Origin of the sequence: Siphonobacter sp. SORGH_AS_0500, assembly GCF_031453245.1 — a bacterium.
In the GTDB taxonomy this organism is placed as follows: domain Bacteria; phylum Bacteroidota; class Bacteroidia; order Cytophagales; family Spirosomataceae; genus Siphonobacter.
Genome location: NZ_JAVIYT010000001.1, coordinates 262,843 through 378,185, shown reverse-complemented (window position 1 = coordinate 378,185; position 115,343 = coordinate 262,843). Strand labels below are relative to the sequence as shown.

Below are 115,343 nucleotides of genomic sequence, written 5' to 3'. Positions count from 1 at the left end.
CACTGGATGCCTATATTAATCTCAAGCAGCGCGTAGAGAATAAAATGGCCATCAGTAACCTAGCAAGCACAGGCGATGACAATATACTTAATGCCGATGAGAAAGATCTGGAATATAGAAAAATCCAACTGAAAAGGCTGCAAGAAGAAGTTGTTGACCTGGAAGATCTCCGTGAAGGAGTCAGTATAACTGATCTTGGATTGAATGATTTTAGGGTGGATCTGGCTAATTTCGTTAAAATATATCCAAATCCGGATTCTATTCCCTTGGGATTGCATGCCGTTACGCGAGCAAGTGATGCTGATCAACGCGGGGTGATTTTTGTTTTAAAGAACATAAGTGATTCTGTAGACAAGGATAAACTGAACCGGTTAGCCCCGTATTACGTGGTGTACATTCAGGAAAATGAGAATGTATTACATGGCTATTTAGAAGCGAAGAAATCATTGGATATGCTACGGCTACTTTGCAAGGGCAAAACTGAACCGTTGAAGGAACTTTGCCAGCAGCTTAATCTTGAAACACGGGATTTCCGTGATATGCACGATTATTCCCAGTTATTGCAAAAAAGTATCCGTTCCATTCTAAAAACCGGAGATGAGAAAGAAGTACTCAGCCTATTTAAAGCAGGTGGAACCGCAACAATAGGAATGCCCAAGGGAATTGAAGACTTCACCCTTGTAAGTTTTATTGTCGTAAAATGATGGATGTATTTAACCTTCCTTCAAGAACTATGATCGGCAGGAGCATTCCCAAAAATGCTTTTGATACCCAAGCTACGTCGCAACAAAAAAAGTTATTTGTTGATGTGATTGAGCGAATGCGGTGGATAAACAAGCTCAGCTTCGATACCATTAATTTAACAGGAGATGAAATTCAGGAAATACAGATTTTCAGCCTCGAACTGAGAAAGAAAGAAGGGATTGAAGCTGTCCTTGAAGTCATTAATAAAGCAATTCCTTATCACTTGATTTGCTGTGCCACCTATGGACATGAATTATTGATATCCGCCTGCCAGAAGCATACTAATCCTCTGAATGCAGATAGTGCTGTGATTGACTGGATGTTTAACAGTGCCTGGATAAGTATTGATAGTCATCCATTTTCCCTGAATTTACGAACAAACTTAGATCTGGTTTATTTGGATATTTGCCAGCAAATAAGTGGATCAACAGAACCCACTTTGAAAGATTTGGTAACAATTGAGCGAAACAGGAAAGAAGTACAAAGCACTATCACGAAGTTAGAGTCTCAGATAGCAAAATGTAAGCAGTTCAATAGAAAAGTAGAGCTAAATATTGAATTACAGAAGCAGAAAGATAGGCTCAACACTATTTCGAGGTAGTCAGGACTATCCTATTTTTACATTTGCCTTTGTACTTTAGACATTTGAGTTTACCCTAAAATTTTTTCATTGTAGTCATCCAGGACATTGATAGGCAGCCCCTTCAAATAAATCTCTGTGGTCTTCAAACTAGAATGCCCAAGCATCGTACTAATGGCAGCCAGTGGGATTTCATGCAGCATTGCCTGGGTTGCGAATGAGTGACGACTAACGTAGCTGGTCAAATTTGAATCAATTCCGCAGAGAGTGGCGAGCGTTTTGAGTTTCTTATTATATCTTTTTCGGGCCCATTGAATATCCTTATCACGCAGTACCGGATCTTCCCGCTTTAAAATCGGAAACACAAATTTCGAGACAGGATTTTGTTCCAGATAATGCCCCAGTATCTTTTCAAGCGAAGGAGTAATTTTGATATCGTAAAGCTTCCCTGTTTTTCTTCGGCGATACCTAATTCGCCCGTTGACTAAACTACTTTTTTCGAGATAGGCCATATCAGCGAAGTTCATGCCGTACATCATGTAGCTGGCCAGAAAGTAATTGCGAGTGTTGAAGCAGATATGATTCACGGGAATCTCTAACTCGATAATCTTTTTGAGAAACTCGCTGTCCAGTGCCCGTTTGTCCGTGGGAGACGTTTTGATCTTATAATCATCGAACGGATATAACTCTTTATCGACTAATCCAGACTTGATCGCTTTGTTGTAAATAGCACGGATCGTTCGCATGTAAACAGCCAGGCCATTAACTCCATTTCCCTTACTCTTGTGATGCGTGTCAAACTTTGCCAGGAAATCGTAGGTAATTTCTTTGAAGAGTAAATCTTTGCCCTTCCCGGTAATCCTTTAACACACTGATTAATCCCTTGTAGGATTTGGCTGTACCTACCCGGTGTGCTTCGATCAACTCATCGACACACTGACTGGCAAATTGAAAGAAAGAATCTCGCACATCTTTTTGAGTAATGCGATCTCTCAACGATGTAATGGATAATGTTTGAAGAATATCTGCTTCATGGAGCTTAAGAATGATATCCATCGCATCCGATTTGATCTTCTGAATCTGGTTGTTCAGTCGAGAGACTGAGCTAACGCCGATATAGCTTTTCTTGACAGTGCGTTTCTTTTCATCCCAGTCTTTTTCATTTAGACTTATTCCAATAGGAATGGAAGTCGTTTTACCATGATGCCCGAGCCGCATAATCAGCGGGCATGTACCATCCTTTTTCGGACGGCGTGTATCCAGCGAAATGACAACGTTCGTATTCATGTATGGAAGGTACAGAAAAATTTGCACAAGATTTGCACAAGAAATCCGTATTCATACGAATCATCTTGATTTTATAAAATTCGTAATAATCTAATAATCAGAACATTACAAATCATATCACACCATATAAAACCAATAATCCACGGACTGTTAATCAGAGGGTCGCTGGTTCGAGCCCAGCTTCGGGAGCCTAGTAGTCAGCCACTTACGTTCATTCGTAAGTGGCTTTTTCTTTTAACTCGCCAGCAAACTCGCCAACATCTTTCATGTACGGTCTGCTCAAGCCCTTCAAAAAGCCCCAAAGTGCATAAAGTGCAAAACGTTTTTATTATTAATTACTTTTTTTCTTCTGCGAGCTTTATTCCCTATACTCCCTAAAAAAATCTATAATAATATATATTTATTTTGCACTTTAAGTAATATATATAAAATATAAGTATCTGATTATTAAATCTTTACCATTCATTTACGTCAAAAAAACAGTGCAAAATGGAGAATAAAACAGTGCAGAATGGAGCTTGTTCTCCCGATTCTGCAACTTACTTGTCATATTATCTTACTGAATTAATCTGTTTTCTCTATTGGTATTGAAATAGATATGGCCTAATGGCCCTGCTTATACTTGTACTATTGCTGCATTAGAATGAAGAGCGGGGCGATCCATAGTTCTGGATAGATTAAGAAGAGAGCCCTCGTTGACATAATCAATCTCTTTGAATGATTTAAATTATCGATGCAACGTTTGACTTCTTTTTTCGTCTTTATGCCATCTATTGGCCGATCAAAGCCAGTGCCAAACTAAATCAGCATCATGAATCGAATACATTGGGTACTTTCGCTAGCATTGGTCACGCTGTTATGTGCCAAACAAACTCAAGCCTGTACGGTGATCTCAGCGGCCTTAAAAGGCGAAGTGTTTGCTGCCGCTAATGAGGATGATTACACCCCTTTCTCAAGAATCTGGTTTAATCCAGCAACAAGAGATCGGTATGGTTCAGTGTGCTTTGGTCACCCTGATTTAGCCACCCAGGCGGCAATAAATGAACATGGATTATTTTTCGACTTTACCGCTCAGAATATTAACCCTTCTAACTATACAATTAAACACCCCTTCCAAGGCGATCTTTTCTTTATAATACTGGGTAAGTGTAAAACCGTCAAGGAAGCCTTAGAATTTATGAAAACGCATAACTATGCCTTTTCTTCTCAGGCACTTTTAGCGGATGCTCAAGGGAACTCAGTAATCATAAATGCTGGTATCCAGGTTGAAAAGAAAGGGATGTACCAGATCAATACTAACTTCAATATTTGTGAAGTAGAGACGGGTAATTATTCTTGTCGACGCTACGATATAGCCAATCAAATGCTTGGTAAAGCCGATCAATTATCAGTGCCTCTTTTTAGAAAAATCCTGAGTCAAACCAGACAGGAGGGAAAGCTATCCACTCAGTATTCGAATATATATGATTTGAAACGCGGTCTGATTTACGTTTATTACTTTCACGATTTTGAAAATCCTTACATAATTGATATTAAGAAAGAAATAAAAAAGGGGTATCACCTACAAAAGTTATCAACCCTTTTTCCAAGCTCGTTTGCCTATGAGACCTATTCCAAATCACATGCTCTCTATCGCAAAGAGAAACTTTTAGACAAAATAGACGAAGTAGGCCTTGATAGTGCTTCTCGTTACTATGTACAGTTAGAGGAGAATGGTGCACAGCCAGATACGTTGGTTTCGGTAGCCTTGCTGGAAGTGGCTTTGCAACTGGTGAAGAACACATTCAATCAGTATAATGAAGGGGGAATGTGGGAATATTGGTACAGTTTACCAGGGGGCTATAAGCCAGCAAATACAAAAGATGAAAAACTGTTAGCAGCGGATAAGCTAATGGAAGGATTAATGCAAGACAAAAAAATCGACGATAAGACCCAACGTTTCATCGGGGAAATATACGCGTATAGCCAGTTAGCTCAAGGTCGTAAAGACCTAGCTAAACTCTACTACGAGAAAGCAGCTGAGTCACCTGATAAAAATTACAAATCGTCTTATCTGAGGGCACAAAAAATGCTAGCCGTTATTAGTTCAAATTAGAGTGGGGCTAGGTAATGCCGTGTTTATTAGTTTTCGTAGGATTTTTATTCAACTTAGTATTGTTTCTTGCAAAGCTAGCTTTTGCATAAGTGTCTGTATGTTAACTAGGAAGTAAGTCTATATCAATCATCTTACCTGCTGCAAGCTCATCTAATAGCTTCTCATCCAAATCCGTTACCCCTTGTAATCGCTGTAAAGAACTGAGCTGACGACCTACTTCATTGACCATGTATAAGTCTGTTGCTATTTTTTCTTCTAAAGCTGGGTCATTTGGTGACAGATCACGCAACTCCTGCACATACATATCGACTGTATCCCGGCCCAAAATGGCAACGTTGATAATTTGCTCGTCTTGGCTTTTTAGCAGGTATTCCAAAGCTGAATGAATGGCACACCCGGCATCCATCGCATACGAAGCAAGATACGATTCATGCTCATCCAGATCGGGAATCACGGCTTCAAGTTGGTCGAGTAGCAAATCTATATGAGTAATCGAACGGGTACCTACTAAGTTATCATGTATCGCTCTTAGACTGGCTTTGATCACGGCTGGATCACCCCAACCTTCACGATCATAAAATACTTGATATTGAGGCTGCATTCGCACGACTACCGAGTAAGCAAAGGCTAGTTTTCCTTGTTGCGTCAGAGACGTTAACAACAGTCCAATCTCTTTTGCTACATCACTCATATTTGTCGCCTAATCAATCGTTATGTAAACTCTATAGCACCAGCACAATAAAGTTTACCAAAATAAAAAAACTATTTCAGAAAGCCCCGCTGTGATCTGAGGTTAATGACCAGCAAAAAAATGACCACTTCGATGAGGAGTGTTTGTCTGGTTTATACGGAAAAGGTTTAGTTAACTCGCAGCTCGAAAGGTCTTAACTAATTCCAGCGTCTGAAACGTTAAATCTGATCATTCCTTAGGATGTGATTTCAGTAAAAAGGTCTGAAACTACAGCATCGATGCCCCATTACAGTTCATGCCCGTATAAACTATCCTATCAGTTGGCCCTTCTTTAGATAACTAAAGTTGGGAGAGAAGTTGCACCGTTGAATTTAACCCCTTATTACCAAAAGGAATAGATTTTCTTTTGAAGCCAGTGGTCTTTCAATAAAATTCCTCCATAGTTCAGTCAACTGAACAAGATAACTTATGTTAAAAAAGTTAATTTTTGCTTTACTTAGTATAGTTAATTTCTATGAAAATAATTAAATTCAAAGCATTATCCCATACCTAATAAACGCATAATGCTATCCTTAACCAAGCAATGCCCCTATTGCCGCTCCAAAGATGTTGAACGGACACGCCGTCCTTCCCTTGTTCGTAACGTGCTTTTTCCCAAACGTTATTATCGTTGCCGACGATGCACAAAGCATTTTTTCATGTGTCCAGCGTGGGTATCTACTAGCATTACTATTTTTCATCGCCAGAAATAAGAAATAACCTTTTTCATACCTCCTCATCCCATAGTAAAATACCTTGCACAAAGCTCTACACCCCGATACTTTTGGTATCGGGGTGTAGAGCTTTGTGTCTGTTTAGGCTAAAAATTCCGGGTGGTATGTGGCATGAAAAGCTAAAAAATTGAAAAATGAAGCCGTGCTTGACTTCATTACTAGCCCAACGGTTCAGCATGCAATCCAAATGAAGGCGTTTTCATAGCTTCAGCTATTATAACAGATAACATCAGTTCATAATAGCTGAGCTCCATGACTATCTCAGGCAAGGGAATCGTAGATCCATTTAAGCTTGAAATGCTGGGATTGCAAAACAGAGGTATACGTTAGATCATTCACCTATTGACAGCATCGACTTTTAGATGAAAACAGTCCATCGAAATCGATGGTATGCTCCTTTTCTGATCATGCCTTGACCTATGGAAACGGTGCAGAAGAGATTGGGTTACCAAGAGGAAGTTTTTAACTTAATAAACAGGCGAATGAGTGTGAATAACTTTTTTAAAAGAAAATATCAAAAAACCGTCAACAGTATTGCGTTCTTACCTGCCATCATTGCTCTGGGATTTCTCGCCTTAGGTGGCTTAATGATCACCTTAGACTATTCAGAACCAGGAAAGCTGATTAAAAGCCAGCTTGATTGGCTTCGTCTGAAAGATGCTTCGACGGCAAGAAGTATCATTGGAGCCATTGCCGCTGGCATTTTATCATTAACGGTGTTTAGCTTTTCAATGGTTATGATCGTGCTGAACCAAGCCGCTTCTCAAATGAGTAACCGGGTGCTTGGGCAATTAATCGGCAACAAATTTCAGCAGTCCGTTTTAGGTACTTACATCGGAACCATTATCTACGCTTTCTTTCTGCTTAGCACGATCAGGGATGTAGAATCAGGGATTTATATACCAGCACTCAGTACCTATTTGTTGATTTTCATTACTATTTTCGATATTTTCCTATTTATCTACTTTCTTCATTACATTACGCAGTCTGTTAAATATGAGGTTATTATACAGAAGGTATTTGATGATACGTTAGCCTCGATGAAAAAGGCGTGTGCCCACCAGCAGCCTTCTTCACTTGAGGTGTCGCCTACAACCCCCTTCCACGTGAAAGCGGTGAAGTCGGGTATCTTTGAAGGAGTTGAGCTAGAAGGGTTGAAGGCCTTTTGTCTAGAGCATTCGATTCAAATTAAAATTCTCCTCACCCCTGGAACGTTTGTATTACCCGGTACTCCTGTATTGGCAACCAGCAAGTCCTTGCCGGAGGAGTTACAGCACCAGCTACTTGAATTCATGTTTATTCCCCTGATCCAAACGATCCAGGGTAATTTTTTATACGGGTTTAGCCAATTAAGAGAAATTACCTTAAAAGCCCTCAGCACGGGCGTAAACGATCCCGGTACGGCTATCATTAGTTTGCGTGCGTTGTCATCGCTATTTTTATACCGGTCCCAACATCATCCGGAACTGTTGATACGCGATCCGCAGGGTGCTATCCTATTGGTTATACCGGAAGTTAGTTTTGAGGCACTAGTCCTGGAACATATTAATCCTATCTGGGATTATGGCCAAGATGACCGCTTGCTGTGCCATGAAATGTATGCGTTATGCTCACAGTTGCAGAAACTAACTTCCAAACCAGTTTTTGATAATCTCTTATCAAAAATAAAAGCCAGGCTTGCTTCATTTCCGTCCTAAAGGCTTAGGGTACAGGACAAATTTGTGTACTCTTTCCAGGGGTTAACGTGACCCCTTATGAACCTTGAATGTTCTAAAGAGGACCTGCTTGCTGGATTAAAGCTTCCAGAATAGCACTAATGATATTAATAATACAAGGCCAAGCTGCAAGGCAGTTAATACATAAATGTAATTCGACTGACCATTGGATTGGTTGAGTAACTCCTGGCCAACCGCCAATTGCAGAGCCGACAATTCCGTTAGGGTTTGGATCACCTGACTGAACGCAATATTTCCAGTTCCGGTCAAAAGAACCTGTCGAGCCTGTGACAGATCTTTAGGGTTCTTCATTACCTCTCCTTCTAACTTATTATACGTTTCCAGCCGTTGTTTGAGTGCATTAAACTGATCTGCCTCTCGAAGGGTTAGACTCGTTTCTTCGAAACTGGTTATTAATGAATCGATCTGTCGATTGGAACGATCCAGAGCGAAGGCTACCTGGCTCAGTGGTAGCTTCGTATTGCTTAGTACGTAGGACTCCAGCAAGAGCCGTTTGCTATAAACTTGTGAAGTCAACTTAGCAATAATAGCCGTTGGCACTAAACGATCTTTGTAGATGGAAGCTGAAGCCTCCTGAATCTGATGTACACTACGGCGATTGAGAAAAATGCTAGTCAAGATCAAACCCAGTAGACTGGCGATCAGTAAAGAATTTCTTAGAGTGGTTTTATTACGAGGTCTTTCCATACCATAAATCAAAGCTAAAAGGTTGCCATTTAATAGAGCTAAAGCTGTAAGTAACTGATTTGCCTATCAATTAGGCCTGAATTAAATAAGGGTGTTACTATAAAAGCTTGATGCCCAAGATAAGAAATAGTAAATGAATAGTCAGTAAGTGATTTCGAAGTGCGATCCATCTAGTATCAATAGACGATAGGAAGCAGAAGGTAGCAATACCACAACCTGACTATGAAGAGAAATACGAAACTAAAGTAGACATCAGCCAGCTCATGATGGATTCAGGTCTGTATAAGCATCTCTTTTACCACTCCGTCAGGGATGTTCAGGATTACCCTAACGAAAGGAAGTGAGGGTAAATGTACCCTTCTACACAACTTCTTCAAGCATCCCTATGCCTTTAAAATGGGCAAGTTACCGAGCAACTACCTGAGGTTTTACGATCAGTCTAGCAAATTTTCATAGGGATTGAACATTAGTTCAAGAGATATGACGATTTGTATCCGCTCTTCCTCTTTCCAATGCCATACATTTGCCAATGGAATAATCATATTATATATCGATTAATACATATTTTATTTTACTCCTAAAGCCTCTGCATTCCCATAGATTGTTATGAACCAGACGGTCGAGATCATACGACCTATAGACATTATATCACTGATTATTAATCAATTAATAAATATTTTATAGAATAATTACCGATGGCAAGTATGTAGAAGTTGGTTGTAGGTAAGCGGGTTTGCAAAGGGATTTAGAAAACCACATAGCTTGCTGTTAATAGTTCGTATTTCCATCAAATAACTGGATTATGCATCAGTGCCTAAGATCATTCTTATTGACAGGAATGGTCGGTAAGGTATCATTCAATCCCGTTGAAGTTTGGTTTCCCGATTACAAAACAATCTAATACACCTATGAAAAAACAATTACTTATCCTTATGAAATCGGTGATTATGCTGGCTCTGGCAGCCGTACTTCACCCTACCGTTCAGGCTCAGGTGAGAACGGCAACCGTCAAAGTGAATAAAGACCAGAAGTACCAGAAAATTACGGGCTTTGGGGGGTTCGTCAATAGTCCTCAGTTTGGGTATAACCACATGACCGAAGCCGAAATACGCAAGATGTGGGGGGCAGGCAGTGAAGCAGGCTACAACATCATGCGTATCTACATACCTACTGGCAAGGATAACTGGGGGCAGGTGCTAACAACAGCCCAATTAGCACAATCCCTGAATATTAAGATTTTCGCTTCTCCCTGGTCAATGCCGGCGGAATGGAAAACGTACAATACCATTGCCTCCCGTTATCAGGATGCAAATGGCGTATGGCAACCCGTATACCTAAAGCAGGAAAATTACGCTGACTACGCCAATTACCTCAACGACTTTGTCACCTATTTACGGCAAAATGGCGTTACACTAGAGGCTATTTCACTACAGAATGAACCTGACTATCAGGTAGATTATGCCGGATGCATCTGGACCCCTGCCCAAATGGCCTCCTTTATTAAAAGCTATGGTGATTTAATCGATTGCAAGATCATCGCACCCGAGAGTGTGGGCATCACGGATAATTACGCCAGTGCTTTTGTGAATCCCGAGGTACTTCCGCACTTTGATATATTCGGCGGTCATCAGTATGGGGCAATTCAGTCGGGCCTGCTCAATGTACAGGCTCAGGGAAAAGAAGTGTGGATGACCGAGTTTCTCATTAACTGGAATTCCGACGGTGGCTCCCGGGACTTCAACTGGTCCATTGATGGTTTTTCGTTCGCAAACGCCGTGAATCAGGCCCTGCTGTCTAATGTCAATGCCTGGATTCATTATGCAACCAAACGGTATTACGGACCTCTCGGAGATGGTATGTTTGGAAGTACTGCCGGGGTAATGACCAAACGAGGTAGTATTCTTTCGCATTACGCCAAGTATGTCACGGGTTATACCCGCATTCAAAATAGCTGGAATGACAATACGAGTGAGTTAAGAGGGTCTTCTTACCTTTCCGAAACGGGTGATAAAATTGTAGTTCAGATCATTAATCCTTCCTCGAACACTTATAATCTGTCCGTGGATTTACCCTTTCTCTCGAATGAAGGCAAATCCATTAGTACGACTCAGACGGAAAGCATGGTTGAAAGCAACGTGGATTTTCCCCAGCAAACCAACCGACCCAAGGTAACCATCAAGGCCTCTAGTGTGACCACACTCGTTTTTACCAAGAGTGGGGATTTCGAACCCTCACAAATGACTAGTGAACTCGTCAACTACGAGAAGCTTGATAACAAAACGCCAACCTCGCAAGCATTTGGTACCGGATATAAGCTCAGCGGCAAAACCTTTACCTTCCTGAATTCATCGCCCCTGTTTAGTACCAATACAAACGCGACTAACGGATACCTGCCACTGGGTGGAAAGTTTAACCGCCTGGTATTTCAGGTAGAAAGCCTTTCCTCTAGTTACAACTACTCTTCGAGCAATACCACGCTTTACTACGTAAACAAGCAGGGAGAGACCAAATCAAAAAATTACGGCAGTATTGTTTTTGACAAAAGAAACGACTTCTACTGGGTTCTGAATATCTCCGAGGACGTACTGACCGATGGTTGTATCGGAATCATTGGTATTACCAGTGGGAACGCGGCTTCCCGGCTAACGTTTAAATTCAAAGATGTGTACGTTGCCATTGGTAATGAACGGGGGTACAAGTTTTCCGGCGTGTACAGTGCAGCGGATAGTTATTTAATGGATTGCCTGGATGACGTTACGTATACTTCCCTTGACCTTACCAATGTGACCAATATTCCCACCCAAACTAACTGGCACGCGGCGGCGGCCAATAAGAATGGTTTGTATTATGTACAAACCAGCACGGTGAGTGACAAAACCAACGTAATCAACGGACAGAATTGTACGAAACTTGAACTTAGCGAAGGAGGAGGCGATTTTTATGCACCCCAGGGTTTCACGGCCACTTCAGCAGTATATCGTAGTACGTTAGACGGAGCAAGAATGCTGGTTTTACCCTTCGAAGCTACTATTCCAGAGGGCGTCAAAGCCTATACGTTGGATTTTGCTGATTCGAAAGTAGTCGGAAGAGCTATTACCACTGGAAAAATTCCTGCCAATACCCCCGTTCTGGTCAACGGAGCCGGAACCGTAGTTTTTGAAGGCTCTGGAGCGATTGCCTCCTCGAAGCAGCAGTCCGTTAATACTGCCCCTAACCAACAACAGCAATGGCTGACATTTGCGGTAGAGTCAGGCATAAGCACGGGGGTGTATGTGGGTATTCCGGCCCCCTTAGGCAGTTACTACCTGACCACTACCAATGGAACAGCCTCATTCAGTCGGGTTACCAGTGCGGGTCAACCTTCCCTGCAATCCTTCAACGCGTACCTAACCCCTGGCTTACCAACCACGGCAGCAAGTTTAGAATTGCAATTAATCGAGCAAGCACTACCCGTCAGCTTAGGCAGATTTACGGCCAAATCGGTCGAAAATGGGATACAGCTCGATTGGACTACCTATTCTGAGAAAAATAACTTTGGATTTGATATTCTGAGAAGTAAAGATGGGAAAACGTTCGAAAAAATTGGTTTCGTTCCCGGCAATGGGACTAGCGTACGGGAGCTGAATTATCGAATGGTTGATTCGTCTCCCTTGGAGGGCAGTAACTATTACCAGCTTAAACAAGTGGATCTGGACGGAACGTATCAGTATTCCGTGATCAGAGCGGTGGAACAGGTAATGCCGACATCTGTGAAGGTGTATCCTAACCCCGTAAAGGATTTTCTGACCCTTGATTTTAATGGCAATAAACTAACCGGGCTGCTTGTTATTATTGATGCAGTTGGACGAACCGTTTTTCAATCCCCATTGGATCAAGCCGATCAAAAAGTCATTAACGTCTCCACTCTGGCACCGGGTATTTATCATTATCAGGCGAATCATTTTAAAGGGAATTTCATAAAATAAATTCCAACTGATTGACCGACAGACGCATATTATAAAATGCGGGACTGTTTATGAATGAAAAATCTTGTAACATAACTACCCAACGAAGACTAGCCACAGGCTTCGTTGGGTAGTTATGTATATTCCTTTGGCATCCTTTTCAATCATGGTTACTCTGCAAAAGGGTTACTATAGCTAATTAATAGTCTTTATCTCTTCCATATTTTAGAATGGGGCGTTTATAAAAGTCTATCTACCTGTAAACCAATCTAGTATTCTTGTTAATGGTTGTATTGAAGCAAATGTATGGCTCCTATTTCCATCGATCCTTTTAAATTGCACCAAGAAGCTCAAATTGAAAGTTGGTTCCTACAGATGGCTGAAAATATACGTCAAGAATTGCTCGATAGAGTCGAGAAATATAAGTGGATTGTTTTTAACATTGTCGATGATACCTTACCTCCCTTTTCTTATACGGTAGGCCTTTTTAAGACATTCGGCCATCCTGAAATAATCATTTCTGGTATAGAGCACAAATCAGCTCACGTGATCTTAAATAATATTGGCAACGACATAGAAAATAATATGATCCGAGAACCAGACACCTTTTACCACGATATCCTAGATGACTATCCTTGCCTTTTTAAAACGGTAACTCAAAACAATTATGAGGAGTTTTTAGGTAGAGCTATTACTTACTACGAAGGTTTTGATTTTCCTGTATTACAATGCGTCTGGCCTGATTCTGAAAGAAGATTTCCTGATGACAAGGGCTATGTCACTACTATTCAGGAAATTCTATATAAATAAGCTCAAATTTAGTTGTATAGATGTTAGTAAAAGATTGATTTAATCATTGAGGTTCTTCATTGCGGCTTTGCCATTTCCTCTTCATTCCTCCAGCGGATGTCTTTAGAAGAAGTCGAAAGGCCTTCAAGGAATAAAGATCAGTCAAAACTCTTATATCTTCCCGGCGGTACGCCAAACTTTTTCTTAAAGGCGGCATTGAAGTGATGGGGGTACTTGTAGCCAATTTCCTGGCTGATTTCGGCGACGCTTTTGGTAGTGTTGAGGAGCATGGTTTGGGCTTTTTTCATGCGTTCGTCGCCCAGCATGCCGAATACAGACGTGCCAAACAGTTCCTTGAAGCCTTTTTTGAGCGTAAATTCATTGGTGCCCACCTGCCGGGCCAGATCCGTCAGGGAATAGGGGTCGTCCAGGTGGGTGAGCAGGATGGCTTTGGCGTGATGCATCTTTTCGTAGTCCTGCGGCCTTAGATGCGGACATCCCTCACAATTGTGCTCGAGCAGTTGCTCCAGTTGCAGCATCAGGAGTTCGATCACTTTGGCTTCCAGAAATAGCTTTTTATAGACGCCCGTTTTTGAACAGTTAACAATGGCCTCGATCACGTGGTGCATGGCTGGACTGATCGGCAGATTATGTCGGCCCAGCAAGCTGTGTTGCTGGTGCTGCATGTGCTTTTGGAAGGCGGCAAGGCGGTGGTGATCGGAGCCTGACAGGTAGTGTTCAAATACGCTCGGACGAATATTGATTTCCAGAATTCGGGCATGCGAAGCGTTCAGGTGCATCGTTCCTTTCGTGCCGGGCACGTAAATCAGATTATGGGTATTGCTGCTAAACTGATAGGGAGTTACCCCCGGCTCCCGGAATGCAGCTTCACTCTGCCCACACAGATCGAAATGCATTTCAACCGTCTCAAAATCACTTTCAAATTGCAGCAGCGTGGTTTGTTTGAGCCGTAGATCGCCGTAGCCGATGTGGATGCCGTCGAGCAGTATTTCCCGGTACGTTCCCCGGCTTGAAGCCAGATCAATGGTGGTAACCCGTTCTATGACAGGCTCATTGGATACCAGCATCGCTCTGTCAACGGTTTGCTCCAGGAGGATTTCTTCCAGATCGCGAAGGTGTATCTTCAGATGCATAAAATTCCTTTTCACGTATGTTTCACTCCGGCTGACGTACCGCCCCCTCTACCCCGAGTCCGTAGTTTTGCCGAAACTACTTACTTATTTAGAATTATTCTACATTACATGGGCAGACTTATTTATTTTCTTGGATTGTTTCTGTTGAATGTTGGCCTAGTGCTAGCTCAGCGGGGGGCTACGATTCGCGGACGGGTGGAAGAGGAAAATGGCCAACCCATCACCGACGTTACCATCGAACTGAAACCCGTCCATCGCGGTAAGACATCTGACGAACAGGGGCGTTTTTCGTTCACCAATATACCCGCCGGCTCTTACGAATTGCAGGCCAGCAGCCTGAACTATCAGTTTGACCACAAGCTAGTTGCGGTTGCCGACGGCCAAACAGTTACGGTTGTGCTGACGGCTACGACCAAAACGTTACAGCTAAGTCCCGTAACCATTACGGCTGAAAAATACGCGAATACGCAGCAGCGGACGGCTCTGTCGGTTTCGTCGCTCAGCAGTCGGCAGATTCAGGAACGCCGGATTCAGGAGATGGGCGATATGCTCATGTCGGTACCTAACCTGATGAGTATGAACGTGGGTTCACCAACATTGACAATGACTTCCATTCGGGGCATAAACACGTTTTCGCAGAATCCGGTCGTCGGGATTTATGTCGATGGCATTCCGATGTTCGACGGGTATTCCAGTTCGGTGCAGATTCAGAATATCGAGCGGGTAGAAGTGCTGAGGGGTCCACAAAGTACGCTCTATGGACGTAATGCCTTGGGTGGGGTAATCAATATCATTACCAGTAAACCGGGCAATATGACCCACGGTTTTGGGGAGCTTACATTAGGTAATTTTAGTCGACAACGCTACGCAGCAGGGTTGTCGGGGCCCCTCGTTAAACACAAATTATTTGCTGGATTTTCAGGGATTTATGATACCCGAAACGGTTTCTTTACGAATCTCTATACGGGCAGAAAGTTTGACAAACCCGAAACCTACAGCGGAAGCCTGAATCTGCGATACCTGGTTTCGGACCGCTTGTCCTTCACGCTTCATTCGCGGGGTGAGTACAACCACATCACCGGAACCTTCCCCTATACCTTTGCGTCGATGGCGGAGCAACAGCCGCTGACGATCAACCAGAACGGTACCAATCGGGAGACGCAAAAGCTGGTGACGACGTCTTTGCAGGCGGTGTATCAACTCAAGGGCATGGAACTGTCGTCGCTGACAGGCCATACGTTTATGAGCGATACATACCAGGATTATGACGTCGATTATTCGCCTGCCGATTTCATGCTTTACGAAATGCCTTTCCAGCCGCAAAACACCCTTACGCAGGAGTTTAAGCTGGTTAGTAATCAGCACGAAAAGCTTCGGTTTACGGCGGGACTGTTTGGCTTTATGGACCGAAAAAAAGCCGAAACCGTTTACCGTTACGGAGCCGATGCAGCTACCTATTATCCGGGGGCACCCTATTCGAGCTTCATCTACTCCGACAAAAAAATACAGGGTCTGGCGGCTTACGTACACGCGACCTACGCGTTGACCAGCAAACTGGATCTGATTGCGGGCTTACGGTATGATTACGAAAACCGGACGCTGACGCATCGAACCGAAATGGCCAAACCGGGCGAAACGCCGACGGTGATCACTCCCGACAAAACCATTGACGGGCATAACGATGCCGTGTCGCCCAAGCTTGGCTTTTCGCTGAAAGCCACTTCCGATCTGATGGTCTACGCCACCTACTCACGCGGCTATCGGTCGGGGGGCTTTAACCAGTATACCGCACGGGCTAACAAGCTGAATTACAAGCCTGAGTTCACCGATAATTTCGAAGTAGGCGTCAAGTCGGAGTGGCTGAATCGTCGCCTGCGAGCCAATCTGGCCCTGTTCTACGTTGCCTGGAAAGATCAGCAGCAAAGCGTGGCCTTCCCCGATCTGATCACGGATAATGTGGGAAAGCTGCAAAACAAGGGCCTCGAACTGGAATTGACCGCCCTCCCCCTGAAAGGACTGGAGGTGAACTACAATCTGGGCATGGTCGATACGAAGTACCAGTCGTTGATTCTATCTGACGGAGCGGGCAAAAACAAAGACTACGCGGGTAACCACCAGATTTTCACTCCCAAACTCAGCACCAGTCTGGCCGCTACGTATCGGCACACGCTGGGCCAGCAAGCCGCTCTCTTCGTGACCCCCGAATGGAAGTATCTGGGCTTGCAGTACATGAACTACTACAACGACCTGATCCAGCAGCCGTTTAGCCTAATTAATCTCAACGCAGGGGTAAAATACGGCCCGGTCGAAATCAGCGTCTGGGGTAAAAATATGGGCGATGTTCGCTACCTGACATTTGCCTATGCCACTACGGTAAAAGCTCAATCGCCTGTCGCACAGGGGGCTCCCCGCACCATAGGCGTTACGTTGAACGCTGGTTTTTAAACGTTGTTTTCGACAGCCGGGCTGTCAAAAAGAAAAATCATTATGGAATTACGGATCACGAATCTTTCCAAGACCTATCCCAATGGGAAACAGGCTCTTAAGCATATTACCCTGACCATTCAAAACGGCATGTTTGGCCTGCTGGGGCAGAACGGAGCGGGTAAATCGACCCTTATGCGGACCATCGCTACGTTGCAGGACGCCGACACGGGCAGCATCTTTCTGGATGATATTGACGTACTGAATCAACCCGCCCGAAATGCGAAAAGTACTCGGTTATCTGCCGCAGGATTTTGGCGTCTATCCCAATGTATCGGCGGAGGAAATGCTCCTCTACATCGCCGAAATGAAAGGCATTACCCACGCAGCCGAGAAGAAAGAATCGGTTGAAACGCTGCTGCATCGGGTGAATCTGTACGAAGTGCGGCACAAAAAGCTCAGCACCTATTCGGGCGGGATGAAACAGCGGTTTGGCATTGCTCAGGCCTTGCTCGGCGAACCCCGCATCGTGATTGTCGATGAGCCGACGGCAGGCCTCGACCCGCTCGAACGCAACCGCTTCTATAATCTGCTCAGCGAAATTGGCGAAAACACCATCGTTATTCTATCGACGCACATTGTAGAAGACGTCAGCACGCTCTGCAACGACATGGCAATCATTGGCAACGGAACGGTGTTGCAGGCCGGTAAACCAACCGATATTGAAACGGCACTGGACGGCTGCCTATGGGAAAAACAGATCGACAAACACCTGCTGGGGCAGTATCAGCAACAGTTCGAGGTGATTTCGAATCGCTTTCACGCGGGTAAACTGATCATTACAGTCTATCAGGAAACCATGCCCGACCCCGGTTTCTGGCGAAAAATACCTACGCTCGAAGACGCCTACTTCAAACGACTGTCGCAAACCACCCCGCAACCCGTTTAAGCCATGTTCAGCACGATTTATCGCTTCGAAGTCCGGCAGCACCTCAAAAAGGTATTTACCTGGGTATTTCTGTTTTTGATGATGGCTCAGGGCGTGTATTACATGCACCATTCCGGTGCGTTTTACAGTGCCGACCGCACCTTTGCCAACGCTCCGGCCATCGTGTATACGGTGCTAGCGGGGATGGGTTACCTGGGATTCATTGTGGCGGGAATTTTCGGAAGTCTGGTTTTGGGAAAAGATCTGGAATACAAAACTGCTTCGTTTCTCTACACCACGCGGGCTACGGAAAATACCTTTTTTGCGGCCCGTTATCTGGGGTCGCTGGTGGTGTTACTACTGTTATATGGCGGCTACCTGTTAGGCATCATGCTGTATAATTACCTCCCCATAGATAATCTAGGTCCGGTGGCGTGGGGTGCTTTTCTGCGGGGTATTCTGCTGATTTTTCTGCCGAACGTTTTTATCATTTATACCCTTTGCTTTGGTATTTCGGTGCTGTTCCGCAATCCGAAGCTGGCTTACATGGTGGCCCTGCTGACGTTGTTATTGATGATTTTCGGCGAAACGACCTTCGACAGTAATCCGCAAACGGTGCTGCTCGACCCAACGGCATTTTCGGTCCTGCACAGCCAGTTGGAGCATTTATCACCCGCCGAGAAAAACAGCTTTAGCCCTGATTTCGCGGGACTTCTGCTTTGGAACCGTGTGATCTGGATAACCCTCGGGATGCTGGCGTTAGGGCTGGCGTGGCGACGGTTTTCATTCCGATCCTTTATCTCCCGAACCGAACCGGTCAGCAAAACCAACCCCGCCGACCATCGCCCAATGGTTGCCGTACGGACTGACTTGCCCACCCGAAAAACCCGCCAGCATTTTTCGCCCGCTTCGGATTGGAACAAGGTGTTTTCGCTGGCCTGGCTGGAGTTCAAAACCACCGTTCGACCGCTGGGCTTCCGAATTTTTCTCACCCTTCTCCTGGTGATGTACGTCGGCTACACCGCCGTCTGGCAGCAACAGTATTACTCAGCCGCCCCAACGCTCCCCGTAACGGTCGAGATCACGTCGGTTACCTTGCCGATGGCGTTTTACATCCTGATGTTCCTGATTGTCAATACGACCGAACTATTATTTAAGAACAGTAGCACCGGATTCTGGCAGATTGGCGACGCCTTACCTGTACCTACGTGGGTGAGTCTACTCTCAAAGATCGCAGCCATGACGGGCGTAGCCTTCCTGATTCTGGTCAGCTTTACCTTGTTCGGGGTGGGCGTACAGGCGGCCAAAGGCTATTACGATTTCGACTGGATGGTGTATGGCGAAGATCTGTTCATCCGTTGGTTACCGAAATACGTCCTCTACATTTTACTAACCGTGTTTGTGGCTGGATTAACGGCCAATCGGTACGCGACCCACTGGATTACCATTCTGTTCCTGCTCTTTAGCCTCATTCTGCACGAAACCGATGTCATCGAGCAGAACCGGTTGAACTTCATGTTTTCGCCGGGCACGAAAATGAACACCGACATGAACGGCAACGGCCTGTTTACCCTGGCTCACGGCTGGTATATGCTGTACTGGTTTTCGCTGGCGGTAAGTCTGTGCCTGGTCGGACTCTGGCTCTGGCAACGCGGTACGCTGACGCCCCTGGGCAAACGGCTGGCCCATCTCAAAAAACAAGTCAGTCCGGTTACGCTGGTTCTTTTTGTGGGTGGGTTGCTTGGCTTTGGATTCTGCGGCCAACGCATTTACCAGGCCGTAAACGTTGACAATCATTTTCAAACAAACGAAGAAGCCCGAACCGAAGCGGCCCTGTATGAAAAAACGTATAGTTCATATCGTTACAGCCCACAACCCACTATTTCCCGTTTCAACCTTCAACTTGATTTTTACCCTGCCGAGCGAAACGTAAGCTACACCACGCAGCTTCATGTGCAGAACCGCACCTTACTGCCGATGGATACCCTTCATGTGGAATGGATGGATTTTTCGGCACTTCGCAGCCTGTCGGTCAACGGCAAGCCACTTTCTTTGCTTCGTCAAGATACAACGCTACGTCATGCCCTATACCGACTGCCTTGGCCTCTTTTGCCCAATGACTCGCTGATTGTTACGGCCGTCGGTACCTTGCAGCATACGGGCTACACCAACGGCGATCCGCAACCGGAGCTAACCTTCAACGGTAGTTTTCTGCCCTCCGGCATCCTGCCTTATTTTGGCTACGATCCGCGTCGCGAACTCAAGGAAAACCAGTATCGCCCCGATTACGGCTTGGCTAAACTGACCCATCGACTACCCGCCCCAACCGACCAACGGGCTTCGCAGCAGCTTTTTGCCTCGACGCAGGCGTTACGTCCCGACTACATCCTGACCATCAGCACGACTGACGACCAACGGATTGTGGCTCCGGGAAAACTGGAAAAGGAATGGCAACAACAAGGGCGACGCTACTATCGGTTTCGGTCGGAGCAGCCGACCGCCTTCGCTTTTCATCTGCTATCGGCTCGCTATGCCGTCAAAAAAGCAACGGATCGGATAGCTGGCAAGCCCGTTGCCATTGAGTTGTATTATCATCTGGGGCACCCCTATAATACCAGCCATCTGTTAACAACCGCCCGACAAGCCCTCGATACGTTGAGTCGGTGGCTGGGGCCTTATCCCTACACGACGCTACGGATCGCCGAACGCCCCCGTTACGATGAAGAACTGTTTGCCGAGGACAACGTACTGGTTTTACCCGAAAATCACGGCTGGATTGCCGACGTACGTTCACCCAGTGATTTGGATTACCTGCACTTTGTCGTTACGCGACTCATCGCCCAGCAGTTTATGCAGCAGGCCAACGTCAGCCGAACGCAGGGCTATCCACTCATTACCCGATCCATTCCATACTATCTGGCCCTGTGTCAGCTTGAGCAAACACACGGTTCCGAAGCGGTTCAGCACCATCTGACCAAAAGCCGCGATCAATACCTGAAAGGTCGGGCGAAGGAGACGAACGAAGAACCCTCGTTGCTGCAATGCGACGAAGAGGCCGACTACGTATTCAATGAAAAGGGAGGAGCTGCCTTGTATGAGTTGAGTAAAACGGTGGGCAAACCCCGACTGAATCGACTCATCGGACAGTTTTTGCAACAGGCCAGGCTGTCGCCAAAGCCAATTCCAGCCACGGTGTTTTATGACCAGCTCCGGGCCTCCGTGGGCAATCGGGCCTTGTTAACCAGACTTTTCGAAGAAAAATAAGCCTTATCCATGATTGAAAAAGAGAAGCAACTGATCCTGAACGGAGCATTAACCACCGTACTGTGGCAATTGGCGTGGCCTGCCGTACTGGCAATGGTTTTATACGGACTGAACAGTTTTCTGGACGGCGTTTTTGTCGGCCAATTGATGAATCAGGACGCTCTGGCTGGCGTTGGCATGGCTTACCCACTGTCGCAAATCACGCTGGGGCTGGGTAGTCTGGTCGGTACGGGAGCGGGCACTGTACTCAGTATCTGGCTGGGAGCCAACGAAAAAGCCAGGCTGAGCCAACTACTGGGCACGGTCAACCTGCTTTGCCTGTTGCTGGCCGTGGTGGTTTGTTTGCCCTTGTATGGGTTGGCCGAACCGCTGGTGCGGGCCTTAGGAGCCCGCGGAGCCGTGCTGGGGTATGGCTCCAGTTATTTTCGGGTAACGATTCTCGGATCGTTTTTCTGGATTCACGGGCTGGCCCTGAACATGATGGTGCGGGGCGAAGGGAAAATGAAAACAGCCGCCTGGATGATTGCCGTAGGTCTGATCGTCGACGTAGCTCTGAAACCCATTTTCATCCAGACGTTCGGCTGGGGCGTAGACGGGGCCGCCTGGGCCACCAACACAGGTATGCTGGTCTACTCGCTGGTGGGGCTCTGGTACTTCGCGACGGGACGTGCTTCGTTTGCCTCCGACTGGAAAACGCTACGGCTGCCGAAAGACCTGCTCGGGTCCATTCTCAAATCGGGCCTGCCGGGCATGATCCTGACGCTGATGACGGTTATTCAAAGCATAGTCGTTCTACACGCCATCACCCACTACGGTACCGACGCCGACTTGCCTTTCTACACCGCCTGCAACCGTATTCTTCTGTTTCTGATGACGCCCATGATTGGCCTGATGCGGGCCCTCCAACCCGTGGTGGGCATGAACTACGGAGCCGGTCGTTATGATCGGGTAAGGCGTTCGTACTGGCTATTTACCGCCTGCGGTGCCGGGTTGATTGTCCCCGTCTGGCTTTTTATGACGCTATTTCCCTTATCGACTATCCACAGCATTCTGCCCGGTATTGCCGTTTCGACGCAGCAACTGACCGATTTTCGGGTGTATCTGGCGGTGCTGCCTTTCCTTCCCATCGTGTTCATGGTTCTGGTTACGTTGCCTTCCATCGAAAAAGCCAAACAGACCTCGCTGATCGCCCTACTCCGGCAGGTGATTTTTTACCTACCCGTGATGCTTTTCTTCCCCCGCTTTTTCGGCGTCCGGGCCATCTACTGGGGCAGCACCCTGATCGACGTTGTGGTTATTTTGATGACGTTGGGGATACTATTGAAGAGTTTTAAAGAGTTGGGGGCAGGGGAAGATCGGGTAATGGTTTCTGAGATTAGTAGCTGATAAGTGCGATACCGTCCGTGGCGTTCGACGATCTGCGATAGGCTTTGGCATTTTCTGACGGCACCATTACCTTTAAGCGATGACCTAATAAGTACTGTATGGGACAGTTATACATCATACAAGCCGTTCTTGTCCACACCATACTTGAAAATCTTACTTTCAGACTTCTTATAACTATTCCATTGACTTTGAAACCAACCGAATTGCAAAAGCAAAATTTTCAATTTTGGGTGCTTCGGGACGTTTAGATAGATAATGGTATTGATAAAGAAAAATGACACCAAGAATAGAAACATCAAATGAAAAGAAATTAGTCGGAAAACGATTGACTATGAGCTTTGCCAACTATAAAATTGGCGAACTTTGGAAAAGCTTTAAGCCAAGACGAAAGGAGATAACCAACCACCTGACAGAAGATCTCATTTCATTGGTTGTTTATCAGCCGACCCATTTTGAGAATTTTAAACCAACTAATGAATTTGAAAGGTGGGCAACTATTGAAGTGTCGGACTTTGACCATGTGCCCAACGAAATGGAAACTTATGTTTTGCCAAGCGGGCTTTACGCGGTTTTTGATTACAAAGGTTTAAGTACAGATAATTCCATTTTTCAATACATTCTTGGAGTGTGGTTACCAAATTCGGACTACGTTTTGGACAACAGGCCACATTTTGAAATTTTAGGCGAGAAATACGACAATAACGACCCGGCATCAGAAGAAGAAATCTGCATACCGATCAGTCCGAAGAGCACTGGCTACTAGCACGTATTCTATGTCAGGCAAAGTCCCTCTTAAAGCGGCAGATACACTCCACCAATAGAAGACCGAATGAACACCGTAGAACTATTTGAAAACGAAAGAGCAACAGGCTACAACCAGTTTGTAGAAACCTGGATACCCAACTATAGTTATTTCCTGGAGCGTTTGCCCAAACTACTCAGCGAAACAAAAGGCAGTGATTTGTTGGTGGTTGGTTGCGGAACGGGGAACGAGATCGAAAAATTTGTCCAGGCACCCAAACGGTGGAACATAACTGGCGTTGACCCCTCGCCGGACATGATCAAACAAGCCAGCGAAAAACTTCAACCCTACGACAACGTAACGCTACGGGAAGGTTTGGTTTCTGATCTTTCCACCGACAAGAAATACGATGCGGCCACGCTTTTGCTGGTTTTACATTTTCTGGACGACAACGGCAATAAACTAAACTTGCTGAAAGACATTGGGGATCGATTGGTTTCGGGAGCACCCTTCGTATTGCTGGACATTACGGGCGACAGAAACCAGATCAAACAAAATCTACAGGTTCTCCGGCTTCTCTTGCCAGACGGTTTAGAGCAGGAACAAGTCAGCAGTCGTCTGAACCGAATAGAAAAGGAACTGTATGCCGTTTCAGAAGAACGGCTCTCGACCTTGTGTCAGGAAGCAGGCTTTGAACCGCCCCTCCGCTTTTTTCAGTCATCCATTTACATAGGCTGGCTAACTAGAAAGAAGTAGATGAAATAGCTATGGCAAATCGAGACCCAGGCCCATTTACCAAACGAGGCTATTAGTCATTTTGAGGGCACCAGAACTATTACTGTAAAGTTTTAGCAGAGCTGCGGGCGTAGCAAAGGGGTAAAAGTCCGGCAATTGAGCTTAACAATTTTTTCCACTAGGCAAGGCAGTAAATTTCTCCGAAGAAGAGATCAAAAAAACACATTAATAGGATTCATTGAAAGTTACTTTTGTTTAGAAAACTGAATTACTGTTTTTATTTGATAGGGATTAATAATTCAAAATGTATTAACTCTTTTTTATAAGTTAAAAAAAGGTTTTACCTACTATTTTTCAACATAAATAATAGGTAAAACCTTTTCAATTTTAAATCACCATAATAGAAAATAAATCATTGGTATAAAAAGGCTATTTGCTCTTACTTTTAAATAGTTACCACCACTTTTCCAACTACCCGGTTTGTTTCTACTTCCAAATGAGCTTCTCTTATTTCTTCAAACGAAAAAGTTTTGTAAATATGAGGCTTTACTACACCCTTTTTTAGAAGGGAAGCGATTGCATCCATGGTGTCTTTTCGAGATTCTACCATGTAAAAAATAAGTTTTACTCCTTTTTTTGATGCTTCTTCAAGTAATTCCTGGGGTATTTCAGGCGAAGGCAAAGTAACTATAACACCGCTGTCTTTGATACTATGTATCGAGTTCATCAACGTTTCTCCGCCTACAGTATCAAGAATAATATCGACATCTTTTACTACTTCTTCAATCTTTTCTTGGGTATAATCGATATGCTTATCTGCACCCATATTGAGTAAAAATTCTTTGTTCTTGGCAGACGAAGTTGCGATAACATAAGCTCCAAGATGTTTGGCAATTTGCACAGCTAAATGCCCTACACCTCCCGAAGCTCCGTGAATCAATACGTTATCGCCTTTTCTTACTTGGGCAACGTCTACCAAGGCCTGATAAGCGGTGGAAGCAACCATTGAAGTAGCTACCGCTTGTTGATGGGTTACATTACCGGGTTTCAATGTCAAATGAGTTGCTGGCGAAGCCACATATTCGGCATAGGCTTTACCGTTTCCGAAAAAATTCACCATTCCAAAAACTTCATCTCCCGGTTTGAAATTTTTCACATTAATTCCTGTTTCACTAACGATACCAGAAATATCCCAACCTAAGATAACGGGTCTGTTTTTTCCAAAAATCCAATCTAAAATACCTTCGTTAGCTCTTGCCTTTACATCTACGGGATTTATACTAATTGCTACTACTTTTACCAAAACCTCGTCGCTTTTGATGATAGGAGTTTCAACTTCTGAGGTCATAAGTTTATCCACACTTCCTGCCTCTTGTAAAATAAATGCTTTCATCGTCTGGTTTTTAATAATTAGTGAGGCAAAACTAATTTACCAGTATACTTGTGACAAGTATGCACTATTTTGTAACCTACGAACTAAAAATATACCAACATTAAAAACCAATTAATTAAATTTACAAATGAGCAAAAAATTTATTAATGAACCTTCCTGTCCAGTTGACTACGCTTTTCGTAGAATTGGCGGGAAATACAAAGGCAGAATACTCTGGTATCTGCATTTAAATACCATCATGCGATACGGTGAGCTCCGAAAATCGCTTTTTGACGTAACACCCAAAATGTTAACGCAAACGCTTAGAGAATTAGAAGATGACGGGCTTATCACTCGGAAAGTGTACCACGAAATCCCGCCCAAAGTGGAATACGCTCTCACTGAAACGGGCGGAGAACTTACCCCATTTATTGAACATTTAAAAGATTGGGGAACGCGTCAATTAAAGAAGGACATTCAATAGAATGTTATTGATCCGTGAATTCATCTTCCCATCCCATCTTTGCCAAACTGGGCCGCCGGGCGGTTTGGCAAAGATGAGATGATCCTGAACAAATCAGGACGATTAATAAATGCATGCTGTCCCTTACCGACTTTACCAATCATTTTACCGGCAACGCTGACGCACTGAACACTCACTACAAAAATGGAAGACCAACTAAGCATATTGATTCAAAAAGCTCAAATCAGCCATTTGCTGACCAACTATTTCGGAGCAATAGATGACAAGAAACTGGATAAAACTACTGTAGAAACTACCTTTACCGAAGACGCAAAAATTTTAAGACCGAACGGTTCAGTCACGACTGGACACGATAACATACTTGATGGACATCGAAAAAGTTTCGCCCGATTTAAAGCGACACATCATGTCATTACAGACTACATCATCGACATTTATGACCACACAGCAACCTTACGAGCCAATTTAACAGCCATGCATTTGTGGGCAGGCGATGATGAAAATTCGCCACTTCATAACAAACACTTCCTTGCTGGGGCAGTATTGACCGCACAAGCTATCAAAATTGGCACTAATTGGAGGATTAGCGAATTGGTAAATCGCAATGTTTGGAGAACTGGTGATGGGATGGCAGAAATGGCAAACTATGAGCGACCTGAAGGCTGACACCGAAAACACGGCTGGCAGCATCGGCTTGACGTTACGCAACTCAACGGCCCACATTCCGTAGGTAGACTTCTGACAAAATACCTTGATCTAACAACAAGAAGCCCCATTTTCTGGGGCTACGATTGACGAGAGCTCTGGTTGTCACCAAGGAATTTCTCCCGTTTCAGGATTATTTTCTTCGCTAAAAAATTTCCCCGTAGGTCCATCCCTATCCATTAATGCATATTTCACAATTCGCTTTCCTGCATCTTCCACACTACCCGGACCTCGGTGACCGTTGAAATCGGTCTTCGTATATCCAGGGCAAACGGCATTTATTTTGAAATTGGTATCTTTCAGTTCGTATGCCAATACAACGGTATACATATTCAAGGCCGCTTTTGAAGAAAGATAAACGACACCTTTGTAGTCATAATACTTGTAAGAAGGGTCGCTGTGTAAGGTAATTGAACCTTGACTTGAACTAACATTGACAATACGAGGTTCAGAAGATTTTTTCAGCAAATCAATAAATGCTTGTGTAACCCTTACTACTCCATAAACATTGACATTGTATGCCTCTTTAAACTGCTCTATAGTTGCATCAAATGCAGATTGCGGATAGCCACCGTAGATTCCGGCATTGTTGATAAGAATATCCAATGATTTTGTTTTCTTGCCTATTTCTATACGGGCTTCTTTTACCGATTCCTCATTTGTTATGTCAAGTTGAATAGCTTCTACATTATTTATCCCTTCCGCTTTCAATTGATCAATGGCTTCTAAACCATTTTCTACTTGGCGACTGCCGAGATAAACATACATTCCTTTTTGAGCAAGTTGCCTTGCTACTTCAAAGCCAATGCCTTTGTTAGCTCCTGTTACTAATGCTGATTTCATTTCTTTGCTTTTAAATTAACAAAGCAAAAGTAGATAGCTATAAAACAGGGAAGCTGGACAAATCCATTTATGATCTTGACGAATCTTGCCGGGCTAAAAACGCACTTACACTTTTCCCCGTGCATTTTTTAAAAAGTCTTGAAAAGTAATCAGGATCATTAAATCCTAGCTCATACGCTACTTCTTTTACAGAAAGATTAGAATAACGTAGTTTCCGCTGGGCTTCTATCATCAAACGGTTTGTAAAAAAATCCTTGGGCGATGTTCCAGAATATTCTTTTACGAGCCGATATAAGCTGTTTGTACTTAAAGCTAATTTCTCAGCAATGGTATGAATAGATGGTTGTTCTACCAAGTGCGTTTCAACCATTAATTTAAACTCAATAAACTTTAACAAATTGGTATTTACAACAGTAACTGGTTCATATTTAAAATACGCACTATTTAATTCTGACAACAGTAAACTCAAGTAGGCTAGTTTTATTTCTGAGTCGGTTGAATGTTTATCTATAGAAAGTATCTGATTTATAATTTCAAAAACTTTCCTTACTCTTCCCCTTGTATGAGCATCAAAATTGATAATTTGTGTGTGTAATGGATTAACTAAAAATGGAAAGTATTGGGGTAACAATGACAAGGTATTTTCATCGAATAATACCTTGAAGTATTTAAGATTACCTGTTATCGTAGGGGGTTCAAAAATTTGATTTGGCATTGCAAAAAGCAATTGGCCACTAGTGACCGTAATGTCCTGTAAGTCTAATTTGTAAGTAACAGAACCGCAGTCTATTAAAACGATAAAATAAGAAGTCAACCTACGAGGTTGGAGAAATTTTTGCTGAATGTCAGAAGCAGGATAAGGATTGTCGTTGGAGTTAATTTTAATCTTCAACTCATCATTCGGTACGTTTTCATATTTTTCGTTTGTTCCTTGCATATGGTCTGCTATTATGACTAGTCATACAAATGGCATTTCGCTACGCTCCCATGGAAATGCTTTGTTTATGTTCCTTTCCCCACATTGCCAGTTGGTTTATGATAGGAATGAGCTGTTGGGCAATAGGCGTAAGCTCGTATTCAACACATGGAGGAACATCTGCATATACGGTACGCGTCACGAGTTTATTTTCTTCCATTTTCCTGAGCTGCAACGTGAGCATCCGTTCGGTGATGTTCGGGATTCTTTTTTTCAGTTCGCCAAAGCGTAGTTTTCCATTGGCAAGATGGCAGCAGATAGCCAGTGTCCATTGTCCACCAATGAGGCTTACGGAATAGATCTCGTCACATTCATCCGTTAAAAGCTGTTTGTTCTGAAAATTGGTAGAGCTTTCTTTGATCTTACTCATCACTAACATTTTTGTATGTACCTTACAATTAGTCGTCAATATACGGAAGTAGCTGTTGCTGATTTTCCTTTGTAAGAAAATTAGTGATATGAACCCCACGGTATTGATTACGGGCACAAGTTCAGGGTTGGGCAAGGAACTGGTGCAACATTTTGCCCATCACAACTGGCAGGTCATCGCTACGAGCCGGAAGCCGAAAGGAATGTGGAAAGATTACGAAAATGTGTCTGAAAAACCACTGGATGTCACCAATGCAGCAAGCGTAACTGCACTTTTTGAGGAGCTGCACCTGTCCGCGTCAACAATTGATCTGGTGATTAATAATGCCGGCAGAGCTGTGTTAGGCTCATTAGAAGACACCACGATAGACGCAGTGCAGCAAATCTTTGAGGTAAATGTGCTGGGCGTGATCAGGATGCTGCAAGCCCTCGTCCCCTACTATAGAAAACGGGGAAAAGGCCGGATTATCAACGTAAGTTCTTTGTCGGGACTGGCCGTTGATATACCACTGGCTTCGGTGTATGCCATGTCCAAATTTGCCTTGGAGGGACTAACGGAGGGAGTTTTCTTTGAGCTGAAAGCATTGGGTATTGATATTCATCTGGTAGAACCGGGCGGTTTCAAGTCTTCCCTGGTTGATAATGCCATCCTGTTTCCGACCGATAAAGACCCGGTCTACGACAGCATAAACGCCAACCTGAGTAAGGTTCTGACAACCAAGTTGACCGATCCGCATTCGCCCCATACGGCAATAACGGATGTTGTGGAGACCATTTATAAACTAGCGATTGGTGAAATTAACGCGTTTCGTAATCCCGTGGGCAGCGATACCGCCGAGATCTTACAGCTTCGCTCCAACCAGACCATTGACGATTACCTTGATGTGATCGGCAGCAAATTTTCTATTGACTAACACGATTACTTCATGAAAACATTGATTATTGTAATCCACCCTGATCTTACGCATTCGGTCATTAATAAAAGGTGGATAGAAGCATTAGAGAAACAACCGGAAAAATATACTATCCATAAACTATACGACACATACCCGGACGAAAAGATTGATGTACGGGCGGAACAACAACGAATAGAGCAATATGATAAAATCATATTTCAATTTCCACTCTATTGGTTCAGTTCGCCACCGCTCCTGAAAAAATGGTTTGACGAGGTATTAATCCGTGGCTGGGCCTACGGAAGCAAAAGCGGCTATAAAATGGCTGGGAAAAGAATTGCGTTGGCCATATCTGCCGGAATAGCTGAAGATGAATTTATGTCAACGAAAAAATATAAATATACGCTGGAAGAACTAACCCGACCTTTTGAACTGACTTTTGACTATGTAAAAGCCGATTACCGGTCTTTCTACGCCTATTATGGGATGGAACACAATGCAACCAAGGAATGGGTAGAGCAGAGCATTCCGGGGTACCTCAGTTTTATCGAAACGTTAGGATAATATAACAAACAGACCATGTACGGGCAATCGCCCGACATGGTCACGAAATAGTTTGTGGCAAGGATCATCATTGTTTTTCCAATTCCGCCAAAACCGCTTCCCCCACCCCTTTCGCCGACTGCGGGTTTTGTCCCGTAACCAGCCGCTGGTCAACGGTCACATGCGGTTGCCAAAGTCCTGATTTTTCAAATAGGGCCCCTCGCTCTTTCAGCTTTTCCTCCAGGAGAAACGGAACCACTTTGTCCAGCTTTACGGCCACTTCTTCTTCATTGGTAAACGCATTGACTTTTTTTCCATCCACCAAGTACTTTCCATTGCTCAACGTAACGTTCACCAGGGCCGATGGCCCGTGACAAACGGCACTTACCACACCGCCGTTTTCGTAAATCTTCCTCCCAATTGCTGCCAGGGCTTCATTTTGGGGAAAATCCCACATCGTGCCGTGTCCGCCGGCGTAGAAAATGGCCACGTAATCTTCAGGTTTTACTTCTGAAGGCGTCAAGGTATGTTCAATTTTGTGGTGATAGTTGGGGTCTTCCCAGAACTTTCGGTTGACGGCATCGTCGAGGTTAAGGCCGTCTACGGGAGCTTTACCACCTTTCGGACTCACAAAATCGATCTCGTAACCCGCAGCATGCAATACGTCCCAGGGATGCGATACTTCGCCCAGATAATAACCGGTGGGCTGTCAGGTGTCGCCTTTCTTGTCGTGGCTCGTAACCACGAATAAAACTTTCTTTTCCATACGTACTGAATGGTTGTTTTGGGCCTGCAAGTGATTTGAAAATGCCAAAACACTGAACGCCGTTAAAACCGCTGAAATGGTGAATCCTTTCATTTTCATTGACCTTACTGACCGAACAAAATTCAGCAAAATGGAAAATTCAGCACAGGAGGTAAATCACAGATTTGGTGTGATTTACATCACACTAACTGCTGGTTCTGATCGTAATCATGGATCTTATGATCCTCATCAATACATCCATTTTTGACCCGTCCAGCCTGTATGTCGAAGAAACTGCTCCCAGGTAAGACTTTGGGGATTCATCTGCCGACTCCATTCCAGGTCGCGGTTTTTGCCAAAATATCCATATTCAACCGCATAGGCAGTCATCCCCAAAATTTCCTGTACTAAAGCCTCGTTTGAACCGAATTCGGGGAAATGACGGAGCATTTCTTCCCGTGAATAAGCAGAGCTATATTCCGCTTTTTGTCCGGTAACTTTAGTAAAGGTTTCCACTAGTTCCTCTGGGGAAATTAGATCACCGATGATGGGTAAGGACTTACCAGAATATTGATCAGGATTGGAAAACATTTCCAAAATAGCAGGTCCGGTTGCCGTAAGCGGATCAACAAACGGTGCACGGAAATCTTTGGGCAGATAGATTGGAAATACAAGTGTATCACCTGTTAACCGGGGCGTATAAAACTCGATCAGGTTGGTGAAAAAGAAAGCCATATAGATGAATGAACTGGTTAAGGGCAGGGTTCGGATATAGGCTTCTACTCGGGCTTTGTCCGTAAAATGGGGAGCGAACAGTTTTCCACCGGATATTTCATCGACGTTTTCCAGGCTGCTGAAAACAATATGCTGTACCCCTGCTTCAACGGCGGCATCGGCCAGCTGTTTGCCCAGCTCAAATTCGTGCGTCGCTGGCGGGGCAATGTTTGGAGTCATCAGGAAAACGCCAGCAGAGCCTCTGAATGCCTGCACAAACTTGTCCTGATAGCCGAGGTCGAGGGGCAAACTGATGAGTTCAACGCCCTTTTCTGCCAATTTGAGTGCCTCCGGCGAATGAATACGGCGGGTAATGCCGCGTACACGGTACCGCCCGCTCTCCAGCAACGCGTGTGCAGCACTCTGTCCCTGTTTTCCCAAAACCCCAACGACCGTAATGAGCGGCTTGTCATCTGGTTCCTGCAAGCCTGTTACGTTTGACTCCATTGCTCTAGTTTCCATTTAAACTATAATTAGTATAGTTGCGAAACTATTTTGAGCACCCTACTTTTACAATATCTATCGAAATGGATAGGTGCAAAAAAGGATACGTAATGAAAACAGAATGTATTGGTGATTATGTGAAACTGAACGAGAAAACCTATCCCTGTACGGTTAGTCTCACGATGGATTTGGTGGGGGGAAAATGGAAAGCAGTTATCTTATACCATTTGCGGAACGAACCCAAACGATATAGTGAACTTCGTAAGGAAATACCCTCTGTTACCGAAATGACCCTAAGTTTACAGTTAAAACAACTCGAGAAAGACGGGTTACTATCCAGGAAAGTCTATGGCCAAAAACCACCGGTCAAGGTTGTTTATAGCCTGACTGATTTCGGGAAATCGTTTACTCCCGTTTTGGAAGCCATTACGGAATGGGGCAATAAGGTGGTCAGCGAAAAAGGCGAGTTTTTGAGCAAGTAATTTAAGACGAAGTACGAAGCCTGCTCAGGGTTTCCCTCGAAACCCCGAGGTAAGAAGCGATATACGATTTGGGAACCCGCTGGAAAAGTGAGGGGTAACTTTTGAGCATCTGCTCATACCGTTCCCTGGCAGAGCTGGTGAGCAGCGACAAAATCCGGCGTTGTAAGGCTACGTATCCGGCATTGGATTTCCGGCGGAAGAAATGTTCCATTTGATGCAGTTCCGCACAGATTTTATCCCGGTTGTGCAAGGAAAGGCACAGGACTTCCACATTTTCGATGCAGTCAATCGTCAGCGTGGCGGTCGCTTCGTTAAAGTAGGCCTGATAATCCGTAATCCACCAGTCTTCCCAGGCAAATTGCATGATGTGTTCTTTTCCATCATCAGGGTTGACGAAATACGCTTTCAAAAGGCCGGAAACCACGAAATAATCATTGACCACGTCATCCCCTTCCTGCACCAGAAATTGATGTTTTTTGAGCTTTTTTGTTTGAAAATGCGATAATACATAGTCAAACTCTTTATCGCTGATGGGAGTAATCGCTTCGATGTGCCGGCGTAAAATGTGGCTCACTGTAAATGATGGATTGAAGATTCAAATTGCAAAATTTACCAATTCAAATGTATCGACTTACTATTTAATTCATTACTTAGTTTATCTTTAATCTTCTTCTAAAACCTTAATAAAATACGCTCCGGTCTGTAGAAAATTATAATTTAGAATATATTGGAGAATTGCAATAAGCTGGTAGTCAGGCCAACTTTGTAGCGACCAAGCAACAAACGTATGACTTCTCAGTGGCAAGCACTTACCGACTACTAGTGGGCTGCTATTTCGGCTTATTGCAATTCCCCAACATACTCTCAACTTTTCTGACGAAAGTCATCTGAATAAATTTTTCAAAAAATATAAAAAATATCAGCCTGACTCAGTACAGGAAAAACAGTTTGTTTAGTTAATTTAAGACGACAGCGAAACAGACAATGAATAATTCAGAAACATCAGTAATTAAGAGTGTGAAAATTATAACCTATAAAGTGACCAAGATGTTATAATTTTGGTGAGTAAATAATTTATATCAAAAGAAAAAACAAAGAAAATGATTTCTTATCGACAATCAGACGAAAATGACTTTGAATTGACATTTAGAATTAAAACAAATTCTACGAGACAACTTGTGGAGAAAATTTGGGGGTGGGACAATACTGTACAGCTTGAGTTTCATAAAAGACAATTTGACCCTAATAAAATTAAAATAATAATTAACGAAAATCACGAGGTTGGTTACATTTCAACTTTGGTTAACGATTATAGTATATTTATTGAAAGTATTCTCATCGAAACATCTTTTCAAGGTAAAAAAATTGGAACTAAAGTTCTTCTCGATGTTATTAAAACTGCAATAGAACAGAAAAAAAATATTGAACTACAGGTTTTTAAAATTAATGATAGAGCTAAAAAACTCTACGAAAGCTTAAACTTTCAAACCGTTGGACAGACGGAATTACATTATAAGATGAGATATGAAGTAAAAGCCGAGTTTAGAGATACCAATATTTTAATTTAGCACTTCAGCCCAGCTTTTACCAAAGCAGTTTTCCGTTTGAAATAGTCCCGAGAGTGCGGTTTTCTTTCCTAACCTCACTCGTGGCCTAAATAGTCTTTTGTTTTTCTAACCGTAGCGTAGAAATAATTCAATCCTGCTAAAAATGCGGTCTGAACATCTTTCGCTTTTACAGGTATTTCGTTTACTTCAAGATCTTTTGTTGCACAGGCATCTGCAATAACCTCAATGGTATAACCTAGATCTTTTGCAGCCCTTACGGTGGCATCCACGCACATATGGGTCATCATCCCCGCTATGACCAAATGATTAATATCGTTCTCTTTCAAATACACCAACAATTCGGTTTCCCGAAAACTATTTGGATAATGCTTAACGATTACTTTTTCGTTTTCAAGGGGCTTGACCTGTTCGTGGATTTCTGCTCCGAATGTGTCAGGGAGAAAAAAGGTGGAGCCTGCTCTTGTTGATACATGCTGAATATGTACGACAAGATCATTTTTCTTTCTAAAGCTGGTCAGGATTTCCCTGGCCCGAAGGCTTGCCTGTTCGCTTCCGACAAGCTCATTGGCTCCGTTGGGGAAATAATCATTCTGAATATCAATTAAAATTAAAGCTGCTTTCATGGGCTTGTTCTATACGTTTGTAGGAAAGGCTGTAAATAGTGTGATAAAAATGTTAACTAGTTCATCTTATCATCCATGTTCTTCGGTAATATTTTCGATAAGGATAAAGATAAAAAAATAGATTTCTACCTCTGAATCTAAATTCTACCAAAATATCGAACAAAACACATTCGGACTACTCTTTTAGAACCGCGATTTTTTCGGAAAATTGAACGATATTTTTGAGTTAACAATTTAGGATGGACGTAGACTTATCGATACGCGACGCCCTTCGCTATAGGCTTAAACCTGAAAATATAAAACGGTGCTTTTACCAAATTTTTACCTTTATTGAAAATCGCTCCCAAATGAACCTGTGCCGCCGAAACGTACATATAACCATCTGCCGTATTATAGCTTATGCCGTCTGGCCAAAGTAAGTTTTCATCAGTAACGATTGGGTGTATGCTTTTGTCTTTGGCCAGAATAACCGCTACGCTATTGGTTTCCATTGCTGTTACATATAAATTCCCTGCCTCATCAATGCTTAAGCCCCCATTATTGGGTTTCGCTGAATAGATTTCTATTTTTTGATCTAATTCTTTTTCAGGTAGGCTTTCGTTCAATAAATCGGCCATTCTTACACGATATAGCTTACTGCCGTTCAATGGGGCATAATACAGCCATTCAAAATTTTTATCCACGGTAATACCGTCACAACCTACTAAAATATTTTTACCGTTTATTCCCAAAGGTTTTCCTTTGATTATTGTGGGTTTATGTTCGGGTAAAGTAGTCCTTGTCCCTTCCAATAACCTTCTGGTTTTACCGGTTTTCATATCCACCACAATTAAAGCTGCGGTGCTGCCGTTGCCGCCATTTCCAATGCCTTCGTCCGCAATCACAAAAACATGGTGTCTGGTATCCACCACCAGATCATTGGGTTGCGAAGTCGGAACAACCGACGTTTCGGGCAGGTAATAAATTCGCTCCAATTGATCAGTAATGGTATTCCAGCCCACAATTTTTGGCGTGATAGCATTTCTATACCCCATGTCCAACATCCAGACTATACCGTTTTCATCGTTACGAATGCCTAAAACACTGCTCAGGAAATGGTCGTCTGTCTGTCTGGGCGTGTTCCATTTTTCATTTGGAAACGGAGTGGTTGTCTTACTTTTAGCATCATATCGCACTACTCTGAAAGCAGGATTAAAAAAGGGATGGTGGCTATATACCAAATCGCCCGCATAAGTGAAAGCAATGTTTCCTACAGATTGATCAACCGTGGTAAAGACCTCATAATTGACCGTTTGCGAAGAAGCATCTGCCCCTATCAGCACGCTAAGAGCTAACACATACTTCTTCACGTTTTTAAATAGATTGAATGATCTGGTCTAAAGGCAAACGCGATTTCGGATTCAGCGATGGCTGGTTACTGTCTTCGGGATTTCTGTAACCCACAGCAACGGAAAACAACGTTTTGTAACCGTTCAGTTGAAGTATCTTGTCGTATTCTTCATTTTGAATACCCTCCATCGGGGTACTGTCAATTTCCATACTGGCACAGGCCGATAGGAAAAAGCCGAGCGAAAGATAGACCTGATGCTGTAGCCAGGATCTAATTTCCGTTTCGGGTAATGGTTTCAGGAAATTGTTGTAGTAATTGACCGAACCTACCGGCAAATTTTCATTAATCTGCTGCTCAAATTTTTCAATAGCATCGATTGCGGTAAATACAACCAGATGGCTTGCGTCCTTAATTCGTTGGGCGTTCCAGTACGAAGCATCGGCCAGTTCATTTTTTGTTTTTTCGTCTTCAATAAAAAAGACTTTCCACGGTTGACTATTAATAGATGACGGGCTTAACCGTAAAATTTCTTTTAACTGCTGCACGTTACTGTCCGAAATTTTCTGGTTCGGATCATAATTTTTGGTGGTGTACCTGGTTTTGGCAAGGTCTAAAAAATGCATTGTTTTCGATTTTTGATTTAACTATACTTTTTATAGTTGCAAAACTAAGTATAGTGTCATACCTTCGCAATAATGGTCAAAAACGATAGTAACTGATGTATTGTATAGACGATAAGGAATTCCCTTGTACTACCAGCCTGACAATGAAATACATAGGCGGCAAATGGAAAGCAGTAATCCTGATTCACTTAATCGAAAAAAAACGATATAGTGAGCTAAGAAAAGCATGTAAGGTGATTACAGAGCGGACCTTAAGCCTGCAACTCAAAGAAATGGAAGAAGACGGTTTGGTTAAACGGACGGTCCATACCGGCAAACCGCCCTTAAAAGTAGAATATGAACTGACCGATTTCGGCAAAACGCTTATCCCCTTGCTCGAAGCCGTAGCACGCTGGGGCAGGGAAACCGCCGAGAGAAACAAGCGGATAAAGGTTGTGGAATAAACCGCTGATCCGGTAACAAACACCTTGGAGCTGTTCGAAAACGATTGGTTACGATCCTCATTTCACTCTGGCTTTCAGCCTGCTGAGCGTTTCCTGCGAAATATTGAGGTAAGAGGCTACTAGTTTATTGGAAAGACGTCTGACGATGACTGGATTCTCGGCCAGTAACAGCCGATACTTTTCGGCGGCATCCTGAATCAGAAAAGACATCAGCCGTTTGGTGTTGTTCACATACGCCTTCTCCAGATAGTAGCGATAAAATTTCTCCCACTGCGGAATTGTATCCAGTAATTGATGGAAATCTGTATGGCTAATGTAAAGCAGTTCCGTGGGTTCAACCGCCTGTATGAATTCTTCGGAAGGTTCGCTGGTAATAAAACTGACCAGAGCCGTGGCAAATTGGTTCTCGAAAGCAAAATAGCGGGTGGCTTCCTGTCCTTTTTCGTCGATGAAGCACACGCGTAAACAACCTTTGCCAACGAAGTAGGTCCGCTGGCTGGTTTGTCCGTGGGTTACCACGAGTTCGTTTTTGGTTAGGGTCAGGGGCTTGAAATACGAGAGAATCGTCCTTAGTTCCTCTTCATTGACCTTGATCTGACTGGTAATGTACTGACTTAGTTGTTCGTGCATTCACTCCGTGTTACTTAAGTTACCATTTGTTCGTTACTTTTTCCGCGAGTTTACGGGCGTTAGGAATAATCAGGAAGGCAGCTCCATACGCCACGGGGAGCATGACACTCCAAGCCTTTAGAAACTTCATGCCCCAATCGGGACCAAAGCCATAGTTACGCATCAGGCCGACAAACGCCATGATCAGCGTCATCGGGATCACCACAAACAGGGTGTTGATGTACTTGAAATAATTCTTCATGGGACCAACGTTTTCGATAATTGACCCTGCAAAAGTGCCGAAGTCCGCCCGCGGAAACCTTGATGTAGATCAAAAAAGAAACAGACTGTAACGTTTCTTCTAATTACGCTAGATTGAAGCCGACAGACATCATTTGCCCGCTAGCTGTGGGGAATCAAAAAAGGGAATCGGTGCATCCTACCCAGATTCCTAAACCCGTACTACCTACCGAAAACAGTCGGCATGATGGGTAATCGTTCGCGGTGAGCTTGCTAACGCAATCGCTTTGTACTTGCTTTTGAAATTAGCATTGAAATTGTTGAGATAAAGGACATACCTCTATTCATGACTTCCCAGTATTATTTTTTAATTTTTTACGATAGGGAAGTATTCAGCAAATTGGATTGAAACCGGCCCGGCCCGCATGGGCCAAGCCTTTTCCTTCTTCGTCAGTTCAAAGAAATGAGTGATTATGCCCCCATCGGTTTGTATGCTCAGGGAAGGTTACCTTCAGTATCCGAGTCGTAACTGTATAGACCGTTTTGCTTCAACGTCGTATTACTGACAGGCATCGTAAATTTTGCCGTCGTACTTGTACGTAATGGCGTAGGCGGAACCCGCCGTCTGGGGCATATCTTATATATATTTTCGCCCTTATGAAAACTGCCCACTCCCCGCAGCCAACAGTGCAATCCGCTCATCATCCTCCACAGAAGCACCCGCAACGCCCAACGCTCCGATAACCTTACCGTCTTTTAGCAGCGTTACACCGCCACCGAAACTGATCATTCCGCCATTGGTATTTTCGATGCTGTAAATGGGCTGTCCCGGCTGTGCGATTTTGCCAAACTCATGGGAATTGAAACCGAAGAGTGCTGCCGTTCTCGCTTTCTTGATAGACACTTCAACCGGGCCTGTTACCGAATGATCCATTTTCTTGAGAGCGATCAGTACTCCGTCTTTGTTCACCACGGAAGCGACGATGGCAAAATCACCCTTTAAAGCCTCTCCAATCGCTCTGTCTATCAGCATGTTCGCCGTTTCTAGACTGATATTGCTGGTCTGAAATGTTGTCATTGTAGGATGTTTTTAAAGTTAGATAATGCTAGTTACGATACCACCCTCTACCCGAAGATTGCTTCCGTTGATGGCCCCGCTGTTTTCATCCGCCAGAAAGACTGCGGCATTCCCAATTTCTTCGGGGCGTATCAGCCTGCCGATAATGGAAGTGGGTCGGCTTGCCATAAATTTTCTTTCTGCCTCTTTTAAATCGGGGCTGTAACGTTCGGTAATGAATTTTTCGGTTCCGGTGGTCAGCGTAGGGCCGGGAAGAATGCAGTTGACGGTGACTTCCGTATTTTTGGTCAGCTCTGCCAGGTTACGGGAAAGGCTGAGCAGCATGGTCTTTGCCACGCAGTAATGGATTTTCTCGCTGTCGGGATTGATCGCAGACTCGGATGAAATAAAGATGAGCCTGCCTTTTTTCTTGTCCAGCATCTTCCGGAAATAGACTTGGGAAAGCTGCATGCCGATCATAAAATTGAGGTCTATCATCTTTTGCCAATGGACTTCCTGCAAGTCAAAGAAATCTATGTTTTCGTAATAACCCACGTTATTGACCAATACGTCCGTTTCGGGAACCTGTGTATACAGGTATTCCTTACCTTCCGGGGTTGATAAATCGGTGGCGACCGTTTGGATGCCCAATGCCGGATTTAAGGCGATAAATTCGGCTTGGGTCTGCTGCAACTGTTCATTATTACGGTCTACGATAACCAGCTCGTACTCTTTCTGAGCAAATACAGCGGCAATTCCTTTGCCTATACCTCCAGCTGCTCCCGTGACAATCACTTTTCTTTTCATTTTCCAACTTTTTAGGGAGCAAATCTGTATTAATTTTGAACTAATTAAGAGACAATCGATATAAAATCTCTATTTATTCACCAATATTGAATAATTATGATTCAATCGGTAAAAAGAACATTTGAGATATTGCATTATATTGCTACCAACGGTAATCTGGTAAGACTGAACGATATAGCGGAAGCTGTCGGCTTACAAAATACGACCGTACACAATTTCCTGAATACCCTGAAAGAACTGGGCTATGTGGAGCAGGACGAACGTTCGCCCCGTTATCGGATTACGCCCAAAATCAGCGAACTGTACCTTCCCGATAAATCGCTGTACCAGATCAAAAGGGAGCTGAAACCGCTTATCGAAAAATTAAGTGCAGATACGGATGAAACCGCCTATTTAGCGGTTCAGTTGGGAAGCCATTTCCGGTATGAATACAAATGTGAACCCAACAAATCTGTACGCATCTCCCTGGAACTGGGTAGGGAATTTGAAATGAAGCACACCGCAATCGGCAAGGTATTTATGGCGTATTCGCCACATCTTTCCAGGGTTTTCCTGGAAGAAATGTACGATGGAAATATGGCGGCTTTCCAGGAGGAGCTGATGAGCATCAGAAAAAATGGCTATGCCCTCGATTTTGAAGAATACGAGAAAGAGTTAAACTGCGTGGCTGTGCCTTATCTGTGTAAAGGACGTATTCTGGCTGTGATAGGCGTGGCAGGCCCAACATACCGGTTCCATCAGGGAGAAATGATAAAGACCTGCGAGCGAATTAAAATACTCCTGGGATAACTTTGGCCTTTCTGCCTTACTGTATATGGTAAAGATTTACACCCGCTCTCGCAATGCTTCATACTTTTGCTCTTTGGCAATGGTGATGATGAGCCGGCCATTTTTGCAGGCAATGTCCACCATATAGCCTATTTGAAAGCTGCTATCCTGTAGCCATTTGCCACTCAGCCGCAATAGTGAAATAATGTTGCCATATTGCTATGGACTCTGCTGAACGCTTTATAAAATACCGGCCTGTGCGTGATGAGTTTAGTAATCTGGGGACTTGCGGTTTGCACAGTTTATTTTTTTGTTGATACAAAGCAACAGCGACCATGCTTTGCAACCTACACACCGGTCGTGTATTTTACCAAAAGCCTGTGTAAATTACCACAGATTTCGCCCGGTACATGTGCCACAAGTTAATTACGTTTACTCTATAAATAATCTATCAGAACACCTCATCACGGATGAAACGTAAGACGCATGTGTGACGTAATGGGCATAAAGCAAGATGTTCTGGCACACGATCTGGGCACGAGCCAGCAATACGGATTGCTGCTGGCGAAGGAGATCCTGGCAGATACGCTGATCTGGTCTACCAGCGTGATACTCGGTATGCTGGAAGGAATGATAAAGAATAGGCCGGATGAGGGGTTAGTGAATTTTTTTAGACACGTTTGAGAACTAAACTGTGAATGCACCAATCATAATTGCACATTCAGTCCGCTCGATAAGTTGATGGAAACCATTGAAGAGAATAAGAAGCTTTATGAACGGTTGTTGGCTGCTGGGCAGGAGAAGGTGGAGCTATTGATAATAGTTGGTGGAGAGAAAGTAATATAACAAGAGCTACACAACTCACAATTGAAAATGAATGAATGATAAAAACTTTATATAATTGCAGGTTGCAATGGGGCAGGAAAGACGACTGCTTCATTTACGATTTTACCTGAAATTTTAGACTGTAAAGAATTTGTCAATGCCGATGAGATTGCAAAAGGCCTGTCTCCATTTCAACCGGAAAAGGTTTCTTTTGAAGCCGGGCGAATAATGTTGAACAGGATAAATGAGCTATTATCTGAAGGCGAAAGCTTTGCGTTTGAAACAACATTATCAACCAGGAGTTATAAAAGCAAAATTGTGGAGGCAAAAGAAAATGGTTATCGTGTAACCCTGTTGTTCTTTTGGCTTCAAAATATTGAATTGGCTAAGGAGCGTGTAAAAATAAGAGTGTCTGAAGGTGGACATAATATTGACCCTGAAGTAATCGAAAGAAGATACATAAAAGGCATTAAGAACTTGTTTGACCTTTATCTCCCAATTGTTGACGGGGCTTTGATTTTTGACAATTCGGAGGGCAGACACGATCTTTTAGCCGATATGACAATTGATGGTCTACTCAACATTATGAACCAAGATAAATTCACCATTTTAAAGAATTATTATGACAACAATTGAAATACAGCTTGAAGAAAAAAATAAAATTCTCAAAGGGCTTGAAAAGGCATACGAAAAACTGATTGAATTTAAAAAGCAAAAGAATACGGAGCTTGTAATATTGCAAGGCAATAAAATTGTAAAGATCAAGCCTCAATAAATACATTCAATTTCCATTTGTTCGAAGTATTCCGTAGCACACTTCGAACTTTTGATAGAACATTGTTTGCAACGGTATTCTGGAAATCACAAGTAAAAGAAACAGTACTTATGACTTTTTATTTTTTTGCAAGTAAGTGCCCTTGGGTCAGACGTTGAACAACCTAGCAATTTCGGTCTTTCTACCTTACCCTATTACTGTATATGGTTAAATATTTGCATCGAACAAACTACCAAAGAACCAATTTCCCCTTTCAAATCATTCAATAAAGACAATCCTTTTTCAGCTAAACCGTTGGTAAAGAATAAAATTTTTACGCAATAAAAACTTTATTCTTTAAAAAGTCTATAATCTCCTGCTGGGCAACTTTAGCTGCTTTTTCTACGGACGTTTGTAGTAAAAAGGCGTGGCGTGTGTTGTGGGTGAAAGGAGTAGGTTACAGCAACCGATGCCGTCAGCATCTTTTCGAATAACTGTCTTCCGTCATCACGCAAGGGATCTTCATCAGAAGCAATGATTAAGGTCGGGGGATAATGCTCAAAATTATTTTTCAGAACAGATGCAAGACGGTTTTCACCAGTAGCAGCGTCTCCAAGATATCTGTCCCAGAGCCATTTCATCAGGTCTTTTGTGAGCCCATAGCCATCAGCAAATTGCTGATAAGATGACGTTTCAAAATCATAGTTCAAGGGCGGATAGGCAACCGCTATGCCTTTCAGCATCCTGTTGTTTTCTTTTGCTTTTTGAGCTAATGCCAAAGCAAGATTCCCACCGGAACTATCCCCGCAAACCGCAATATTCCGGGCATCGGCATTAATGGCTTTGGCGTTATCCAATATCCATTGAAAAGCAGTGAAAGCATCATCCACCGCAGCCGGGAATACATGCTCCGGTGCAAGACGATAATCTACGGCAATGACCATAAAACTACCATCCGAAGCCAAACGCCTGCAAACATCATCATGCGTATCTAAATCTCCTCGTAACCAACCTCCACCGTGCAAAAAAATAAGTACCGGTAGTGCATATACGGCTTCGTTATTTCTGTAAATCCTGACTTGCAACGTTTCATCAATAGACTGATTGACAACAAGGTTTATCGGAACCTGTTCTTTTGTTGCCCATTGACGGGCCGCATCCACCAATGCCTTCCGGGATTCTGTTACGTTCAACTTTTCCATAATTTAGTTGTCTGTGGTACCATTTTGTGCAAATTTGCTCACGAGGTACGTAAAAAGTCATCACACACTTTTTTGTGCTATACTTACTCTTAGGGAAGCGTTGAAAAGTTATCGATATGCCAGAGTTCAAGCACGACGGAAAACTGTATTACAACCCCATAGAGTTTGCCTTATCTCATATAGGCGGAACGTGGAAAATGCCTATTCTGTGGCGTTTGAGAACCAAGACGATGCGTTATGGTGAACTAAAGAAAGACATTCCGCATATCACCCACAAGATGCTGTCCACCCAACTAAAAGATTTAGAAGCCCATGGATTAATCCAGCGAGAAGTATATGCGGAAGTGCCTCCGAAAGTGGAATATAGCATTACCGAAAAGGGAAAAGAAGCCCTTCCCGTGGTAGAAATGCTTATCAACTATGGTAAAAAACTGATGGGCACATACGAGATTGAATATCCTTAAAAGATGCGAAGGATTGACTCACTAGAACCCCAAAGCCATCATTGCTGATCTTTTCGGGTATCGGCCGTGTTGACCTGTCAGGAAAGTCCGCCATCGCAGGGCAAAATTTTCCCGGTCATATAGTCGTTCTGGGCGAGAAAAAGAATAGCGTATGCAATATCTTCCGGTCTTCCAATTCTGCCGACTGCAATTTGTGAGGCATAGCCTTCAAAAGCCTGTTGCTTACTATCTGCTGGCATAAAATCCCACCAGGGCGTGTCCACTACTCCGGGCGAAACGGCATTGATGCGGACAGGTGCAATTTCTTTGGCAATAATGGGCACCATCATTTCCAACGCCCCATTTACCGAACCAATTCCTGACGTGCCGGGAAACTTTGCAGTAGCGGTAATAGCGGTAACCAGTGTAATGCTTCCTGCCGGATTCATAAACGGAATGGCTGATTTCAAGGTGTTGAGATGCGGCCAGTATTTTTCTTCAAAACCTTTCCGTAAATCGTCCAGCGAAAGTTCCGTAAAGTTTCCCAAGCCTTTGTTGCTGCCTAAAGCGATAACCAAATGGTCGATATTTCCCAGGGATTGAAAAAATGCCTGCAATGCTTCAGGGTTAGTGCTGTCCACCTCGGCAGTTTGTAATCCTTTTGCGGATGCAGATCTCCGTTTCTCTGCATCTCTTCCCGTTACCGTAACGCTTGCACCTTTGTTCAGAAGCAACAACGCGGTGGATAATCCAATACCGGACGTACCTCCGGCAATAACGATTTTTTTGTGCTCTAAAGTCATCATTTTTGCTTTTAAAAGTTGGAACAAAATTGCTACCCCAACCATGCAAAAACATTGACCTGATACGGCCTTTTATATACTCAATTATTCATCTTCCGGAACGTGAGCGGTGTTTCTCCTGTATAGCTTTTGAAGAAACGGTTGAACGAAGCCGGTTCTGAAAAATCAAGTTTATAGGCAATCTCCGCCACTGAATGATCGGTGTACCGTAACAGTGATTTCGCTTCCTGCAAAAGCATTTCCCTGATGGCCTCGGAAGCGGTATGGCCGGAATGTTCTTTTACGGTTTTATTGAGATGATTGGCACTTACACCCAACATTTCCGCATAATCCGACACTTGTCTTTTGGTTAAATAATGTATGGATACCAATTTTCTGAAACGGCTGGCCAACCGGTAACTTTCCGGTTTATCTTCACTTTCATCACTAATAGTTTGCTTTTCGTAGCTTCTTTTTGCCTCTAAAAGCAAGAGATACAGATACATTCGGATGGCCTTCTCCCGACCTGTTTTCGTACTTTGCAGTTCGGCATTCATTTTCATCAACAGCTCAACCATTCCCTCCAGCTCATCGGCTGAAACCTGAAAAACAGGTGTTCCTGAAAGATTGTAGAACGGGAATTCATCTGTTATTTTTATGGATGGAATCAGATCGTTCAGAAAATCAGTATTGAATAGGATATAGTAACCGAACGTATAGGCAGAAAAATTGCTTTTCGAAAAAATCTGGTTAGGAAATGTGAACGCCAGCGTCCGAGGCTTGTTAGGGAAACGGTCCAACCCAATTTGCATGTCCAATGAGCCTTGCACGGTAATACTCACCCTGTAAAAATCAGATTTTAAAGGACCGATAGAACGGATCAGACCTTCGCTGGAATAGATTTCAAAGCCCTCAATCGTTTTAGCTTTTTCAATATGATTGTACCCGAAGGAGGCTAGTCCATCATCTTCCCGATGAACGGATTTAAACTTTTTCAGATCGTATTTTGGAATATCTGTAACCGCTTTTTTCATCACAGACAACTATCAAATTTTCCAGTCCTTAAAATCACTGCTAATTTTTTCTTCACACTCATTCATAATCAGACTAAGGCATACGTTCTTCGGATTATAAAAATGAACTGGAACCCTTCAAGAATAACCCTGATTTACAGTAGTTCAATAAGCAAGAGCAGTTTAGGTATTACCTTGGTTTGTTCATCAATTTTCTATGCTTCCCTCCCCAATTACTCAATTGTGACCAAATAGGCACTAACTCTTTAGCAATACTTGTTAGTTCATAATCGACTCTGGGAGGCACTTCCGCATGTACGGTACGCTTTACCAAACCTTCCTTTTCAAGCTCTCTCAACTGTAGCGTAAGCATTCGTTCTGTAATCCCGTTAATTCTGTCCCGGAGCTCACTGAAACGCAATTTCCCATTTTCAAGCTTGCAAAGAATAAGCAATTTCCATCGCCCGCCAATCATACAAACGGCATAGGTCAAATCACAGCTTTCAACGATGTAGTTTTCGTTCAACAAATTGGTTGACGTTTCTTTTCGCTTACCCATTACTTACAAATTTGTCTGTACCATACAAATAGCTGTATACTATGCAAAAATAGTGGTTGCTCGATAGGTTTGTGGGGTCAATTCAAATAAGTTAATGATGCACAAACAGGTTCTTACTTTCATCGCCAGTCTAGTAATCCTAAGCAGTTCGGCTCAAACGACTTTGTTAGAAAAGAAACTAGACGACTTATCCAATCGACTTATAGCAACCAATGAAGTCGTGGGAATGAATGTGTTGCTAATGAAGGACGGCAACGTTTTATACAATAAAGCCTTTGGTTATGCCGATGTATCCACCAAACAACCCTTACAGACGGATCATATTTTTCGCATCGCATCGCAAACCAAAGCCATCACAAGCCTTGCCGCACTGATGCTTTGGGAAGAGGGAAAATTCTTGTTGGACGACCCCATATCCAAATATATCCCGGCTTTCAAAAATCCCAAAGTACTGGACCAGTTCAATCCCGCCGACAGTAGTTACACGACCGTTCCGGCACAAAGGGAAATCACCATTCGGGATTTGTTCCGCCACACTTCAGGTATAGCCTACCCTGTATTTTCGGGCAATCGCATCATCAATGCCGTGTATGCCAAAGCAGGCATTGGAACTGGCATCGGCAGCAAGGGTATTTTAAAAGATCAAATGTTGTTGCTCGCGAAACAACCCCTATTTCATCAACCGGGAGCATCATTTACCTACGGTTTGAATGATGATGTGCTGGGTTACCTGATAGAGATCTGGAGCGGTATGTCACTGGATACATTTCTTCAATCACGAATTTTTGAGCCGCTGGGAATGAGGGACACATATTTCCATCTCCCCCAATCAAAAGCCAAGCGATTGGTTGGACTGTCGGTAAAAGATAAAGATGGAACATTTAGCGAGGTAAGTGCCCCCATCTATGAGGGCAATGATCCGGCTTATCCATTAGCTGACGGTATTTACCGCTCCGGGGGAGCTGGCTTAGTTTCTACCACGGCTGATTATGCCAAATTTTTGAGCCTCTTCCTCACCAAAGGATACGTAGGCAACAAGCGAGTGATTGGTTCAAAAACGTTAGCACTTCTATTGACTAACCAACTCCCGGATGAGATCAAAAGACCTGCCGGGTTACAATTCGGCCTTGGGGTTGCCCTGGTTACCGACCTCAATAAGTACCTGCAATCCCCTTCTATAGGGTCATTCTATTGGGGTGGTATTTTCAATACCCATTATTGGGTTGATCAGCAGCAGCACCTGATCGGATTGGTCTATACTCAGCAGTACGATGCCTATTCTGAAGATATAGGCCACTTGTTCAAGAATGTCATCTATGCTTCACTAGACGACTGATGCAACATCAATATAGTATACATGCAGCTCAACGTATTGAACTTGAGCCCGTACTCAATAAGCAATGAAAAAATACGCATACATAGGAGCATTGGGGTTTTTAGCGGTTATTACTACCGAATTTGGCATCATCGGTATTTTGCCGCAAGTGGCAGCACATTACCAGATCAGCATTGATACAGCAGGGTATTTATTGGGTGCTTTTGCATTGGTCATCGCCCTTACGGGACCTTTTATGACCTTGCTGGCCTCAGGCTTTGACCGCAGGAAAGTGATGCTGACGGCTATTTTAATTTTTCTCGTTACAGGCGTTGTCTCTTCTTTTTCACCGCCCTTTTGGTTGTTGATGTTCGTCAGGATACTGCCAGCCTTTTTACAGCCGGTTTATATCGCAACGGCTTTATCCGTAGCGGTTTCGCAAGGCAATAAACAGAACGAGAACGAACTGATGAGTATCGTATTCAGTGGTGTCGCCATTGCCATGGTAACCACCGTTCCATTCGCTACGTATATAGCTAGCCGTTTTTCCTGGGAATACTCGTTTATGGTGCAGGCCATGATCAGCGTGGTGGCTTTGCTGGCTATCTATTTCGTACTGCCACCTATGCCCGTAAACCAAAAAAAGTCCTACGGAAGCCAGTTGCAAATACTGACTAAACCAACGTTCATGGTCAGCACTGCGATGAATTTCTTTATGATTTCGGCGTGGTTTTCCACCTATAGTTACTTTGCCGATTACCTGAATAAAGCCAAAGATATGGATGGCACCATGGTTAGTTATATGTTGTTTGTATTTGGCATTATCGGTGTGCTTGCCAACTGGACGGCCGGTAAAATGCTGAATAAGAACATCCCCTATACCGTCGCTTTTTTTCTTTCAGGGACCATCATCGTGCCTATACTGTTGCACGTTTCGGGAGGCAACACGATGGCTACCATCCTGGTAATCGCCTTGTGGGGATTTCTGTATTCGCCAAGTTTTCTGAATGCGTCTACCTACATGATTTCCTCCGCACCGGAAGCCATGGCGTTTGCCAACAGCCTGGCTACGTCATTTGGCAACTTGGGTGTAACCGTGGGAACGACCGTGGGAGGTTGGCTCATTGTTTCTAAAGGGGTGCAGTTCACGCCTTGGATCACCGTTGTATTTGGTATGCTTGCTTTTACAATGATCGTTTTACGCCAATACCTGGAAAGAAGGGAATTGCTTCAACCTAACAAAGTTTCGCCATAAGGCACGGTTTACCGAGATTATACAGAGAAAGCCTACATAGTATTTTTAGGCTTTCCATGAGTGAGCAACGATTATGAATTTTATAATTGAATATTTCCAAACCAGTAATCATCTATAGCTGTCCAGAGTCGACGTCTTATTGGGAGCCGTGCCATTCTATCCCTGCATTTCTTTTCGTATTTCCCTCATCCCTTTGCCAAAATAGTTTTTCATCATTCTGTTAAGATGGCTGCTGTCCGTAAATCCTAAGTCAAGAGCGATTTCCTGTATGGGCGTATCGGTAAATTTTGCTCTTGATTGGGCAATCCGAAGTTTGGACTTTAATACATAATCCTGAAATCGCTCCGAGGCATTGCGTTTAAAGTATTCGCTAAAGTACGTTTCCGCGATGTGGAATTTTTGAGACAAGTACTTGACAGATAATTTTTCAGGGTCAAGAATATTAAAGCTGATGAAGTTGAGTAAATCCGTAAACTTTTGGTCGTTGAACGTTCGTCCATCCCAGGCTCGCTGCTGGATATTCCTGCAAATGACCGCCAGCACAGCAACCAACGTATTCTGGATTACGAATGCGGAGCAGGTTTCTTGCTTATCATACTCATAGCGTATCACCTCTAAAAGCCTTTTCAGTTGTGCTTTCTCTTCAGGATGGTCAATTAGCTCACCGGCAAGATGGGTGTGATTGCCTATAATGAAATTCAATCGGCTAAACCAATGGCTATAATCCACCGTTTTTTTGAGGTCGGCTAAGAAATAATTTCCCGTAAAACGTACAAACAGAAAGCGGGTCTTTTCTTCGATCACGTACGTATGGCACTTCGCAGCAGGTAAAAGAAATATACCGTTTTTCTGATAGGGATATTTGATATAGTTAACACTATGAAGGCCCTTTCCCTCCAGGATGTACGCCAGTTCAAAAAAGTTGTTTTTCCTGTTTCTCTCTTTCCATTCGCTGTATTCGGCAATCTCGATAGCAAACGTATCACTGAGCTGTTTCATAGTATAAAGGTACGCATTTGAACAGCTTTCCTGCCCATATCCCATTAGGATACTGTTTTTCCCCATTTCTTTACGGCTCCGTGAAGGAGGTCTGTTCTAACTTTGTTTCCTACAAAAACAACGCAATGAACTATAAAGAAATAGCCAGGGAAACCATCGGCTACCTCTATCAATCTCACGCGAGCATACGCCGGTCGGGATTAGACAACACGCTAATCGCTCTGGCAGAATTGAGAACCTCACAGCTAAACGGATGCTCGTATTGCTGTAGCTTCCACGCCAATGAGCTTCGCGAAATGGGTGTTTCCCAAAATCTCATCGACAAAATTCCCGGCTACCAGCACTCCGTATCGTTTGACGAAAAGCAGCAGCTTGTACTCCGGTGGACAGATGCGGTCTGTTCCCTTTCTCCTAATCTGGAGAAAATCAAAAACGACCTCGGAAAACTGTTTTCAGAAAAGGAAATCGTGGAGCTGACGGCCAGCATAGCCCTTATGAATGCACTCAACAGGCTTCGTATTACACTGGGAGAAAAATTTTAAACGATTGACAGATGAAAGCCGTACAATTAGATCAGTTTGGGATAAAAAACTTACAAGTAATAGAAATCCCGAAACCAAGTCCCAAGCGTGGTGAAGTTTTGGTAAGGATAAAAGCCGTATCGCTCAATTACCTGGACGTATTATTGACAAGCGGCAATTTTTATAAAGACCTCCCCCCACTGCCCTATACCCCGGCATCCGACGGAGCGGGCACGATCGAGGCCCTAGGCGAAGACGTAAGTACATGGAAAGTAGGCGACCGAGTAGCCGTCCAATATGTGCAGAACTGGGTGAAAGGAGAGTTTCAAAAAGAATACCACACCAGGGTAGCCTGGCAAACGCAAGGCGTTTTGGCCGAATACGTTTGTCTGCCCGAATACGGCATTGTGAAAGCACCCGACAACTTAAGTTTTGAAGAGGTTTCTACATTGCCCATTGCAGCCGTAACGGCCTGGCACGCCCTCATCAATCAGGCCCACCTCCAACCCGGGCAAACCGTACTTACACAAGGTACGGGGGGCGTTTCTATTTTTGCGTTGCAACTGGCCAAGGCAGCCGGAGCCAAAGTAATCGCTACCACCAGCACCCGGGAAAAAGAACGGAAATTGTTGGAACTGGGAGCAGATGCCGTCATCAATTATACTGCACACCCAGAATGGCACCAGGAAGTCCTGCGGCTTAACAACGGCGAGGGTGTAGAGGTTACCCTGGATATTGCAGGGACGAAAACCATAGAACAGTCGTTACTATCACTCAAAGAAAACGGCTTTCTGGCAACTGCCGGATTTATATCAGGGTCGGCATTACCCATTGACATTCACAAGCATTCCATCAATTTGTCTTTTATACGTATCCAAGGACTGGCGACGGGGAGTGCGGAAAGTTTTTCAAAAATGAACCGTGCCATTGAGGTCAACCATATTCATCCCGTTATTGATACCATTTATACCCTGGAAGAGGTCAAAGAAGCCTATCAAAGGATAGAAAAAGGGGATATGGTGGGGAAAATCGTTATTTCAGTATAACAGGCATTCTTCCGGTTTAGCATTGCTGCTATGGTTTGATTCTTCCTGGTAGATTGTCTATTCAATAAAACAAGAAAAGTCTTCATCATATTTAGTTGGAATTACTTCGGTGATGTCATAGTCGGCAATTTCGTTTTGATAGAAAGGGTCTTGTCTGATGATGTCAGTCAAGGTTTCTCTGTCCACATTCCGAACTAAAATAACGCCACCTGTTCTCGGATTTTTTCTGCCGGAAAAAATGAATTTCTTGTCGGCATAATAGTTGTCCAGAAACCGGATATGCGGTTCAATGAATTTTTCTACTTTCGCTAATGTCTTTCTTGTAGGTCAATGAAATTATAAACATATTATAATTTTTTATAGAGTGTTTAGCGTTGTGTCTTGTGGTCATTTGTTACAATGACTACTAGCAGAAAACGCCTTTGCGAAGGAGCGGAAATAGAAGCACAAGCGTTCAATGGAGTACTGTCCTAGTCAACCATTTTCTATTTACTAACTTACAAAAAAGGAAATAGAACGGTTAATAAGGTAATAGAATTCCTGCCACTGATTCTGCACATCCTGTCTCAAAAATTCGGAATCAGTCCGCTTGATACCAACTGCGAAGCAATCATTTAAACCATTTAAAAACGATAGATAAGCTAAACTCTTATTAGCAATAGTTTTATTTCTTCAGTGCTAAAATTATTGTTAATACGCCAATTACGAGACATAAGGGCGAAAAATATTTCGTGTCACTTTCCCCAAACTTTGTGTGCTTAATTTTCTTAAAAAAACCAACATAATTGAAGTCTCCAATTGCTCTTAGCATAAAAATACCCGCAATTATCCAGAGTCCATAGGTAGTAAGCCATTGGGGTAGGCTAAACGTTACCAGTTTCGTTACTATTAAAATAAAAAAACCAAAACCCAGTAAACCAAATGCTACAATTAATGTTGATACGATACCAGGATTTAAAACTTTTATATTGTTGTCCGCTTTGGTAGGAAGCACGGCATCACTTCCCCATTTCCCACCCGCTGCCCAATAGAAATGAATGGAGGAAATACATAAGAAAATTAAAAATAAAAGGAAGGCTATTAGCGTTGTCATATTCAGTTAAAATACAAAATTTCAATTTAAAACCTGCCGTTAAATCTTTTACTTCAGCCCTCCTATTACCAAGCCGATGTGGGCAGATTTCTTTTATTTTGCAATTTTAATTAACAGCTTGGTTAATTCATCCGGAGCGGTGATCATAGCATCGTGTCCTGTATGTAAAGCGTAGTAAGTCCACAAAGAATTGCTTTGAGCTTCTTTGCTTAATTGTTTCAAAACTGGTAACTGTGGATTTGTACAAGCAATGTAAACCAGTGGTATGTTATTTCCGAACGTATGTTTTAATTTTAATTTCTGGCTAAATGTACGGTAAGGCTGTGGAGTTAGTCTTTCATTGACCCATTTGGCTTTTAGCCTATCGGTTACACCAAAGTTTTCTGCCAGGATTGGGGGAACGTTTTGCTTCTTTTCCATTAATGGGTTTAGTTGGTTCTGTGTTTCTTCTGTTTGGATAGAAAGGGCACTTTCACCATTATGGACAATCATGGCATCAAGATAAACTAATTGGCTCAATCGGTTGGGAATGCTATCCGCAACGCCAGCGATTACCGTACCTGAATAACTATGTCCTACTAAAATCACCTGGTATAAATCCTCCATTTCTATGAAGTTAATGATGTCGGTAATATGTGTTTGTAAATCGATAGGTTCGTCAATCAGGTTTTTATGTTCGCCTAAGCCACTAAGTGTTGGTGTGTAAACTTCGTAGCCTTTTTTCCTTAACTCTTTAGTCACGTCTTGCCAGCACCAGCCACCGTGCCAGGCTCCGTGAACTAAAACAAATACAGGTTTTTCCGTTTTATGTTGAGCAAGAACCCTATTTGTTCCTACAATGAACAATAGAATAAGTATTACTAATAAATGTCTCGATACATGCATGATGTTCAGTACTTTTTACTTTTACACCAAAGTAAAGCAGTATCCAACAGGGGGGCAATAACTCACCCTAAAATGAGTTTCAAATCTTTTCTTTATTATGTCAAGTGAAATTAAAATAGGCTCATCCAATATGGATAATCTACAGGTTTTAGCAGAAGCCTGTGATGTCAACGCAGTTTTGGGAACTATTGGGCTTCGTTGGAAAATGCAGATTCTATACTGCATTTCAAAAGATGTTTATCAGTTCAGCAAGTTAAAAAAAGTGTTTCCTACTATTTCGGACCAAATATTAGGCAAAAGAATAAGTGAATTACAACAAGAAAGATTAATAACTAAAATTCAAATTCCTGAAACTGTTCCTCAACAAATTAAATATGAAGTTACAGCCAAAGGAAAAGAACTGTTAAGTATTGTATTGGATTTACACTTTTGGAGTCAGAAATGGACTCGTGAGGAATAATTCTTTTCTAACGTCAACCCTGCCATTTACAGCCATTGAGGCTTATGTCCGTCAGTTTGATGACTTCTTCTATGTACTGCCTGAGTTTATCGTTCATTATGATCGTGTAACAAGTCGCGAAATAAGTATGCATAATTAGCTCTTAAACTCGTTTCTCAGCATCTGCTCTATACACTCTATTTCATTGGCATACAGGGATTTTTTTCTCTGTCCGAAATAAATGGTATTCTCCACATCCACATACCCCTCCCAAAGTTTTATAATGTCACCCGTCTCTATGGCATCCCTGCATAAAAAGTCAGGGAGTATCGCCAACCCCTTTCCACCGGATAAGCACCGGGTGATGGAAAACTTATTAGGCACAATGTAATTGGGTACAAAGTCGGGGCGTTCGTTAAAATTTGCTTCCCAGAATCGGCTAAGCGATTCCATATCAGCCGCGGTACTGTACCATATCTGGCTTTTCAGCCAATCCATCAATGCTTCTCTATCGGAGGATTGAAAGCCGGAAATATCGGTTTGCTTTCCGGAGACAAGCAGGAATTTCTCTGTAGTGAAAGGTTTCAAAACCAGGCTGCTGCAATTGCTGGTCTCTGTTGTTAAAATCAGATCTACCGAACCATGCTCCAATAGCTGTAACAGCTGTTTATTGTTTCCGAATTGCATCATCAGGTTGAAATCCAACGTCGGTATGTACTTTTCAAGAACGTGTTGAAATGTTTCCACGCACATGCCGATGCTGACGGTAGCATTGATGTTTCCGGATTTCTGTTTGAAACGTTGCTCAATTTCCTCCAGACAATTGAGGGCACCGATCATCTGTTTGTACAATAGTTTTCCCTTTTCAGTTGGGATCATCCGTCGTGCAGTACGCTCAAATAACGGAAAGCCGGTGTATGCTTCTAATGCGTTGATATGAAGTCCAACTCCCGGTTGCGATACGAAAAGCTCTTTTGCTGCTCCGCTCATAGTCCCGGTTTCATAAATAGCCCTGAACGTCCTGAACCACTCTAAATTACCCTGCATATCTAATTATTATTATAGTTAAGGCAAATTTAAGTTATTTTTCTTATACAAAGCAGCGGAATAATTTTGGCCGAAAATCAGGATTATCAACCATGAAAATATTTGTCATTAACGGCGGGCAGCATTTTGCCCATTCAGGAGGAAAGTTCAACAGCACATTGGTGGAGCTGGACAAAACATTCTTTACGCCAGAACAAGGCTTTGAGCTTCAAATTACAGACATCAACGAAGATTATGACCTGCTTGAAGAGGTTCAGAAATATGTATGGGCAGATGTAATCATCTATCATTTTCCGGTATGGTGGTTCTCTATGCCCTACCGGCTAAAGGAATATGTGGACAAGGTTTTTACGGCAGGACACCGAAAGGGGATGTTTTACAGCGACGGAAGAAAGGCCGACAATCCCAATATCAATTACGGCACCGGAGGCACGATGCAGGGACGGAAGTATCTGGTAACCACTACCTGGAATGCTCCTGAAACGGCGTTTACATTGCCGGGTGAATTTTTCAACCAGACGAGTGTAGACGATGGCGTTTTATTTGGCTTTCACCGGATGAATGCATTCCTCTCCCTTGAACGTATGGAAGGTATTCATTTTCACGATCTGGAAAAGAACGTTACCCAGGAACGGGTGGACAGTTACCAGGAAAGGTATCACAACCACCTTAAATCTATTTTCCATCCAGACGACAAAAGCGATGATCAGGTTTACATCACCGCCATTGTCAGGGGGCGGCCCGAATACCGTAGCCAGCTAAAAGACATCCTTGGAAATCTTGTTCAGGAAAGCCGCAAGGAAGTTTCCTGCCTCCGGTACGACCTGCACACCACCGTTGATGATCCCGACACGTTTACGTTCTATGAAATATGGAATGATGCCAAGGGCTTAGAGGAGCATAACCACCAGCCGCATGTAAAAGCATTTGCTGCGATAATCGACACCATGCTGGTTGAGCAACCCATTATCCTGCTAACAAAAAAAATAGCATAAAATGAAAGCAGTCGTATTAAACAGTTTTGGGGCGGCAGGTAAAGTATTCGAAACAATAGAATTGCCTGTGCCGGAAATTAATGATGAAGAGGTTCTTATAAAAGTAAAAGCCACATCGGTAAACCCCATTGACTATAAAATAAGAAGCGGGCATTTACCGCACTTGGTCCCTGCCTTTCCGGCAATACTTCACGGGGATGTTTCGGGAATAGTGGAAAAAACGGGAGCTAATGTCACCGCGTTTCAGGCGGGGGATTATGTTTACGGTTGCATCGGTGGCGTAGCAGGAATCGACGGAGCTTTGGCTGAATATACAAAAGCGGATTACAGGTTGTTATCCAAAATGCCCGGCAACCTGAATTTTGCAGCAGCGGCCGCAATCCCCCTGGCAGGAATTACCGCTTACGAAGCGATTTTCCAGAGAGCCAACCTACAGCCCGGCCAGAAAGTACTGGTTTATGGCGGTGTCGGCGGAGTCGGGCACTTGGCCGTTCAGTTTGCCAAGATATCAGGGGCACAAGTATATGCAACGATCTCCAACGAACAGCAAGCTGCAATAGCCAGGGAATTAGGAGCAGATTATACGATTGATTACAAGAAAGAAACCGTTACGTATTTTATAGATAAACATACGGGCGGTAATGGATTTGATGTAGTCTTCGACACCATTGGAAATCAGCATTTAACGAATAGCTTTGAAGCGGTTAAAAGGAAGGGAACTATCGTAACAACCGTGTCCCTGGATACGATTGATCTGTCGCCTATCCATGAAAAAGCACTGGCGTTCCACACGGTGTATATGATCCTGCCTGTTCTTTATAATGATGCAGCAGGAAAACAGGAACATGGCCAAATCTTAAAGCACATCACCGAACTCGTAGAACAGGGGAAAGTAAAGCCCTTGATAGACGATAGACAATTTACGTTGGAGCAGATTGCCGAAGCTCATCATGCTGCAGAAGAATTTAGAAACACAGGCAAAATCGTTGTTTCCATATAAGTTCATCGATGTTATGGTCTGCCTGGTAACCGTATTCCCGCGAAATTGAGCGATGGCCTTGAGGTTACTCATAAATGTCATTGCTACTTTGGGGAAGAATTTTAGCCACATTTGATTTTATACCATTAACCGTAGTGCCTGCCTGCAACAAATCTGCCGTTCCGCTTAGTAGATTGTGCGGAAAAGGTAAGGCCGGGACAGACAATTCATGTAGCCATTGCAATTCTTTGTCGGATAATTTTAATTCTGAAGCCTGAATATTTTGTATCACTTGCTCCATAGTTCTGGCTCCAAGCAAAGTCGAAGTAATTCCTTTTTGGTGCATTACCCAGGCAATGGCAACTGCCGATACAGGTACATTCCTATCGCTTGCAATAGATGCCAATTGGTCGATTATCTGATAGGCTTTTTCGGGTAGTTCGGCACTCATCCGGCTTTCATTTCTGCCACTTAAATGCTGCCCTTTATTTCCTCTTGTGTATTTTCCGCTTAAAATTCCTTCTTTTAGTGGCGACCACGGAATAACACCCAACCCCATTTCCAAAGCCATTGGGATTAACTCATTTTCTACAGAACGTTCCAATAACGAATATTCCAACTGCAAACCAATGAATGCGGACCAACCCCTGAATGTAGCAATCAGTTGAGCTTCTGTGATTTTCCAGGCCGGGGTGTCGGAAATAGCGATGTACCTTATTTTCCCGTCTCGGACCAAATCGTTCAATGTGGATAGCGTTTCCTCAATAGGCGTATGCGGGTCGAAAGCGTGAAGCCAGTAGAGATCAATATAATCAGTTTGCAAGCGTTTTAATGAATGTTCTAACGATTGAATGATACTTTTCCTGCCTGCTCCTCCACCGTTGGCATCATAGGGATACAGATTGCCCCAAAACTTTGTAGAGATGACCAACGCATCTCTGCGGACGGTTTTCTTTGCCAGGAAATCCCCGATAATTTTCTCGGAATGTCCTTTGGTATAGATGTTTGCCGTGTCGATGATGTTGCCACCATGTTGAATATAATAATCCAGTATTTCATGGGCATCCGCAGGATTTGTACCCCAACCCCAATCTTCCCCGAAAGTCATTGTTCCCAATGTAAGCGGGCTAATCCTTAATCCTGATTTTCCTAAAGTTCTATAATCTGTTAAACTCATCGTATGGATTTTAATTATTGATTGAATTTTGACGTTTTTCCAACTGGAACGCTGCCTGCCATTGGGGACATTCCTTTTCCAAAGCACTTGCTTTTCACCGCTTAAGTGCTACTGTAATGCGTGGCTTCTGCGTTGAGGTTTGGGATTGGCACGGATACCCCAATCAACAACTATCAATACGTCCTTTGAACCTGATACCGTGTATTTCACATGATAAGTTTATGGCAAAATTAGCCAGTGCAGCCTCGGGGAAGTATGTGCAATCAGGCAAAGTGTATCGAAAATCAATCAGTAATCACCCCTGGGGATATTGATTTTTTACATTTGCACGATGAAGGAGCCGAACGCAATAGCGGATTTCTATAAATCGAAAAAGCAGAATATTCCTCCCTATTTCCAATGGGGAAATGGTCATTTTGACGTGCTGAAAATTGACACCTTAGAGAAAAGAGCGGAGGCCATTTCGCGGTTGTCGTTTAGCCGGAAAAGCCTCTACAAAATCAAACTTGTAAACGGAAAATGTAAATGCCACTACGCCGACAAGACTATTGAAATCGAAAACTATGCTTTGATTTTCATCAATCCGTTAGTGCCTTTTCTGTTGGAAGAAAACAACGATCCGATTCGGGAATATTTCTGCATCTTCAACGAAGAATTTTTCAACAATTACGGAAATATAAAAACGTATCCTGTTTTCCAAAATGTACAGGAAAATGTTTTTAATTTATCGGAAAGTCAGTATCAGGAATTTGAAAAGATCCTGGACAATATGCAAAATGAACTTTCTTCTGAGTATGACTACAAAATGGACGTCATACGAAACCTGACTTACGATCTTATTCACAAAGCGATGAAAATGAATAAGATACCTGCAAAAGCAAGCGTAAGAAATGGGGCAGACAACAGAATTACCTTATTGTTTGAAGAGTTATTGACACTTCAATTTCCACTGTATACGTCGGCTGATAATATTAAACTGAGGAAGCCCTCCGATTTTGCCAGTCAGCTATCCATATCCACCAATCATCTCAACAAAGCGGTAAAGCACATCCGTAACAAAACCACTTCAGAAATTATTACCGAGCGAATTTTACAGGAAGCCCGTATGCTGCTAAAAGTTACCGATTGGTCTGTATCTGAAATCGCCTATTCGCTGGGTTATGAAACACCGTCAAGGTTTATCTACACTTTCCGGAAAAACGTCGGAATATCTCCGCTAGCTTACAGAAATGAAGCAAAATAAAAAATTACACTTTATTAATGATGTAGTTTTTCTCTGCTTTATCCAATCCTGCACTAACTACTTTGGCTATATTTACGGGCTATCGATATTGAATAACCTAAGCCTTGATAAGTGTACACCATAGTAGTGGAAAACGTATGAATGCACAATCCAAATCATCGCAGATATGACTTATCGAAATTGGTGCTCGCTAGGTATAGAAGCAGGCTATCCGGAATACGTTAGATTATTTTTTGTCATGCTGACCGGTCCGCCGGTGCGGCAGGAAGCATCTTCGCTGGCAACAAAAATAGTTCTCATCCGAAGGTGCTTCGTCAGCATGACAAAAATTCGTTCTATAATAACCTATATTTAAATCCAGTAATGTCTACCGAAAACAGTCGGCATGATCGGCAAAAAACTGGTCTATCGTTCGCGGTGGGCGACCCAGTAGTTTGCTCACACAATCGGTAACCAACGCTTTTTCGCCGTTACGTTGTGCGGTGTCATACGCAATAAAGGTTTCGATCAGAGCGGGAGGCAGGTTTTGCTGCTCCATCTCCCGGCGTGCTTCCTCCAGAGAAACAGGCACATACGCCACTGGCTGTTGAACCACGCTGGAAATCGCTGCGGCAACATCATTATAATTCACAGCTTCGCCACCCGTCAGGAAATAGGTTTTAGCGTAGTGATTTTCCGGCTGTGTCAAACAGTTGAAAGCTACTTCGGCAACGTCCCTTTTGTCTACGTAGGCTCTTTTCCCATCGCCCGTTGATTCGTGGAATTTGCGTTCTTTACGCACGCTTTCGGCCAGATCGCCCAGCCAGTTCTGCATCATGCCGTTAGACCTTAGGATGGTATAGGGAATGTCCGCTTGGGTTAAGGCCGCTTCGACCAGACCATGCATCCGGGGAATAAAGAGCGGAGAGGAAGCATTGGCCTCCCCGGAAGATAATTTAACGAGATGGGCGGCCCCTGCTCTTTGGGCGGCCCGGATCACATTCGTTTGCTCCTGTATAAAATCTGGACTGGGGCCTGAGGTCAGGAAAACGCCACCACCTTCAGCTATGACAGGAATCAGTTGCTCCTCATGGGCCATGTCGGCCTGATGCCATTGCACAAAAGGTAACGGGATGGCTCGTTTCAGGTTACGCGTTACCGCCGTAACGGGTATTTTGGCATCCGAGAACAATTGGATCAAATCAGACCCTATTTTACCAGTAGCTCCAAATACGGTAATTTTTCTAGCTTGCTCCATTTCACTGTTTTTAATTGACCAGTCAAATGTAGGAGCGACCAATAGCCAGAAATTGTACAAACCCGACAGCCGTAATTAGGTCCATTCGGGGAAGTTAACCAATGGACCGTTTGCTCTCGCCAAGAACTCTTTAGGCGTTGCACCCGCAAACTCCCGAAAGTCACGGATGTAATGCGATTGGTCAAAATAGTCGTTTTCGTAAGCGATATAAGTCAGCAATTGGGTAGGCTGCGTATCCAGTAACCGAAGTGCCGACTGAAATCGGTTGATTCGCATGAATCGTTTGGGAGAAAGACCGATATTCGTTTTGATCAGCCGTTCCAGCGAACGTTCGGAGAGGTTTAGTTGCGACTGTGTTTCCTTCAAACTACAGTTATGATTGGCCATCTGCCGGATAAAAGAAGCGACTCTGCCGTCGGCTTTATGATGGTTGCGAATCAGTTGCTGGGTAAGAAAATCGCTCAGCAAGGCTATTTTTTCGTTGGTATCTTCTGAGCTAAGAAGTCTGTCGCACAGGTCATTTTTCAGCACGCTGTCCAATGCGGTATAGCCATCGGTAAGCTCGTGGGCATCCATCCCCCAAATAGCTTTTAAGGCCTGTGGCTGGAAATGCACAAAGATCATATCGTACGTTCCGAAGGCCGTATTTTGCGAATGGGCCGTTGCCGGACCGTGCAGGTATAGATGCGGGAAAGGTTTTCCGTCAATAGTGTAAAAAGAATCCGCCGTTTGCTGAAAGACAAGCCCCGGACAGCCATCCGAAACGATCCTGAAGGTATGCGTCAATGCCTCACTCCGCTGGCTTCGCAATAGCCCAAACCACTGAACATAAGGTTTTAAGTGATCTGCCGGCTCAATTTTTAGGTATTCCATTCTGCCTGATCGTTCGTTAAGCCTGATAACCATGGCCGCTACGTAATCACTCCGTCTTGTGGTATTTTTATTGTTTTCAGCGTATCTGCCTGTGCTTATGGGGTGCTACAAAACTAACTTATTAACGTGGAGACACCCGCTCGTCCGCGATACAATCGTGGACAAACGGGACAATACAAAAAGTAAATCGGCACCGAGTTGCTTCCGTGCCGATTTACTTTTTATGCGAAGCCACTACCTGGCTACAATTGCTGGAAAAATGCCCCCCTTCTACTTCGTCAATTTGAAGAAATGGGTGATCATACCGCCGGCGGCTAGCGTGTTCAGGGACGTTGACTTACCCGTGGCCGGGTCATAACTATACATGCCGTTTTGCTTCAACGATGTGTTGTAGACCGGCATGTAAATTTTGCCGTCGTACTTATACGTAATTGGGTAGGCATAGCCCGCCGTCAGGGGCATATCCGAAATAAACGTTGCCGTTTGGGCATTCAGATCCAGTTTGGCCCAACGCTGATTGGGGTCGTAAAAGGCCAGATTCGAAAGCTCCTGGTATTCCGACGACGTAATCGAATTGGTCGCCAGTTTGGCAATCAGTTCCAGCAAACGGGCCGAGTCCGGTTGACCCGACAGACAGGCGTACATGATGCCATTAGCATCGTAAACCCCACCGAGCAACAGTTGGAACATCAGATTGGGCAAGCCCGTTGCCGTAACAGGGGTAAAGCTATACGACTTGTCGAAATCCGTGCTGCCTGCCGGTATTTTTAAAATCTGAGGTTTAGACCGTTTGGCCGCATTCGGTCCGAGCTGCCCGTCCAGCCCGTATTGCCCCTGCGTGATGATGTAAACATTGCCTGCTTCATCAACAATGCCGTTGTTGGCCCCCCGGGTGAATGGGTAAGTCGCCTGCTCATAGACCGTCGTTTTTTCCCATTTTCGGGTCGTCAGGTTGATGACCTCCACGTACACATTCTGGGCATCATAATACTGGCCGGTTTTGTAGCTGTTGGTGTAGAGTGCCGCAAACAGACGATTATCGCTGGCCCGATACGTCAGATAAGCGTAGTTGTTCAGGTCATTATTCGGGAAGTTCTGGGCCGATGACATATCGATCTGCCCCAGGGATTCCATCGTCGACGGGTTAAACATGAACAATGTGCGGTTACCTCCCGTAGAATAAACCCCCAGTTGATCGTTGATAATGATGACGGCCTGCAAATAATCAACCAGCGGAATACTGGCTACCTCTTCGATAGCACCAGTGGCCTTCACAACGGCCATTTTAGCCAACTTCTTGTCGCTCACCAGCGGAGGACCAAACAGATAATTTTTCCAGGCCGTACGCGGAACAAAGTTCGAATAGCTGGCTTTGGTCGTCAGGTCAACCGATCCCGAAGGCAGCGTCGGGAAGTAACCGGCGTAATACGTCTCGCTAGCCGATGTCTGCGAAATAGAGGCCATTATATAGCCTTCCTCCTGGTATTTGGAATCGGTGCCGGGGGTGGGATCCGCCGGTTTTGAGCACGCCAAAAAGGCTCCCGTAACGAGTACGGCAATGGATAAACGGTTCTTCATGGTTTAATTAAAAATTAGCGATTTCGTAGATGAGTTTGACGTTGACGCTCGTTCCAGCCCTGGGTACCAGGAAGTTGTCGAACAATTCGGCGTTGAAAATATTCAGCACATTGAGTGAGGTAGTCAGCCCGGACTTGAGCAGCTTGTAGGAAACACCGACATCGCTGCGGTGCTGCACCGGTACGTAAGCAGACGGCGTTTTGCGGGGGCTATTGTCGTTACCCACCTGGATGTAATTGAAGGGAGCGATATAATTATAAAACAGGTACGCTCTGAACTCACCGTTCGCGTTGAAGAGGCCCTTTTTTTGCCACGACAACTCCGTATTAGCGAAGAAGTTAGGATTGTTTGGAAAGGCCGCTCCAACCAGAAACTGATTCTCGGTCCCCTTCACTTTGGTGAAGTTTTTCCGCATGAACGTCACGTTCGTCTTAAGCGAAAAGCCTTTGTGATGCGTTAGCACTACGTCGCCTTCCACCCCGATTGTTCGTACTTCATCCGCATTTTCGTACCGCCGGAATACCGTATTTCCCAGAAAAATGACATCGCGTTGTTTGCGATAAAAGCCGTTGAGGGCACTCGCGATTCGGAACGTAGGCGATACGGGACAGTCTACGGTGACGCCTAGATTCAGGTTGTCACTGCTTTCGGGAATGAGATCGGTATTTCGCAGGATGTCGGCTCCGTTGCCTACAAACTGACTGAACTGCGGAATCAGGTAGCCTTTCTCGAACGAGGTTCGCAGAAAGAGAGCGGGACTGATCGTGTATTTCAGGCCCGTATTCCATCCCCAGAAGCTCCCTTTTTTATGAATCAGCTGGAACGTGTAGTTTTCAGCTCCATCCAGTGTATAGTCAAACCGTTTCAGGGCGGTAGTGAACGTGAGCTTCGTAAACTGACCCTCATACTGTAGACCCACGATGTTTTTAGTCAAATGCTGGGGAATCCGTAGGTAATCCTTCTCGGGCGATTCGAGATGATTTTCGCCAGCTATTTTTTGCTTGGCGTACAGATTGGAAACGAGCAGCGTATGGTTTGGGGTTAGCCTCACTGAGGCCGTACTTCGGTTAACCCAACTGTCAGTATAGGTGTCCGAGTAGCCATAACTATACTCGCCAGGATAGCTTCTCCGGCCCACAATAGCCCCGCTCCAGCTATACACATTTCGGGTCGTATCGACATAGTTCATGTGTTCTCGGCTGTAGTTCCCTACGGTGCTGAACCGGACTTTTTCGCCCAGAAAGGCCTTCTCGTATTTCAGCGTCGAAGAAAGATTATTAGCATGGTAGATCGCCTCACCGATGGCGGTACTGGCCACGCGGGCACCATTCATAAGTTCCTTGTAACCACCTGACTGGTTGAGCGTTAACGAAATTTCATCGGCCCAGGGCTTGCTATGAACGCCCACCGTAACGCTGCCAAAAAGCATCTGGTATTTGTCGTGAAAACGCCGGACCTCCTCGGTCTTGTTTTTCTCGAACACCAGGGCCTTCATCCGGTAATCATTCGCCGAATAATTGTAAGCTCCCGACACCGTGATAAAATAGTTTTTTGCATTTGCCAGCCCCAGCGTAAAATCCGCCAGATGGGTGTTGAAGGAACCCACGTTGTAGGAGGCTCGCAGCGAATTGTAGGTTTTCTGTTCCGTAATCAGGTTGATTCCTCCGCCCATGGCATCGGTCCCTACCTCCACCGGTAGTACCCCTTTGTAGACATCAATCCGCTTGACATTGCCCAGGGGCAGGGTGGAAATATCGAAGCGTGGATAGATAAATTCCATCGGTAATCCGTTGATATACACCCGAACAGCCGTTCCTCGAATCCCATTGATTGAAATGTCCGAGGCATCGCCCAAGGAACTCGACCGGCGTATCCGAACGCCCGACAAGCGGTCTACCACATCAGTGAGCAGCACATTCTGGGCAGCCACTTCCTTGATTTGGACACTACTAATCGTAATCGGCTTCGTCTCCTGAATTTTGGTCTGCTTTTCAGCCCTTACGGCCACTTCGTCCAGGTTTTTTGCCGTACTCGTGAGCACGATGGGATCAAGCGTGGTAGACTGCCGGATTGCTACCTCCTGCTCAACCGAATTAAACCCCAGGTGGCTAGTAACCAGCCGATAGTTTCCCGACGCTACGCTGGGAAGCAGAAACTGCCCGGTGCTATCACTCTGCGTAATGTGTTTTGTATTTTTCAAATAAACCGTTACGAACGATAACGGTTTACCCTGCTCATCGCCCACCCGTCCTCGCAGGGAAAAACGCTGGGCAAACAAGGGGTTTACGATTACGACTAAAAACGCCAGGAGTACCAATCGTTTCATAGACACGATTTTGTCAGATAAGTGTAGAATTTTCTCTGCAAAACTATTTGTAATTAATCTAATTAAATATAATTTTGTGAAAAAATTTATGCTGGCACTCTACTTAATTATGTCTGGAACCTACTTGCATTATTCTAAGTCCAAGTACTTTCCAGCAAGTCTGTATCGGTTTACAGCCGCCTGGTCGTCGTGGCTGGCAGCATTACTGATTGCTCTGGCAACGGGCTTACTGATCAGGACCGAAGGTTGGGTTAGCGGGTGCCTGATCGGCCTGTGTGCACTCAGTCTGGCGTTGATGCTGGTGCCGCTCACGGCTGTTTTAGGGAAGACGTATTTTTATAGCCTGATTGGGCTGATGCATGGTTTGGTACTCCTTGACTTGTTTTTCTGATGCCAGCCCGAAAGGAATACCTCTCCACACCGGGCCAGCGAGCCCTGAAACTATCGGCGGGTATCATTGGCGGGTACCTGCTGGCGACGGCCTTTCACCTCCTGCTAGCCGTTGTTACCTCCTTCCGGGAACAAGTGCTGTTATCATCTACCTTCACGTTTTTTCCGAGTTGGGTAGGGCTGATGATCCTGGCTTTTCTGGCTCGAAACGGCTGGAAAATCTGGGGTATTTACTTGATGAGTAGTGTCGTATTCTCTGGAATTATCTATTTCGCCCGATAAACAACGATGAAACTGAACGGATTAGGGAATCGGACGTATAACATTGTTTTCCATACCCATACGGTATCCGGAATCGTAATTAGCGTCGCTTTGTACATCATTTTTTTTGCCGGGGCCTTCACGCTTTTCAGGGATGAATTCTATCAGTGGGAGAATCCTTCGGCCCGTATTCCGATGGCCAAAAGCATGGACTACGACGGTGTTATTCACCAGATCAAACAGCTTCATCCCAACTTCGAAGAAAGCAAGCGAATACGCATCATCCTTCCTACTGAAGAAAAGCCCCTGCTTTCGATTCTTGGAACGCTGGCGAAACCCAAAGGCCAATCGGAATTCGTGGGTTTTCTGTACAATCCCGTTACCCGACAACTCCAATCGACGGATTCTCCGCCGACCACGGTGGGTGAAACCTTATTTCGGCTGCACTATCTGGATCAGGTGCCCTACGTCGGACGCTGGATTGCGGGACTGGTTGCCCTGTTTTTTCTATTTGCCAGCGTAACGGGTGTACTTATTCACTGGCGGAACATCCTGACTAAATTCTACGGTTTTTCACTGAAAGGCTCCCGAAAGCAACTCTGGACGAATGCCCACACGGTTTTCGGCCTGATCGGGCTTCCCTTCCAGCTCATGTACGCCATTACCGGAGCGTTTTATCTGTTACTGATCCTGATTCTTGTACCGGCGGTGATGATCCTGTACGGGGGCGATCAACAAAAAATCTATGGACTCATCCGACCCAATGAAACCGTTCAACTAGCGGAGAAGGCTCCCGTTACGAAGGGGAATCCATCCATCGCCACGATTGTAGACAAGCTCGCGACCGACTACCCAGGCTACACGGCCACGGTTCTGGAAATCAGGAACCTGAACCGGACTGACGCCCTGGCCTCTGCCCGACTCGCGGATCAAACGTCGTTTACGGGCGATGGCCTGGTTGCGGTTTACATGAAAGACGGCCGGAAAGCGGTTGAGGTTCTTCCGGGTCGTAAGACGTACGTTCAATCCGTGGTCGATGGCATTGCCCGACTCCATTTTGCCCGCTTTGGCGGCCTGTTGCTCAAAGGAATCTATTTCCTGCTGGCCCTATTTACCTGCTTCGTCATCATCAGTGGCGTTTTGCTCTGGAAAGAAGCCCGCAACAAGAAAAACTACACTGATCAGCAAAAGCGATTTCACCATCGGGTCACGATGATTTACCTCGCTATTTGCCTGAGTCTGTTTCCGGCCGTTCCGTTGCTATTCATCGCCGAACTGGCCGTGCCGGGTCAACCCGAATCCCATGCCATGCAGGTAAACGCTATGTTCTTTTTGTCCTGGCTGGCTCTGGCCCTGGTCGGACTAGGGCTGAAAACAGAAGCCCGGCAAACCCGCTTGTTTCTGCTGCTAGGTGGCGTTTTTTCAGTATTGGTTCCTATGGCGAATGGCCTTCGAACCGGCGACTGGCTCTGGCGTTCTCTGAACGAAGGCAAGCCGTACATATTTGGAACCGATGTAAGTTGGCTACTGATCGGTATTGCTACACTCCTGATCTATTACGCCACGCGAAGAGCCCAAACCGCCGTATCATCCGAAAAAAATCAATACGAAACGGCATGACGGGCCAAGATTACCCACTTGGTTTCTAATGCCTCAACTCAGGATCTGAATTCGTTTTTTCATCATACAGCTACATCAAATCAGTATCGCCATGAGCAAAACACCTATCACACCTATACAGACTTCGCTGACAGTCAGCCGGAAGGAATACATCACTCCGCATTACATTCGTGTCTTTCTAACAGGAGACGATGTTGTGAAAATAAGCAACACCACCGTGGGCGTCAACAATAAGATCCTGATCCCACCCAAGGGTGTAGAAACCGTCGTTTTCCCTGAGTTCGACTACGAAAAGCGGCAGTGGAAACCGCAACCCGAAGCGGTTCGACCAACCGTACGAACGTATACCCACCGGGGCATTGATCTGGATACAAAAGAAATCTGGATCGATTTTGTCGCTCACGGCGATGAAGGTCCCGCGTCGGGCTGGGCCATCGGTGCTAAAGCAGGAGATCGGTTAGGGGTATTGATGAAAGATGGCAAGACCGATTTATATCCGCAGGCCGACCACTACCTTTTGGTGGGCGATGCTACCGCCATTCCGGTGTTGGGGGCCATTCTGGAAGACCTGCCGGCAACGGCCAAAGGAACCTGTGTGATTGAAGTACATGACAAGGAGGACGAACAGCCCTTACATACGAAGGCAGCTATCACGTTCATCTGGCTTCATAACGAGCATCCGCAGCAAGGCAGCCAACTGGCTCAGGTAGTACAGACGTTACCCCTTCCGGTCGAGAGCCGCTTTGCGTATGTGGCCGCCGAATTTTCTTCCGTTCAAGCGATACGTCAATACCTCAAAAAGGAAAAAGGCTGGACGAAAGACGAATTATATGCCTATGCGTACTGGAAATCGGGCGTGGCAGAAGACAAGTCGGCTACGGAAAGGCACGCAGAGAATAATAACGATTAGAACCTCCCTCCGAAACAAGTCTACTTTCAAATGGAAAACAAAAAACGACACGGGCAGACTCGTGTCGTTTTTTAGGGTAATGAGCAGATGAATCTACTTTACAGCTTTCTTATTTCCCTGCGGCCATAACCAAAACCGCCCGATAACCAGTAGGGGAATGCTTAGGGTAAGCCAGGATAACACGTCCCAGAGGTCATTACCGACCAGGGCCGAAATAAGGCCACCGAGGCTGACGATAGCCAGTAACAACGGAATTGTCCAGATATGCCAGAATCGATTAGTCATCAGTTGCGGGCGAATTAAGGGTTAAAATTTCAGCGTTCTCGATCTGTTTTGCCTTCGACTGTCCCATGCGGGCAATCTGAGCTTTGGTTGCTTTGTTGCGAGCAAACCACAGATACAAACCGCTGATTAAGACCACAATGGTTACCAGATCGAAAAGTGCCCAGATTATTTTTAGCGGCAGTCCCCCATAGTCGCCAAAATGGAGCGGTTGCGAAAGAAATAAGGCATTGACAAACCAGGGCATGTCCCGCATATCGGTCAGTTTTCCCGTTTTGGCATCAACCAGTGCCGGTTTGATCAATCGTTCGGTAAGGGGTGTTTTACCCTTGGCAAATACGGCGTAGTGGTGCTTACTGGAGAACATCGTTCCCGGATAAGCCACCAGATACGGTTCCATCTCGGGGGCGGCCCGGCGGGTAACCTCGAAGGCCTGATCTAGCGAACTGAGTTTCCCCGTCAGGGGAGCCGCGTTTTTGTAGGGAGCCGTCATCTCCGCCAGTTGACCTACTTGCCATAAACCCAGCACCACTTCCGAGAGGGTATTGATGACGCCCGTAAAACCGACCACAACGGCCCAGGCCACCGTTACGACGCCGAGCAGATTGTGTAAATCCAGCCATTTCAGCCGGGAAGACTTCTCGGTACGAATCATCCCGAAATCAAATCGTTTCATGATGGGCCCATAAAGCATCAGCCCCGATACAATCGCCAGCACGAACAGCATTCCCATCAGCCCCAGAAACAGTTTACCGCCCATTCCCATGAACATGTCGGTATGCAGTTGCAGCATGACGTACATAAAACCCTCCTGATCATTGGGCTCTTCCAGCACTTTCCCCGTTCGCTCATCCATAATGACCGTTTTGAAATTAGTGGGAGGAGCCGTTAGCGAATCGGATAAACTCAGCGTTACAGTATTAGGCTGGTGATCATCCCAGTACAGAAACCGTATTACTTTGCTGGGATTGGCTTGCAGCCCGGTTTCCACGAGTTTATTCAGGCTTACTTTGGGGGTATTGGCGGGCAAGGTGGGAGCCAGCTTGGGTTCCAATCCCTCAATTTCCTCATGAAAAATCAGAGGTAAGCCCGTCACGCACAGCATCAGCAGAAAAGCCGTGCAGATCAGACTAGTCCACTTGTGAATCTGAAACCAGGTTTTTACCTGTTTGGTCGTGCTCATACGTGTTCGATTATTTTCTGACAGCCGGTTCGCCGGGCGGATTCACAGGATTTTACAGAATCAATCTTGTTAATCCTGTCGCATAAAAACCTATTGTAACTTTGCAAAGCCCCAGAGGCTGCCCTCGTGGGCTACGTTGAATACCTGTGTGGCTTTGGTGCCATCCAGTACGTAATAGCCGTCAACTTTCTGGCTTGGATTCCGAACCCAGAAATAGATTTTTCCATCTATTTCGGTAATCCCATAATCGTTGGCATAGGAGTAATCATGCTGCGGCATCCCTTCAATTTTCGTTTTCTGGCCCGTAGCCATATCGACCACGTAATATTCAAAAATTGGGCTGGTTAGGTTGGAGAAGTTAGCCGCCAGCGGAGTAGAAGGTAACTCGATATAGATCTTCCCGCCTTTTACTAAGGCAGTAGCAATGGAAGCTCCGTTTTGTAAGTCATTGGCTTTCAGTATCCAGTTACGATCAAAATCGGTTTCGCCTTTCTTGATCCGAATCACCGAAGAGTTAGTAAAGCCCGTCCCCAGTGCTGTGCTGTAGAAATACAGGGCCCCATCATCGCCGAGGCTCCACATCTTATTAGCCGAGGAACCCCAGCCCACGCCTTTCAACCCCTCATACTTGATCGTTTTATCCAGTTTATCCGTCGCCATATCGATCACGGCAAACTCAATGTAGTTGTAAATATCGTCACCGTAACCCAGTGCCTTTTTGGTGCCATAGGTAATACCGGCGTACAGTTTACCTTCCTTCGTTGCCAGCGTGTGCTTGCCAATAACCTGATATTCCACCCCGGATTTTTGCAGGGACGACAGGTCGATCTCCCCGGTTCGCTGCATGGTGGTCGGGTTGAACTTCTGGATCTTGAGCGTTCCCCGGGTTTCGTCCAGGTAATAGCCGCTGGTTTCCGTGGCAATCACGTATTGAGTGGAACCCGCAATGAAGCCTCCATCGACAATACTACCATCGTCGGCTACGGTATACTTTTGCAGCCCTACATCACCAGCCGCATTGCTACGGTTGAAAAACCACTTTCCGAAAGCCCGAAAGCCAAAGGCGGATTTGACCTGCAACGCTTTCGACGTAATGGGGTTTACGGTCCCGGTCGGTATACTGGTGAACGCTGTCAGATAACCCGGTGACTGAAACTTGGTCACATCGGTCATTAGCACATATTTTGCGTTGGCAGTCGGGGTTGGCGTTGGGTTATCAGCACTGTCTTTGCTACACCCAGCGAGCAGGGCGATGGTCAGGCAGGAAAGAATAAACTGGGAAACAGACGTTTTCATACAAACTTGATTAATAAAGAATATAATTCACTTTCAGGTGGATACTGCGGCCCGCATTCTGAATGCGGAAATTGTCGTAAACGGGCGTATTCAGCAGGTTTTTAACCTGAACCCCCACCGAAAACCGGGGGCTGACGGGGTTATAGGTAAACCCAACCGTGTGGAGCGACTGATTGGGGATGATGTTGGGAGCATCGAACCGGGCCTTGCCCCAAAGGCCCAGTAATCCGCTTGGTTCCTGTGCTTTCGGTACGTAGTCCAGGTAATACTCCCTTACAAAAAGGTAGTAGTAATACAGATGGAGTTTATCGCGTGAGGACAGTACGTGCGAACACGTGCCCGTAAGCCCAAGATTGGCAAAGAAATAAGGCGTATTGCGAAGCCGGGAACCTTCGGCAATGCGGTTGCCCGTATCGAACAGCCGGAAATTCTGATACGTGAAATTCCCGTTGGCCCGCAGCCATTTCCACAGAGAAACGGTTAGGTCCGACTCCATGCCCAAGCCCCGTACATTCGTTACGTTCTGGTTCTGGCTGAACAGAAAATCGACCGGAACCCGCAGAATCATGTCGTGCGTAATCCGGTAAAAGGAATTGACTTCGAGGGTATAACGTCCCGTTTTTTCGGTCCGAAAGCCCAGATTGACGTTCGTACTCCGCTCGGGGAGAAGCTGAAAATTAGAGCGGTTAAAGTTACCATCGCCGAAGAGTTCGTCCTGTTCCGGCAGCCGCGTGGCCAGTTCAGCCGATGCCCGTAGAAACGTTGATGGAGCCAATGAAAATTTAAGGGCTTCAGCAATTCCCCAGCGTTGGATCGAAGCCGAACGGGGCTGTTCCGTTCCGTAATAATCGGCATCAATCGCGTGGGTGTCGTAATGATAGAACTTGACAATCAGCTGGTTGGCTAGACGTTCTTTGAGCAACGTCGAGGCTAAGCCCAGTGCGGCAACGGCTTTGTTATAGTTCGCCTTCACGGTCAGGATGTCCCGCCCCGACTCCCGAAACGTAACGCCCAGCGGATCGCGGCCCACGCGGGTCATGTTAGACGAAACGAGATTGAATTCCAGTCGGTGTTGATCGTTGAACGTATAAGCCAGATTTGTACGGGAGGTATGGTATGAAAAATCGAGCGTTGACAACGTTCCCCGCACAGAAATTTCGCCCTGACGGGATGGACTGGGAATGAAGTTCCCGTACCAGTCGTAGGTACCTCGGGCCGTATCAGTTTGAGTAACGCGAATCGTGTTGGTCGTCAGGAACTGATCGATGCTGAGTTTACCCACCGTTTTCCGGTAACGTAGCGTCGGGATGATGGAATACTGTCGACTCACGCTGGCCCCAAAGGGCTGCGACATCGTGGCACCGTATTGGTTCTGCCGATCAATATCGAAGCCCGTCACGCCAATTCGCAGTTCATCCGCCCAGCGTAGGTGAGTCAGTCCGCCGTAGATTTCAGCGTAATAGTTTGTAAATCGGTTATGAAAAAGCCGCACTGTAGCGGGTCGCTGAGTGGCCGTTTCCTGATCCGTTACGTTGACCGTTACCGGATAGTTGTTGTCAGAGCGGTTGAGGAAAGCATCGACCCCGACGAAGAATCGTCGGGTGGTATCAGTATACAGTGCATTCAACGACAGGCGATGGGTATTGAACGAACCGATTTCGTACGACCCTTCGGCATACCGGTAAAGCGATTTTTTAGTAATCAGATTCACCGCACCGCCCAGGGCATCGGCTCCTAAACTGGTGGGTAACACGCCTTTGTATACCTCCACCCGTTCCAGCATATTGACTGGCACAAGCGAGATGTTATAGCCAGCCCCCAGATAATCCATCGGAATGCCGTCTTTGAAATTCTTGATGGCCCGTCCCTGAAACCCATTCATCATCAAACCCGCGTCGGAGCCCAATCCGCCCGTTTGCCGGATGCGAATCCCCGCCGAACGGTTCATTAGCTCAACCAGCGTAGCGGGTTGCTCCTGTACCGCCTTGGTGTTAATAACCTCTGCCTTAATCGGTTGCAATTTGGCCTGCTGGGTTTCGGTTTTACCTGTTACCCGCACTTCCGAAAGTTGGCGGGCGTCTTCCTGCAACGTAATCGTAAGCTCCACAACGGACTGATTACCGGAACGAACCACCTGTGTCGACGACTGGTAGCCGAGGTGCGTCACCTGCACCTGATACGTTCCTTGCGGAAGAGCGGAAAACACAAACTGACCGTCGAAATTTGTTGTCGTGTATTTCTTTAGCTCGATCAGGCTTACCGTAGCACCCGGCAAGACCGATCCTTTCACATCCTTTACGCTTCCTTTGAATAGCCAGGGGACGGATTGTCCGTTCACCACCCAGGAAGCAAGAAAGGCCAGCAGAAATAGTAGCCTTTTACACATTTATCTGTACATTCGCTTATTAAGACTTATTCTTAATAGCGACAAAAGTAGGGTTGGATAAAGCCACCCTGGTAACGCGAGATGCAGTATTAATGCCGCCATAGACAGCCTTTTATGAAAATTGTATTTAGCTCCGACGCCATCCGGGAACATAACTTTGTAAAGGAGTATTCCGAAGGGTTTAAGGCTGGAAGCTCCACTGGCATTCGGGAAGTCACCACTGAATTCAGGTATGCGGGTATCCACTCCCAGGCTCAGCGGTTTTCCATTGACGGAGTTATTGCCGGTTTTTTTCAGTCACGGCACGATTTCTCGTTCACCCACTACGTCGAGAGCGATTTTCCGTACCTGCAAATGCATTTCGAATTAACCACGCAAGGTTGTCTGTACCAGCCCAAAGGTGACTTCGAACCGCATACGCTCATCACCAAAGGACAGCATGCCCTGCTGTTTTACCCCGCACTGAAAGGCCCCTTAACGTACCTGAAAACGCCCGGTGGATCGAGCGTTGAAATTGAATTATCGCTGGATTTTCTGCGTAAGATATTCAATAACGACCTCGAACAACTGGGTACGTTTGGCCGTCGGCTTGAACAAGCCCAACCCGCTTTGCTGGGCCAACAGAGTTACCCGATAACACCCCGTATGATTCAGGTGCTGTCCGAGATTCGGAATTGTCAGTACGTGGGTTCATTGAAACGAATGTTCGTGGAAGCAAAAATCGTGGAGCTGCTTACGCTTCAGATTGATCAGATTTTGTCGGCCCGAGACACCCAGCCCATATTGAAGAAGAAAACGCAGGATAAACTACAGGAAGTCAGAACCTTACTACTTACCCATCTGGACACGCCCTGTTCCATCGAGACGCTATCGAAAACCGTGGGCATCAACCGGACCAACTTACAGGAAGGCTTTAAACAACTTTTCGGGACCACCATTTTCGGGTACATCACCGACCAGCGGATGGAGCGGGCTCAGGAGTTCCTCACCAGTGGCCGATACGAGACCATTGCCGAAGTGGCCGCATTGGTAGGCTACAAAAACCCGCAGCATTTTACGGCGGCCTTCAAACGGAAGTTTGGCTATCTGCCTAAGCAGCTTTTGAAATCGGACTAGGTGTTTTTGCCATTTAATACACTCACTCCTGCCTCGTATCTATTGTTGGTAAGTGCTTTTTTGTTGCAAGAAGGGTCACTCGACTTCTTTACTCTAACCGCAGCGGAGGTATCGGTCAGAGCAAAAAACTTAGTACAATGAACCCCTGAATGCTTCTTACAGGTTCGCCACCCCGGCTTACGCCAAAACCTGGCTGATAGTTGCGAACGATATTACCTACATAGTTATTCCGTTGGGGTTGAAAACCATACTGTACGCCCGTTTCTAGCCGAAAACGTTTCGAAAGTTTGAAGGTTAACCCACCAGTTAAGGCACCTCCCACCAGTAACCCACTGACGTTAACGTCCTCCCTACTTTCATTCATAAAGTCTCGCCGAATACCACTCTGCTGATAACCAGAGGCAATCACTTGAGCCCCAATGAAAATATTGGTAGCAGGTTCTTTCCCGGTTACACTTAGCAGGTATAATCGCCCACCGACCTTCCCAAACCAACCGGAAGTAGCTCTTTCATCAATCATATCATCAAACTTCAGGCCACTCAAACCTATATAACCCGATCGATGTACGTAGCCTGAATGAAGCGTTAAACTGTAGGCCGGATGCTTTTGAAATTCTGCGGTGACTTCCAGCGTACGAAGGGGTAACAAGAGTACATTGGCTCCAAGGCGGGTTTTCCACTGAGCAAAGCTTAGGTTAGCCAAGCTAAAAAACAGAACAATCGTCAGTAGTGATTTTTTCATGGGTCAGTGATTTTTATACAGGACGCCAAACGCACGAAAAAGGTTGTATTTCAGACTAGTAGAAAAGAAGAATTATTGTGATCAAACCCTAAGAGATTACCAGCTATATACAAAAAAAGAACTCCTGCCGCAGAGCCGCAGGAGTTCATATATAATGTTTTCAGAGTGTTCCGCCAAGTTCACTCTAAAAAGAGTTCTTACGTATATAACTAAACTTAGAGATAATTAGTTTATTAAGGGCTTTTTTTATTTTAAGTGTTTACTTACTGTCTAACAAATAAGAGTTAACCAAAAGGAGTAAGCCTCTGCTTAATTCGGGTGACCATTGGAAGTAGAGTTTATGCAGCCATCTGTTATCGAGCCCCCAGATTTTATCCGGGAACAGACACGGTTGGTAATGATAGCTTATTTTATACCTGAAGGATACCCCGCAGTCGCTCGGCTCTAGCCGAGTGACTACCTAGCTATAGGCCTCTGGCCGGTAGACTGCGAACCAGTAGAGGATCAGCCAACAATTTTCCCCAACCAAAACAGGCTTGCGAACATCGGCCAGAGGCCTACCAGACTACCTCGTCGCTCGGCTAGAGCCGAGCGACTGCGAGGTATCATTTCATACCTGAAGGAGACATCATTACTTTCATAACAGAATCCGTCATTCAGAGCGAAGCGAAGAATCTTATGATCTTTTGCGAGCGTGTTGGGTCAGGCGGTAACTTGACTAAGCCAGCTTTTAATCTAAGCCTAAGATTACCTGAAACTTTTTCTTACCTATTTCTTTCACCGTCAGGGATATAAAATCGGTATAACTCGACACGCCAAACTGTTCGAATTTTTCACCGGATAATTCGTCTGGTTCCCAGCCTTGTAAACAGCTTTTCAACTGATTGACGTGTTGGGTGAAGAGTTGTTTAGCCTGATCTTTCGTTGAGAATTCTCCCAAAACGGCCTGATATTTTGTTTTCTCCTGTTCGGTCTCAAAAATAATTTCAGAATTTTTTCCGGGCAGAAAAGCGAACGAAGTCTGAAAGTGATCCGTAATGCCTGCTTTTTTATCGGTTTTGGTCTTCTTGCCCTTGATCCGGCTGAAATGATCCTGATGTTGAGAAAGCAGAAAGTTAACCCGCTCGCAGAAATCCGCCTGCTCCGTTGGAAGGATTACTTCGGCGGGTAGCAGGTATTTCCGAATCACGTAATCGCCCGCACTGTTAGGATCGGTGGAGGATACTTTGAGCTGATACGTACCCGTGACCGGAATTTTATAGCTCAATTTCTGGATACTAAAACCCGGAAATTCATCGGTATCTTTTTTCGTCTGCACCTGCTTATCAGGGCTTTCCAATGAAATGGCAATGCGATACCAATCCGTTGCTGCTTCCAACCGTAGTTCTTCGCCTTCTTTCAAGCTCAGGGTATAGATATCGTAATAACTCTTATCAGCATCCTGAGGGTCGGTTTTTCCGAGATTTCCCTTCACAATGTCATACGCAAAGGCTTGACCAGGTTGAAGCAAATGAGCATCAAGAGCGGTTTGGGAAGCGGGCGTTTTTACGGTTACTTTACCCTTTTTCTTAACAGGCTTTTTGGCTTTCTGAGCAAAGGTTGGCACGCTCAGAGTAATGAATAAAATCAGGTAGGGAAGGTATTTCATACGTTTTTGATGGTAATTTCTGAATGAAAAAACGCAGATAAAGTCATAAACCTTACCTGCGTTCGAAATTATTTTCCTATGAGCGGTTTACATCGCCACGAGTTGATTCCCCCGCAAAACGGGTAATACATCGTAGAGATCGTGTTGTAAGCAGTAAGAAATGTCTTTATGAATGCCTAAGCGGTGCAGACGACGCACGTGCGAAGAGTTCGCCACGAAACCTAACAAATCGTCTTTTGCCCCGACATAAAGCCGCTGTGCCATCATGGCGGCGTCTTCCGAAATCATAAATTCGTTTTGCAGACGATCTACCAGAGCCCCGGCAAATAAGGTGTCTTCCAGATTAGGTTTACCTTTCCAGCCCGCACATAACACCAGAATGTCGTATTGCTGATTGCGGAGGTATTGCGTTAAGGCTTCCAGATTCAGAAAAGATCCGATCATTACCTTCACGGCCGCCCGCGATTTGGTAATCGCCAACGTTCCATTGGTAGTAGTTACGGCAATGGTTGAACCCGAAAACTTCTCGTTCATGTAACTAAACGGCGAATTGTCCAGATCAAACCCCTCGGGCGTCATGCCATTCCGTTCGGCAGCGGCGTAATACCCCTGGTCGCGTAGTTGAACGCATTCTTCAATACTGGCTACGGGAATGATGGACTGCACTCCATAAGCAAAGCCTGTTACCATGCAGGACGTAGCCCGAAAAATGTCAACAACGACTACAATGGAATTATCAATTTTATGCTGATAGAGCAGCTCGGGAGTCAGACAAACGTCAATTTGTTTCATGAAGGGCTATTCGCTAATACCCGAACCATGTATTTGGTAAAGGTATTGGTTTGGGGTCGCAAAGATAAGAGAATGAGGGCACAAGAGCGAACGGGCTCTTGTATATTACCAGTCAAAATCCAGTCCCAGCGTATTTTTCAAATCTAGTAAAGCCGGATTTTTATCGGCCAGGTAATTAAACTTTTCAGCCTGGGTGTAAGGTTGACGGCTGGTTTGCTGCTCCAGCACAAAGGCATGAATCTGAATCTGACCGTTCTTCAGCGTTTGCCGGAGATACATTAATAAGTCCGATTTAAGATCGTTTAGCAAATCCAGCTGCACCGGGTTATCCACCCCCAGTTGAATCACGTTCCCTTCTATAGTAAAGACTCGATCAAGCATGACTACTTCGCTCATCGAGCCGCCCTGCCGCCGGATTTCCACGAATTCGTGCCAGGCTTTGTGCAGTTCTTCTTCGGTATAAGGCGTATTCTGCCGGACAATGGACTCTTTCTGTTCCGTTGTTACATCCGATTTTTCTTCAAAATTATTAAGATCAATCGTGGCTCTTAAGCGGGACGTAGCGGGCTTAGCCGGACGTGGCGGAGCAGCAACCGAAGTAACCACTGGTTCTTCGACAACCGTCGGAGCGGGCGTTACGGCTACCGCTGGCGTGGGGGGTACCGGAGGTGTAACTACGGGTGCTACCACGGGTGCCGGATTAGCCACAGGCGGAGGAGTTACTGATTTTTCAACAACAGGCTCAGGCGTTAACTTTTTTTTTTCGGGCACTTCCCCATTTCCCTGAGCGGGTAACCCGGCCAGGTGTAATACCGAAGGCAGGTGAGCCATTTTGGAGAGGGTAATCTCCACGTGTAGCCGCTGCTGCTTGGCCTGTTTATAAGTAATATCACACTGGCTGCCCAGACTCATTGCAGAGAGCAGAAAGGACAGCGACGCTTTCGCCGATTGTTCCAGATAGCGATTCTGCACCGACTCTGATACCTGTAATAAGCTAACCGTAGCGGGATCTTTGCAGACCATCAGGTTTCGGAAGTGTTCGAGTAAACCGACCACAAACTGATGACCATCAAAGCCTTTCCGCAGGATTTCGTCGAACAATAACCAGGCTTGTGGGACGCTTTCAGCCAGTAAAGCCTCCGTCAGACGGAAGTAATAATCGTAGTCAAGGATATGAAGATTACTCAGAACGTCGTGGTAATGAATCTGACCGTCTTTAGAAAAGGTAACGTTCAAATCAAACATCGACAACGCATCCCGTAGACCACCGTCGGCTTTCTGGGCAATTAACTCCAAAGCGTCGTAGTCGGCCTTGATTCCTTCATTATCTGCGATATGAGCCAGATGGTCAGCCATATCCCGGATCTGAATCCGGTTGAAATCAAAGATCTGACAACGACTCAGGATTGTAGGCAGAATCTTATGTTTTTCCGTCGTCGCCAGAATGAAAATGGCATAACTTGGCGGTTCTTCCAGCGTTTTCAGGAAGGCATTGAAAGCACTCGTCGAAAGCATGTGCACCTCATCAATGATGTACACCTTTTTGCTACCCATCTGGGGCGGGTAACGCACCTGATCAATCAGGTTACGAATGTCTTCCACGGAGTTATTGGAAGCCGCATCCAGCTCATGTACGTTCAGCGAAGCGTTGTTCTGAAAAGCTACGCAGTTTTCGCATTCACCGCAGGGCTCCACGCGGTTATCCAGCCGCAGGCAGTTAATCGTTTTAGCCAGAATTCGGGCACAAGTCGTTTTACCCACTCCACGAGGTCCACAAAATAAAAACGCCTGAGCCAGGTGATTCGTCCGAATGGCATTTTTTAGCGTCGTCGTAATGTGCGACTGCCCCACCACTGAATCGAAAGTCACCGGACGGTATTTTCGGGCCGAAACCACAAACTGCTTGTCTTCCATGCCGTGAAGTTACGAACGGATTTTCGATTGAGTGTAGGGATCGTTAAAGATTCAGATGCCCTTTTAAGCTAGTGGCCTGACTTTCATTTTAGTATTTCACCTACGTAAAAGCCTCGCTTTTTACACAGAGAAAGCGAGGCTTTTGACTGACAGGATCACTAAATTCTTACCGAATGGAGAACTCTTCTTCGGGTAAGCCTTCGGTCTGTTCGTAGGCGTCATCCATCAGGATAAATAAATCGATGGTTTTCAGATGCAGCATATCCGAACCGTGCTGAGCCTGATCAGTTAATACCCATTGGCCCGATTCATTCTTCCGCCATAACTCTGCATAAAATCGGCGAGAATCAATTACCAGATATTCCTGTAGGGATTCGAGTGCACGGTAATTTTCGAATTTACTGCCCCGGTCATAATTGCTGCTTTTCGCAGACATGACCTCAATGATCACTGCCGGGTTGAGTAACGTATCTACCTGGCTATCCGAAAATTCGGGTTCGCCTACGGTAATGGCCAGGTCAGGATAGGTATAATAATTGGTCTCGGCTACAAAAATTCGCTGATCGCCCGTAAAGCTGTGGCCGAGCCCCTGTTCCTGTAAATGCTCGTCAATGGCTCTTGACAGGTTTTCCTGAATTAAGTTGTGATACTTACCCCCCTGATTTTCGGAAGTAAGTTCATTAAGGTCAGTCATGGTAATCATCTGACCATTGAAATATTCGCTTTTTACTGTAGCGGTTCGTTCAGTTTGCAGGTATTCTTCCTGACTAATAAACGTGCGTTGAAGGGTAGCCATAACCGTTCTGAAATTAGAAGTTAATGCTCGATAAGTTACCAAAAAAAATTGGCCAGCGTTTCCAGGCCTACTTGAACTTCCCGAAAATTGTAAACCGAGGCACGCTGCCTTTCGGGAAGTTGAAAGACGCACTCCCACGCGGCGAATCACGTCTCAATGTCATTTCACAGTTACCCTTAACATTTCCAGTACATTTCCTTGGCGATTTCAAAAATCCCCAATACTTTTGCCCGGTCTAATTACAACTATGGCAACGATTCTGTACACGGCTTCTTATTATTACTACTACGCCAATGCGTAGAGCCGGGTAGGAAATTGTCTTTTCAAAAAGCATTGCATCATTCCGCAGCCGGCCCGTATGGAGTCGGTTTTTTGTTTTTATACCCAATAACATGGCAACGATTCAGCCCGCTCAGCGGCTCAGTTTGGTACAGGAATACTACTTTTCGACGAAACTCAAGGAAATCGCCGAAATGAAGAGCCGTGGCCTCGACGTGATTAACCTTGGTATCGGCAGCCCCGACCTGCCTCCTTCGTCTCAAACCATCGACGCTCTGAGCACGTCTGCTCAGAATCCCCGCAACCATGCCTATCAAAGCTATGTAGGTTTGCCCGCTCTGCGTCAGGCATTTGCGACCTGGTACCAAACCTATTTTCACGTAGGACTTAATCCAGCGAATGAAATTCTGCCCTTGATCGGTTCAAAAGAAGGAATCATGCACATTGCCATGAGTTACCTGGAACCGGGCACCGTTACGCTCGTTCCTAATCCAGGTTATCCTACGTACAAGGCCGCGTCATTACTGACCGGAGCGGAAGTTCGGGAATACGATCTTTCGGAAGAAAATGGCTGGTTACCCGATCTGAAAGCCTTAGCTCAAACGGACTTATCCAACGTGAAAGTCATGTGGGTAAATTATCCTCACATGCCTACGGGAGCAAAAGCGACACCTGCCTTATACGAAGAGTTAGTAGCATTTGGTAAAGAGCACAGTATTCTGATTGTCAATGATAATCCTTACAGTTTTATCTTAAATAACGAGTACAACAGCATCCTCTCGGTGCCCGGAGCGAAGGAAGTGGCTCTGGAATTAAATTCGCTTTCCAAGTCACATAACATGGCGGGTTGGCGAATGGGCATGCTGGCCGGTGGTGCGGAGCATCTGGCAAACGTCGTTCGCTTCAAATCCAACATGGATTCGGGCATGTTTTTACCTTTGCAGGAAGCCGCCATTGAAGCGTTGAATAACCCCGAATCGTGGTACGATGAACTGAATGCCATCTACGCCGAGCGTCAGAAAAAAGTATTTGAGTTACTCGACCTGCTGGATTGTAGTTATGATCCCCAACAGACCGGTATGTTCGTCTGGGCTAAGATTCCTTCGACGTATGCAGATGGGTATGCGTTGTCCGACGAAATTCTTTATAATGCCAACGTATTCATTACCCCAGGCGGCATTTTTGGGTCGCAAGGCAATGGTTATATTCGGATTTCGCTGTGTGCAGAAGTATCTGTTTTTGAAGCTTCTATCTTACGAATTCGGCAAACCCGAGGCATTTGCTAAGTCCCATTGTCAACGGAAAACCATAAACTGAAAACTACGAACATGACTGTAGGAATTGTTGGGATTGGCTTAATTGGCGGCTCGATGGCCCTGGCCCTCAAAGAATCAGGCTTTGCAGATACCATCATTGGGGTGGATAAGCAGGTTGAGCACGTCGTGAAGGCTCTTGAACTGAAATTAGTAGATAAAATGGCATTGCTCGACGATGCCATTAACCAATCAGACCTTATTATACTGGCCGTACCCGTTGACGGGCTGCTCACACTACTACCATACGTACTGGACCGGATTGATAAACAAATTGTTATCGATGTAGGATCGACGAAACGTCCGATTGTCGAAGCAGTGAAGAATCATCCGAACCGTCGCCGGTTTGTGGCAACGCACCCGATGGCGGGTACGGAGTATTCCGGGCCTGAAGCAGCCGTTCGGGGCTTATTCACCGGAAAATACAATGTGATTTGCGATGCTGCCGACTCAGATTCGGACGCTGTTGCGACGGTAAAAGAGCTTTATGAATCGATAGGCATGAAGATTACGGAATTCGATTCCGTATCCCATGACGTACATACCGCCTATATCTCACACATTTCACACATCTGTTCCTTTGCTCTGGCCCTAACCACGCTGGAAAAAGAAAAAGAAGCGAACCGGATTTTTGAATTAGCCAGTTCCGGTTTTGCCAGTACGGTTCGTCTGGCGAAAAGTTCACCCGAAACCTGGATTCCTATTTTCCGTCAAAACCGGGAAAACATTCTGGATGTACTGGATGAATACATCAACAACCTATTGAAATTCAAGGGATTAATGCTATCCGATAGTTACGACCGTTTTCAGGGTTATCTAAAAGACGCGAATGATATTCAGCGGATTCTGGAGTAGATTTTGAGGGGTTAGGTAGGGGTTGTTAGTGGTTAGCAAATGGATGTACGAACATCTATGAATTATTTCAAACAACTAATAACCAATAACCAACAACAAATTTTCCCCGCGACTTGCTGATTGTCAAAAGATTTCACTACCTTTGCAGTCCATTTTTCAGGACCAAACATAATTTAAAATGTACGCAATTGTCGAGATCGCAGGTCAGCAATTTAAAGTCGAACAAAACCAATACCTCTACACGCACCGTTTAGCGGGTGAGGAAGGTGCTGCCCTTGTGCTGGATAAGGTTCTATTGGTGGACAATGATGGTGCCATTACCGTTGGTGCTCCTGTCGTTTCAGGTGCTAGCGTTAAAGCTAAGATCCTAAGCCACGTTCGTGGTGAGAAGGTCATTGTCTTCCGTAAGAAACGCCGCAAGGGGTATCAGAAGCAAAACGGCCACCGTCAAGACCTGACGAAAATCTTAATCGAAGAAATTTCATTGTAATTGGTTGTAGCGAAGAGTTGAGGAGGTTGGAACGTTTTTCAATAAGCTCAACTATAAACTATTAACTAAAAACCAAACAAGATCATGGCACACAAGAAAGGGGTCGGTAGCTCCAAAAACGGCCGGGAATCGGAAAGTAAACGTCTCGGCGTAAAAATCTTCGGCGGACAAGCAGCCATTGCTGGCAACGTATTAGTTCGTCAACGCGGAACTCAGCACAATCCTGGCCGCAACGTAGGTATCGGTAAAGACCACACACTTTTCGCTTTAACTGACGGTGTTGTAGAATTCAAGAAAGGTCTGAAAGGACGTTCTTTCGTTAGCGTTCTTCCCGTAGAAGCAGAAGCTTAGTCGGTTTTCCGTTTTTAGTGAGCTGTTTTCCGTTTACTAAAACCCGATTACACCAAGCATTGAAAATCCCGTTTGAATGTGATTCAAACGGGATTTTTCGTTTGTTATCAAATGTAGAAAAGCGACTTTATCGCATCTGGGTTAGAAAGGAAGTGCTATTGGGAATGATGCTACCAGTTCCTCAGCCCGGTAGCCGCAATGAAGTCGCGTTTCTACATTTGATTTTCATTACTAAAAACGGATAACCTGAAACCGAAACCTGTAAATTCGTGTTGGATAAACACCTATAACTACAGATATTCCCAGCGTTATGCTCCGACCACAGGTACTTGTCTATACAGAAACGACGCCGAACCCGAATTCCATGAAGTTTGTCATCAACTTCGAACTGGTTCCTGAAGGCGTTTCCTTCGATTTTGCTTCTCCTGAAGAAGCCATCTCTCCCGAAAAAAACTCTCCTTTAGCCGTTGAATTATTCGGCAATGACTGGGTTCAACGGGTATTTATTTCCTATAACTTCGTTACCGTAACGAAAGACGAAGAGACCGAATGGGAAGAAGTATTATTTGAAACGAAGCAACTCATTAAACGTTACATGGATACGGGTAAGCCCGTATTAACCCGTGCCGCCGCCGAAACGCAACACGACGTTATTAATGGTGAGCAGGATTCTGATACCGTTGTCAAGATCAAAGCCGTTCTGGATCAATACGTAAAACCAGCCGTTGAAATGGATGGTGGAGCCATTAGCTTCTCTTCATTCCAGGAGGAAACGGGGCTAGTGAAGTTATTATTACAAGGTTCATGCAGCGGTTGCCCCTCTTCCACCATGACCCTGAAAGCAGGTATTGAAACTTTACTAACCCGCATGGTTCCTGAAGTGAAACTGGTAGAAGCGGAAGGCGTTTAAGCCTTTTCTGATATAAAAGTAAAAGCCTGAGTCCGAACGACTCAGGCTTTTACTTTTTATTACTTACAAATTAACCGCTAGTTTTTCATTCATAGCCCGAACGGTGGCTGCAATTTCGGGTAGTAAGTCTGGATTTTTTTCAATTCCATTTCCTACCACGACTACGTCGGCTCCGGCTTGCAGGGCAATTTTTGCCTTCTGAGCGGAGTCAATGCCACCGCCAATAATCAAAGGCGTTTCTACACTCTGGCGAACGGCGGCGATCATTTCGGGCGTAATACTTTTCAAAGCTCCACTTCCGGCATCCATATACGTTAATCGTAAACCCAGCATTTCTCCGGCCATAGCCGTACAGGCTGCTACTGCGGGTTTATTATTAGGAATCGGCGTAGTGTGCGACATATACGACGCCGTCGTCTGCTGGCCCGCGTCGATGAGCAGGTACCCTGTGGGAAGAATTTCGAGTCCTGATTTTTTCAGCATCGGAGCCGCTACCACCTGCTGCCCAATCAGATATTCAGGATTCCGACCCGAAATTAACGATAAAAACAAAACGGCATCGGCTGAGGGATGCACGTGCATGTTACTCCCCAGAAACAATACCACTGGAATTTTCGTGTATTCCCGAATGAGAGCGATGATTTCACCCATCTGAAACTGCGTAATCAGGCTACCACCCAGAAAGAAAAAATCAACTTGCTCTTCCTGAGCACGCTTCAGCAATGAAGGAAATTCATCCATCCGTACATCGTCTGGATCAATCAATACAGCAAATGCCTTTCGACCTTGTTCCCGAAACGTAATAAACTGATTAAGAATCGGTTTTATCATGAGAGTGCGTATTCAGTTAAACACGAACGCGGTTGAAGGGTAATCTATTGCCTCGACACGTTCCATGGAATAATTGCTCAGAGACCTGGCTGGGTCTATGCCTGATGCTTTTTCAAAAGTACGAACTTTGGCTGGAAATAGCCTTGAAGCTTTTAAATTGCTCGTGTGTAGCCCTACTTTCGACCTTCGTTAGTAGGAGCATGAACCTGTTTTACTACCGCCTGTACCCGTTCCCAATCGGTATAAGAAACGTCATATTCCGGCACGGAGGGCACTCCTCCCAGGGCAATTCCTTCTTTGCGGTACATCATCCGGCTATCGCGGCTTACCTTGCCTGATAAATGCAGGGCGTCCACTCCCGTATCTAGTAAGGCCTGAGCATTGGCGGCATTAACGCCGCTTCCAGCCATGATTTCAATTCGGCCCGCCGCCTGCGTTACCAATTGTCTGATCAATTCAGCCCCATCGGGAGCCTTATCCTGACAGCCTGAGGTTAAAATCAGTTTACAGCCCGTAGCAATCACGTCTTCCAGAGCCTGAATGGGGTCCTTCACAAAATCAAACGCCCGGTGAAAAGTGACGGGAAGCGGGGCCGCTAGCTCTACTAGTTCCTTCGTGCGGGTCACATCCACCTGACCGTCGGGTAACAGAATGCCCAGCACCAGGCCATGAACTCCCGCTTTTTTAAAGGCTTCGATATCCGATTTTATGACTTCATATTCTAAATCATCGTAACAAAAATCACCGCCTCGGGGCCGTAAGATCGCATTAACCTTTAAACTCACCGACTGTAAGACTTTAAGAGTCAATCCCATGGAGGGAGTGGTTCCTCCTTCAAACGGGGAGGCACATAACTCAATTCGGTCTGCACCGGCCCTTTCTGCAGCAAGACAAGACTCTAAACTGAACGAACAAACTTCTACCTTCCGTAGTTTACTATTTTCAAACGAATGCATTTCGCTCATAATCAATAATTTATAGTTCTTTTGGAGAGAACGCTCTTTTTTTTTAGAAAGGAACGATACTTTTTGGAACGTTTTTTATTTTATTCGGGCGAAAAATAGGGGTAAGTCAGTTACGAAAACAAAAAAGACTTACTTTTGCAGTCATTTTTCTGGACCCATTATATCATTAGGAGGGAAAACGCATGTATTGGACCCTTGAACTTGCTTCCTACTTGGAGGATGCTCCGTGGCCTGCAACTAAAGATGAACTTATTGACTACGCTATCCGCACGGGTGCTCCCCTGGAAGTAGTTGAAAACCTTCAGGAACTTGAAGACGACGGTCAACCTTACGAAAGCATTGAAGAAATCTGGCCGGATTATCCGACAAAAGATGACTTCTTCTTCAACGAAGACGAATATTGATCTTCGCTGATTATTAAGCTCTTGGTCAGGCCCGAATTAATTCGGGCCTTTTTTATTAGGCTTGTAATAGCTTTTCTACCTGTGCGTACGTCTGTTGGGTGGCTTTTTCATCCATCAGGCCCAGTCCTAATCGACGATACAGAATATCTTCGGGCGTGCAGGCCATTTCCTGTTGCCGGGCAAAAACGACTTCAGCCCGAATAAAGGGGTGATTCTCCACTAAAAGCTCCTTCAAAGCGGAATTTTCACGCGTTAAATCAGCGACGTTCCGGGCTTCCGTTCCGTAAGTTCGGGCCAGATGCCGGGCAATTTCTTCCGTGAATTGATATTCTTCCTGAAGTTTCAGAAATAAGTCTGGTGTATAATTTTCAGCCCCCGACAAGAGGTATTTTTCCGTTACACAATCCCGATTTCGGATTTTTAATACCTCACAAACGGCATCAATGGTATCACTCGCCATGAGTCGATAAGTAGTCCATTTTCCGCCCAGAATGCTGATTAACTTCGTTTTATCATCAATTTCTACTTCGTGATCCCGTACCAGCGATTTGGTTTCTCTGGCAAACGTGGCTTCAATCAGGGGTCGCTGTCCGGTAAAACCTGCTTTTACTTCTACTTCCGTAATCGGCTTCTGTAAATACCGATTTACGTAGTCAATGAGATACTGCTTTTCTGCTTCCGTTGGCAGGGGCCGCTCGTTGAGTTGATCTTCCAGATCGGTAGTTCCAACTAATACCTGCTCTTTCCAGGGGATGAGAAAAAGTACGCGTCCATCATCCGTTTTAGGGACCAGAATGGCCGTATTACCCGGCAAATGTTCTTTCTGCAATACAATGTGCGAACCTCGGCTGACCCGCATGCGGGGTTGAGCTTTGCTAGAAGCCATCGTACGGATATGATCCGCAAACGGTCCGGTAGCATTGACAAAGACCTTGGCGGTCAAGCTATAATTTTTACCCGTTAAGGTATCCTGCACTTCCATTTTACGAAGCTTCCCCGACTTGGAATACCCAAACTCCAGAGCTTTCGTATGATTTATTACCACCGCCCCTTCCTTAGCCGCCGACTTAATCAAAGCCAGAGCAAAACGAGCATCATCCAACTGTCCATCGTAATACAGAACGGCACTGTGCAAATGCTGGGTCTGTAACTGAGGAATTAACTCTATTACCTTCGATTTCGATAACCAGCGGCTCGGCTGAATATTCCGGCCACCCGCCAGCCAGTCGTACATCTTCAAACCAATGGTATAATACAACCCTTCCCACCAGTTATGGCAAGGCGTCAATAAAGCCAGCGGACGCGTGAGGTGAGGAGCGTTTTGAAGTAATGTCCGGCGTTCGTGCAGAGCTTTCCGTACCATACGAAACTGATCGGGACTCAATTGCTTCACGGCCTGCTCCAGATACCGAACACCGCCGTGAATAAGCTTGGTTGATTTCGATGATGTTTGGGCGGCAAAATCCTCCTTTTCAATCAGGCAGACCTTTAGCCCTCGCAAAGCGGCATCCAGAGCACAACCGGCTCCTGTAGCCCCTCCGCCAATGATACACACATCAAAAGGCTCTGCCGAAAGCTGTTCTAAAAAAGCGGCACGATTCATAGCAAAGAAGGATGAGATTCTTCAGCGATATAGAGCTTTTTCAGCATTAATTTAGTACTTACCGACGTTTTTATCAGAAAAATTTGATGAAAAAGCCTATTTCATGCGTAATTCATTGCTAAACGTTTAACTCATCCCCTTCGGTATGTTTGCCTGTCACCGTCGTCCTGATCGCTCTTTTTTCTGGCAAGGAAAGCCATTTCCCGTCTGTGCCCGCTGCACGGGTTTGTACCTGGGTTATGGGTCAGGTATAGTGCTGGCTCTGTTTTTCTGGTCCTGGGTATCTTACGCAGCCATTCTGTTACTCATTCCTTTAATCGTCGATAGCCTTACCCAATCCTGGCAATGGCGAACCAGCACCAATCCTTTACGGTTCATCACTGGGTTACTCGGCGGCATAGGAATCATCGGTTTTACCCTTGCTCTGGCGTATTCGGCGACGGTATACCTGCAATCGTATTTTTCGTCCACGAGTTATTAATCAATCTCCAGCATAACCGGGCAATGATCTGAATGCTTCACCTCCGACCAGATCGCGGCATCTTTTAATCGGTCACGTAAGGGCTCTGAAACCAGATGGTAATCAATTCGCCAGCCCAGGTTTTTACCCCGTGCCCCGGCCCGGAAACTCCACCAGGTGTATTGATGCGGTTCTGGATGAAAATGGCGGAAAGAATCGATAAATCCGCTTTCGAGGAAGCTACCCATCCAGGCCCGTTCTTCCGGTAAAAAGCCCGAGGAGTTCGCGTTGGATTTGGGGTTATGAATATCAATGGGTTGATGACAGATGTTGTAATCGCCGGAAATAATCAGATTGGGGATTTCCTTTTTCAGTTCATTGATATAGTCCTGAAAATCACGCAGAAATTCCATCTTGAAAGCCTGACGTAACTCGCCACTCGAACCCGAAGGCAGGTATAAACTAATGAAGGAAAAATCTTCGAAATCAGCCCGTAAGATCCGCCCTTCGTGGTCGTAAATTTCGTTACCACAACCGTATGCTACGTGTTTAGGCGTGTGTTTCGTTAATAAGGCGACCCCCGAATACCCTTTCTTCACTGCCGGATGCCAATACAGTTGATAACCCATCTTTTCGAAAATGGTATTATCAAACTGATTCTGATCCGACTTTACCTCTTGTAGAGCAACAACATCGGCATTGGTAATTTCCAGCCATTCCGCAAAACCTTTGGTCATGGCCGAGCGAATGCCGTTTACGTTGTAGGTAATCAGTTTCATAGCAAACAATAGGGGAAAGGAACCCTGCCGCCTGAACGACGACAGGGCTTTAATGATTAAATCTGTTCTCTTTCGAAATATTCTAATACATGCTGTTTCAGCAATTCTTCCTGACTTAATAAATCGACGAAAGGCAGCGGTTTGGCTAGTTTCCAGTGCGGCCAACCTTCAGCATCGAGTCCTTCAAGCTCATAATAACCACTGTAGCTCAATACTTTACAAACGGCGATGTGCATCAGGTCCTGCTTCTGTTCTTTGGTAAAAAACTGGTGGCCTTTACCCAGTTCCTGCACGCCGATGAGAAACAGAACACCGTTTAAATCGTTGGGGCGTTTCCCAATCATGCTTTCCAGCCGATCTAGCAAACTTTCCCATTCCTGATCTTTTTCTTTCATTAGACTTCGGTTTTACTACCCTGCAATTCGTCCCAATACTCCACCGCCCGCCGCAGGTGAGGAATCACGATGGTTCCGCCAATGACGGTTGCAATGGAGAAAACTTCCTGCATTTCGGCTTCCGTAACCCCCAGCTCGTGGCATTTACCCAGGTGGTATTTCACGCAATCGTCGCAACGCAACACCATTGAACAGGCCAGGCCGATCATTTCCTTGGTTTTGCTGGAAACAGCTCCTTCTGAATACGTATTCGTGTCAAGATTAAATAAACGTTTGATAACCAGGTTATCAGAGCCCAAAATGCGTTCATTCATTCGGCCCCGGTATTCGTCGAATTGTTCTACGAGTGACATGTGTTGTTAATAGCTAGTATGAAGTAAACGCTGAAAAACAGCCTTATCTATTTTCCGGTTCGGATTACTTAGTCAATGGTAATCTCACTTTCCGTTTTCACAGCGAAGTTAGCCAAAAACTTACCCTAACCATGAAAAGCTACTGGAAGGCCTTCTGGGCCCTTCTTTTTCCGCGTATTTGTCTGAGTTGCCAGCAGGCCCTTGCCGAAGGAGAATACCTTCTTTGCACTACTTGTCACTATAACTTACCCCGCACGCAAAGCTGCCTGACGGGCCACTCGACCATCGAAGAAAAATTTGCCGGAAAGATAAAGATTACCAGTGCCCACGCTTACTTGAAGTTTCAGAAGGGCGGAAAAGTTCAGCATTTGCTTCATCAACTGAAGTATAACAACCAGCCTGAGGTAGGCGAAGGGCTGGGGCGGCTATTCGGTTCGGAAATCAAAACCGCCGGGCTTACTGCCGACCTTTTATTACCCGTACCTCTACACGAAAGTCGACTCCGGCAACGGGGGTACAACCAAAGCGATTCCATCGCCAAAGGCATTTCAGAGGTAACGGGAATTCCGTGGAGAAGTGATGTGCTGCAAAAAGTAAAGGCGACGACCAGCCAAACCAACAAAAGTCGAATGGAGCGTTTTCAGAATGTAGCGAATGCCTTTCAGGTTATTGAAAAAAACGGCATTGAAAATCAACGAATTGCCCTGATTGATGACGTTATTACTACGGGATCAACCCTCGAAACCTGTGCGGAGGTATTGCTTGAACACGGTTGTAAAGAACTTCACATCTGGACGCTTGCAACAGCCCTCTAAAAGCCCAATTTTGTACTCCTTTTACGCTAAGCAAACCAGCCATGAATGCTATGAAAACGAGATTCCTGAACGCTTGCCTCGTCATTACTTTACTGCTCATCAGCAGTATTACCTCATTTGCCCAATTAACCTACTGTAACCCCATGGACATTGGGTATCGGTATAATTTTGAGCAGATGAATGAAAAGATTTCCTACCGTTCTGGGGCCGATCCGGTTATTGTCAATCACAAGGGGGAGTATTACCTTTTTGTAACGATTTCCGGGGGTTACTGGCATTCCAAAGACCTTTCCAACTGGAAGTTTATTACTCCTGACAAATGGCCCTTCGAGGATATGTGTGCTCCGGCGGCCCTTTCGATAAACGATACGCTTTTTCTTTTTCAGTCTACGTTTGAACAACGACCCATTCTTTATTCGGTAGAGCCGGAAAAGGGCAAATTGCAGTTCTACAATCGCTGGTTACCGCGACTACCCAAAGACATTGGTCCCTGGGACCCAGCTATTTTTCACGATGACGATACCGACCGCTGGTTTATGTACTGGGGCTCTTCCAACGTCTATCCCATTTTCGGAGCGGAGCTGGACCATAAACGACGCCTCACCTATGCGGGTCCTTACCAGTCCATGTTCTGGCTCGACCCTTGGAAACACGGTTGGGAACGCTTCGGCCCGAATCACGCCGACCTGATAAAACCTTTCGTGGAAGGAGCGTGGATGACCAAGCATAACAAAAAATATTACCTGCAATACGGAGCTCCGGGCACCGAATATAACGTGTACGCCACCGGCACTTACGTGGGCAAAGACCCGCTTGGCCCCTGGGAATATGCTCCTTATAACCCTATTTCCTACAAACCAGGCGGCTTTATGAACGGAGCCGGACATGGGAATACGTTTCAGGATATTTACGGTAATTACTGGAATACAGGCACACCCTGGATTGGCGTAAACTGGGGTATGGAACGACGACTGGCGATGTTCCCCGCTGGCTTTGACCAGGACGATCAGATGTATGCGAACACCCGCTTTGGCGATTTTCCGCATTACCTGCCTACAAAAAAATGGCAAAATAAAGACGAGCTTTTTACGGGCTGGATGCTGTTGTCTTATCAGAAACCGGTTACCGCTTCTTCCACAAAAGACACGCTCAGAGCCAGTTTAGTTACCGATGAAAACCCACGAACCTTCTGGGTTGCCCAGCATAACCAACCGGGTGAATGGCTGACGGTCGATCTTCAGCATGAAAGCGAAGTAAAAGCCGTTCAAGTCAATTATACCGATTATGAAAACAATGTATATAATAGCGATTCCACGGTTTATACACAGTTTAAAATTCTGCATTCTAAAGACGGGAAACGCTGGGAAGTAGTCACGGACTTATCCAGCGAACCCAGGCGAGATCGGGCCTGTGCGTATGTAGCGTTTTCAAAGCCTGTACGTACGCGTTACATCCGGTACGAACATATCTATACGGCTGGTCCACATCTGGCGATTAGCGATGTTCGGATCTTCGGGAATACGCCCGGAAAAGTGCCTAATACCTCTATCGGGTTGAAAGTGGTTCGACAGAAAGATCAGCGAAATGCGGATATCCGCTGGGAAAAAGTGCCCGGTGCCGTAGGCTATAACATTCGCTGGGGCATTGCTCCTGATAAACTTTACCAAACCTATCAGGTCTGGTCAGATCAGCCATCCTACCTGGAATTAAGGGCATTGAACGTAGATGTAAATTATTTTTTCGCTATTGAGGCTTTTAATGAAACTGGCGTATCTACTCTTAGTACAATACTATCAATCAAATAAGAACTTTTCCCTTTATTTTGTCATATTTATAGATTTATTATCAATTATCAAACACCAAAAACTATATTAATTATCAAAAAAAACTCGTTTATTTACTATTAAATCAGCGAATAGTCAAAACAAACCCATTCGTCTGGCTATTTTGATGTTTACCGGGAAAAACATACCATCTATCGAATGGCAAGGTACCTTGTTCAGAAATGGTGTTAATCTTGTTCTATCAAGTTTGAGTTTAACTCACCTCAAAAAACGTTAATTATGATATCCGCTCCTGTCAGCTACATTAACTTTGATTCTACTCAGGTTGCCAGAACAACTAAGAAGATTGCCAAAGCTAAAAAACCCGTCAAATACGATCGGTTAAATACCCTGGTTTGGTTTGTTGCTTTACCTATGGGAGCATTACTGTGGGTTACTTTCATAACCTGGCTAGTTTCTATTATTTTCTAATACTGACTCATAAGTCATCAACAATAGTTTTCTTTGAGGCTCAACGTCATACGTTATGAGCCTCTTTGCTTTTAAAAATGCCCGCATCTTTACGGGTTTAGAATTTATCGACCATCAATACCTGCTGACCGATGGTAAAACCATCATAGGTATTCAGGAGAATGCTCCCGAAGGAGCAGAAGTAATCGATTGCTCCGATAGCATCATTGCTCCGGGCTTGATTGAACTTCAAGTTTATGGAGGGAAGGGGGCTTTGTTTACCACCGAGCCTACACCAGAAACCATCCAGAAAACCTACGAAGAACACCTCAAGGGCGGGACTACCCATTTTCAGATTACTTACCATACGGGGCCATTAAGCGGAATGCTGGCCGCTATTCAGGCTTGTCGGAGTTATCGACAGCAGGGTGGAGCCGGACTGGTAGGGCTGCATCTGGAAGGGCCTTACTTTAATCCCGTCAAGAAAGGAGCACATTTGCTTTCCTACATCCGAAAAGCGACTATCGCTGAGCTGACAGCATTAGTTGAAGCTGCGGATGATTTACCCCTTTACCTGACTCTTGCTCCCGAAGAAGCCGACCCTGAAGTGCTGGAATGGTTGCTGTCCAGTCCCATTATTCTCTCCGCCGGGCATTCAAACGCGACGTATACTGAAGCCATCCAGGCCTTTGATCGGGGCATTGGGCTAGTTACTCATTTATTTAATGCCATGTCGCCTTTCAACAGCCGCGAGCCGGGGCTACTAGGAGCTACGCTGGATTCGTCGGTTCGGGCCAGTATCATCGCCGACGGTATTCACGTAGACTTTGCCAGCGTTCGAATTGCCAAGAAAATGATGGGAGATCGGCTCTTCCTCATTACCGATGCCGTCACTGAAGACACCCGTGGCGAATACAGATTCACGATCAATCCAGAACGCAGACGTTTTGAAGATGAAAACGGTACTTTATCCGGCTCTTCGCTGACGCTTATTGAAGCGGTGAAGAATTGCGTTAATGAGGTTGGCATTCCACTGGAGGAAGCTTTGCGAATGGCCTCGCTTTACCCCGCTCAAATCATTGGAAAAGATCATACGCTGGGCCGACTCGGGGCAGGTTACGAGGCCAGTTTCATCCTCTTTGATCAAAATTTTCAAATGAAGGGCTACCATACGGAGGGAAAGTTCACTCGCATTTAAAATTTATCAAAGGTTATTTTGGCTTAAATGCCACGCCTGACGGATGTTATAAAAAGGTTCCCTAAAAGCCCGTTTTCTTCTTTCAAAAAATTCCTTGTATCACCCGTCGAAACGCTTAATTTTGTTGAAGTACCCTCTCAAAATTAAAGAGAGTAAAAGAAAACGGCCCCGGTCGGGCCGTTTTTATTGCCCTATATTCGAATTTGGTTTTCAGCTAGTTACCCCTTCTTTGGGGCAGCAGGCACGGAGTCCCACTTTAAATCATAACCAAAAATTATAATCCGTTATGGCTCAGGAGCACATTGGAAATGAACCGCTATTGATAGAAGATCCGATGCGATTTGTTCTCTTTCCCATCAAGCATCACGACATCTGGGAAATGTACAAAAAGCACGAAGCCTCTTTCTGGACAGCCGAGGAGATTGACCTGGGCCAGGATCTGAAAGACTGGGAAAATCTCAACGATGGCGAACGCCACTTTATCTCGCACGTACTGGCATTCTTCGCCGCTTCAGATGGTATCGTGAATGAAAACCTGGCCGTGAACTTCCTTAGTGAAGTGCAATACGCCGAAGCCAAATGCTTCTACGGTTTTCAGGTAATGATGGAAAATATTCACTCAGAAACCTATTCTCTTCTGATTGACACGTATATCAAAAATCCCGTTGAAAAAGACCGGATGTTGCGGGCAATTGATACGATTGAATGTGTGCAGAAAAAAGCCGAATGGGCTCTGCGTTGGATCGATAGCGACAACTTCGCCGAACGTCTGATCGCTTTTGCGGCCGTAGAAGGTATTTTCTTCTCTGGTTCGTTCTGCTCGATCTTCTGGCTGAAAAAACGGGGTCTGATGCCCGGTCTGTCATTTTCAAACGAGCTGATTTCCCGCGATGAAGGACTGCACTGTGATTTTGCGTGTATGCTTTACACCAGCCACATCGTAAACAAACTGCCGAAAGAGCGAGTGTATGAGATCATTCTGGATGCCGTTGCCATCGAAAAAGAATTCGTAACGGACGCTCTGCCCGTTTCTCTGATCGGTATGAATGCCGTTCTGATGAGTCAATACATCGAATTCGTTGCTGACCGTCTCTTAATATCCCTCGGTTTGGAGAAACAGTTCAACGCTACGAACCCATTTGATTTCATGGAAATGATTTCGCTGCAAGGCAAAACCAACTTCTTTGAAAAACGCGTGGGTGAATATCAGAAAGCCGGCGTTATGGCTAACCAGCAGGAAAAAGACGCTAACAAATTTGCGTTAGACGAAGATTTCTAGGACACCCTCCTTCTCTATACTAAAACCCGCGGCAATGAGCTGCGGGTTTTTTATGGGATCACTATGAAGCGAAGCTTCAAAATTTTTTTTTTGAAAATGGACTTAGATTTTTATCAGGACGAGATTTTTGATAAAGTGAGTTACTCGGGGCAGCAAATTCGCCATAAAGAGTTCGAAAACTGTGTTTTTAAGCAATGCAATTTTTCTGAGAGTAACTTTTCATCCAATCGTTTTACGGATTGTACCTTTGTAAGTTGTAACATGGCTATGTTACCGCTTAACCGTTCCGTACTAAATAACGTTACCTTTAATGATTGCAAGTTAATTGGGGTGCACTTCAACACCTGCGAAAATGGATTTTTTAGCGTAAGTTTTAAAAAGTGTAAGTTAGACTTTAGCCTTTTTACTAATAAAAAAATGATAAAGACACTCTTTGATGATTGTTCATTGAAAAGTGTAGATTTTTCATCGTGCGTATTAACGGGTAGTAACTTCCAGCATTGTGATCTGGAAAACGCCGTTTTTTCACAAACCAAACTGGATCAGGTTAACTTTTTAACCGCTTATAATTATACCATTGATCCCGAAAATAATTTGATTAAAAAAGCTAGATTTTCTACGGAAGGTCTGGTAGGATTGTTGCGTAAATATGATCTGAAAATTGGTTAAGTTTTTTACTCTGATGCCCTGTTTTTCTACTTGAGGACATCAACATTTATTATATATGCAATAACTATTTCATTTTTAGTATACTATTCTATCTCATCCTATCTATTTACCGAACAAATTCTTTCTTTTTACATTCATCACAATAGTTCCTCTGCTCTTTTAGTATCGATGTATATTTGTCTAAACTTCTATAAATCAAGTTGATAGAGGCAACATCCACATGGACAGGAAAACCTATTTACTTATCTTAGCACCCCTTCTCATCGCGTTAGACCTATACGCCATTACCTGGATTTTTGAATGGCTTTCTAAAGCGTCCAACGCTTTCGTTTTGCTCGGAATTATTGGATTCAGTGGTTTATTACTTATCAATTATTTACTTTTTAAATTCACCTTAACCTTTTTAAAATCGTGAAAAAATTTACCTTAATCATTGCCGCTCTTTTTAGTTTATTCCTATACTCCTGTACCCGCATTGATGCCGGACATGAAGGGATTCGGGTCAAACAATATGGGTCCGACAAAGGGGTACAAGATGTGGTATTAGTAACAGGCCGAGTTTGGTATAATCCTTTCACAGAGGATGTGTATCAATCGCCTTTGTATATGCAAACGGCGGATTACGAAGCATTTACCGTTAACGCAAAAGATGGTAGTGTTTTTACCGTAGATCCTACGATTTCTTTCCGCGTTCAGGCCGGAAAAAGTCCGCATATTTTCACCAAGTATCGAAAAGATATTCCTGAAATTACGAAGACCACTTTACTTAATTATGTGAAAGATGCCTTCCGTATTCAGATGAATAAATACACGACGGATGAGCTAATTTCCAACCGTCAACAATTCGAAAATGACGTACAACATACGCTCGATTCTTCCTTTAAAGCCGACGGTTTTTTACTGGAGCAATTGACCAGTGGCTTGGGTTACCCCGAGAGTATTGTCAGAGCAATTAATGCTAAAAACGAAGCTGTTCAGCAGGCGATGCAGGTGGAAAACGAGTTACGCGTAGCCGAAGCCCAGGCTCGGAAGAAGATCGTAGAAGCCGAGGCAGATGCCAAAGCCAATGAATTGCGTCAACGTACTTTATCTCCTCTATTGATTCAGCAGCAGTTTATTGAAAAATGGGACGGCAAGACGCCTTTATACGGGAACTCGCCTACCTTTTTCAAAAATGTTCAATAGGTTTTGTATTTAGTTGTTAGCGGCCGCCGCTGCGGTTGATAGTTATTGGTTGGTAGTTTTTTGTTTATAACGGTATTTAGTGTAAGAGATTGTATTTGCTGGCTAATAGGTTTTCCTTCCGCTGCCAGCTTTTTCGCTGGCAGCAAGCCCTTTCTATTCTGCCTTTTAACATATTGTCCAAGCCCAAAGATTATGCTGCCAGCGAAAAGCTGGCCAGGCCACGCTAGCAGCAGCATTTAATGGATTATCCCAATCTGAACCCTGCTCGTAGCTGTCATCACTAGTTGAGCGTTGGTCATTCTCTACTTCATCTCTTCCTGATTGGATTTACGATGAATAATAAGTCGAACAGTCGTTATAAAAGCCAAAAAAATCATTCTTTTGTATTATCCAATCAAAGACTGATCATGGCATTTTTCTTTCGTTTTCATAAGTCTATTGCTTTTCAAAGATTCTCGCAGGCTTTATTCGTTACGCTTCTACTTTTTGTCACCCACGCACGAGCAGATGATGGCTATCGCTTATGGTTGAAATATGATCGTTTGAGTAAGGTTCAACCTATTCTTAACCATCTTCAAAGTATTACCATTCCCAGTGATTCGCCGACGATGAAAGTGGCGGCGAAAGAATTACAAACCGCCATTAAGGGGTTAACCGGAAAAAACCTGACCATTCAAAAGACTGCAAATGCGGGAAGTATTCTCCTGAAGATCAATCCCACTGAGCATGTTAATGCGGAAGGTTATCACCTTTCGCAATCCTCGAAAAACCTTATCATTTCGGCTAAAACAGAAACGGGGTTACTCTATGGAACCTTTGCTTTGTTAAGGGAAATTCAGACGTTACAGCCGTTAGAAAAATTGAATGTTACCAGCAGTCCGAAAGTTCAGTATCGACTTTTAAATCATTGGGATAATAACAACGGCACTATTGAGCGGGGGTATGCCGGGTCTACACTCTGGCACTGGTTTGACTTACCCGACGTGATCGACCCGCGTTACCATGATTACGCCCGGGCGAATGCTTCGATTGGTATTAACGGAACCGTTCTGAATAATGTGAATGCCAGTGCCCGCTTTCTTACGCCGGAATACCTCAAAAAGGTAGCTGCTCTGGCCGACGTTTTTCGTCCGTATGGTATTAAGGTGTACCTATCCGTGTTTTTTGCAGCTCCGAAAACGCTTGGTGGACTTAAAACCTCTGATCCACTCGACCCGGAAGTGAAGCGTTGGTGGGCCGAAAAAACGAAAGAAATTTATACCCTGATTCCTGATTTCGGTGGGTATCTGGTAAAGGCGAACTCCGAAGGTGAGCCCGGCCCACAGGATTATGACCGTACCCACACCGACGGTGCCCGGATGTTATCTGAAGCTTTAGCTCCTTATCCTCAAGGAATTGTCATGTGGCGTTCGTTTGTCTATAAAGCTGATCCCAACGGGGATCGGTTCAAGGCAGGTTATGAAGAATTTAAGCCGCTGGACGGAAAATTTGATTCAAACGTACTGGTTCAGGTCAAAAATGGACCAATTGATTTTCAGCCCCGCGAGCCCTTTCATCCGCTTTTCGGGGCCATGCCCCAAACCCCTCTGATGATGGAATTTCAGCTTACTCAGGAATACCTGGGTTTTGCTACCCATCTGGCTTATATGGCTCCTCTGTTCAAGGAATGTCTGGATTCGGATACCTACGCGAAGGGTAAGGGTTCTACAGTTGCTAAAGTTATTGATGGCTCGGTACATGGTTATCAGAAAACGGGCATGGCGGGCGTCGCTAATACAGGGTCTGATCGTAACTGGACGGGCCATCCGATGGGGCAGGCTAACTGGTATGCCTTTGGTCGTCTGGCTTGGGATTATACGCTTTCCTCGGAAAAAATCGCCGAAGAATGGATTCGTATGACGCTTACGAATGATACCAAAGCGGTTGCGACTATTCAGAACATGCTAGTCAATTCCCGCGAAACGCTGGTGAATTACATGACGCCGCTGGGCTTGCATCACATCATGGGTAATAACCTGCATTATGGGCCCAACCCCTGGCTTGCTAAAAACGTCCGGCCCGACTGGACTTCAGTGTATTACCACAAAGCCGATGAAAATGGTATTGGCTTTGACCGTACTGAATCGGGCAGTAAAGCCCTGCATTTGTATGCTCCTGAAGTGCAGAAACAATGGGATGCCGCTTCCTGCCCACCTGAATATTTACTCTGGTTTCATCATGTACCCTGGACGCATCCCATGCCTTCGGGAAGAATTCTTTGGGATGAACTTTGCCACCGCTATTACGCAGGTGTAGCCGGAGTAACCCGGATGCAACAACAATGGGAGGGCGTTAAAAATCAGATTGATCCTGAGATTTTTGAGAATGTAAAAGGGAAACTCAGCATTCAGCACCGCGAAGCCCTTTGGTGGCGGGATGCTTGCGTATTATACTTCCAGACCCTCTCCAAACGACCTATTCCCGAAGGTTTGGAAAAACCTACCCGGACCTTGGAAGAGGTAAAACAACTGGTGGATGTATATCAGATTCGGTAAGTTATTCTACTATAATTGGTCCAATGAATTCGATCGTCTTACTCACTTCTGATTTATAGTAAATCACATCACTAATAAAAGTACTTATTTCATGGAATCGCTTTTCCTGCCTCTACTGAAGTGTAGGGGCAAAGCAATTGCTGTATTCAGACCTATTGCTCTCATGATTGGCTGAATATTCAATAGTCATCCTTGAACAGGGGAGCGTTTCAAGAAAAGGTAAATCAATAAAGTGTTTAGGGAAATTTGTAAACTCTACGTTTTGAAACGCCTTATATAATCGATCTAATTCAGCCGTAGAAAGGGTTACACTGTATCTTTCAATGCCCCCTGCAATAGCTGACTATCTGAGTTATACTCACTAAAATCCGAGGAAATTAAAAGCTAAAATCATCTGGTCTTTTTTCAGGAGACAGATTTGAACAGCTACCTATTACCAATGATAAGGATAGAGCAGTAAACCAGGTTTTAAGAGCATTCCAATTTTTCATTAGCTCGTATTTCCAAACTTCTAAAAAGCGTTCGGGAAGTTCTACTACCCAAACGTCTCTTGTAAAGGTTAGGTAACAAATCACACATAAAGGGGCTTTTGCTAAGCAAAATGTAACGTTAATAAATAATTGGTATGAAATTTTAGTTTAAGCACCTACTCACTCTGATTGAGTAAAATAAAACTTAAACTATTCAACTTTTATGGAACGTGAAATTGTATACGCCAAGTCATTAGCACCCGTTAAACGGATTTCCTGGAGTGCTGTATTTGCTGGGGTTTTAATTGCAGTAGTCTCTCAATTGTTATTAAGTCTACTAGGGTTAGGGATCGGCCTTTCTACGATTGATCCCGTGGAAGAACAGAATCCTACCGCCGGACTAGGCATCGGAACGGCAATCTGGTATATCATCAGCAGCCTGCTTTCCTTACTGGCCGGAGGATGGGTGGCAGGTCGGCTGGCAAGTACTCCCCGCTTCTTTGACGGTATTATTCACGGTGTGCTAACCTGGAGTCTGATGACGCTCCTGACCATCTATTTTCTGACCACTACGGTTGGTAGCCTGATTGGAGGAGCTAGTCGGCTCGTAGGGGGCATTGTTCGCACGGCCGGTTCAGCTGCTGGTTCGGTAGCCTCCGCAGCAGGTCCTCAATTGGGAGAAGCAGTCAAAGGAACCCTAGCTGAAAATGGAATTAATATCAACGATTTGGACCTCAAAGATTTGCGTAGCGAAGTAAATACCCTTTTACGTCAGACCGGAAATCCAGCTCTGAATCCTAATACGCTGGAACGTAAAGCAGATCAGGCTGGTAAAGATCTTAAGGCCTCTGCTGATCAGGCGGCTGAAAATCCGCAAGCTACCGACGATATTGCTAATGGTTTATTTGATCGTCTGTTCCGTCAGGGTCAGGCTACGGTTAATCAGGTAGATCGCGAAGATGCCGTTAACGTCGTTATGAAACGCACGAACAAAAGCCGGGCAGAATCTGAGCAGATTGTGGATAACTGGATTAACACCTACAAACAGGCCGCGGCTAAATTTGAGCAAACGAAACGTGAGACCGCAGAAAAAGCCCGCGAGGCTGCTGATAAGGCTGCTTCAGCCGCTTCCAAAGGAGCCATCATGGGCTTCTTCGGATTACTGGTTGGTATTGTTGCCGCTGGGTATGGAGCTAAACTGGGCACTACCTCTAAGGCTAACCTGAATGCTTATGATGTACCCGTGCAGTAGTTTTTTACATACCTGATTTTCCTGACCAAATTCGTTTGGATAATCACAGGCTTTTAGTAATCAATAAGTTAGAAGGCCGGATAGGTTGCAAAGCAATCTCTATCTGGCCTTCTAACTTATTGATTATTTTCCTCTCTGATATACCCGCATGTAATCAATTTCGTAACGGGCAGGGAATTTGCTGGCACTTGGATCGCCACCGTTATCGCCACCCAGAGCGAGGTTAACTAACACATAATGCGGTTGGTGGAAGGGATTAGAGCCGTCAGCATTCAACGTCTTACTTAATTCCGTGGTGTTTAGTAACTGATCATCCACGTATAAACGAATCTCTTTTTCGTCCCAATCCATTCGCCAGACGTGAAATTTATCGGCCCATTCAGGGTCATTAAACGTTGACAAGGGTGTTTTTACGGAATTCCATTTTGCTTTATATGCCTGGTCTGTGCCCCAGGCAGTATTAGCCAAAATCGTGTTCTGGTAGTACTCCATGATGTCAATTTCACCGTTGGAAGGCCACTGGCCCTTTATGCCCAGCGTCCAGAAAGCGGGCCACATGCCGGGCTGAACGTCGAGCTTCGCCCGCATTTCAAAACGACCGTATTGCCACGCGTGTAAATCTCTGGTTAACAAACTTGAAGAGGTATAATCAATTGTTTTACGACTCTTCCGCCAGTCCATACTTCCTTCCTCATAAAGCGGATTAGGCCGGGATTCTTTTCGGGCTTCTATGATTAAGAAACCATTTTCACAGCGAGCATTTTCCGACTGATACCATTGCAATTCTCCATTGCGGACAAACCCTTTTTCGAAAGTCCAGTTTTTCGGATTGGGCTCACCATTGGTATTGAATTCATCAGCCCAGACGAGTTTATATTTTTGGGGAGGGTGAAAGGAGAGGCACGTAATAACGCTGCCAAGTAACAAAAAGGGGCGAATCATAGAATTGAGGTTAACAGGATAGTAAAGATAAAGCTGCTGGTCTTCAGACGAGCAGCCTTGAAAATACTTATTTAGCAATTAATACCGCCCCTCGCTTCGTTTCGACGCCGCGTTCCGGGAAATACGTGCTTCGATACTGAACGGCCCATGCATAGGTCTGGGGCGGGAATGTCCGCCCTTTGTAGGTGCCGTCCCACATTTCGTTACGATTGGTGGTGCGGAAAATCAGTTCACCCCAACGGTCATACACCCGGAATTCGTAATCCTGATCGGAAATATGATTGGTAATGACCTGTAACTGATCGTTCTGACCGTCACCATTGGGCGAGAAGGCATCCGGGACGAAGATTTGGGGTTCACACAAATCTATTACTTTGATCGCATGAGCTTCCGTGCACCCGTCGCTAGTGCTGATTTCAACGGTATAAACGCCAACTCGGTTGACCGTAATGGTTCGTGTGGATTCATTCCCCGGTAGCCATCGATACTGGTAATTCATGTTGTTCCCCGCACTCAGCATAATTGACTGATTATTAGGCTGACAAAGGGAAGCCTCCGGTTGAACGGTGACGTTTGGAAGAGGTAATAAATCCACGCGTACGGTATCGGTAACTTCGCAGGTAATGCCATTTGTTCGGGGAATCATTACCACTACAGAATAATTACCAGCCTGCGTTACGTCTATTACCTGCGTATTCTGACCCGTATTCCATAGATACGATGCTCCTCCTGGCAGGGCATCCAGTTGAAGGGTGTCATTCGTACACAGCTTTTTATCGGGGCCTAAGCTATATAACGGCGGTCGTTCGAGGATGACGTTAATCGTATCCAGCGAATAACAATCGCCAATTAATACCCCCACTACATAACGTCCTGATGAATCGATCTGAATTTTGGAAGCCGTACTATCGACAGCTAATTGCCGACCATTTCTGAACCACAAATATTTGCTATTCGGGTAGGGGTTTTTGCTATCCAGCGTTACCGTCCGTGAACATACATTCAGATCCTGACCAAGGTTTGCAATGGGCTGTGGGTTGACCTTGACCTGCTGAGTCATCGTTGTATCCTTACAATCATTATACTGCCTTAACGTAACCGTATACGTTCCCGGAGCCGCGTATAAGTGCGTCTCGGACTGCTTGGTTCCCTTGGCCGAACCATCCCCAAAATCCCACTCATATTTATCCTTCAATGGATCACAGATGGCCCCTGTGGTTAATTCCACTGGTTCTCCGAAGCAGACATCTTCGGCACTAATGCCCGGCCCCGACGGAGGCTCAATAATACTCTGAACGAAGTTGGGTAAACCTAGTTGACTCCGTTTTCCGGCCAGATAAAAACCATCCAGTTGAAAATCTACTTCCGTTGAATCGCCGCTGGAAGGGGTAATGACTCCGAGATATTCGCTGTCTTTGATAGCCATGTAAATCTTGCCATCGGGAGCGTATTGCAAGGCTCCAAACTCTTTCTCAGAACGAGCTACCTCAATGCGGGTAGAAGCAATGGTGGTTGAGTCAGCTCCGGTGAGGTCATATTGGTACAAAACAGATTCTGTGCTGTCATTCCCTCGCAAACTGACATAAACTTTTTCGCCATCCGGGGAGAATTCCAGCCCATAGGCAGAGGGCGGAGCCGGCCCTAAATCGAGCGTAATGGGGGGGGGAGTAATGGCTCCGGTAGAATCATTGAAGTTATAAATCTCGACGTAATTCCGGGCGGGACCGGGAATTACCACGCCCATTTTCCCGCCTGAAGTAGCAAATTTAATCTGGCCTTCCCCCTGGTATTTAGTGGTATGGGGAAGCCCAATCGAAGGAGAATTCGCATCTTCCAGCCCGCTCTTGGTCAGACGTTTGAGAATAAATTTACTGGTTCCGTTTTCGTGACTTAATACCCAGTACGATGAATCAGCCGGGTTTTGAATCGAGGTTAACCGCTCGCTGACATTACATTCACCCGTCTGGTTATTTTTATCGAGAATAATTCCTTTCCCGCCATTTCCCCGCATATCTACCCGGGTGTATTCCAGACATCGAATGGAATCGTTTACATCGCGGGTGGTAAACACATAATAAATGGTTTCACATCCGCGACAACTCGGCTGAGGAACAATCAGAGCGGCCTGCGTAGAACCTCGACTCCCGTTCAAACTAGTAGTATCCGAAGGGTCACGGGAGGGCATGGGGTTACCCTCGGCATCATAAATCGTTATTCCGTCCGTATAAAAAAGCAAATCACCTTTTCGATTGGAAATAGACGAGGTTCCTTCCGGCGTATTGATTTTTCCATCCGTTATAGCCGAAGGCTGTCCTCCTTCAAAGTTAATACCCGCGTTAGATCCGAAGTACCATTTCGAGGCCTGCTGATCCGACTCACCGCATATTTTGACATTAATACGATCCGTTACGGTGCAACTATCGGCATTCATTACTTCGACTGAGTAACATCCTTTTTCCGTTACCGTAATGGTTCGGGTAGTATCACCCGTTGGGTACCATAGATACTTAACTGTCCCTTCCGCAGGAGGGGTTCCCTGAAAAGATTTGGAATCATAAGGGTCCAGAACCAGTGGGTTATCCTTACAAATGGTCGTATCTTCTTTTCCCTGAAAAAACTCGAAAGCAGGTGGTAAAGCCGAAATTCGGATGGTAGTATCTCGGGTGTACGATTTTCCGTTAGTCAGATTTACAGTAACCTTAACATTGTACGAACCCGGTTGCAGGTACAGGTGAGCCGGTTTTGCTTTCGTTGACCTATTGGCCTGCGGATCGGGAGAATTGGGATCTTGAAACGTCCAGTTCCAGCTAGAAGCCGTAACGCCAGTAAGCTCAAACCGGGTAGAGTCGCCATTACAACCCTGCTCAGGCTCGCATTTTCGCCCGGTTACCTTAATGGTCTGGGCTTCGGCAATTCCCCAACAGGCCATCCAGAAAAGTAATGTAAAATATATCTTTCGAATCATACCCGATGAAGCTTTTTATACGTTTTAGACGACGTAGGTCGGGGAAAGTCTCTGGGCTGGATTGAATTCAGAGGCAAACACCAGACTACTACGCTGAGTTATTCACTGTTACTGGCGGTAATCCCTCGCTAAGACACCGTTTAAACATGGGTAGTTCGAACGTTCGTGAGTTAAGAAGGAGCAATTTCCTGAAAATTAACGGAAACTTGGGCTACAAATTTTGTGAAGGTTTGTGCAACTTGCTGAACTTTTGCAAAAACCCCGGCGGAACGAATATATTTTTAAAAAATGCGTTCACAAGAATGTCATGATTGATCGGAGTTGTTGAATGAATCGTTAATCCAATGCATCCGATTTCTGGTTGTCTGCCATGCTAAAACATTTATTTCTTTTCGCTGCCTTGTTGTGCATGGGCCTTGACCTTCGGGCTCAGGATCCGCAGCTTTCGCAGTTTTATGCCGCTCCGCTTTATCTGAATCCAGCCTTTGCTGGCTCGGCTCTGGCTACCAGAGCTACGCTTAACTACCGCAACCAATGGCCTGCTCTTAATGCTAATTACGTCACAACCATTGCCAGCGTTGACACGTACATCGATAAAATTAATTCGGGTCTGGGTTTTATGGTCATGAACGACGCTCAGTTCAGTAACCTTCGCACGCTGGATGTGGGTTTGCAGTATTCCTATCAGGCCCGCCTGAGCGAGGAGGTTCGACTAAGGGCAGGGATTCAGGCTTCTTACGTGAATCGGAGTGTGAATTATTATGATCTGGTTTTTAACTACGACGTAACCAGCCCCGGAAATGTCACGCCCATTTATAACGACCCCGTCGTTGATGCGGGTCCACGCATCAATTACCTTGATTTTTCGGGTGGTTTGTTAGCCTATTCTGACCGATTCTGGGGAGGCATTTCAGTGCATCACCTCAACCGTCCGGATCAATCTTTCTCGTCCAATCCCGAGCGATTACCCATGAAAATTAGTCTGCAAGGAGGTTTCAAAATTCCTTTGATGGGCTGGGAGTTAGGAAATGGCCTCGGAGCCGATATGGGGCGTGAACGAAGTCTTTCACCGGCTATTCTTTATAAGAAACAGGGAAAATTTGATCAGTTGGATGTAGGACTTTACATGACTTACGACCCGCTGACGCTGGGCATCTGGTACCGCGGCATTCCCATTAAACAGTACGATCGGGGACTGAATAACCACGATGCTTTGGTTTTTCTGGTGGGATATCGACAGGACAATTTCTCCATCGGTTACAGCTACGACGCTACTATTTCAACACTGAGTATGGCCTCAGGCGGGGCTCATGAGCTATCTATTTCCTACACACTCGAGGCGTTGTTTGATCCAAAGCCCTTTCCGCGAAAACGTAAAAAAGAACTGGCCTGTCCGAAGTTTTAGTTTACCCCGGGTTGCTCCTGGGGCTATCCATATTCAACTCCTCCGGGGGAGACGTCACCCAATATTTGATTTTCTTCCCCATTTTCCCCGGGTTGCACCCGGGGCTATTCGTGTTCCACCCCTCCGGGGTTAGAGTCATTCCTTTTTCAACCCCAGCGGGGTTAAACTTTTAATAGCCCCGGATGATAATCCGGGGAGGAAACCCAATATTTGATTTTCTCCCCATTTCCCCCGGGTTGCACCCGCGGCTATTCGTATTCAACCCCTCCGGGGTTAGAGTCATTTCTTTTTCAACCCCAGCGGGGTTAAACTTTTTAATAGCCCCGGATGATAATCCGGGGAGGAAACCCCGATAATTGATTTTCTCCCCATTTCCCCCAGGTTGCACCTGAGGCTACCCCTATTCAACCCCTCCGGGGTTAGAGTCATTACTTTTTCAACCACAGCAGGGTTCAGCTTTTAAAGTCTCCTCAGATAACAATCCAAGGGAGACTTTAAAAGCAGTCAACTACGTATTTTAAGGAAACCTTTTTGTACTCGTTACTTGTTGACTTTCTGTGCGTTAAATAGGGTGTATTACCCCGGAAATTCCTCTATTTAATGAACATAACCTACCTCTAATTGGAAACTTCAAACCGGAAGTTCTCTTTCCAGCGGGTTTTCTTCTATTTTTGTGTGGCTTCGGCCCAAACCATTTAAAAAGATTTCGCAACAATGGCTCAACAGTATGATTTGATCGTAGTAGGAAGCGGCCCCGGTGGTTATCCTACTGCCATACGTGCTTCCCAGCTGGGCATGAAAGTCGCAATTGTCGAGAAAGAAAGCCTCGGAGGTATCTGCCTCAACTGGGGATGTATTCCGACGAAAGCCCTTTTAAAATCAGCTCAGGTTTTTGAATATATCAAACACGCTAAGGATTACGGTATTACTATCCAGGATGGTGCTTATAACGCTGATTTCAGTGCCGTCATTGGCCGTTCACGCGGTGTAGCTACCTCCATGAGCAAAGGCGTAGCTTTCCTGATGAAGAAGAATAAAATCGACGTCATCATGGGTTACGGTAAGGTAAAAGCGAACAAAACCGTTGAAGTAACCGCAGCTGACGGTGCAAAAACGGATTACACGGCAACCAAAGGTGTAGTGATCGCTACGGGTGGCCGGGCTCGCGAATTGCCCAATATCAAAATCGATGGCGAGAAGGTAATTGAATACCGCAAAGCCATGTCGCTCGAAAAGCAACCCAAGTCGCTGTTAGTGATTGGTTCAGGTGCTATCGGCGTAGAGTTTGCTTATGTATATGCCAGCATGGGTACGAAAGTAACCATCGTAGAGTTCATGCCGAACGTAGTTCCCGTAGAGGATGAGGACGTTTCGAAAGAACTGGCCAAACAATACAAAAAATTAGGCATCGACATTTACACGAACTCTTCTGTTGAATCAGTAGATACGAGTGGTGAAGGCTGCAAAGTGAAAGTAAAAACTCCAGATGGAGAAAAAAGCTTTGACGTAGACGTAGTACTGTCCGCAGCAGGTGTGGTTGCCAACATTGAAAACATTGGTCTGGAAGACGTAGGTATTGCTACTGACCGTGGCAAGATCGTGGTTAATCAGTGGTATGAAACCAACGTTCCTGGATTCTATGCCATTGGTGATTGCGTACCTGGCCAGGCTTTAGCTCACGTAGCTACGGCTGAGGGTATCATCTGTGCCGAGCATATCGCAGGCCATCATACCGAAGCTCTGGATTACGGTAACATTCCTGGCTGTACGTACTGCTCTCCTGAAATCGCCTCGGTCGGCTTGACTGAGAAAAAAGCGAAAGAAATGGGCTACGACGTGAAAGTGGGTAAATTCCCCTTCGCTGCTTCTGGTAAAGCTACGGCAGCCGGAGCTCGTGATGGTTTCGTGAAAGTAATCTACGACGCGAAATACGGCGAGTGGTTAGGAGCTCACATGATCGGTTTCAACGTTACGGAAATGATCGCTGAAGTAGTAGCGGCCCGTAAACTGGAAACGACGGCTCACGAAATCCTGCGTACCGTTCACCCTCACCCAACCATGTCTGAGGCCGTGAAAGGTGCTACGGAAGCTGCGTACGGCGAAGCAATCGACTTATAAGATTCTTTTTCGTTCCTAAAAACTCCCTTTCAGAGGCTTCTTTGAAAGGGAGTTTTTTTGTATCTCCTCCTTCTTTTTCCTTTCCATCTATTTGATATAGCTATTAATAGACGCAATCCACCGCTTCTACATATTGAATAGAAAACTATAGGATAAACCGGAACTTTCTGTTGCCTGAAATTGTGATACTTAGGGTGTTTTTCGAAGAAAAAGCGTCTTCAAAAGGGTATTCTCAAACGGTCTGAAAACCGGAATCCCCTTTCCGTAGTTTTTACATTGATTTTTCTTTTCCGAAAAACAGTGTCTTATACTGAAAAATGGTTTGAAGAAACCCTTTTCTATGGGAAGCTATAATAAAATACCAACATCCTGTGGTGAAAGGCTTAAAGTTCTATCGATTACCCACTATTTTTGAACACCAATTTTGAGTGCAAAGGTGGCCCGGCAATTTTACAGTTTTTACTCCGGGCGGGCTTTACCCAGATCAATCGTCTGGGAATCGGATGGCAAGGGAATTGATACCTTGAAAAAACGAATCCAGGTCCCGCACTCCATTCGTTGTAAGTAATCTTTTTCCTTATGAATACCAGTAAAAAATCTGTAAAGGAAGACCCTGACGTTATATTGATCGGTGCCGGGATCATGAGTGCTACCCTGGGTATGATGCTCAAGGAATTGCAGCCCGACCTGACCATCGAAATTTTTGAACGCCTGGATGTAGTAACTGCCGAAAGTTCTGATGCTTGGAATAACGCCGGAACCGGACACTCCGCCTTTTGCGAATTAAATTATACCCCCCAGAAAGCCGACGGATCGGTTGAGATCAACAAGGCCATTAAAATTGCAGAATCCTTCGAGCTTTCGCGGGAATTCTGGGCTTATCTGGTTGAGAATAACATCATTTCAGACCCCGAAGAATTCATTGTGGATACTCCTCACATGAGCTTTGTCTGGGGTAATGATAACGTAGATTACCTGAAGAAACGTCATACCGCCCTCACCAAAAATCACTTGTTCAAGGGCATGCAATATTCGGAGGATCTCAAGCAAATTCAGGAATGGGCACCGCTCATCACGGATGGCCGCGATTCTTCCCAAAAAATAGCGGCTACCCGCATGAATATTGGCACAGACGTGAATTTTGGAGAGTTAACCCGCCGCATTTTTGATCACCTGAAATCCTTGCCTGGCGTTAACCTTCACCTGAATCACGAAGTGCGTGACATTGATCGTCAGAAAGATGGTCGCTGGAAACTGGAAGTAAAGAACCGGAAAAGCGGGAAAAAACGCCAGTTGGTTACTCCCTTCATCTTCATCGGAGCGGGCGGCGGATCTTTGCCACTCCTTGAGAAATCAGGCATTAAAGAAGGCAAAGGCTTCGGCGGTTTCCCCGTGAGCGGTCAGTGGCTGGTTTGTACAAATCCTGCTATTATTGAACGGCATCAGGCAAAAGTGTACGGTAAAGCATCCGTAGGTTCACCTCCAATGTCCGTTCCTCACCTGGATACCCGGATTATTGACGGTAAGAAAGCTCTGCTTTTCGGACCTTACGCCGGTTTTACTACAAAATTCCTGAAAAATGGATCATTCATGGATTTGCCCAAATCCATCAAGCTCAATAACATTGGGCCGATGATGGCGGCGGGAATTCAGAACATTCCCTTAACTAAATATCTGATTGATCAGGTACGTCAGTCTCCGCAGGATCGTCTGGATGCCCTGAAAGAATACATGCCAACGGCTCAGCTAGAGGACTGGAAACTGGAAATCGCTGGACAACGCGTTCAGGTTATCAAGAAAGATCCAAAAAAAGGGGGTATTCTGGAGTTCGGTACCGAGGTAGTAAGTGCCTCTGACGGCTCTATCGCCGCTTTATTAGGAGCTTCTCCAGGAGCCTCAACTTCTGTGGCTATCATGCTTGATTTGTTAAAGCGTTGTTTCGCCGAAAAGTCAAATTCAGAAGCCTGGAAAAACAAGCTCAAGCAAATGATTCCTTCGTATGGTAAACCCTTAGCGAAAGAGCCTGAATTAGTAGAAAAATCAAGAGCATGGACCAGCCGAGTATTAAAACTGGAAACGGTTAAAGCTGAATAGTGCTTATTAAATAGATAGAGAGCTCCCGGTCGTACGATTCGGGAGCTTTTTCATTTTAGAATAATGAAGCCAGTATAAAGCCGTTAACCTTCGTAGTATTAATAAGAAATGATAGTAGTCTATATTAGTTTCATAAGAAATCTGGCTGAGCTTACCGTTTCACCAATTCCGACGACTATGAGTGACAGAAGAGGTTGGATGAGTATCAGGAATAATAGGAGAATACGTTATAAAAGAAAACCCATTTCGGTTGTAGTTAGGTACTATCGCTCTATTTACTAATAGTACCTAAGCCATTGGAGAAATCTAGCGGCATTACCATTCAAAAGAGATATTGAATTATTCAGCTTTCAGCATAATTCCACCGAAGGAAAAATAGTCTTTTAAGCTTTTTGTAGCCGATAAAACAAAAAGGCCTTGCAAGTCAGAAACTTACAAGGCCTTTGCTGTACCGAAGGCGGGACTCGAACCCGCATGTCCGTGAAGACACACGCCCCTGAAACGTGCGTGTCTACCAATTCCACCACTTCGGTTTACTGTAGTAACTTCCCGTTTGGGATTGCAAAAGTAGCCAAAAAACAGCCCTTGTCAAGTGTTTTTTTATTTTTTTAAGAAATTCCTTTGCGAGAAATCTGTAAGCGGTATCCTATTACGTTCAGGCTTTGTGTATTTTTGTCTATAATTCGCTAATTCACGCCTATTAAGTGTCTGATTTTTAAGTCGAGCACGATATTTTCTACCAAGCCATACATTTAACGATTGAACTTTATACCCACGATGAAATCCCCTAGGTACCGCTACGCCTTTTTCGTAGTGGTTTTAGTTGGTCTTACTGCCGCCGCAGATCAAGATGATCTGGACGCTGTTTTTTCCCGCATTTCCTCTGAAGTACAACAAAATTCTCAGGCTTACGAAAAGCTGGGTGAAGCTACGCGTACCATTGGCCACCGCCTAACGGGTAGCACGAATGGCGAAAAAGCGGAGACGTATGCGTATGATTTATTAAAAAGCTATGGCATTCAGGACGTAGCCTACCAGCCTTTTTCGGTAGAAACCTGGGCTCGGGATACGGTTACGCTGGCCATCGCCCCTCGCAAGAGTGATAATTTTCATGATATTCCGGTCGTTGCTTTGGCTCATTCTCCGCTGGAAGCAAATGTCAGTGCAGACCTGGTAGACGTAGGCAATGGGCTAGAGGCAGATTTCGAAGCCAATAAAGACCGCCTTAAGGGACGTATCGCTTTAGCCAATCTGGGTTTACTGGCGGCTCCTTCAGGAGCTAAAAATCTGCATCGTTCCGAAAAAACGGCTCTGGCTATTCGATATGGAGCTTCAGGCATCGTAATGGTGAATACTGTTCCCGGAAATGTGCTGCTAACGGGAACGGCTTCGGTAACGGGCTCTCTGATTGGTATTCCGGCTGTTTGTATTTCGTTGGAAAATGGACAGCAAATCCGGGAATGGATGAAGGAAGAAAAACTCATGGCTTTGGTGGATATGCGAAATACCAGCAAAAAATCCACCAGCCGCAACGTCATTGCTACCATCAAAGGCAAAAGCCGGGATAAAATTGTTATTGGAGCTCACCTCGACAGTTGGGATCTGGCCACTGGAGCCATTGATAACGGACTGGGATCATTCGCTGTGATAGACATTGCCCGCACGTTTCAAAAACTGGGACTGAAACCCCGCCGTACCATCGAATTTGTGCTTTTCATGGGCGAGGAGCAGGGCTTATTAGGTTCGAAGGCCTACATCCGGCAGAATCGTAAATCGCTCGGCAGAATCAAGTATATGATTAATCTGGACATGACGAACCAGCCTTCAGGCGTGAACATCTCTGGCTGGAATAACATGGAAAGATTTTTCCAGGAGGTGGGCAATCATATGCAATCGTTGGACCCAAACTATAAAAACGTAATCATGAACCGGGCCGGCCTGCATTCAGACCATCAGCCTTTCATGTTGGAAGGGATTCCCACATTAACGCCCCTGGGCCATCTTCCACCGACGATTGGCATGACGTATCATACCAATCTGGACACTTTCGATAAGGTCAACAAAGAAGGACTACGAAATACGGTTCGTTATACCAGCATGCTGTTGTATGCCCTTGCTAACGCAAAAGAACTACCCACTCAACGGCTTAGCAACGAACAGACCAAAGATTTTCTCATTAAACAAGGCCTGAAAGATGAACTGGTATTAGGAAACGAGTGGCGTTGGTAAGTTACCTATACCTTACAAAAAAGCGGCTGCTTTCTGAGAAAGCAGCCGCTTTTTTGTAGAAGATTAAGACTATAAATCTACCCATTCCTCGTAACCCAGAACCTGTAATTTATCCTGGCAATTCGCTGTATTTTTTTTCAGAGCCGAAATGTCAAAATACAACTCCGATTCTTTTTCCTGTACACATTCTTCCGCCGGATTTTTGAAAACGACCTGAACGGTAACGGGCATCGAACAGGGATCTTCCCCACCTACTTCGTACAAATCAAATTGGGGGGTAGGAGAGCAGGCTCCGCCGTGCTTGACGTTTACTTTCAACACATTACCTTCCCGCTGAACAGAATTAATATAAAAATCTTCTGATCCCACCGGAGGTTGCTCGTTCTGAATTAGCGTACGGGCCTGCATTTGATCCGCTTTCTCTTCTTTATCACAGGCCATCAGTGAAACACCTATCAAGCTCAATAAAAACAAAGATTTGGTCATGGCATTAGAGGCTTAAAATCAGAAATCACCTAGAGTGATTAGTAAGTTAATCATCAAATACGAGACATTGTTATGAATAGTATTTCATACGAACAAAAATTTTTCTATCTATATCCATAAAATACCAAGCCTTAATTTGATTTTTATAGATATACTTAACTTTTCTATTTAGTTTTTCTAAAGGTACTGAGATAACCTTCGGGATCTATTGGGTTAAAATTCTGATTAACATTAAGTATTCATTCTCTTGGCTATTTACATTTCGTCCTCAATCATCAAGCAAGTATTTACACTTTTATTAATACTTTACTCGTCTTGCGGCATTTCAGTTCTACTGTCCATGTGAACCTTCAGAAATCAGATTCATTAACTCGTTAAAGAGTAACGAGTCCTATTAATCAACCAGAACGGTGATCATAGGACTCATTGCTGGAAATACGTGTTTTAGAAACTCATTCCCATTTTAATACTGATTCGATTGTAGGCATAATCGTAGTAGGTACCCTGGTCTTCCCCAAAGTATCGACCGCTTTCTAAAATCTGCCGTTTGTAGCCCACGCTCCAGGTAATACCCGTTCCGCTATTAGTAGCAAAACGCAGGCCTATTGCCGGATTCAGGTGCAGACCACCCCGCTTAAAATCCAGCGATGGGTCCCTGGCAAGCCAGGTCATACCTTTACCGATGTCCAAAGCATAAAAAGGGGTTACTGTTTTATTTTTCAGTATATCTCCCCGCAAACCTAAAGAAATGGGGACCATAAGGTTGCCTTTATAACTATCCAGTCCCACGGTGATCCCCGCTGCCAGCCAGTGCATCAGGCGATAACCGTTGAAGCTGGAAGCGGTAAAACTGGTTTTACTAACCGGAGAACTATTATTTGGACCTACCTGCCCCAAA

107 protein-coding genes, 1 tRNA gene and 2 pseudogenes (2 of these 110 only partly in view) are annotated in these 115,343 nt (G+C 45.0%); 56 read left to right on the top strand and 54 right to left on the bottom strand.

All coding sequences use genetic code 11. The features are described from left to right. Together QE357_RS01710 and QE357_RS01705 are read left to right on the top strand one after the other, a co-directional pair. Positions 1-704, top strand: the 3' end of a protein-coding gene (locus tag QE357_RS01710) for a helicase-related protein (RefSeq protein WP_309705312.1). The gene continues 2,521 nt to the left of window position 1, outside the view; 704 of the gene's 3,225 nt are visible here — the last part of the coding sequence; its start codon lies beyond the left edge, outside the window; the stop codon is at positions 702-704. Continuing rightward, on the top strand, positions 701-1,345 hold the full coding sequence (locus QE357_RS01705; protein ID WP_309705310.1) for a DUF4391 domain-containing protein: 645 nt from the start codon (positions 701-703) through the stop codon (positions 1,343-1,345). The genes QE357_RS01710 and QE357_RS01705 overlap by 4 nt, the downstream gene beginning before the upstream one ends. Positions 1,346-1,395: 50 nt before the next feature. On the opposite strand, the gene QE357_RS01700 is transcribed toward QE357_RS01705, so the two are convergent. Both QE357_RS01700 and QE357_RS01695 read right to left on the bottom strand, forming a co-directional pair. Continuing rightward, the gene (locus QE357_RS01700) at positions 1,396-2,133 is read right to left on the bottom strand and encodes a tyrosine-type recombinase/integrase (protein ID WP_309711289.1); all 738 of its coding nucleotides are present in this window, start codon (positions 2,131-2,133) and stop codon (positions 1,396-1,398) included. Further along, a complete protein-coding gene (locus tag QE357_RS01695; RefSeq protein ID WP_309705308.1) occupies positions 2,120-2,611 on the bottom strand; it encodes a hypothetical protein in 492 nt (163 codons plus the stop codon). The genes QE357_RS01700 and QE357_RS01695 overlap by 14 nt, the downstream gene beginning before the upstream one ends. A gap of 811 nt (positions 2,612-3,422) precedes the next feature. Here QE357_RS01695 and QE357_RS01690 point away from each other — a divergent pair. Next, positions 3,423-4,706 carry a carcinine hydrolase/isopenicillin-N N-acyltransferase family protein gene (locus QE357_RS01690; RefSeq protein WP_309705306.1) on the top strand — a complete coding sequence of 428 codons (1,284 nt, stop codon included), beginning with the start codon at positions 3,423-3,425 and terminating at the stop codon, positions 4,704-4,706. A gap of 100 nt (positions 4,707-4,806) precedes the next feature. On the opposite strand, the gene QE357_RS01685 is transcribed toward QE357_RS01690, so the two are convergent. Next, the gene (locus QE357_RS01685) at positions 4,807-5,397 is read right to left on the bottom strand and encodes a DUF416 family protein (RefSeq protein ID WP_309705304.1); all 591 of its coding nucleotides are present in this window, start codon (positions 5,395-5,397) and stop codon (positions 4,807-4,809) included. 1,192 nt (positions 5,398-6,589) lie between these two features. Here QE357_RS01685 and QE357_RS01680 point away from each other — a divergent pair. After that, complete coding sequence (locus QE357_RS01680) at positions 6,590-7,867, top strand: DUF2254 domain-containing protein (RefSeq protein ID WP_309705302.1); 1,278 nt, start codon at positions 6,590-6,592, stop codon at positions 7,865-7,867. A 96-nt stretch (positions 7,868-7,963) separates the two neighbouring features. Here the strand turns inward: QE357_RS01680 and QE357_RS01675 are convergent, their stop codons facing one another. Beyond that, entirely contained in the window at positions 7,964-8,593 is a 630-nt protein-coding gene (locus QE357_RS01675) for an MCP four helix bundle domain-containing protein (RefSeq protein WP_106636563.1), read from the bottom strand. 908 nt (positions 8,594-9,501) lie between these two features. Here QE357_RS01675 and QE357_RS01670 point away from each other — a divergent pair. Together QE357_RS01670 and QE357_RS01665 are read left to right on the top strand one after the other, a co-directional pair. Continuing rightward, positions 9,502-12,558: a T9SS type A sorting domain-containing protein gene (locus QE357_RS01670; protein WP_309705300.1), complete on the top strand. Its 3,057-nt coding sequence runs from the start codon at positions 9,502-9,504 to the stop codon at positions 12,556-12,558. 285 nt (positions 12,559-12,843) lie between these two features. Then, entirely contained in the window at positions 12,844-13,347 is a 504-nt protein-coding gene (locus QE357_RS01665) for a DUF4262 domain-containing protein (protein WP_309705298.1), read from the top strand. A gap of 137 nt (positions 13,348-13,484) precedes the next feature. On the opposite strand, the gene QE357_RS01660 is transcribed toward QE357_RS01665, so the two are convergent. Beyond that, positions 13,485-14,480 (bottom strand): AraC family transcriptional regulator, encoded by a 996-nt coding sequence (locus tag QE357_RS01660; RefSeq protein ID WP_309705296.1) that lies wholly within the window; start codon positions 14,478-14,480, stop codon positions 13,485-13,487. Positions 14,481-14,588: 108 nt separating this feature from the next. Between QE357_RS01660 and QE357_RS01655 the strand changes: the two genes are divergently transcribed. From QE357_RS01655 to QE357_RS01630, 7 genes and pseudogenes are all read left to right on the top strand, one after another. Further along, on the top strand, positions 14,589-16,925 hold the full coding sequence (locus tag QE357_RS01655; protein ID WP_309705294.1) for a TonB-dependent receptor: 2,337 nt from the start codon (positions 14,589-14,591) through the stop codon (positions 16,923-16,925). Between the two features lie 42 nt (positions 16,926-16,967). Then, positions 16,968-17,397: pseudogene (locus tag QE357_RS24985) on the top strand (ATP-binding cassette domain-containing protein); the annotation flags it as partial. Then, positions 17,383-17,853 (top strand): hypothetical protein, encoded by a 471-nt coding sequence (locus QE357_RS24980; protein ID WP_409050259.1) that lies wholly within the window; start codon positions 17,383-17,385, stop codon positions 17,851-17,853. The pseudogene QE357_RS24985 and the gene QE357_RS24980, both read left to right, overlap by 15 nt. A gap of 3 nt (positions 17,854-17,856) precedes the next feature. After that, on the top strand, positions 17,857-21,096 hold the full coding sequence (locus QE357_RS01645) for a hypothetical protein (RefSeq protein ID WP_309705291.1): 3,240 nt from the start codon (positions 17,857-17,859) through the stop codon (positions 21,094-21,096). A 9-nt stretch (positions 21,097-21,105) separates the two neighbouring features. Continuing rightward, positions 21,106-22,482, top strand: coding sequence for an MATE family efflux transporter (locus tag QE357_RS01640; protein WP_309705290.1), 1,377 nt, complete (start codon positions 21,106-21,108; stop codon positions 22,480-22,482). Between the two features lie 274 nt (positions 22,483-22,756). Next, positions 22,757-23,245 (top strand): GyrI-like domain-containing protein, encoded by a 489-nt coding sequence (locus QE357_RS01635; protein ID WP_309705288.1) that lies wholly within the window; start codon positions 22,757-22,759, stop codon positions 23,243-23,245. 66 nt (positions 23,246-23,311) lie between these two features. Beyond that, a complete protein-coding gene (locus QE357_RS01630; protein WP_309705286.1) occupies positions 23,312-23,980 on the top strand; it encodes a class I SAM-dependent methyltransferase in 669 nt (222 codons plus the stop codon). Positions 23,981-24,404: 424 nt separating this feature from the next. Here the strand turns inward: QE357_RS01630 and QE357_RS01625 are convergent, their stop codons facing one another. Further along, positions 24,405-25,352, bottom strand: coding sequence for an NADP-dependent oxidoreductase (locus QE357_RS01625; RefSeq protein WP_309705285.1), 948 nt, complete (start codon positions 25,350-25,352; stop codon positions 24,405-24,407). A gap of 127 nt (positions 25,353-25,479) precedes the next feature. Here QE357_RS01625 and QE357_RS01620 point away from each other — a divergent pair, with 127 nt between their 5' ends. Together QE357_RS01620 and QE357_RS01615 are read left to right on the top strand one after the other, a co-directional pair. Continuing rightward, on the top strand, positions 25,480-25,815 hold the full coding sequence (locus QE357_RS01620) for a helix-turn-helix domain-containing protein (RefSeq protein WP_309705282.1): 336 nt from the start codon (positions 25,480-25,482) through the stop codon (positions 25,813-25,815). A 183-nt stretch (positions 25,816-25,998) separates the two neighbouring features. Continuing rightward, the gene (locus QE357_RS01615; RefSeq protein WP_309705280.1) at positions 25,999-26,481 is read left to right on the top strand and encodes a nuclear transport factor 2 family protein; all 483 of its coding nucleotides are present in this window, start codon (positions 25,999-26,001) and stop codon (positions 26,479-26,481) included. A 144-nt stretch (positions 26,482-26,625) separates the two neighbouring features. Here QE357_RS01615 and QE357_RS01610 read toward each other — a convergent pair whose 3' ends face one another. The 3 genes from QE357_RS01610 to QE357_RS01600 all read right to left on the bottom strand — a co-directional run bounded on the left by QE357_RS01610 (position 26,626) and on the right by QE357_RS01600 (position 28,709). Next, positions 26,626-27,363: an SDR family oxidoreductase gene (locus QE357_RS01610; RefSeq protein ID WP_309705277.1), complete on the bottom strand. Its 738-nt coding sequence runs from the start codon at positions 27,361-27,363 to the stop codon at positions 26,626-26,628. Positions 27,364-27,430: 67 nt separating this feature from the next. After that, a complete protein-coding gene (locus QE357_RS01605; protein ID WP_309705275.1) occupies positions 27,431-28,300 on the bottom strand; it encodes an AraC family transcriptional regulator in 870 nt (289 codons plus the stop codon). A 40-nt stretch (positions 28,301-28,340) separates the two neighbouring features. Further along, on the bottom strand, positions 28,341-28,709 hold the full coding sequence (locus QE357_RS01600) for a helix-turn-helix domain-containing protein (protein ID WP_106636544.1): 369 nt from the start codon (positions 28,707-28,709) through the stop codon (positions 28,341-28,343). Between the two features lie 88 nt (positions 28,710-28,797). Here QE357_RS01600 and QE357_RS01595 point away from each other — a divergent pair, with 88 nt between their 5' ends. Both QE357_RS01595 and QE357_RS01590 read left to right on the top strand, forming a co-directional pair. Beyond that, positions 28,798-29,622 carry an SDR family oxidoreductase gene (locus tag QE357_RS01595; RefSeq protein WP_309705272.1) on the top strand — a complete coding sequence of 275 codons (825 nt, stop codon included), beginning with the start codon at positions 28,798-28,800 and terminating at the stop codon, positions 29,620-29,622. A 12-nt stretch (positions 29,623-29,634) separates the two neighbouring features. After that, a complete protein-coding gene (locus QE357_RS01590; RefSeq protein WP_309705269.1) occupies positions 29,635-30,168 on the top strand; it encodes an NAD(P)H-dependent oxidoreductase in 534 nt (177 codons plus the stop codon). A 67-nt stretch (positions 30,169-30,235) separates the two neighbouring features. Here QE357_RS01590 and QE357_RS01585 read toward each other — a convergent pair whose 3' ends face one another. Both QE357_RS01585 and QE357_RS01580 read right to left on the bottom strand, forming a co-directional pair. Further along, the gene (locus tag QE357_RS01585) at positions 30,236-30,838 is read right to left on the bottom strand and encodes a type 1 glutamine amidotransferase domain-containing protein (protein WP_309711286.1); all 603 of its coding nucleotides are present in this window, start codon (positions 30,836-30,838) and stop codon (positions 30,236-30,238) included. A 303-nt stretch (positions 30,839-31,141) separates the two neighbouring features. Further along, complete coding sequence (locus tag QE357_RS01580; protein ID WP_309705267.1) at positions 31,142-32,128, bottom strand: NmrA/HSCARG family protein; 987 nt, start codon at positions 32,126-32,128, stop codon at positions 31,142-31,144. Between the two features lie 92 nt (positions 32,129-32,220). On the opposite strand from QE357_RS01580, the gene QE357_RS01575 reads away from it, so the two are divergent. Beyond that, positions 32,221-32,592, top strand: a complete 372-nt coding sequence (locus tag QE357_RS01575; RefSeq protein ID WP_309705265.1) for a helix-turn-helix domain-containing protein — start codon at positions 32,221-32,223, stop codon at positions 32,590-32,592. Between the two features lies 1 nt (position 32,593). On the opposite strand, the gene QE357_RS01570 is transcribed toward QE357_RS01575, so the two are convergent. Next, on the bottom strand, positions 32,594-33,166 hold the full coding sequence (locus QE357_RS01570; RefSeq protein ID WP_307141779.1) for a Crp/Fnr family transcriptional regulator: 573 nt from the start codon (positions 33,164-33,166) through the stop codon (positions 32,594-32,596). Positions 33,167-33,692: 526 nt separating this feature from the next. Here QE357_RS01570 and QE357_RS01565 point away from each other — a divergent pair. Continuing rightward, positions 33,693-34,160 carry a GNAT family N-acetyltransferase gene (locus QE357_RS01565; protein ID WP_309705263.1) on the top strand — a complete coding sequence of 156 codons (468 nt, stop codon included), beginning with the start codon at positions 33,693-33,695 and terminating at the stop codon, positions 34,158-34,160. Positions 34,161-34,234: 74 nt separating this feature from the next. On the opposite strand, the gene QE357_RS01560 is transcribed toward QE357_RS01565, so the two are convergent. The 3 genes from QE357_RS01560 to QE357_RS01550 form a co-directional block, all read right to left on the bottom strand. Next, positions 34,235-34,783, bottom strand: coding sequence for a cysteine hydrolase family protein (locus QE357_RS01560; RefSeq protein ID WP_309705261.1), 549 nt, complete (start codon positions 34,781-34,783; stop codon positions 34,235-34,237). Positions 34,784-35,034: 251 nt separating this feature from the next. Continuing rightward, the gene (locus QE357_RS01555) at positions 35,035-36,132 is read right to left on the bottom strand and encodes an L-dopachrome tautomerase-related protein (protein WP_309705258.1); all 1,098 of its coding nucleotides are present in this window, start codon (positions 36,130-36,132) and stop codon (positions 35,035-35,037) included. 4 nt (positions 36,133-36,136) lie between these two features. Further along, positions 36,137-36,736 carry an NAD(P)H-dependent oxidoreductase gene (locus tag QE357_RS01550; RefSeq protein WP_309705256.1) on the bottom strand — a complete coding sequence of 200 codons (600 nt, stop codon included), beginning with the start codon at positions 36,734-36,736 and terminating at the stop codon, positions 36,137-36,139. Between the two features lie 143 nt (positions 36,737-36,879). On the opposite strand from QE357_RS01550, the gene QE357_RS01545 reads away from it, so the two are divergent. Further along, positions 36,880-37,179, top strand: a complete 300-nt coding sequence (locus tag QE357_RS01545; protein WP_232793674.1) for a helix-turn-helix domain-containing protein — start codon at positions 36,880-36,882, stop codon at positions 37,177-37,179. Between the two features lie 57 nt (positions 37,180-37,236). Here QE357_RS01545 and QE357_RS01540 read toward each other — a convergent pair whose 3' ends face one another. The 4 genes from QE357_RS01540 to QE357_RS01525 all read right to left on the bottom strand — a co-directional run bounded on the left by QE357_RS01540 (position 37,237) and on the right by QE357_RS01525 (position 39,892). Beyond that, positions 37,237-37,809: a Crp/Fnr family transcriptional regulator gene (locus QE357_RS01540; RefSeq protein WP_307141774.1), complete on the bottom strand. Its 573-nt coding sequence runs from the start codon at positions 37,807-37,809 to the stop codon at positions 37,237-37,239. Between the two features lie 19 nt (positions 37,810-37,828). Continuing rightward, on the bottom strand, positions 37,829-38,050 hold the full coding sequence (locus QE357_RS01535; protein ID WP_106636534.1) for a DUF2798 domain-containing protein: 222 nt from the start codon (positions 38,048-38,050) through the stop codon (positions 37,829-37,831). A 633-nt stretch (positions 38,051-38,683) separates the two neighbouring features. Further along, the gene (locus tag QE357_RS01530; protein WP_106636533.1) at positions 38,684-39,106 is read right to left on the bottom strand and encodes a heme-binding protein; all 423 of its coding nucleotides are present in this window, start codon (positions 39,104-39,106) and stop codon (positions 38,684-38,686) included. Between the two features lie 18 nt (positions 39,107-39,124). Then, positions 39,125-39,892 (bottom strand): SDR family NAD(P)-dependent oxidoreductase, encoded by a 768-nt coding sequence (locus tag QE357_RS01525; protein WP_106636532.1) that lies wholly within the window; start codon positions 39,890-39,892, stop codon positions 39,125-39,127. A 96-nt stretch (positions 39,893-39,988) separates the two neighbouring features. Here QE357_RS01525 and QE357_RS01520 point away from each other — a divergent pair, with 96 nt between their 5' ends. Beyond that, positions 39,989-40,681 (top strand): IclR family transcriptional regulator, encoded by a 693-nt coding sequence (locus tag QE357_RS01520; RefSeq protein WP_309705248.1) that lies wholly within the window; start codon positions 39,989-39,991, stop codon positions 40,679-40,681. Between the two features lie 36 nt (positions 40,682-40,717). Here the strand turns inward: QE357_RS01520 and QE357_RS24975 are convergent, their stop codons facing one another. Further along, positions 40,718-40,855, bottom strand: coding sequence for a SymE family type I addiction module toxin (locus QE357_RS24975; RefSeq protein WP_157830297.1), 138 nt, complete (start codon positions 40,853-40,855; stop codon positions 40,718-40,720). A gap of 702 nt (positions 40,856-41,557) precedes the next feature. On the opposite strand from QE357_RS24975, the gene QE357_RS01515 reads away from it, so the two are divergent. Both QE357_RS01515 and QE357_RS01510 read left to right on the top strand, forming a co-directional pair. Then, positions 41,558-42,121: a zeta toxin family protein gene (locus QE357_RS01515; protein WP_309711283.1), complete on the top strand. Its 564-nt coding sequence runs from the start codon at positions 41,558-41,560 to the stop codon at positions 42,119-42,121. Next, positions 42,108-42,260, top strand: a complete 153-nt coding sequence (locus tag QE357_RS01510; RefSeq protein WP_198555215.1) for a hypothetical protein — start codon at positions 42,108-42,110, stop codon at positions 42,258-42,260. Before QE357_RS01515 ends, QE357_RS01510 begins: the two co-directional genes overlap by 14 nt. 368 nt (positions 42,261-42,628) lie before the next feature. Here QE357_RS01510 and QE357_RS01505 read toward each other — a convergent pair whose 3' ends face one another. Further along, entirely contained in the window at positions 42,629-43,441 is an 813-nt protein-coding gene (locus QE357_RS01505) for an alpha/beta hydrolase (protein ID WP_309705245.1), read from the bottom strand. Positions 43,442-43,557: 116 nt separating this feature from the next. Between QE357_RS01505 and QE357_RS01500 the strand changes: the two genes are divergently transcribed. Beyond that, the gene (locus QE357_RS01500; RefSeq protein WP_309705243.1) at positions 43,558-43,905 is read left to right on the top strand and encodes a helix-turn-helix domain-containing protein; all 348 of its coding nucleotides are present in this window, start codon (positions 43,558-43,560) and stop codon (positions 43,903-43,905) included. Between the two features lie 77 nt (positions 43,906-43,982). On the opposite strand, the gene QE357_RS01495 is transcribed toward QE357_RS01500, so the two are convergent. From QE357_RS01495 to QE357_RS01485, 3 genes are all read right to left on the bottom strand, one after another. Continuing rightward, positions 43,983-44,690: an SDR family oxidoreductase gene (locus QE357_RS01495; protein WP_309705241.1), complete on the bottom strand. Its 708-nt coding sequence runs from the start codon at positions 44,688-44,690 to the stop codon at positions 43,983-43,985. A 77-nt stretch (positions 44,691-44,767) separates the two neighbouring features. Continuing rightward, positions 44,768-45,700: a helix-turn-helix domain-containing protein gene (locus tag QE357_RS01490; RefSeq protein ID WP_309705239.1), complete on the bottom strand. Its 933-nt coding sequence runs from the start codon at positions 45,698-45,700 to the stop codon at positions 44,768-44,770. Positions 45,701-45,869: 169 nt separating this feature from the next. Next, positions 45,870-46,238: a helix-turn-helix domain-containing protein gene (locus QE357_RS01485; RefSeq protein WP_307141766.1), complete on the bottom strand. Its 369-nt coding sequence runs from the start codon at positions 46,236-46,238 to the stop codon at positions 45,870-45,872. Positions 46,239-46,332: 94 nt separating this feature from the next. On the opposite strand from QE357_RS01485, the gene QE357_RS01480 reads away from it, so the two are divergent. Together QE357_RS01480 and QE357_RS01475 are read left to right on the top strand one after the other, a co-directional pair. Then, positions 46,333-47,574 carry a serine hydrolase domain-containing protein gene (locus QE357_RS01480; protein WP_309705236.1) on the top strand — a complete coding sequence of 414 codons (1,242 nt, stop codon included), beginning with the start codon at positions 46,333-46,335 and terminating at the stop codon, positions 47,572-47,574. 64 nt (positions 47,575-47,638) lie between these two features. Continuing rightward, on the top strand, positions 47,639-48,808 hold the full coding sequence (locus QE357_RS01475; RefSeq protein ID WP_309705234.1) for an MFS transporter: 1,170 nt from the start codon (positions 47,639-47,641) through the stop codon (positions 48,806-48,808). 156 nt (positions 48,809-48,964) lie between these two features. Here the strand turns inward: QE357_RS01475 and QE357_RS01470 are convergent, their stop codons facing one another. Then, positions 48,965-49,807 (bottom strand): AraC family transcriptional regulator, encoded by an 843-nt coding sequence (locus tag QE357_RS01470; RefSeq protein ID WP_309705233.1) that lies wholly within the window; start codon positions 49,805-49,807, stop codon positions 48,965-48,967. Between the two features lie 80 nt (positions 49,808-49,887). Between QE357_RS01470 and QE357_RS01465 the strand changes: the two genes are divergently transcribed. Next, positions 49,888-50,349 carry a carboxymuconolactone decarboxylase family protein gene (locus QE357_RS01465; RefSeq protein WP_309705231.1) on the top strand — a complete coding sequence of 154 codons (462 nt, stop codon included), beginning with the start codon at positions 49,888-49,890 and terminating at the stop codon, positions 50,347-50,349. Between the two features lie 11 nt (positions 50,350-50,360). After that, positions 50,361-51,374 carry an NAD(P)-dependent alcohol dehydrogenase gene (locus QE357_RS01460; RefSeq protein ID WP_309705229.1) on the top strand — a complete coding sequence of 338 codons (1,014 nt, stop codon included), beginning with the start codon at positions 50,361-50,363 and terminating at the stop codon, positions 51,372-51,374. A gap of 57 nt (positions 51,375-51,431) precedes the next feature. Here the strand turns inward: QE357_RS01460 and QE357_RS24970 are convergent. The 3 genes and pseudogenes from QE357_RS24970 to QE357_RS01450 form a co-directional block, all read right to left on the bottom strand. Then, positions 51,432-51,677: pseudogene (locus QE357_RS24970) on the bottom strand (YciI family protein); the annotation flags it as partial. 361 nt (positions 51,678-52,038) lie between these two features. Beyond that, complete coding sequence (locus QE357_RS01455) at positions 52,039-52,467, bottom strand: DUF3995 domain-containing protein (protein ID WP_309705227.1); 429 nt, start codon at positions 52,465-52,467, stop codon at positions 52,039-52,041. A 93-nt stretch (positions 52,468-52,560) separates the two neighbouring features. Then, positions 52,561-53,352, bottom strand: coding sequence for an alpha/beta hydrolase (locus QE357_RS01450; protein ID WP_106636515.1), 792 nt, complete (start codon positions 53,350-53,352; stop codon positions 52,561-52,563). Positions 53,353-53,449: 97 nt separating this feature from the next. On the opposite strand from QE357_RS01450, the gene QE357_RS01445 reads away from it, so the two are divergent. After that, positions 53,450-53,812 (top strand): helix-turn-helix domain-containing protein, encoded by a 363-nt coding sequence (locus QE357_RS01445; protein WP_106636514.1) that lies wholly within the window; start codon positions 53,450-53,452, stop codon positions 53,810-53,812. Between the two features lie 135 nt (positions 53,813-53,947). Here the strand turns inward: QE357_RS01445 and QE357_RS01440 are convergent, their stop codons facing one another. Further along, on the bottom strand, positions 53,948-54,838 hold the full coding sequence (locus QE357_RS01440; RefSeq protein WP_106636513.1) for a LysR family transcriptional regulator: 891 nt from the start codon (positions 54,836-54,838) through the stop codon (positions 53,948-53,950). A 92-nt stretch (positions 54,839-54,930) separates the two neighbouring features. Between QE357_RS01440 and QE357_RS01435 the strand changes: the two genes are divergently transcribed. Together QE357_RS01435 and QE357_RS01430 are read left to right on the top strand one after the other, a co-directional pair. After that, entirely contained in the window at positions 54,931-55,833 is a 903-nt protein-coding gene (locus tag QE357_RS01435) for an NAD(P)H-dependent oxidoreductase (RefSeq protein ID WP_309705222.1), read from the top strand. 1 nt (position 55,834) lies between these two features. Continuing rightward, on the top strand, positions 55,835-56,833 hold the full coding sequence (locus QE357_RS01430) for a zinc-binding dehydrogenase (RefSeq protein WP_106636511.1): 999 nt from the start codon (positions 55,835-55,837) through the stop codon (positions 56,831-56,833). A gap of 64 nt (positions 56,834-56,897) precedes the next feature. Here the strand turns inward: QE357_RS01430 and QE357_RS01425 are convergent, their stop codons facing one another. Beyond that, complete coding sequence (locus QE357_RS01425; protein ID WP_106636510.1) at positions 56,898-57,989, bottom strand: aldo/keto reductase; 1,092 nt, start codon at positions 57,987-57,989, stop codon at positions 56,898-56,900. Between the two features lie 331 nt (positions 57,990-58,320). Here QE357_RS01425 and QE357_RS01420 point away from each other — a divergent pair, with 331 nt between their 5' ends. Continuing rightward, the gene (locus tag QE357_RS01420; RefSeq protein ID WP_157830295.1) at positions 58,321-59,232 is read left to right on the top strand and encodes an AraC family transcriptional regulator; all 912 of its coding nucleotides are present in this window, start codon (positions 58,321-58,323) and stop codon (positions 59,230-59,232) included. A gap of 367 nt (positions 59,233-59,599) precedes the next feature. Here QE357_RS01420 and QE357_RS01415 read toward each other — a convergent pair whose 3' ends face one another. From QE357_RS01415 to QE357_RS01400, 4 genes are all read right to left on the bottom strand, one after another. Next, positions 59,600-60,469 (bottom strand): NmrA family NAD(P)-binding protein, encoded by an 870-nt coding sequence (locus QE357_RS01415; RefSeq protein WP_309705217.1) that lies wholly within the window; start codon positions 60,467-60,469, stop codon positions 59,600-59,602. 75 nt (positions 60,470-60,544) lie between these two features. After that, the gene (locus QE357_RS01410) at positions 60,545-61,342 is read right to left on the bottom strand and encodes a helix-turn-helix domain-containing protein (RefSeq protein ID WP_309705215.1); all 798 of its coding nucleotides are present in this window, start codon (positions 61,340-61,342) and stop codon (positions 60,545-60,547) included. A gap of 270 nt (positions 61,343-61,612) precedes the next feature. Next, positions 61,613-62,920, bottom strand: a complete 1,308-nt coding sequence (locus QE357_RS01405; RefSeq protein ID WP_309705212.1) for a hypothetical protein — start codon at positions 62,918-62,920, stop codon at positions 61,613-61,615. 7 nt (positions 62,921-62,927) lie between these two features. Continuing rightward, positions 62,928-65,246 carry a carboxypeptidase-like regulatory domain-containing protein gene (locus QE357_RS01400; protein ID WP_309705210.1) on the bottom strand — a complete coding sequence of 773 codons (2,319 nt, stop codon included), beginning with the start codon at positions 65,244-65,246 and terminating at the stop codon, positions 62,928-62,930. A 109-nt stretch (positions 65,247-65,355) separates the two neighbouring features. On the opposite strand from QE357_RS01400, the gene QE357_RS01395 reads away from it, so the two are divergent. The 4 genes from QE357_RS01395 to QE357_RS01380 all read left to right on the top strand — a co-directional run bounded on the left by QE357_RS01395 (position 65,356) and on the right by QE357_RS01380 (position 68,427). Beyond that, positions 65,356-65,637 carry a hypothetical protein gene (locus QE357_RS01395; RefSeq protein WP_309705207.1) on the top strand — a complete coding sequence of 94 codons (282 nt, stop codon included), beginning with the start codon at positions 65,356-65,358 and terminating at the stop codon, positions 65,635-65,637. Beyond that, positions 65,637-65,918, top strand: coding sequence for a hypothetical protein (locus QE357_RS01390; protein WP_309705206.1), 282 nt, complete (start codon positions 65,637-65,639; stop codon positions 65,916-65,918). The genes QE357_RS01395 and QE357_RS01390 overlap by 1 nt, the downstream gene beginning before the upstream one ends. Positions 65,919-65,924: 6 nt before the next feature. Beyond that, the gene (locus tag QE357_RS01385) at positions 65,925-67,517 is read left to right on the top strand and encodes a PepSY-associated TM helix domain-containing protein (protein ID WP_309705203.1); all 1,593 of its coding nucleotides are present in this window, start codon (positions 65,925-65,927) and stop codon (positions 67,515-67,517) included. 91 nt (positions 67,518-67,608) lie between these two features. Continuing rightward, on the top strand, positions 67,609-68,427 hold the full coding sequence (locus QE357_RS01380; protein ID WP_309705201.1) for a siderophore-interacting protein: 819 nt from the start codon (positions 67,609-67,611) through the stop codon (positions 68,425-68,427). 93 nt (positions 68,428-68,520) lie between these two features. Here the strand turns inward: QE357_RS01380 and QE357_RS01375 are convergent, their stop codons facing one another. From QE357_RS01375 to QE357_RS01360, 4 genes are all read right to left on the bottom strand, one after another. Next, on the bottom strand, positions 68,521-68,712 hold the full coding sequence (locus QE357_RS01375; RefSeq protein ID WP_198555212.1) for a hypothetical protein: 192 nt from the start codon (positions 68,710-68,712) through the stop codon (positions 68,521-68,523). Then, positions 68,705-69,892 (bottom strand): PepSY domain-containing protein, encoded by a 1,188-nt coding sequence (locus QE357_RS01370; protein WP_309705199.1) that lies wholly within the window; start codon positions 69,890-69,892, stop codon positions 68,705-68,707. Before QE357_RS01370 ends, QE357_RS01375 begins: the two co-directional genes overlap by 8 nt. A gap of 90 nt (positions 69,893-69,982) precedes the next feature. Further along, entirely contained in the window at positions 69,983-71,188 is a 1,206-nt protein-coding gene (locus tag QE357_RS01365) for a hypothetical protein (protein ID WP_309705197.1), read from the bottom strand. Positions 71,189-71,198: 10 nt separating this feature from the next. Continuing rightward, positions 71,199-73,574 (bottom strand): TonB-dependent receptor, encoded by a 2,376-nt coding sequence (locus QE357_RS01360; protein WP_309705196.1) that lies wholly within the window; start codon positions 73,572-73,574, stop codon positions 71,199-71,201. Positions 73,575-73,688: 114 nt separating this feature from the next. On the opposite strand from QE357_RS01360, the gene QE357_RS01355 reads away from it, so the two are divergent. Then, positions 73,689-74,690 carry an AraC family transcriptional regulator gene (locus QE357_RS01355; protein ID WP_309705193.1) on the top strand — a complete coding sequence of 334 codons (1,002 nt, stop codon included), beginning with the start codon at positions 73,689-73,691 and terminating at the stop codon, positions 74,688-74,690. A 115-nt stretch (positions 74,691-74,805) separates the two neighbouring features. On the opposite strand, the gene QE357_RS01350 is transcribed toward QE357_RS01355, so the two are convergent. The 5 genes from QE357_RS01350 to QE357_RS01330 form a co-directional block, all read right to left on the bottom strand. Next, complete coding sequence (locus QE357_RS01350; RefSeq protein WP_309705191.1) at positions 74,806-75,432, bottom strand: DUF3575 domain-containing protein; 627 nt, start codon at positions 75,430-75,432, stop codon at positions 74,806-74,808. Positions 75,433-76,162: 730 nt separating this feature from the next. Beyond that, complete coding sequence (locus QE357_RS01345) at positions 76,163-77,080, bottom strand: hypothetical protein (protein ID WP_309705189.1); 918 nt, start codon at positions 77,078-77,080, stop codon at positions 76,163-76,165. Between the two features lie 87 nt (positions 77,081-77,167). Then, on the bottom strand, positions 77,168-77,872 hold the full coding sequence (locus tag QE357_RS01340) for a 2-phosphosulfolactate phosphatase (RefSeq protein ID WP_106636491.1): 705 nt from the start codon (positions 77,870-77,872) through the stop codon (positions 77,168-77,170). 105 nt (positions 77,873-77,977) lie between these two features. Then, the gene (locus QE357_RS01335; RefSeq protein ID WP_309705185.1) at positions 77,978-79,786 is read right to left on the bottom strand and encodes a DNA polymerase III subunit gamma/tau; all 1,809 of its coding nucleotides are present in this window, start codon (positions 79,784-79,786) and stop codon (positions 77,978-77,980) included. Positions 79,787-79,952: 166 nt separating this feature from the next. Further along, positions 79,953-80,582: a Uma2 family endonuclease gene (locus QE357_RS01330; RefSeq protein WP_307141740.1), complete on the bottom strand. Its 630-nt coding sequence runs from the start codon at positions 80,580-80,582 to the stop codon at positions 79,953-79,955. Between the two features lie 392 nt (positions 80,583-80,974). Here QE357_RS01330 and QE357_RS01325 point away from each other — a divergent pair, with 392 nt between their 5' ends. The 5 genes from QE357_RS01325 to QE357_RS01305 all read left to right on the top strand — a co-directional run bounded on the left by QE357_RS01325 (position 80,975) and on the right by QE357_RS01305 (position 84,780). Further along, positions 80,975-82,147, top strand: a complete 1,173-nt coding sequence (locus QE357_RS01325) for an aminotransferase class I/II-fold pyridoxal phosphate-dependent enzyme (RefSeq protein ID WP_106636488.1) — start codon at positions 80,975-80,977, stop codon at positions 82,145-82,147. Between the two features lie 6 nt (positions 82,148-82,153). Further along, the gene (locus tag QE357_RS01320) at positions 82,154-83,029 is read left to right on the top strand and encodes a prephenate dehydrogenase (protein ID WP_255400684.1); all 876 of its coding nucleotides are present in this window, start codon (positions 82,154-82,156) and stop codon (positions 83,027-83,029) included. Positions 83,030-83,207: 178 nt separating this feature from the next. After that, positions 83,208-83,519, top strand: coding sequence for a 50S ribosomal protein L21 (rplU, locus tag QE357_RS01315; RefSeq protein ID WP_106636487.1), 312 nt, complete (start codon positions 83,208-83,210; stop codon positions 83,517-83,519). A gap of 84 nt (positions 83,520-83,603) precedes the next feature. Further along, positions 83,604-83,870, top strand: coding sequence for a 50S ribosomal protein L27 (rpmA, locus tag QE357_RS01310; RefSeq protein WP_106636486.1), 267 nt, complete (start codon positions 83,604-83,606; stop codon positions 83,868-83,870). Between the two features lie 310 nt (positions 83,871-84,180). Further along, positions 84,181-84,780 carry a NifU family protein gene (locus QE357_RS01305; protein WP_198555211.1) on the top strand — a complete coding sequence of 200 codons (600 nt, stop codon included), beginning with the start codon at positions 84,181-84,183 and terminating at the stop codon, positions 84,778-84,780. Positions 84,781-84,843: 63 nt separating this feature from the next. On the opposite strand, the gene QE357_RS01300 is transcribed toward QE357_RS01305, so the two are convergent. Beyond that, complete coding sequence (locus QE357_RS01300; RefSeq protein WP_106636484.1) at positions 84,844-85,611, bottom strand: geranylgeranylglyceryl/heptaprenylglyceryl phosphate synthase; 768 nt, start codon at positions 85,609-85,611, stop codon at positions 84,844-84,846. A 173-nt stretch (positions 85,612-85,784) separates the two neighbouring features. Continuing rightward, a complete protein-coding gene (locus QE357_RS01295) occupies positions 85,785-86,576 on the bottom strand; it encodes a copper homeostasis protein CutC (RefSeq protein ID WP_309705176.1) in 792 nt (263 codons plus the stop codon). Between the two features lie 182 nt (positions 86,577-86,758). Between QE357_RS01295 and QE357_RS01290 the strand changes: the two genes are divergently transcribed. After that, a complete protein-coding gene (locus tag QE357_RS01290) occupies positions 86,759-86,980 on the top strand; it encodes a DUF2795 domain-containing protein (protein ID WP_093200032.1) in 222 nt (73 codons plus the stop codon). A gap of 55 nt (positions 86,981-87,035) precedes the next feature. Here QE357_RS01290 and QE357_RS01285 read toward each other — a convergent pair whose 3' ends face one another. Beyond that, positions 87,036-88,583: an FAD-dependent oxidoreductase gene (locus QE357_RS01285; protein WP_309705169.1), complete on the bottom strand. Its 1,548-nt coding sequence runs from the start codon at positions 88,581-88,583 to the stop codon at positions 87,036-87,038. Between the two features lie 145 nt (positions 88,584-88,728). Between QE357_RS01285 and QE357_RS01280 the strand changes: the two genes are divergently transcribed. Then, positions 88,729-89,064, top strand: coding sequence for a DUF2085 domain-containing protein (locus QE357_RS01280; protein WP_309705167.1), 336 nt, complete (start codon positions 88,729-88,731; stop codon positions 89,062-89,064). Here the strand turns inward: QE357_RS01280 and QE357_RS01275 are convergent. Genes QE357_RS01275 through QE357_RS01265 form a run of 3 tightly spaced genes read right to left on the bottom strand, consistent with a single transcriptional unit; the run spans position 89,061 to position 90,570 of the window. Continuing rightward, entirely contained in the window at positions 89,061-89,822 is a 762-nt protein-coding gene (locus QE357_RS01275) for an exodeoxyribonuclease III (protein ID WP_309705165.1), read from the bottom strand. The two genes, QE357_RS01280 and QE357_RS01275, sit on opposite strands and share 4 nt — an antisense overlap. Before the next feature lie 56 nt (positions 89,823-89,878). Beyond that, positions 89,879-90,217: a hypothetical protein gene (locus QE357_RS01270; protein WP_106636480.1), complete on the bottom strand. Its 339-nt coding sequence runs from the start codon at positions 90,215-90,217 to the stop codon at positions 89,879-89,881. Next, positions 90,217-90,570, bottom strand: coding sequence for a carboxymuconolactone decarboxylase family protein (locus tag QE357_RS01265; protein ID WP_106636479.1), 354 nt, complete (start codon positions 90,568-90,570; stop codon positions 90,217-90,219). Before QE357_RS01265 ends, QE357_RS01270 begins: the two co-directional genes overlap by 1 nt. A gap of 131 nt (positions 90,571-90,701) precedes the next feature. Here QE357_RS01265 and QE357_RS01260 point away from each other — a divergent pair, with 131 nt between their 5' ends. The 8 genes from QE357_RS01260 to QE357_RS01225 all read left to right on the top strand — a co-directional run bounded on the left by QE357_RS01260 (position 90,702) and on the right by QE357_RS01225 (position 102,206). Beyond that, a complete protein-coding gene (locus tag QE357_RS01260) occupies positions 90,702-91,385 on the top strand; it encodes a ComF family protein (protein WP_309705162.1) in 684 nt (227 codons plus the stop codon). A gap of 50 nt (positions 91,386-91,435) precedes the next feature. After that, entirely contained in the window at positions 91,436-93,190 is a 1,755-nt protein-coding gene (locus QE357_RS01255; RefSeq protein ID WP_309705160.1) for a discoidin domain-containing protein, read from the top strand. A gap of 505 nt (positions 93,191-93,695) precedes the next feature. Continuing rightward, positions 93,696-94,817 carry an N-acetylglucosamine-6-phosphate deacetylase gene (gene nagA / locus QE357_RS01250; RefSeq protein WP_309705158.1) on the top strand — a complete coding sequence of 374 codons (1,122 nt, stop codon included), beginning with the start codon at positions 93,696-93,698 and terminating at the stop codon, positions 94,815-94,817. Positions 94,818-95,103: 286 nt separating this feature from the next. Then, the gene (locus QE357_RS01245) at positions 95,104-96,096 is read left to right on the top strand and encodes a ribonucleoside-diphosphate reductase small subunit (RefSeq protein WP_309705156.1); all 993 of its coding nucleotides are present in this window, start codon (positions 95,104-95,106) and stop codon (positions 96,094-96,096) included. 63 nt (positions 96,097-96,159) lie between these two features. Then, the gene (locus QE357_RS01240) at positions 96,160-96,765 is read left to right on the top strand and encodes a pentapeptide repeat-containing protein (RefSeq protein WP_309705154.1); all 606 of its coding nucleotides are present in this window, start codon (positions 96,160-96,162) and stop codon (positions 96,763-96,765) included. Between the two features lie 411 nt (positions 96,766-97,176). Further along, positions 97,177-97,950 (top strand): prohibitin family protein, encoded by a 774-nt coding sequence (locus QE357_RS01235; RefSeq protein WP_157830293.1) that lies wholly within the window; start codon positions 97,177-97,179, stop codon positions 97,948-97,950. Between the two features lie 407 nt (positions 97,951-98,357). Next, the gene (locus QE357_RS01230) at positions 98,358-100,484 is read left to right on the top strand and encodes an alpha-glucuronidase family glycosyl hydrolase (RefSeq protein WP_309705151.1); all 2,127 of its coding nucleotides are present in this window, start codon (positions 98,358-98,360) and stop codon (positions 100,482-100,484) included. Between the two features lie 693 nt (positions 100,485-101,177). After that, positions 101,178-102,206: a hypothetical protein gene (locus tag QE357_RS01225; protein WP_309705149.1), complete on the top strand. Its 1,029-nt coding sequence runs from the start codon at positions 101,178-101,180 to the stop codon at positions 102,204-102,206. Between the two features lie 123 nt (positions 102,207-102,329). Here the strand turns inward: QE357_RS01225 and QE357_RS01220 are convergent, their stop codons facing one another. Continuing rightward, the gene (locus QE357_RS01220) at positions 102,330-103,148 is read right to left on the bottom strand and encodes a glycoside hydrolase family 16 protein (protein WP_309705147.1); all 819 of its coding nucleotides are present in this window, start codon (positions 103,146-103,148) and stop codon (positions 102,330-102,332) included. Positions 103,149-103,215: 67 nt separating this feature from the next. Next, entirely contained in the window at positions 103,216-106,113 is a 2,898-nt protein-coding gene (locus tag QE357_RS01215) for a PKD domain-containing protein (protein WP_309705145.1), read from the bottom strand. Positions 106,114-106,483: 370 nt separating this feature from the next. Here QE357_RS01215 and QE357_RS01210 point away from each other — a divergent pair, with 370 nt between their 5' ends. From QE357_RS01210 to QE357_RS01200, 3 genes are all read left to right on the top strand, one after another. Next, positions 106,484-107,518: a type IX secretion system membrane protein PorP/SprF gene (locus QE357_RS01210; protein WP_309705143.1), complete on the top strand. Its 1,035-nt coding sequence runs from the start codon at positions 106,484-106,486 to the stop codon at positions 107,516-107,518. 714 nt (positions 107,519-108,232) lie between these two features. Then, positions 108,233-109,636 carry a dihydrolipoyl dehydrogenase gene (lpdA, locus tag QE357_RS01205; protein ID WP_307141726.1) on the top strand — a complete coding sequence of 468 codons (1,404 nt, stop codon included), beginning with the start codon at positions 108,233-108,235 and terminating at the stop codon, positions 109,634-109,636. Positions 109,637-110,215: 579 nt separating this feature from the next. Beyond that, positions 110,216-111,730 (top strand): malate:quinone oxidoreductase, encoded by a 1,515-nt coding sequence (locus QE357_RS01200; RefSeq protein WP_106636467.1) that lies wholly within the window; start codon positions 110,216-110,218, stop codon positions 111,728-111,730. A gap of 449 nt (positions 111,731-112,179) precedes the next feature. Here QE357_RS01200 and QE357_RS01195 read toward each other — a convergent pair. Next, a tRNA-Leu gene (locus tag QE357_RS01195) sits at positions 112,180-112,263 on the bottom strand. A gap of 244 nt (positions 112,264-112,507) precedes the next feature. Here QE357_RS01195 and QE357_RS01190 point away from each other — a divergent pair. Further along, the gene (locus tag QE357_RS01190) at positions 112,508-113,959 is read left to right on the top strand and encodes a M20/M25/M40 family metallo-hydrolase (protein WP_106636466.1); all 1,452 of its coding nucleotides are present in this window, start codon (positions 112,508-112,510) and stop codon (positions 113,957-113,959) included. 69 nt (positions 113,960-114,028) lie between these two features. Here the strand turns inward: QE357_RS01190 and QE357_RS01185 are convergent, their stop codons facing one another. Then, entirely contained in the window at positions 114,029-114,445 is a 417-nt protein-coding gene (locus QE357_RS01185; RefSeq protein ID WP_106636465.1) for a hypothetical protein, read from the bottom strand. A gap of 444 nt (positions 114,446-114,889) precedes the next feature. Continuing rightward, positions 114,890-115,343 carry the 3' portion of a hypothetical protein gene (locus QE357_RS01180; protein WP_309705139.1) on the bottom strand. 104 nt of this gene lie beyond the right edge of the window, so 454 of the gene's 558 nt are visible here — the last part of the coding sequence; its start codon lies off the right edge, out of view — the gene reads right to left on this strand; the stop codon is at positions 114,890-114,892.

Bases quoted from the DNA above. Each gene is read 5' to 3' on its own strand.
- QE357_RS01630 (WP_309705286.1), top strand. From the start codon at position 23,312: ATGAACACCGTAGAACTATTTGAAAACGAAAGAGCAACAGGCTACAAC.
- QE357_RS01685 (WP_309705304.1), bottom strand. From the start codon at position 5,397: ATGAGTGATGTAGCAAAAGAGATTGGACTGTTGTTAACGTCTCTGACG.
- QE357_RS01680 (WP_309705302.1), top strand. From the start codon at position 6,590: ATGGAAACGGTGCAGAAGAGATTGGGTTACCAAGAGGAAGTTTTTAAC.
- QE357_RS01565 (WP_309705263.1), top strand. From the start codon at position 33,693: ATGATTTCTTATCGACAATCAGACGAAAATGACTTTGAATTGACATTT.
- QE357_RS01470 (WP_309705233.1), bottom strand. From the start codon at position 49,807: ATGAAACAGCTCAGTGATACGTTTGCTATCGAGATTGCCGAATACAGC.
- QE357_RS01635 (WP_309705288.1), top strand. From the start codon at position 22,757: ATGACACCAAGAATAGAAACATCAAATGAAAAGAAATTAGTCGGAAAA.
- QE357_RS01360 (WP_309705196.1), bottom strand. From the start codon at position 73,574: ATGTGTAAAAGGCTACTATTTCTGCTGGCCTTTCTTGCTTCCTGGGTG.
- QE357_RS01335 (WP_309705185.1), bottom strand. From the start codon at position 79,786: ATGGAAGACAAGCAGTTTGTGGTTTCGGCCCGAAAATACCGTCCGGTG.
- QE357_RS01665 (WP_309705298.1), top strand. From the start codon at position 12,844: ATGGCTCCTATTTCCATCGATCCTTTTAAATTGCACCAAGAAGCTCAA.
- QE357_RS01230 (WP_309705151.1), top strand. From the start codon at position 98,358: ATGGCATTTTTCTTTCGTTTTCATAAGTCTATTGCTTTTCAAAGATTC.
- QE357_RS01655 (WP_309705294.1), top strand. From the start codon at position 14,589: ATGGGCAGACTTATTTATTTTCTTGGATTGTTTCTGTTGAATGTTGGC.
- QE357_RS01675 (WP_106636563.1), bottom strand. From the start codon at position 8,593: ATGGAAAGACCTCGTAATAAAACCACTCTAAGAAATTCTTTACTGATC.
- QE357_RS01450 (WP_106636515.1), bottom strand. From the start codon at position 53,352: ATGCATGTATCGAGACATTTATTAGTAATACTTATTCTATTGTTCATT.
- QE357_RS01325 (WP_106636488.1), top strand. From the start codon at position 80,975: ATGGCAACGATTCAGCCCGCTCAGCGGCTCAGTTTGGTACAGGAATAC.
- QE357_RS01525 (WP_106636532.1), bottom strand. From the start codon at position 39,892: ATGAAAAGAAAAGTGATTGTCACGGGAGCAGCTGGAGGTATAGGCAAA.
- QE357_RS01385 (WP_309705203.1), top strand. From the start codon at position 65,925: ATGAAACTGAACGGATTAGGGAATCGGACGTATAACATTGTTTTCCAT.
- QE357_RS01575 (WP_309705265.1), top strand. From the start codon at position 32,221: ATGAAAACAGAATGTATTGGTGATTATGTGAAACTGAACGAGAAAACC.
- QE357_RS01695 (WP_309705308.1), bottom strand. From the start codon at position 2,611: ATGAATACGAACGTTGTCATTTCGCTGGATACACGCCGTCCGAAAAAG.
- QE357_RS01340 (WP_106636491.1), bottom strand. From the start codon at position 77,872: ATGAAACAAATTGACGTTTGTCTGACTCCCGAGCTGCTCTATCAGCAT.
- QE357_RS01405 (WP_309705212.1), bottom strand. From the start codon at position 62,920: ATGAAGAACCGTTTATCCATTGCCGTACTCGTTACGGGAGCCTTTTTG.
- QE357_RS01560 (WP_309705261.1), bottom strand. From the start codon at position 34,783: ATGAAAGCAGCTTTAATTTTAATTGATATTCAGAATGATTATTTCCCC.
- QE357_RS01480 (WP_309705236.1), top strand. From the start codon at position 46,333: ATGATGCACAAACAGGTTCTTACTTTCATCGCCAGTCTAGTAATCCTA.
- QE357_RS01485 (WP_307141766.1), bottom strand. From the start codon at position 46,238: ATGGGTAAGCGAAAAGAAACGTCAACCAATTTGTTGAACGAAAACTAC.
- QE357_RS01285 (WP_309705169.1), bottom strand. From the start codon at position 88,583: ATGAATCGTGCCGCTTTTTTAGAACAGCTTTCGGCAGAGCCTTTTGAT.
- QE357_RS01595 (WP_309705272.1), top strand. From the start codon at position 28,798: ATGAACCCCACGGTATTGATTACGGGCACAAGTTCAGGGTTGGGCAAG.
- QE357_RS01265 (WP_106636479.1), bottom strand. From the start codon at position 90,570: ATGTCACTCGTAGAACAATTCGACGAATACCGGGGCCGAATGAATGAA.
- QE357_RS01540 (WP_307141774.1), bottom strand. From the start codon at position 37,809: ATGCACGAACAACTAAGTCAGTACATTACCAGTCAGATCAAGGTCAAT.
- QE357_RS01355 (WP_309705193.1), top strand. From the start codon at position 73,689: ATGAAAATTGTATTTAGCTCCGACGCCATCCGGGAACATAACTTTGTA.
- QE357_RS01350 (WP_309705191.1), bottom strand. From the start codon at position 75,432: ATGAAAAAATCACTACTGACGATTGTTCTGTTTTTTAGCTTGGCTAAC.
- QE357_RS01270 (WP_106636480.1), bottom strand. From the start codon at position 90,217: ATGAAAGAAAAAGATCAGGAATGGGAAAGTTTGCTAGATCGGCTGGAA.
- QE357_RS01375 (WP_198555212.1), bottom strand. From the start codon at position 68,712: ATGACTAATCGATTCTGGCATATCTGGACAATTCCGTTGTTACTGGCT.
- QE357_RS01280 (WP_309705167.1), top strand. From the start codon at position 88,729: ATGTTTGCCTGTCACCGTCGTCCTGATCGCTCTTTTTTCTGGCAAGGA.
- lpdA (WP_307141726.1), top strand. From the start codon at position 108,233: ATGGCTCAACAGTATGATTTGATCGTAGTAGGAAGCGGCCCCGGTGGT.
- QE357_RS01430 (WP_106636511.1), top strand. From the start codon at position 55,835: ATGAAAGCAGTCGTATTAAACAGTTTTGGGGCGGCAGGTAAAGTATTC.
- QE357_RS01400 (WP_309705210.1), bottom strand. From the start codon at position 65,246: ATGAAACGATTGGTACTCCTGGCGTTTTTAGTCGTAATCGTAAACCCC.
- QE357_RS01425 (WP_106636510.1), bottom strand. From the start codon at position 57,989: ATGAGTTTAACAGATTATAGAACTTTAGGAAAATCAGGATTAAGGATT.
- QE357_RS01690 (WP_309705306.1), top strand. From the start codon at position 3,423: ATGAATCGAATACATTGGGTACTTTCGCTAGCATTGGTCACGCTGTTA.
- QE357_RS01290 (WP_093200032.1), top strand. From the start codon at position 86,759: ATGTATTGGACCCTTGAACTTGCTTCCTACTTGGAGGATGCTCCGTGG.
- QE357_RS01420 (WP_157830295.1), top strand. From the start codon at position 58,321: ATGAAGGAGCCGAACGCAATAGCGGATTTCTATAAATCGAAAAAGCAG.
- QE357_RS01495 (WP_309705241.1), bottom strand. From the start codon at position 44,690: ATGATGACTTTAGAGCACAAAAAAATCGTTATTGCCGGAGGTACGTCC.
- QE357_RS01440 (WP_106636513.1), bottom strand. From the start codon at position 54,838: ATGCAGGGTAATTTAGAGTGGTTCAGGACGTTCAGGGCTATTTATGAA.
- QE357_RS01380 (WP_309705201.1), top strand. From the start codon at position 67,609: ATGAGCAAAACACCTATCACACCTATACAGACTTCGCTGACAGTCAGC.
- QE357_RS01535 (WP_106636534.1), bottom strand. From the start codon at position 38,050: ATGAAGAATTATTTCAAGTACATCAACACCCTGTTTGTGGTGATCCCG.
- QE357_RS01640 (WP_309705290.1), top strand. From the start codon at position 21,106: ATGATTGAAAAAGAGAAGCAACTGATCCTGAACGGAGCATTAACCACC.
- rpmA (WP_106636486.1), top strand. From the start codon at position 83,604: ATGGCACACAAGAAAGGGGTCGGTAGCTCCAAAAACGGCCGGGAATCG.
- QE357_RS01510 (WP_198555215.1), top strand. From the start codon at position 42,108: ATGACAACAATTGAAATACAGCTTGAAGAAAAAAATAAAATTCTCAAA.
- QE357_RS01615 (WP_309705280.1), top strand. From the start codon at position 25,999: ATGGAAGACCAACTAAGCATATTGATTCAAAAAGCTCAAATCAGCCAT.
- QE357_RS01505 (WP_309705245.1), bottom strand. From the start codon at position 43,441: ATGGAAAAGTTGAACGTAACAGAATCCCGGAAGGCATTGGTGGATGCG.
- QE357_RS01200 (WP_106636467.1), top strand. From the start codon at position 110,216: ATGAATACCAGTAAAAAATCTGTAAAGGAAGACCCTGACGTTATATTG.
- QE357_RS01215 (WP_309705145.1), bottom strand. From the start codon at position 106,113: ATGATTCGAAAGATATATTTTACATTACTTTTCTGGATGGCCTGTTGG.
- QE357_RS01460 (WP_309705229.1), top strand. From the start codon at position 50,361: ATGAAAGCCGTACAATTAGATCAGTTTGGGATAAAAAACTTACAAGTA.
- QE357_RS01220 (WP_309705147.1), bottom strand. From the start codon at position 103,148: ATGATTCGCCCCTTTTTGTTACTTGGCAGCGTTATTACGTGCCTCTCC.
- QE357_RS01445 (WP_106636514.1), top strand. From the start codon at position 53,450: ATGTCAAGTGAAATTAAAATAGGCTCATCCAATATGGATAATCTACAG.
- QE357_RS01625 (WP_309705285.1), bottom strand. From the start codon at position 25,352: ATGAAAGCATTTATTTTACAAGAGGCAGGAAGTGTGGATAAACTTATG.
- QE357_RS01645 (WP_309705291.1), top strand. From the start codon at position 17,857: ATGTTCAGCACGATTTATCGCTTCGAAGTCCGGCAGCACCTCAAAAAG.
- QE357_RS01455 (WP_309705227.1), bottom strand. From the start codon at position 52,467: ATGACAACGCTAATAGCCTTCCTTTTATTTTTAATTTTCTTATGTATT.
- QE357_RS01225 (WP_309705149.1), top strand. From the start codon at position 101,178: ATGGAACGTGAAATTGTATACGCCAAGTCATTAGCACCCGTTAAACGG.
- QE357_RS01330 (WP_307141740.1), bottom strand. From the start codon at position 80,582: ATGGCTACCCTTCAACGCACGTTTATTAGTCAGGAAGAATACCTGCAA.
- QE357_RS01305 (WP_198555211.1), top strand. From the start codon at position 84,181: ATGCTCCGACCACAGGTACTTGTCTATACAGAAACGACGCCGAACCCG.
- QE357_RS01620 (WP_309705282.1), top strand. From the start codon at position 25,480: ATGAGCAAAAAATTTATTAATGAACCTTCCTGTCCAGTTGACTACGCT.
- QE357_RS01520 (WP_309705248.1), top strand. From the start codon at position 39,989: ATGATTCAATCGGTAAAAAGAACATTTGAGATATTGCATTATATTGCT.
- QE357_RS01190 (WP_106636466.1), top strand. From the start codon at position 112,508: ATGAAATCCCCTAGGTACCGCTACGCCTTTTTCGTAGTGGTTTTAGTT.
- QE357_RS01550 (WP_309705256.1), bottom strand. From the start codon at position 36,736: ATGCATTTTTTAGACCTTGCCAAAACCAGGTACACCACCAAAAATTAT.
- QE357_RS01365 (WP_309705197.1), bottom strand. From the start codon at position 71,188: ATGAAAACGTCTGTTTCCCAGTTTATTCTTTCCTGCCTGACCATCGCC.
- QE357_RS01260 (WP_309705162.1), top strand. From the start codon at position 90,702: ATGAAAAGCTACTGGAAGGCCTTCTGGGCCCTTCTTTTTCCGCGTATT.
- QE357_RS01295 (WP_309705176.1), bottom strand. From the start codon at position 86,576: ATGAGCGAAATGCATTCGTTTGAAAATAGTAAACTACGGAAGGTAGAA.
- QE357_RS01545 (WP_232793674.1), top strand. From the start codon at position 36,880: ATGAAATACATAGGCGGCAAATGGAAAGCAGTAATCCTGATTCACTTA.
- QE357_RS01240 (WP_309705154.1), top strand. From the start codon at position 96,160: ATGAAGCGAAGCTTCAAAATTTTTTTTTTGAAAATGGACTTAGATTTT.
- QE357_RS01610 (WP_309705277.1), bottom strand. From the start codon at position 27,363: ATGAAATCAGCATTAGTAACAGGAGCTAACAAAGGCATTGGCTTTGAA.
- QE357_RS01275 (WP_309705165.1), bottom strand. From the start codon at position 89,822: ATGAAACTGATTACCTACAACGTAAACGGCATTCGCTCGGCCATGACC.
- QE357_RS01705 (WP_309705310.1), top strand. From the start codon at position 701: ATGATGGATGTATTTAACCTTCCTTCAAGAACTATGATCGGCAGGAGC.
- QE357_RS01370 (WP_309705199.1), bottom strand. From the start codon at position 69,892: ATGAGCACGACCAAACAGGTAAAAACCTGGTTTCAGATTCACAAGTGG.
- QE357_RS01415 (WP_309705217.1), bottom strand. From the start codon at position 60,469: ATGGAGCAAGCTAGAAAAATTACCGTATTTGGAGCTACTGGTAAAATA.
- QE357_RS01435 (WP_309705222.1), top strand. From the start codon at position 54,931: ATGAAAATATTTGTCATTAACGGCGGGCAGCATTTTGCCCATTCAGGA.
- QE357_RS01300 (WP_106636484.1), bottom strand. From the start codon at position 85,611: ATGATAAAACCGATTCTTAATCAGTTTATTACGTTTCGGGAACAAGGT.
- QE357_RS01670 (WP_309705300.1), top strand. From the start codon at position 9,502: ATGAAAAAACAATTACTTATCCTTATGAAATCGGTGATTATGCTGGCT.
- QE357_RS01185 (WP_106636465.1), bottom strand. From the start codon at position 114,445: ATGACCAAATCTTTGTTTTTATTGAGCTTGATAGGTGTTTCACTGATG.
- QE357_RS24980 (WP_409050259.1), top strand. From the start codon at position 17,383: ATGAAACAGCGGTTTGGCATTGCTCAGGCCTTGCTCGGCGAACCCCGC.
- QE357_RS01210 (WP_309705143.1), top strand. From the start codon at position 106,484: ATGCTAAAACATTTATTTCTTTTCGCTGCCTTGTTGTGCATGGGCCTT.
- rplU (WP_106636487.1), top strand. From the start codon at position 83,208: ATGTACGCAATTGTCGAGATCGCAGGTCAGCAATTTAAAGTCGAACAA.
- QE357_RS01605 (WP_309705275.1), bottom strand. From the start codon at position 28,300: ATGCAAGGAACAAACGAAAAATATGAAAACGTACCGAATGATGAGTTG.
- QE357_RS01255 (WP_309705160.1), top strand. From the start codon at position 91,436: ATGAAAACGAGATTCCTGAACGCTTGCCTCGTCATTACTTTACTGCTC.
- QE357_RS01245 (WP_309705156.1), top strand. From the start codon at position 95,104: ATGGCTCAGGAGCACATTGGAAATGAACCGCTATTGATAGAAGATCCG.
- QE357_RS01530 (WP_106636533.1), bottom strand. From the start codon at position 39,106: ATGACAACATTTCAGACCAGCAATATCAGTCTAGAAACGGCGAACATG.
- QE357_RS01500 (WP_309705243.1), top strand. From the start codon at position 43,558: ATGCCAGAGTTCAAGCACGACGGAAAACTGTATTACAACCCCATAGAG.
- QE357_RS01475 (WP_309705234.1), top strand. From the start codon at position 47,639: ATGAAAAAATACGCATACATAGGAGCATTGGGGTTTTTAGCGGTTATT.
- QE357_RS01410 (WP_309705215.1), bottom strand. From the start codon at position 61,342: ATGGAATACCTAAAAATTGAGCCGGCAGATCACTTAAAACCTTATGTT.
- QE357_RS01490 (WP_309705239.1), bottom strand. From the start codon at position 45,700: ATGAAAAAAGCGGTTACAGATATTCCAAAATACGATCTGAAAAAGTTT.
- QE357_RS01390 (WP_309705206.1), top strand. From the start codon at position 65,637: ATGCCAGCCCGAAAGGAATACCTCTCCACACCGGGCCAGCGAGCCCTG.
- QE357_RS01660 (WP_309705296.1), bottom strand. From the start codon at position 14,480: ATGCATCTGAAGATACACCTTCGCGATCTGGAAGAAATCCTCCTGGAG.
- QE357_RS01580 (WP_309705267.1), bottom strand. From the start codon at position 32,128: ATGGAAACTAGAGCAATGGAGTCAAACGTAACAGGCTTGCAGGAACCA.
- QE357_RS01590 (WP_309705269.1), top strand. From the start codon at position 29,635: ATGAAAACATTGATTATTGTAATCCACCCTGATCTTACGCATTCGGTC.
- nagA (WP_309705158.1), top strand. From the start codon at position 93,696: ATGAGCCTCTTTGCTTTTAAAAATGCCCGCATCTTTACGGGTTTAGAA.
- QE357_RS01600 (WP_106636544.1), bottom strand. From the start codon at position 28,709: ATGAGTAAGATCAAAGAAAGCTCTACCAATTTTCAGAACAAACAGCTT.
- QE357_RS01395 (WP_309705207.1), top strand. From the start codon at position 65,356: ATGTCTGGAACCTACTTGCATTATTCTAAGTCCAAGTACTTTCCAGCA.
- QE357_RS01345 (WP_309705189.1), bottom strand. From the start codon at position 77,080: ATGAAATACCTTCCCTACCTGATTTTATTCATTACTCTGAGCGTGCCA.